Source organism: Tepidanaerobacter acetatoxydans Re1 (assembly GCF_000328765.2).
GTDB classification, from domain to species: Bacteria; Bacillota; Thermosediminibacteria; order Thermosediminibacterales; family Tepidanaerobacteraceae; genus Tepidanaerobacter; species Tepidanaerobacter acetatoxydans.
Genome location: NC_019954.2, coordinates 886884 through 1002226, shown reverse-complemented (window position 1 = coordinate 1002226; position 115343 = coordinate 886884). Strand labels below are relative to the sequence as shown.

The window sequence follows — 115343 nt, the reverse complement described above, 5'->3', positions numbered from 1 at the left end:
TTTGCATTCAATTGTAATTCATTGACGATTTGTTCAATGATATGGGTTGAATTTGCCGATTGCTCAGCCATTTTTCTAATTTCATCCGCTACAACTGCAAAGCCTTTTCCCGCTTCCCCTGCCCTGGCTGCTTCAATAGCAGCGTTCAGCGCTAATAAATTGGTTTGGTTTGCAATAGAAGCAATAAAATTACTAGCCTCACTTATTTTATCAGAGCTCTCATTTGTTTTTAGGATTACATCGGAAATCTTTTTATTAGTAATATTATTTTCATCTGTAACTCTGGAAAGATTTTCAATTTCAACGAGACCTTCATTTACAATTTGTGTGACGTTGCTCACAGTATTGTTTATATTTTTTGTATATTCTATGTCAGTATCTATAATCTCTCCCAATAGCACCGCTTTAGAAGCACCTTCCTCAGTATTCTTGGCTTGATCCGATGCTCCGTTGGCAATCTCTTCTACGGTTCTTGAAATTTCCTCCACTGCAGTTGCTGATTCTTGGGATACTGCTGTAAATTCCTATGATGCTGCTGCCATTTGTTCAGAAGAATCACTGATTTTACCGATAATATCCCTAAAGCTGTCAGTAATACTATGTAATGCATGAGCCAAATCTCCAAATTCGTCTTTCCGATTTAAATTTCTTTGGGATGCATCCTTTGTAAGGTTTAAATTTTCAAGTTCTTTTGAATATTCCACTGCATTTTTAATGGGTTTTGAAATACTGTTTGATAATAATAATCCGCATATAAGGATTATCACAGCAAATCCCAAAAATATTATAATGCTTGTAGTCTTGAATTTGTTAAGTCCAAGATAAACGCTTTCAACATCATAATCAGCCGCGATGAATCCTACAACATTTCCCTGATTATCCTTCAATGGATAATATGAACTAATAAATGACCCCCATCCTTCCTCATGGTGAATCTTTTCATCTTTATAAACTTCCCCACTCCAAACCTTTTCAAAGGCAGGCATTGATTCTTCAGTATCGCCGATATGCGATATCTCCTCAATAGCGGAACCGTCAACTACATACATAAAATTACCGTCATCATTTTTTCTCATGGTGAATATGTATTTAGCTCCACTTATCTTTCTAATATATTCCAGATTTTGTCTCATTTGAATATAAGAAGGATTCTTTTCATCTTCTATTGTCTGCAATTTAACAAACTCGCCAACGTCTATTGCATTGCTAGCTTCTTCAACTGTTTCATATGCCCTATCTGATGCCTCTTTTGTTACCATCGCAGCACATTGCAAGTATAGTATAACCGACAGCAACGTAACTATGGATAATACAATAATTAAAAAAAACACGGTTATTTTTACTTTAATGCTTCTGCTCATGGACAATTTAGATTTTGATAGATTCTTCATAGCCATCCCCTTTATAAATTTATTTTTGAAAATAGTTACATTTTTCCTTTTCATACATTATCGACAAATATCGTCAAAACTTTAATATTTTTAAAGACACGGGGACATTTCTGCTGTCTTGTTGGCAAATATAAAAGACAGGAGACGTTTCTCCTGTCTTACGTAATGGGATTTAGCATAGCTGCCATCTGCTCACGATTAATCAACACATCATGTGCAAATTTATTGTCACCAACTCCGTTGACAATGCCTAATTTAAACCAAGCTCTTTAGCTATTTTAATATCCTCATTGTTTAATCTACACTTCCTTTTAGCTTCCTGCCAAAGTGCATCACTGTATGTAATACATATACACCTCAATTCTATTTTTAGTTCATACATTTTCAATTACAATTTTCTTATATCCCCACAATCTCCATAATCCTTTTCCTCATTTTATAGCTATATTGCCTTTTCTCAAGCAATTGTAGAAGCGGTTCCTGGATCATCTCCTCGGGACATTTACCTAAACGCTTCAGTATTAACGAGTATAGTTGCCGTGTCGTGTTATTAGATGGTGTCCTGACAAGCTCATTCACATATGCTTCTATAGTATTTTGCTCTGATTCCTTTGTAGAAAGAGAATCCACTATGTTCATCCTTATGTAAACATCCTCAAGGCTCACTGCCGAATCCAAACTCATATAATAATTTATCAAACCTTCATATGCGTCCTTGTTTCCAATACGTACATACGTTGAAATCGACGATATCGCCTTATTGACGATCTCGTTATTCGAGTTGTATAAATATTTGATAATTTCATCGACGTTTTGATGTTTCATTTTCTCAAAAAGAATATAAGTATTAACATCCTCATCATCAGGAATTTCGATGATTTCAGGTTCTTCATATTGACTGCAAGCTTCTTTTCCTCCACCAAACCGCTTTTTCCGGTACATATCGTGACAGTTTGAAAAATCATCATTTCCTATTATTTCATCTAGAAAAGGTTCAAATGCCTCATCATTCATGCATACCCCAAAATCTGTATTGAAATCTCTACTGTCTTGAAAAAAGCTGCTACAATTCTGGCAGATTTTATCCTGCTCCATAATAGTTCACCCTCCATATTCATAATGTTATGATAATAACTTCCTGCAGAGACATGGGGACGTTTCATCTGTCTTGTTTGAGAACATTTTTTATTACTCCCTTTCCCACCCCCAACACCCGACCTAGCTTTAATTTGTTCATCAGATATCTTTTCACCGGTTTTGGTTAAAGAGTATCCCGGACTTTCCTTCCTCCTACATTTTTGCAAGGAACAGATGAATCATTTTCTTCTCGTTCGCTTTTTTCTCTTGATAAATTAGCATAATATGTGGACGAAGATAACCCGACAAAGACCAGTATAAGAGATGCTCTATAAACTATACTTATCCACTTTAAAGCTATTTCAACTTTGTCGGCTACTGAGAGTTTATTCTATCCCTCCAGTCTTGCAATACTGCAAGCTCAAGTTCTTTTTCGCCTAATAGTTTCTTAAGTGTATTGTATTGTTTTCTTTGCTTATGGCCTCTAATCTATTTTCTATCTCCTGGATGCGCTTTGCTTCGCTTTTCGGTAATGGATTTACGGAGCCTCTTTTATTGGGTGAGATATTATGTCTACGAGCCACTAAGGCTACATTATAAGTTTTCTGGCATTCTTTGATTAGTTGTTCTTTAAATTCATTGGTATATTATTTTTTTGTCATTTAAGTTCAGCCCCATGTTTTTATATTAGCATATACAATTGTTTTGTCCAAGTTGGTTAGGGGGCTATAGAGATTCCTCCTTCACCTTTTTATCTATCAGAACATCTGTTGGTAAAAGGTCGTATTTTAGTAAATCATTTATTTTAACCCACTTGTGTACTTATCATGAACAGATACCCGAATTTTTCCATCAACTATAGTGCAATAATATGCAATTAGATTAATGTTCATATTACCGTAATCGTGGGTTACCTCATTACAAAATTTGCTGATAGAAACATTTATATTAAGCTCCTCTTTAAGCTCTCTAACAAGGCAATCTTGAGGGGTTTCGTTAACTTCAATTTTCCCACAACGAAAGAATCATCTAATAATATTAGACCATAATATGAAAAGTCTGAATCAATGTTCAAGCAGATTTTTTTCAGTTTAACATATTATACTAAGTAAAACTAATACGCATGAAAAAAGAAGAACCAATCCCAAAAGGTCAGTTCTCCTTATCTGAGTTTCGACAAAATTCGGGCGGTGCCAGGCACCTTTACGTTGTACGATAAAGTCCCCGATGATACTACAATTAGCTACTTTAGAGCTATTAGACTAAAAGATAAAACTTTTGAGGAATTTTTCAATAAAATATTAGAAAAGTGTATAGAAGAAAACTTGGTAAAAAACAAACATTTAATCATAGACTCAACAGACGTTGCAGCAAATGCAAACTTTCCATCTGACAAAAAACTGATTTGTCAAGCCTTTAGAAAAACCATAAAAGAAACGTCTAAATTTAACAATGACCTTTCAAAGCAAATTTTAAAAGACTTTGAGGAAGCACTAGATAAAGAACGTGAAAAAAGCCAGAAAGTCAAAGTTAAAACTTTTGCTCAAATAGCAAAAGAACATGCAGAACATCTTTATCTCCATACATATGATGAACTTCAAGAAAATAAACAATACATAAAAGCGTTTGGACTGTTGTGGGATATTATTCATCAATACTTAGAAAAATCTAAAGATAAAATAGTAAGCACAGTAGACCCTGATGCAAGAATTGCCCATAAATCCCCAGGAAATATAAAACGGGGATATAAAAACAATATCATCATTGATGAAGAAAGCGAAATAATTCTAGGTTCTATTCAGACTCCCTTTAACGTAGGTGATGAAAAACAGTTAATACCGCTTTTAGAAAAGATAAAAAAAGAGCATAACATAGTTCCCGAAGAAATTACAGCCGATAAAGTATATGGAACCTATGATAATCGTATATATCTGAAAGACAACGATATCACATGCAATATAGACTTTTACAAGGAACCTAGCAAGAAATTTGAAAAGTACACATTACACGATTTCAAAATATCCACAGATTTAAGTAGTGTTGAATGTCCCAACGGAATAATTACCAAAAATGTATCACAATCTAAAGACCAACTTTACTTCAAATTTGACAGAAATATATGTGAAACATGCCCTTTAAGACCTAAGTGTTATTCTAAAAATGAACTAAAAAGAAATGCGATAAAGAAAATAACTGTACCTTTAAGATACGATGTAATGATAAGGGATAAAAAACATAACCAAACAGAACAATTCAAAACTGCTTTGAACAAAAGATATAAAATTGAAAGACGCTTTGCAACTCAAGTATTAAATCATGGTATTAGAAGATGTAGATATCTTACTTTAACTGGGGCAAAGATTCATATTACATTAGCAAATATTGCGAGCAATATAATTAGGATGGTCAATCTGCTTTATGACAGAAAGGCCTATGGTTTAGCTAAGCCTTAAAACGGGAAATCACTAATAACGTAACGTTTTAGCCCTAATGTGGGCATTTTTTTGTATATTTTTATAAGAGAAGCCTCATTATAAAAATTTAAGCTTTAAATTATATTTATATTTATGCAAAAACACTTTTTAAACCTTAGTTTTTCAGAGCCTTCCCTGGCACCTTTTCATCTAGTGATATTCATAATTGGATTAGGAAAGCTCAAAAAAGAGGTTCCGTAGATCCATTACCTAGAAACGAAACAAAGCGTATCCGTGAGGTAGAGAACAGATTAGAAGCTATAAGCAAAGAAAATAATACACTTAAGAAACTATTAGGCGAAAAAGAGCTTGAGCTTGCAGTGCTCTAGGATTTGAGGGATAGAATAAACCCTCAGTAGCCGACAAAGTTGAAATAGCTAAAAAGTGGATCAGTAAAGGCTATAGAGCATCTCTTATACTGGACTTTGTCGGGCTATCTTCATCCACATATTATGCTAATTTATCAAGAGAAAAAAGCAAACAAGAAGAAAATAATTCATCTGTTCCTTGCAAAAATGTAGGAGAAAGGAAAGTCCGGGATACTCTTTAACTAAAATCGGTAAAAAGATATCTGATGAACAAATCAAAGAATGGCTGAACGAACTAATATGTTGTGACGGTTTCCCTTATGGCTACAATAAGCTTACCATTTGCCTCAAAGAAGAATATAATTTGCTAATAAACCGTAAAAAGGTTTATAGGCTTTGTAAAGGGCTAAATATACTAAAGCCCCAGAGAACAATACAAGGTATGATACTTCCTAAAATAAGAACGGATAACGGTCCGCAATTTACTTCCAATCTTTTTGAAGAAACAGTAAAGGAATTAGGCGTCATACATGAGAGAATTCCCATAAAAACTCCAAACATGAATGCTCACATAGAATCTTTTCATTCAATTTTCGAGGATGAATGCTACAGTCAAAACGAGTTTGAAAGTTTTATGAATGCCTATTCCGTAGTAACAGACTACATGAAATACTATAACGAGCGCAAAAGACATGGCAGTATAAAATTCATGCCACCGCATAAGTTTTATGCAGCATTTATAGATGATAAAGTTAAGGTCAAACCTTTTACAGCATAATCTTTAAGCTTTAAAAAATTATTAAAGTTAATGCAAAAGTACGATTTTATGAGAAATACAAAGATATTGTCCAGAGATAGGGGACCAGACCGGTTCTCCTGAGCCATCTAAGGTATTTATATTTTATTTTTCAACTCCATTATTATCTAGCATTTGATTACTCTTCTTCTTTATAGCTTATCTTTCTATAAAAATAGAAGAGTCAATATACCCTTTCAATACTGCTCTACTTAGGATGTGCCCCTGCTCTGTTGATTCCATTATTTTATTATTAATATGCTTAACTCTTCTTCATATTCTTTATTAATTCTTAAATTTTTAATAATTTTAGTAATACTTATAAAAGCTGTTCCTATGCAATGTGATTATTTTAATCCTTATTCTATAAATACAGCTTGTTCATATTCATCTACAGTTATATTAAACTTGTTCATCCAATAACTTTTTCCATCTTCTACTTTAGGGATTATATTATGTAAGTCTCTGATTATCATATTTATTAAGTATTTCTTATTATTAACTTCTCTTGATTCATCCAGTGCATACAATATAATATTGCTTACAGATGTTATATAATTTTGAAATTCTTGTAAATACTCTTCAAAATCAATATCTTTTGAAATCCCTATGTTGCCATATTTAAAATATATCTTACTAATATCACTTTCATACCTTCTACATAACTTAAAAAAATCTTTATAATTACCATTTTTAAACAAATTTAACAACATATCTACTTTCCCCGAAATTTCATCATATAATTTAAAATTATTTATTAAAAGAAACTTATTCTCTTTAAAAGTATTTACTTTATGATAGTTTTCAGTTTCATAGCTTGAATCATTATATCTAAATAAAATACCATTTCTGTTGACTCCATTTATCTCTCCTGGTCTCCATCTACTATCTAATTTGGGATTTATCCATTGAGATTGTACTATCCAGTTTGATATTATATAACTTTCTTTACTGGTAGCGACATATACCCATACCACATCATTTTTATAATTATACAAATCAAATTGTTCCATGCAAATATTTTCTATATCTTTATACTCATATTTTTCTTTTAATATCAACATAATAGATTTTCGCTTTGCTAATCCATTTGATATATCCTCAACTTTTTCTACTTTATAATCATATTTTTGAAATCTTCCCGATTTTAATTTTATATATTTATATTTTAATTTTATTTGTAATCTATAAAATATATTATTATAGTTAAAAATAATACCAAATATAAATATAAGCGGAATATATAAAATTGATAATATTATAGGAGTAGAAATACTAATTAATGATTCTATATAATTTAGTTCTGTATAGTTTTTTACTGCTATAGAAAATGATTTGTATAATATAATAAATCCTGAAATTGACAAAATATATGAAATGAGTTTATTAACATCTTTATATTCTTCCTTCATATCAGATACAATCTCTAATAGAAATAAAAAAGTAAATACTGGGACTATTATTAATTCTATCTTTAATGGAAATGTAAAGGTACTTATGATAAATTCTAGCAAAATTATAAACTTAATATTATCCTTAATAATTTCTTCAATGTAATCCTTATTCGGTTCCTTATTAACAACACCATAACATAAAGGTACTCCTGAGAATAAAACCCATAACAGGACTTCTTTTAAATTTATATATCTAACTAATCCCAACTTAAAAAAAGATAATAAAATTATACTTAAATATATCATTATTCCTATAAACGGCTGAATAATTTTTGTTAAAAATATCATTTTAACAATATTTCCAACAGATTTTCTAATCTCCTTATTAAGCAACATAACAATAATAATAACAATTGCCCAAATAATAATAGCTGTTTCTCTTGTTGAAAAAATATTCATAATTACCTCCTATACACTAATTAATTTTATAATATTTTTACTTTATCATTAATATTTTAAAATTCAAGTAGATATATTTCCAAATACAAAAGCCACCAAATGTCATCTATACACTCAATGGCTTAACTATTGATATTATTATATTCTATTGTTTTTTAATCCTAATAACCGACTCCACATGCCTTGAGAGTACAATAATGATGTCGTGAGTATCTAGTACCCCCTTGGTGAAAAGGGTATATTTTTGAAGTTCAGTCAATTCTCCCACAGTTTTTTAATTTTTTAATTCTTGCATTATATTATTCAATATGTTTAGGCAAGCATTATCTTGCTAATTTGACAATACATTCAAGCATTTATTAAAATTGTAAGCAACAAAACCCTCAAATACTTATTTATTTGAAGGCTCTGTTCATTACAATTTGCATTTTTCTTAAAGCTTTTCATAGCGATATAATGGGTCATTTTTTAAAACTACTAATAGAGACTTTCCTAGTTTCTATCACTAGCGCTTAGATTATATGTTTCTAAGAGCTCACCGAAAAATTGGGTCATAAATGCAATCATTATATAGAATATTCTTCGTAATATTGAAAGTTGTAATAATTTCCGATACAGAAATTGCTTCTTTTTATAATTGCTTTTAAGAGAGTATTTTTTTCACTAATTCATATCAAGCTTTAGTTGATCTTCTCAAATATATTCGACAACTCCGTCAAATATAATTTTAATAATAGTATACTTATAGTCCCATCAATTGAAACTTGTTAATTTTGAGTAAACTTTTCCCACTTTTTTATTTTGTTTCTAAATATCTAAATTAGGCGCCAATACTCGTGTGTAGCTATTTTTAAATCGCTTAATTCTTAGGTCTCGAAGAATCCCACTACCTATACCACCGCATTGAAACAGTTCAGTATTAGTAAAACTTACATCAGATTTTCAACTTTCTGTACTACTTCTACAAACATAATACGATTTCAGATAAAAGTTTTCATGTAATTCAAAAAGATTATTTCAATTATAATTAATATGAGGTGTATAACAATAATCTCATTCTTAATTCCTATTCTCACAATTAAGAATAAGATTAAACTACTTCAATTAATTATTAACATCTTCCCGAATATCAGAAAATTAATCAATAAAAAGTCTTACTCAAATTAAAATGTCATTAGTTCTTTCTTATTTAATTCAATCCCACCCTATTATATCACCTTCAAATTAGCATATCAATTAATCTAATCAGTTTGAATTTTAAAGAGTCTATACCAAAATTCTAATTGTTTGTTCATATTTATCCAAATAATATCCCTTACTTTCCGATGAAAGTTTTTGGAAACTCCTTTCTAATTTATTCCTCACGAACATCTTTCCTTCATCAATCCCCATTTTTCTTTTCACATAAGTTAAGTACAATAAACTTGGTATATTATCAAAATGTGAAATTGCATCTGCATCAGCTACACATAACTCTTCCACAGTTTTTCTATTATTACTTATACTGCCTCTATGGTTTTTTATGCATTGTTCAACAAGTTTAATTTTATTCCTATCATACCCTAGCTGTTGCAAAATATCATTTGCCATTTCTGCTCCATAAATATGATGTTGTTTATATAGGTTATAATCTGTTACTGAAGCAATATCATGCAACCAAGCAGCTATAATTACAACTTCTTTATCTGCATTATATTTATCTGCAAGCAATTCAGAGTTTTTCACTACCGCTTCAATATGATAAAAGCAACCCATGCCAAAAAAATTATCTGGCAATTCACATCTTCTTTTCACTTCAGCACCCAGATATTTTATAATATCATCTCTCATCTTTTCTCTCCCATTTCTGTTTACTAATTATTTTGAAATAATCCATGTTTCACATAGTTCACTGAGTCATAACATTTATATGGGCAACCAAAGGTACGCCACTACTATGTGCATGACTATATTGTAAGGGATACTTTGCTGGGCAGTTCCCTGCAAAGTATTATACTAATATATATCATTCTTTAAAATTCATTGTGGGACCAACTAACTGAATACAGTAACAGATAATATCTGTAATCTAGTATAATTGTATACCCTCAAATGTTCTTTTTCAAGATAATATTAGTAAACATTATTTTTTCTATGGTACTTTAATCTCTTAACATAAATTAAATGTAAATCTTCCTACACTAAATACTCGATTTCACTGATGATTTTGATTTTAATCTTAGCAGGTTCTTGTTATAATAAGAGGAGTGAAATACTTATTAACCTATCTACTGCTCCTCATATTACTAATCATAATAATCTACCATCTGTTCCATGGTTATACCTGATTCGAACTGTATCTCCAGCTTTTCACCCTTATTCACTTTGATGATCTTTATTAATCTTCTTACTAAATCCTCATCAAACTCTCTTACCTGTGGTCTTACTATCTTTAATGTACTGTCTATTTCCTTTAGTTGCTGTTCGTATCTATCTGCCTGTTTCTTTTCCCTAACAAGCTTTAATTTTGCTTGTTTAAGCTCGTTTATCTGATCTGATATCCTTTTATATGTATCGTCGAAATCTTCTGCTACAGATCCTTGTTTTGCGTTTTCTTCAATTAATGTTAGCATTTCTTTTTGCAGCGATTCAATCTGCTCATCATATTTTGTAGGAATATCTTTTGTGGAATAACCCCCTATGACTCTGATGACATTTTCTCTGAATGCCCCTATAAAATCTCCATTGTTTTCTACTACATTATTAATGGCTGTCATTATGGTATTATGCAGTGGTTCTTCTTTTAATGTAGGTGAGTGCTTGCAACTTGCTTTTGTACCATTCTTTAGCCTATTCTCACATCTCCACACTGCACTTTTTTGTCCATATTTTGACCATGTCTGTCTGCGATATGGATGTCCGCATTCGGCACATACCAAGATTTCTGTTAATGCATATTTTGAGCTGAATTTGCTTTTTTCTTTCTTTAATTTATTTGCTTTTCTTGTAATTGCTGATTTATTCAGGCTGGCTCTTCTTGCCTTTTCTTCCTGTACTTTATAAAATAATTCCTTTGGTATAATGGCCTCATGATTATCTTCGATATAATATTGTGGTACGATTCCGTTGTTCTTCACTCGTTTCTTTGTCAGAAAATCTACAGTGTAGGTCTTCTGCATTAAGGCATCTCCCATATATTTTTCATTGGCTAACATTTTTTCAATCACACCGGTATACCATTTATCTTTCCCTGTAACCGTTTTAATTTTATCTGCCTCTAAGGCTCTGGTTATCTCTAGTATACTGTTGCCTTCTAAGTACATCCTAAAAATACGTCTTACTATCTCTGCTTGTTCAGGTAATATGACCAGTTCACCACTTTTTTTATCTTTGGTGTACCCCATAAATTTTTTATGGTTAACTGAGATGATTCCATTTTCGTATCTTCTTACAATGCCCCATTTTGTATTTTCACTTAGGTTTCGGCTTTCCTCTTGGGCTTGGCTGCTTAAGATAGTAATAAGTAATTCTCCTGTACTTTCTGAGGTATTAACACCCTCCTTTTCAAAAAATATGGCTATATTATTTTCTTTTAGTTTCCTTATAGTTTGTAAAGAATCTACTGTATTTCTTGCAAATCTGCTGACAGATTTTGTTATAACCATATCTATTTTCCCAGCCATACAATCTTCGATCATGGCATTAAAATCATCTCTCTTTTTTGTATTGGTTGCTGATTTTCCGTCATCACCTTGTGTCAAGTAGGGACTTAAAAAAATATGAAACATTTTTATAGAATAACCCTTAAAATGTCGATTTTCAAAGAAAACAAAGAAAAAAGGGTTGCCGGTAGTGCGTAAGATTTTGTGTAAAGTCCGAAGTCAGGGAAATGCAATTAGATTCTGATGTCTACCCTGTCACCGAAATAGATCATAAGATGGTCCAAGATGGTGGCCCAATTTCGAATCGGCATGGTCCATTTCTCAATAATGTTCATGGTCGCTAAATAGAGAATTTTCATGAGGGCATCGTCAGAAACGAAGGCGCTCTTCGTCTTTGTCACCTTGCGCAGCTGCCGGTTGAAATTCTCGATGGCGTTGGTGGTATAAATAAGAGTGCGGATTTCCGGCGGATACTTAAACATGGTAGAAAGCTGCGGCCAATTCACTCGCCAGCTCTTGATGCCCAGAGCGTCCTTTTTGCCCTCTAAATCCGTGCCAATGGCTACATATGCCGCCTTTTTTGTGACAATTCCGTTTTCACGGACACTGTAGTGCACGGCATCCAATATCACCATGGCATACACGCTCTGCAGGGGGCGTTCCTGCCACTCGCGGATGACCGGCAGCAGCTTGTCCGTAATCTTACTGACCCGGCTATCGTCCACTTCTATGCCATACATCTCACGCATGGTCTTTTGGATATCACGGGTGGAAACTCCTTGGGAATACAGAAAAATGACCTTGTCTTCAATGGCTGACACGTCCGTCTGATGCTTCTTGACCAGCTGCGGCTCAAATTCTCCCTGCCGGTCACGCGGTACTTGAATCTCCAGTTCGCCAAGGCTGCCCTGTACGGTTTTCTTGGAATACCCATTGCGGCTGTTGTCCGTTTCCTTATTACGGTAGTCGTATTTATTGTAGCCTATCCAATGTAATGTTTTGACCTTCACAATCAATATACAAGTATAGGGCAAGCTTGATGGGCTGTATGGTCTTGTGTTATAGTAATGCATAGTAGAGTCGAAAAGCATTACTCTATCGTAAAAGGCAGCACAGGCACTTCGCGTCGGGACAATGCACAGAGTTGGCCGCCGATCAGTGGCAAACCGCTGAATGAGCAGCAAGCTCCACCCCCGGCAGAGCCGGAGCGAAAACAATGGCTTTGGAACAAGATTTTTGGAAAATAGAAAGGAGAACAGTATGAAAAAAGCAATAATTGCAATGTTGTTAATGGCAATATTTATGGTCGGTGGAGGTGGAATTGTAAGTATAGTGTTTACTTCATTGCTTGGAGGAGGAACAGAACAGAGCTATATATATCCTCTCTACGGAGCAGCTATTGTATTAACGGGAATAATAGTAGGAGCAACACAGATAGTCATTAGTGAAATAAGAGAGCTGAAAGAAAACTTAAAAGATAAATAAATAAGAACAAGAAAAAGCCGGGAGTCCCGGCTTTTTCTTGTTCTTATTGTATTATTGCACTATGATTACGGTCTTTCATAGTGTCCATCGCCAAGAAGTGTACGACCTAAAGAAAGTCCAATATCAAAGCCACTGGAAATAGAGAAGGACAGGCTGGCTACACCCTGCTGATGACTTACACGAGCAATCGTTTCCAAATGCGAACTTGATTGTCTGGAGAGTACAAAAATGCTATATCCTTCGCTTGCATAATAATAATTGTCTTGTAATGCAGCTGAATACCTGTAACCACTACCATAAGAAGTCATTCCGCTATCGGGAGTTTGATAGGTAGGAGCTTGCCAAAAAGAGGGTTGAGAGCCGTAAATATGAGTATATTTAACATTTGCCGTTTTTCCTGTAATTTGCCAGTTATTCCAAGCTGTGATAAGAATATCAGTCATCTTGAAAGCAGGAATACCGTCCCAAGAAAAATTACTGGTAACTCGTCCTGTTGTGCCTGTGTAATTGTCAATGTATGAAGTGGTTGTGCATTGAGCAGACAGGCGTACTTTGTCGTTGGTAGTAGCGGTATCGGCATTATAGGATTTAATGCCGACAATCTGCTCATTTGTATACCCAGCATTTTTCAAGCTGGTGTCAGGCAGAGTTGCCAAAAGAGCAATGTGTTCATCGAACAAGTTATCCGCATTTTGAATTGTGCTAATTTCTGATTCTGAGTATCCTTGTGCAGATAATTCGCTGGGGGAGCTTTCTTGCAAAAGAAGTATAGCTTCATACTCGTTAGTGACAGTTCTTTCCGCAGGTTGGTCAGTCGCAAAAGCGGTAGCCGAAAGTGAGAAAGCCATAGTTAAGCAAAGAATAATTGATAAAAACTTCTTCATTTCAAATCCTCCTTTTAATTTTATAATGAGTAAAGTGAGTATCTTTAATAAGCTAACCCATTGGAGACACCCCTTTCTTAAAAAGATTTATTGTTGTTTCCCATGCAGGTTATTTTTAGAATTTGCGTAACTTTCCTGCATTATCAGGTAATTTAGGCTGATGTACAAAAAGCATACATGCTGTGTTTACATTTAGTGCCGTAACCATCAACTCCAGACTTGCCAGAGATGTCCTAATTTTAATCAACAGTTACTTCATAAACTAGAACTCGCATATAATAATCTGATAGATACTATTGCAGATCCTAAGCTTTCATTTTTCGATTTCTTTCTTTTGGCACCTCTTGCCTCTGTATATGTAATAAATTCCCAGCAAAATAGCAGTAGGGATATTGTAAAGAAGAAAGACACTCATAATAGTAAAGACCAGTGAAGGCGTGCTTTGATCTCCCTGCGTAATAACTTCCGGTATAATTTCCTGTATAACAGTTCCATTCCTATCTATGACTTCCTCGTCAATTTTTGTTGCCGATGTAAAGGATGCAATATTAAAAACAGCAATGATGGAAATCAACAGACAAACTATAGGTAATATCAAGCCTGGCCATTTGCTTTCTTTCTTTGAGAGAAAGATTTGTAGTAGGACGATTCCTGTAATGAAGGCTATAAGAATCAAAAAACCAATAAAAATATTTACCATTTAATTCACCTCCTCGTTTTTTGTATTCAGCAATCAAAAGCTTCTGCTTGCCAGAGGCTTGAATGACCCCAAAAAAGTATATTACCGGCAGAGCCAGTGGTTGAATACGAATTCAAACAGTACAGACACAGCAGTCAGCCGTGCCTGTACCGAATAAGTAGCTTAATCTTCAAGTGAAACAGTTGCAGAAACACTGCCAGATTTGCTGCAAATTAATTTTAAGTACACATTGCAGTCTTGTATGGTAAGACCGTCGCTAATCTCTCCAGAAATTTCACCTTCGACTCCGCCATCTATATCGCCACCTACGCTACCACCTAAAGAAACATCGAGTGTCCAATCGTAGTATGCATCTGCATAGCAATAAGCGGTCTTGTCTGATGCTTTAGTTCCCGTTCCATCGTCCCAAGAGGAGCAGTCCCAAAAATTAACGTTCCTTTCGAATAACCAGCATCCTCAAGATACGCAGTTGGAGTGTTATTACCGTCATATTTAAAGTAGCCCTTTACGTATGTCTCAACAATTTTACCACCAAATAGATTTTTAATAGTGTATGAAGTTCGATAAGTGTTTGTGTAAGAACTAGCACGAGCGGCTTTTCCTACATATCCCAAATCCTCTACTTCCTTGATTCCAAAATCACCAGTGGAGTAAAAGTCAATTTCGGTGTTTTCGTCTACAGCTACTGAGTCAACCAACTCCAACGTAGAGACTTCGGTAGATGGAGTTGCCTCAGACTGGCTACTTCTTTGGACTCTTTCTCCTGACCTTGTAACAGGAGCCAATGGGTTTTCCTCTAAAAAATTGCTTAATAGCTCATCCCTTTCATCCGTAGATGTTGAAGTTGCAACAATTTCAACTATTTTTGCCCTAATTTCTTCTTGGCTCATCGGTTCGGTTTCGATAGCAAATGCCGTCGAAGACATGGAAAGTACCATAATGCAAGAAAGTAATAAAGCTGTGAATTTTTTCATAATAAATATACCTCCTTAGTTAAATAAATGTTATTTTTGTCCATACATATATGTGTTTTCTAAAATTTGCGTAACTTTCCTGCATTATCAGGCAATTTAGGCTGATGTACAAAAAGCATACATGCTGTGTTTACATTTAGTGCCGTAACCATCAACGCCAAGCTTGCCAGGGATGTCCCAATTCTAATCAACAGTTTCTTCATAATAAATTCCTACTTTTCATAGTCACATTTTATAGTGAGTTAATTTAAAATAGCATCCTTTCAAGCTATTTACTTGTCCATATTCTAACAGAAATTTCCTTTTCTAACAGAACGATGTAACGAAATGTACATGCATATGTAGTAAACGACAATTACACCGTTAATTACATTGAGATATACCTTTCATTACATTATCTGGTTATGATGATGAATTTAAGGTATAATAGCGTATAATTTGATATGTACTATGTATCAAGGAGGATGGAAAAATGAATATAGCAATTTGCGATGACGATAAAAAAATATGTAGCCAAATTGAGAACATTCTTTTAGATTATTCAAATAAAAATTGCATAAAAGTCGAAATAGATGTATTTTTTTCAGGAGAAAGTCTGCTTTCATATTTGGCACAGGGAAATTCTTATGATTTAGTTTACTTAGATATAGAAATGGGAGTAACAAATGGTGTAGAGGTTGGATTCCAAATTAGGAAAGTAATGAAAGATTATGCCACAGAAATTGTGTATATATCAGGTAAGGACGGCTATGATCGCCAGCTCTTTGATGTTCAGCCACTACATTTTATACCAAAACCCATACAGGCATCAACTGTTATAGATGATTTGAAATTAGCGATGGAACGAGCAAAAAAGATCAATGAATCTTTTCAATATCAAAAATTACATGATTTTTATAAGATCCCAGTTAACGACATTATTTATTTTGAGAGCCAAAACAGGGAAATAAAAATTGTAACGACAAGTTGCGAAGATGTATTTTATGGAAAATTAGAGGATATTGAATTAAAGGTTGCAGGGTATCAATTTTTACGCATCCACCGATCTTTTTTGATTAACTATAATCATGTGGCTATATTGCGGTATTCGGAGGTAGTTATGTCTAACGATGTAACACTACCCATTGGCCGAACAAAACGGCAAGAGTTCCGAAACTTGCAAATTAATGAGATTTAACAGGAGGATACAAATTTGGAAAGTTATTGTGTGATTTATATATTAGGTAATTTGTTTATGGCGTATGTTCTATACAAATATATGCATATCTTTTATTCGGATAGAAAAGTTAATCAATCGATTGAATTCATGGCATATATAGGGTATTTTCTTGTCATTACGGCAACCCATATTTTCTTACAAATCCCACTCATTGTTATGGTAGCAAATCTGTTGCTTTTATTTCTTTTAACACTGATGTATGATGGAAATTTGAAAAAATCCATACTTACGGTAGCTGTCATCTATTTCACCCTCATGATTGTCGAGACATTATTTGCTTTTTTGACAAGCTATCTCAAATTAAATCTTATGAAGCCGTTTCCCTATGAATCAGAATTTGGTATCATAGTGATTCGAATTGCATCCCTTGCCTTAGTTCTATTGGTTCAAGGTTTCAAAAATGTAAAGTATGAAGTTCCTATGCCTAATGTGTATTGGTTAAGTTTGCTGGCTGTACCTTCAGGAACAGTTGTTTTGCTTTTTTCTATTTTAAGTTCTTCAAGTGTTTCACATACTATGTTATTGATTTGTATGGGAAGTGCTTTGGCAATCAATATTCTGACCTTTTTTCTGTATGATGAGATTTCTTCTTTGCTTGTCAATCAAATGGAGCAAAGATTAGCACAAGAGCAAAGCCGTTTTTATGAGCATCAAGTTCAGATAATGAAAAAGTCTCTTGAGAGCATACGGATGTTGCGGCATGATTTAAAAAACAAACTCTCGCCATTATATGGATTAGCACAAGCTGGGCAATCCGAGGAACTATTAAAGCAACTTTCAGAGCTGACTTGACTTCTTTCTATGGCGTGAATCAAGAGTATGTAAACAGTGGAAACAACACTATAGACAGTATCATTAACTTCAAATTGAATTCATCTAAAAACCTAAATATCTTAGTCTCCACCGATATTCTAATCCCAGAGGAGTTATCTCTGAAAACATTTGATATAGCTGTTATTCTCGGAAATCTTCTTGATAATGCAATAGAAGCAGTTTCAAATATTGATGACCGATGGATTGATATAAAATTAAAGTATACAAAAGGGCGTCTGATAATTGAAATTAATAATTCCTATGATGGAAAATTGAAAAAGGTAGATGGCCATTTTATTTCTTATAAAACCGACAAGGAAAATCATGGGTTAGGTTTAAAGAGCGTTGAGGCAGCCTTGAAAAACTATGATGGAGCAATACAGATTTTACATGATTCCAACAAATTTACAGTAAAGGTATTGCTTTATCTCTGCAAATAATAACACTGAGGAGGGAACAATGAAACATTTTGCAAATTTACTTACAAATAAACTTGTGGTTTGGAATATTATAAAATCCGAGGATCGAGAGCTGTATGCTTATGGCTTTTGGCAAGGAACTATTTTAATTATTAACTTTATTACGGTAGTCATCATCGGATTGCTGTGTCACATGTTGTGGCAGAGTTTGATTTTTATGCTGGCCTATGGAGTTTTGCGGCCAGTAGCTGGAGGTTATCATGCAAGAACTCAGCGAAATTGCTATATTTTTTCTATACTGTTATTGTTGGCTGTCCTTGGGCTACTATACTGGTTTCCTTGGAATGCTGTCTACGGAATTTCTGTTGCCGTAGTAGCCACCTGTATTGTTTTCTTGCTCGCTCCTGTTGAAGATGAAAATAAACCTTTAGACAAAATAGAGCAGGTTGTTTATAAAAGACGAAGCAGATGGAGTTCTCTCTCATTGCTATGCATTACAATAATTTTGATAATGGTTGGAAAATTTGAAACTGCATACTGCATTGCCGTAGCTATAATGGCTTTAGCAGTCATGCTTATTTTAGGTAAGTTAAAAAATATGGCAACTCAAAAATCGACTTGTTAGAGTCCTATCATTAAAGTTTATATATCATACAGTTACTCAAAACAATGAATGTAGATATTGATAATTAACTTTTGACTCTTTATGTAAAAACTTATCAGGAATTTTCTTGACAAAATGGCTTAATCTTAAGGGCTTTTAATAGATTCTCGATTATTGTGGCAAGCAGGGCAAGGTGGTACACACCTTGCGATTTCGCATAAAATTCCCTTACGGTATTTTTGCTAAATCTGCTTGTTGGGGAGTATCCCCAATCCCCATTGAACACACAATAAATTGTGAGGCTACGCTCTATTTGGGAGCTGAAAAATCATAATGAAATCACCTTTGTTCTTTGTATTTTTCCTTTTCTTTCTCCGATATATTCTCGCCTAAAAGTCGGTCCACATTTGCCTTTGCAGTCAGTATGTCTTTCATTTCTTTTTTTATGGAATGATACTTTACATAAACTTTTTTCTTTTCAGAAAGCAGTTCAGAATACTCCTTTTGCAGAGCTTTTACTGTAGGTATTTTCTTGTCCTCTAATTCATCAAAAGCAGTCTTTGCAGCTTTGTGTAAAATTAAATCAGTAGCATGTTCATCATAGAATTTCTTAGAGTATCCTGCCTTATGATAAGCAATATAAATGTCACGAGTTTTTGAATAATTGATGATATGAGTTTTAAGGTTTGATGTCTCTGTCATACGTTTTTCTATAACTTTAATTTGAGCCAATAACTTGTTTAAATTTACGGTTGAAGTCTGTGCTTTTTTCTCTAGTTCCTCGTAGGAAAGCAGTTTATTTTCTGTTAAAAAATTGATAGTCTGTGCCATCTGTTTAAGATTAAAAATCTTTGCCCACCGTTCGTAGCCAGCACCTTTTCCTGCTTGTAATTTTGCCTGAATATCCACCAAGAGATTGATATGAATTTGCGACTTTTCAGTTGCTTTTTTTCTATTAACTATAGGCTTTTCTCCACAAATAATAGCCTTGATTTCTTCCTCTGTATATCTCTCTCCAAGAGAACGTAACCGGATAAATTTCTTTTGGTCTTTGCTTTTAAAGGCAATGTGTTTTCCTTGTTTAATAGAATAACCTGCCTGTTCCATTTTTAATAAAAAAGCATCAAAATTTATAGGCTTTTTTAAAATGTTTAGGGCTATGCTTTAAGTTTTTAGAGAGCTGACTTTATAATCACGCTTATAGCTCAGAAACAAAAAATATTTTTACAAACAAAAACAGCCTTAAAACCCATTACACTTGGATTTTAGGCTGTTTAAACTTTTTTATTGCTAGTCAATCAGAGCCTCTGAAAAATACATCAATATCATGTCAATTCCTACTTTTACAAAATAAGAAAAATGCGTCAAATCTTGAATATAACTTGCTCAATTTATTCATTAATTTCTCTTATAAAAATCATTACTCTACTACCTTCTTTACAAAACTTCCATCCCTGTTTCCCAAGCTCATTCCACTCATTTTCAGCTTCTTCAATTTTTTTATTAGTATCGAAACCTATTTTTATTCCTTCTTTAACAAACTTGTACTCATACTTTTTCATCATAACTACCTCCCAAAATTTACTGAATTCTTATCTACCGATACGACGAAATTTTTGAATGATGCATAATAACTACAGATGTAGATTTTGCTATCCTAAATTTATTGTTGCTTATAATCCACCACTACTTGTGTCAATGGTAGCACTAATATCTTCTCCGTTACCGTTATATAAGATTGTGTTGTCTAAAAATATATGGTCATCAAAAGTTTTATTATCAATTTGAATATATTCAAAAAATGTATCACCAGGATTTACAAGGTCTATTTCGTATGGAATGTTATCGAGGGTAAAAGATATTTTTTCGATTTCGTGATTTGGATTTTTACCACCTACCAGAAGATACTTATTTCCCTTGCTCTCTACAACTCCGTTTACAAAATTTGCACCAGTATAAGACAAACCCTGATATCGAAATCGATTAAACACACCCATTTTCATTCTTACGACAGCAATATTATCTCCTGCCACTACAAAATAATAGAAATCTTTATTGTTTAATCCAATGCTTGTGAATCTTTCTGTATTTACACCAAACTTATCTTCGATGATATGTCGCAATTCAATTGTATCATGCTTTATAGGATAATAACGCATATACCCCACTACTATTAAAAGCAACGAAGCAATTAGAATCCATATAAATTTTGTTTTCTTTTTCATAGCCATATCCTCCTTCAAAGCTTACTTTATCTTTTTCACACCAAATATAAATAATCTTTACTTCGCATTTTTCTACGACTACACATAAATTATTACAATTGCAACATATTATATAAAGAATGTGAATCAACTTAACTTTTTGCTATGCTCATTTTACCCAACTTTACAAATTGAAATTTATCAATGTTTCTTCTGTAACTGCCAAACAATTTTACTATAAACATACTCAAATGATTTAAAAGTTTCATTAAGCGATTCTGAATAGAATGTACCTTCTTGTTCAAGAGTAAAACCACATTTTTCAATCAAACGTTTAGACGATTTATTATTTTGAATATAACAAGCATATACATACTCTATTTCTTTAGAAAATAGATAATCCAGAACCTGATAAATAACTTCTGTCATTATTCCTTGATTCTGGTAATCACAATTCAGTACAAAACCCAGTTCTTTTGTATCTTCTCTTCCGTTCTCAGAATCGTCGTTTACTGCTATATGACCAATCACTTTCCCATTTTCTTTATTTTCAATTGCAAAAATATTATTATTATTAATATTTATATGCAATACTTCTTTTGATACTAACCTGTTACTATGACGCTTCCATCCAGCCATTTCTCCAACTCCATCTTGACTACAATAATCATATAAATCCTCTAAGTCCTTCCCTTCAAAATGACGAAGAACTGTTCTATCAGTCTCTAATCTCATATATCTCACCCTCTCTCTTTCAAATTATTGTTTATCAGTCATGAAAACAAATAGCCTTTATGTCACATAAATTTACTTATGTTCATCTATAGTATATAAACCATCCATCTATTTATCAACCTGATTTTGTCAATTATCATCTATCATAACTCTAATTATCCAATGTCATCTATATTTTAGCCTATTTTTATGGGTCAAAAAACGGTGTTTTTTCACCGATTTTTGACCCATATTCCGTCCTTAAACTAATATATGTTGTGGTTGGATTCTATTTTTTGCTCTCTGAACCACAATACGTCATCAGAATTATACTCTCCACATGGCTCGAGAGGACAGAATGAATGTCATTTGAGTTTGCCCGTTCTCGGAAACATATCCACAGTGTTTTTGGTGCTATCGGTAGACGGGAACATATTCATTATTTTAGTCTAGTTAAATTAAATGTTCTCTCAGCTTTAAAATAGAATATGTTAGTTACTTGTATTCACTCGGAACAGGAATATCAAATCTCTCGCACAATAGTTTTACATCATGCATATCATTTTCATCATGCTCATAGCCTAGATGAAATAATACTTGATTTTCAGCGTCAATACATCTGACCTTTTTATCGCCTATTTTCCCAATACCACTAAACACTTTTGGAGGATATGCTTCTCCTTCAAAAACAATGTATCCTTGTTCGTTGAATTTAAATATATGAAGATCAATTATCCTACCTTTAGTATCCTTCCAAACTGTGTGAGATGTGGTGGTATATGCTTCTGTAACTTCCGCAAAGCCTTTTTCTTTTATTATTTCAATAAACTTTTTACTATTACTTTCTTCCACAAATAAATCAATATCATTGTGTGCTCTTGTTTCTTCTTCTAATAGTGCATCTACTCCCCAACCGCCATCAATCCATATGTTAATTCCATTTTCTTCAGCGTATGTTATTATCTCAATGGCATCAGTTTTACTTACCATGTAATCCCTCCGTTCAAATTAATATTTTTCGTATAAATATTATTACAAAAGGCATCATCATGCTCTACAAACAATAGTGTAGGGCAATATTTCAAAATCATTTTTTCAATTTGAATACGTGAAAAAATATCAATATAGTTCAAAGGCTCATCCCATATATACAAATGTGCACTTTCACAAAGGCTTTTAGCAATTAGTACTTTCTTTTTCTGTCCAGCACTAAAATCCTCCATGTTCTTATCAAACTGTTCTCTATTAAAATCCAGTTTACGAAGAATCGCTTTAAATAGCGTTTCATCGATTTTATTATTATAGGCAAACTCAGATAGATTACCTATTAAATATGAAGTATCTTGCGAAATATAAGAAATTTTTAGTCCACTTGCTAACATTAAATTTCCGGTAAATTTAATATCATCTCCATTAATCAATTTTAGGATACTAGACTTACCACTCCCATTTTTCCCGATAATGGCAACTCTATCACCCATATTGACTCTGAAATTAAGATCACTGCATACTTCTTTATCCCCATAAAACAATGATAAATCATTTGCTTCTATAAGACACTCCTTGTGAAAATCAAGTGGCGAAATTTTCAAGTCGTCATATTGTTCAATGTTGTGGAGCAGTTCGGATTTTTGCGAAATAGCTTCCTGCTGTCTTGACTCAATATTTTTGGCACGTTTCATCGCTTTTGCAGCCTTATGTCCGACATAACCCTTATCCAGTTTTGAACCAGAGTTTGTTGTTCCATGTTTACTTTTTTCTACTTTATCTGACCAGTTTGAACTGCGTTTTGCTGCATTAGACAACCTTCCTATTTCTTTAAGGAGTTTCTTGTTTTCTGTCAGTTCAAAATTATCTTGTAACGTTTTGTTTTCCCACCAAGAAGTAAAATTTCCTTTTTGGATTTCAATACTCGTTTTATTGATGGATAGTATATGGTCAACGCATTGATCAAGTAAGCTTCTATCATGAGATACCAAAATGAATCCCTTCTTACGTTTCAAGTAGTTTTGCACCACATTACGCGCATCAATGTCAAGATGGTTTGTAGGTTCATCAATAAGCAGGAAACAACTCGATGTAAGGAATAAAGCTGCAAGAAGGACTTTTGTTTGCTCACCATTTGACAGTGTATTAAACGGACGATATAAAGCATCTTCTTGAACATCAAGCAATGATATTTCACGAAAAATCTCCCAATCCATACATTCCGTACAAATACTCTTCATTACTTCAATTGTATATAGACTCTTATCTTTCACACCATAAGGAAAATATTCAAATTTAACTGTAGACCTTATATTGCCGGAATACGCATATTTACCAAGCAGTAGATTTAAGAAAGTAGTTTTACCACGTCCGTTTCTTCCAATAAAACCGAGTTTCCAATCTGTATCTATCTGAAAACTTACATTTTCAAAAATATTATCATAACTTCCTTCATATGAAAAAGTTAGATTTGAAACATTTATTAAAGACATATATTTCTTCCTCCTTTACATTATAAAAATCTTATAAGCAAAGTCGGTTTTCGGCATTAAATACTCTATAATATTATCCAACTTTGCATGGATTTTGTCATGAATGACATAGTATCGCTGTCTATCACTTTTATCATCCTTTCTTTTACAAATATTAAAAGCCGCAAGAAAGTAAATTCTTACGGCTCAAAAACAAATACTATTATTACCTTTTGTTATATATCAGGCTACTGTAATGTATTATTGAGTGTAGAATACTTAACTTTCTTGCAATTTGCATAACAAAACAAACGATTCTATCGCCGTTTCTTTTAATATCTTATTATGCATCAAATAATTAGCAAGAAAAGTTATACATTCTTCCACCTCCAAGTTGTTTTATTATATCATATTGTCTTCAAAAATCCAATACAATCAATACAATTCTTCTGTTCTCTTTCTAATTCTAAATATTTATTACCCTTCTATATCTATCTCGATCCCAGACTTGAATTCAACAATTAGCTTATCATCGTAGACCGTAACCTTTTCAATAAGCCGCCTTACTAACTGCTCATCATATTCCTCCAACTCGCAGGGTTGTTCATTCAAGAAATCAGTCATTTCATCGATTCGTTGCCTTTTTCCTTCTCGCTCTGCATTTTCAACCAGTGCATTTTGCTTCAGCTCCCGAAGGCGGTAAATTTCGTCAGCCACATCTTCATAGTCATTCTTGGACTTTGCTTGTATAAGAAGCTGTTGCTGTAATTCTTTCAATTTGCTATCAATATCATTGGTGGCATTATCATTTTCTTCATTAAATACAGTAGCTAAATTCGGGTGGTGCCAGGCACCTTAGAGAGTCACACCAAAATACCGTTTTTTTTATTGGCAGGTACTATTCTTCAAACCATAGCGTTTACTTATTTGCAATAAACCATTTGCGTATTTTATCGTTAAGATAAAATGGACTTTTTCCGGAAAGGAAACAAGCAATTATGATTATCAAAAGCGTAAGTCCATAGATGACCGCAAGCGGCATTTGATAAAATGTTGGATTGGCTATAAACGGAAAAGGGTTAATGAAGGCTTCTGTTAGACAGTTGATATTCCAATATACCCAATACACGATTGAAAAGCCATATCCTACATAAACATTATTTATAAGTGCGGTGATTGTCATAGCCATTGCACCAATAAGCAAACTTCCACCTCCTACATTAAGGATATAGGTAAACAGCGAGATCGACTCAATCATCATTTCACCCCTAAACTGCTGCATGATACGAAATACTCCATTTGCCAATAAAATGTATATGAGCAAGAGTAAAAGTGAAATCAGGTATCTTTGCAAAAGCACTCTTATGGGCTTCCTGCTAGATAAATAAGCAATTTCTTCCGTGCTGCTTCCCTTATCCAAAATAGCAATATCTGAAAATAAGACGATGCCGACAAAAGGGAGATAGATAGTTGATACATTTACAAAATCAAAATATGTTGGAACATACATAGCAATTGGTATGATACATACAAATGCAAGGCACACCAACCATTTAACGGGGGAAAACAACAGCTTAGCTTGCAATTTCATATTGTAATCCCCTTTCTCAAATCAGTTTTCAATCGTTTATAAATCTTACAGGCCACTGCAAGAAAAGCCATACTTAATACAAGATAGATAATACGGTTTACCATGGTCGCCTGTATAGTACCTGTTACTTCATCAAGCCGAATGATGGGGCTTATTGCTTTTATCCAGCCTCCATTAGGGCCAAAAACATTAGGTGTTACATTCAAAATCACGAAAATAATATAGAGTGGAAAAACAGCGGTTACTTTCTTTATCAGCAATATAAGCACCGTAAGCAATGAGCTTAAAAAGAAAATAGTAGGGAAAATGTAAGTCATAAAATAAGGTAAGAATAATGTGTATTCATATGTGTATCCCATTGTTGCAAATCGTGCAGCACTTATCAAATTTAATATCACACCAAGGCCATATAAATAAAGCATAAGCGGAATGAACGCACCCAAATATCTTAATATGAGGTACTTACTCGAATTGATTGGTTGCATATAAACTATTTCATACATACCATGACGATAATCCCTTGTGAACAGAAATAAGAATAAAGGGAAAATAATCAAAGATGCGATGATTTGTATGTAGGTAACATACTTTTCATATAGCTTAGGACTGTAACCAGTATTTCCGAGGTCAGACAGTATCATTTGGTTAACTTCTTGTACACTTCCAAATCTTTGGCCAAATTGAGCTTTGCAAGCTAGAAGCCACGGTGATACGGTTTCGTTGTTCTGCATCTCTGACAGAACATCATCAAAGCTATGTATACCGTTTTTGAGCATCTTAAATACCTTGTCAAATTGAGGTGCTAAATTCTGTGGTATAGATCCGTCCTCTATTCTTTCCTTAAGAAACTGAACGGCATTCGATGCGAGGTCGGCCTCGGAATTTTTCACAAAGATATAATCACGATCTCCACTTTGTTCTAGTGCCTGTATATCCTGTTCACTTTTTACCGGCATATGAAAAATCTCGGTGAGCTGTGAAACTGCGAACACTGAAAAGATTGCCAGTATAATTAAAAATGTCATGTTACGAATCTGTGTTTTACATTCAAAACCGAATAATTGAAAGCTCTTCATTTTTATTCTCTCCTTGTAGTAATGTAGACATATGCTTCTTCAAGTGATGGGCGATAAGGGGTAGCGTTTGTCAATTTTGCCGATTCGACGATAGCAATAGCCTTTGTTTTGGAGCCATCACGCTTAAAAGATATAACTTTATATTTCTGTTCAAATTCCTGAAATTCAGCAAGAGAATCAAAAGCACACTCGTAAATTTTTCCGTCTGCCAAATGCAGAAGTTCATCTAATGCGCCGGTAAACAGTAGATTACCACCGTCTAATACTGCCAACTTATTGCAGGTGTATTCGATATCCTCTACAATGTGGGTCGAAAACAGCACGGCGTGGTTTTCAGCATAAGTGCTAAGCAGCTTGCGAATATTAATTCTTTCCTCCGGATCAACGCCGGCCGTTGGCTCATCTACGATCAAAATCGGAGGGGAGTGCATAATGGCCTGCGCCAATCCCACTCTGCGCTTCATGCCGCCCGATAACTGCTTGTACTTCTTTTTACTGTGATCCAATAAATTGACTTGTTCCAATGCATCGTGAATTAAAGCTTTTTGCATAGCTTTCTCCGTTCCACGCAGAAAGCACATATACTGCATAATTTCATATACCGTAAAATCTTTATAAAATCCAAATTCCTGTGGAAGATAGCCAATATTACGCTTAATTTCCTCTTGATTTGCTTTTACCGCATCCATTCCGAGGATGGACACCTTTCCATCTGTTGGAGTAAGTAAGGTGGTCAGGATCCTCATTAGTGTTGTTTTTCCTGAACCGTTTTTGCCTAACAAGCCAAAAACACCTGTATCAATACTCAAAGAAACATGATTCAAGGCAGTCACTTTTCTGTTGTATTTTTTTGTAAGTTCTAAAGTCTGAATAACCATAATAAAAAACCTCCTTAGTGTTATAAGGAGATTTTAGAATATAATTTTCAATTTTTTCTCTACTGCATAGCTTCTTTTCTGAAAAACGCCGTAACTTCTCCACCTTTATCCGTATTTCTGACTTTTAAGCTACCATTATGGCGCTCACAGAATATTTTGCAAATATATAACCCCAATCCGAAATGCTTTGACTTATCGGAACTTTCCGTATAGTAAGGCTCTGCTGCATTCTCTAAGCTGTCAGCTGAAAAGCCGGTACCATCATCAGCCACTGTTACGCTGAGCATATTATCAATCTCTGATACGGTAACCTCTACACTGTTGCCAGCATGATAAGCAGCATTGGATACGAGGTTCTCCATTACTTGTAAGAACATTTCAATATCCATTACGGCCGCATTTGAATGGGTATGAGAATAAAAATGGCATTGCCTTCCTGCTTTCTGACAAATCATGTCCACCAACTGTTCTGCATGATCCACAAACTTGTCTATCTCAATCCTTTGGTAATCGGGTACAATATCCTCCATTCTTTGCAGAGTGCTCATGCTGTCCACATACCGTTCCAGTCGGTTAATATGCTTTGACATAGTGACTGCCGTTTCTTTCACAGCTAAGCTATCATTCGTGAGTTGCAATATTTCTGAATATCCTTTCAAAACCGTAAGCGGAGTGCGCAAATCATGTGCAAAAGCAGCATTGAGACGTTTACGCTGTTCCATCTGTCGCCACATAAGCTGGTTGTTCTGCTGCAGGGAAAACCTCATTTTTTCAAACGAGGCACAAAGTCTACCCATTTCATCCTGACTCTTATAATTAACCGTAAAGTCTAAGTCATTGCTCGCAATACGCTCTGAAGCCTTATCCAAAGCGGCAAGTGGATTTTTCAATTTATTTCGGTAAAAAACAAAAACTGCAGCGAGCATACATAGGGAAAACGAAAGAGGAACCGCTAAGGTTTGGGTCACATTAATCGCTTGCAAACTTCTCTTGTCCTGCACCGTATAAAGGATGTTTTCAGTTCCGATTAAGCCGCCCTCGCCCAAGCGTTCTCCGGCTTCGTTAGTCAAATAATATCGTTCTTCTGTTTGCGGATAGTTTGCGTTGAGCCGTTCTTCTGCAATTCGGCAACCTTGCGTGATCCCTATACTTAATACTAAGGCGACCACTGTAAATAGAATAATATATAAAACAAGGCTTTTGCGGAGGGATATGTTTCTTAATCTATACTTTATTTTATCCATTTATACCCGCACCCCCATACTGTTTCAATATACGGCTTGCAATGAGCAGCAGCTAATCTTGACCGGATACGTCGTATATGTTCAAAAATCACACTGCTTTCACCCTCACTGTCATATCCCCACACACGTTCATAAATACGCTCTTTATCAAAAACCTGTCCGACATTTTGAGACAACAACTCAATAATATCAAATTCCTTTTTCACAAATGGGATTACCTCGTTGTTCCAATATACACATCTTTCCGAGTAATCAATGGTAAGCCCCTCATCGAATTTCACTTTTGCTTCTATTCCTCGCCGTTTTTCCCTACGCAGATGAGCAGCTACTCTTGCCTCTAACTCAATAATAGAAAAAGGCTTTAGGATGTAATCATCGCCGCCCACTGAAAATCCTTTGACTTTGTCGGCATCTTCAATCCGTGCTGTCAGAAATAAGATAGGGCAGGATACATAATCCCTGATACGTCTGCAGACAGATAAGCCATCTAACTGCGGCATATTAATGTCAAGCAGAATAATGTCCGGCTGTCGTTCTGATTGCTTGATGGCTTCTATGCCATCTGTCGCTGTCAGCACATCATAATTTCTATTTTCAAAAAAACCTTTTAGCATTGCTACGATATCGGCTTCATCATCTACTATCAAAATTTTAGTTCGCATAATACACCTCCTTATTGGCTGGTATTATTGGGTTTGGTTTACTTTAATTATACCACGTTAAGGGGGTTTCTTGTTGTTTTGATGTGTGTTTCTATATGAATTTTTCAAGGTTCAAGCCTATTTTGTTGGTGGGAAAGTTGAGTAAATTAATAAAAAACCATTTTTAGCCTAAAATCTATATACTAAATAGTTTCAAAATATTTTATAATAAAACATGAAAATTTGTGAAATAGTATTTATAAGTGCATGAGCAACTAAAGAATAGGCAATATTCTTCGTTTTAACAATAATTACCCCAATTAGGAAAGCTGTAATAGGGTGGAAAATCCAGAAATTAAGTCCTGTATCTATATAATAAATATGAACACCCCAAAATAGTAGGGCTTGAATAACACAAATTGTTATGTCGCTTAATTTATACTTCTTTAAATACCCCCAGAAAAAACCCCTAAAAAGTGGTTCTTCCATAATTGCCGCAAAGGATAGCTGAAATAAAAACTGATGAATAATCCATTCTAGATTCAAAGGATCAAGGTTGCTGCCACCTTTAAATCCTCTTATAAATACACCTATAGTTATAATAACAACGGTTATTATCAAAGTTATTGCAATATTGATGGTAATTTTATTAGTTTGTGTTTTTGTTAAAACAATCTCATTTCTTTTCCGAAACAAGTAGATTCCAAATGCAATGGCTATGGGAATATTTATGTATGCAACAAAATTATAGGGGTCTCCTATTACAGAGAAAATAGGCGAAAACAAGAAAATAAAAATCGCTAATCCACTAATGTTGTATTTACTTAAAGTTTGTATATTTTTACAGATGAAAAAGCCAGTCAATATAAAAGTCCCCAATAAATATATAACCAAGCCCCGATTAGAATAAATAGTATTTGCATTCGATAAAAAGACTAGTGCAAATCTTAGAAAGAATAGTGCTATCAATACACCTAAATTTAGTTTCTCATCTTTTAAAGTACCTACCATCTAGTACACCTCACCTAATATAAATAATTTCTTCTACCCATTTTACTACCTTTACGACATATTTTATGAATTATGCGTCGTCAAATCTCTAATCTTTATTATACATAATATTTTACCTCGACAGCATTATCAAATATCCTAAAAGCTCCCAATGGAGTTATCAATTTTGACACTCTATCACCTTCAATTTTTTTACATTTTCTTCTATAAAAATTTACTTAAATTATCAATGTGTCTTTCAGCTTCTTTTAGGCTTTCCCCTGTTAAATTCATAAATAGTTCTATTGCTTCTGCTCTCTTATCTTTTGAAATTAATTCTTTTAAATCAGAGTTAAGTACATGTTCACCTTTTGTTCCATCCTGATTAATATAGAAGCCATCGATAATTTCTCTAATCCCTCCACCAAACCACCAATTGTTAGATTCAATGAAGCTGATGAATCTATCTACAAACTCTTCTTCTGTTATTTCAATTGGAACCTCTATGCAACCTTGAATTTCAAATTCTTTTCTCATATATTATATTCTCCAATAAACTCCATCAGGTAATCTACATAGATAGCCTGGTTGTTTTTCTTTTATCTTTCCTGTTTTTAAATCTCTAACAATTACATTTTCATTGTACTCTATATTCTCATCCCACTCTGATAAATACAAATCATCACCATAACGAAACATGAATGTCTCAGTTGCTCCTACCTCAATTTCCTTATTCTCAGTCCAGACAATTTCAAGAATACATTCGTTTTCTTCTCTAGTAAGAGTGATAGGTGAAACTTTTAACATAAGATTATAACAATCTTTTACAATTCCAAGTGGTAGTTCTTTTATCATTTCAATTATTTCTTCATTTGGTAAATAGCTATATATTTGTATTTTCTCAATATTAAAATCAACAGATAGAAAATATAGCTTACCATTATCCCAAACTGGTTCCTTAATATATCTGTTTTCTTGAAGTTTAAATGGACTGTATATAGTTCCTTCTGGATAATGAACTAAATGACAAGTCATCCCAGAAAACTTTTCCCCGGATTTGACTATTTCTTCAGCATCAAACAAATCACAATATCTCCCTTTACTATCCGTGCAACAACACAACTCTGATGTTCCTTCTACTGGTTCGGGATATAATTCTGATATACCCTCTATTTTTATTATATTCATATGTTTTCTCCTAATTTTATAAGTGTAAATAAATCTCATAACTTAAATTATTTTTATTCCCATACAAAGATATCTACTCTGCATCTTCATCCATAGTACCTTTAACTGGATAATAGGACATATATCCCATCTTATTGGCTAGCTTATCATATTCTAATGGAAATTCTAATGGAAACTCTATATCTAAACCAAATTCTTATAGAAATTTAGATATTTTAGGATACTTTTCTTTGAAGGTTTTATAATAGTTTATACAATAAGCACAATCACATTGGCTTTCGTACTTGAATCTATATTCTTTTGTAAAATTATAATCAAAATTTATATCTAACCCATACAAATATCGGTCTGTTATGCTGTATATTCTGGTGTCTCTATATCCCGATTTCCTGGATAATTAGCAAAAAATAATCTTATACTTCTTACTGCTTTATAGGTTTCTAGCATTATTTCATTTTGTTTTTTAAATAATGATTTATCATATTGATTAGAAAATATCTCATGTGCAGGGACCTGTCTAATCTTTCTAATAAATTTTAAAGGATTTATAATCAGGTCGTCAATATTCTCATTAGTTCTAATATTTTGTTTTAACCATTCCGACATCAATTGCAAACTTCCCTTTAAATTTCCTTTATCATCCTTTCGTTCTACTGATTTTATAAATCTAGTGGCAGATGTAAAAGTTTTGTAATTAATATTATGTACAATTATTTTTTCAAGTGCTAACATGAAACCATAGTAATTTTTAAGAGTTGAAGAAACATTACCCTATAATCTTCTGGTTTTTCAAATGTATGTGGCTTATAGATTTTATTGAATAAATGTGGAATACCCATATTTTCACACATACTATTTATAACTATCATTTCATCGAGAACAGCATCATAAATTGATACCTCATCTATCCATTCTCCCAACACCAAGTTTTTATAAAAGCCATCATTTATAAAATACTCTTGTTGATATTCTAAATAATTTATATTCCATTTAAGTTGTGCATTAAGCGAAAGTTCTGCTAAGTCTCCTAGAAAAACTCCAACCACCTTTTCTTCATATAACTTTTCTTTATGATAACCTAATCCAAAATCCTTTATATATTCACTTTCTAAGTTCTCATCATAAAATTCATCAGATACAACAATGCTACCTCGATAATCAGACCAAAATACATCATATCTCGGGTCTTGAAAGTATGATTCTAATATTTCTATATTAAAAAATAATATTTTCAATTGTCCTTGTCCATCTAAAAGCATTTTTGTAAAAGGCTTTTCACTATTTATATTTAATGATTTTAAATGTTTTTCTGTAGGATATAAAACAACTGAATCACCTTTCTTAATAATCTCTTTTTTCTGTTCCTCCTTATCTATATTTAATCTTAATGCTTTTATATGTGGGTTTAAAACAAATGCAGGAGATAATACCTCTACCTTATCTTCATCTATTAACTGGCAAATTAAATTACTATAATTTTTGTCAAAATTATATAATGGGAATCCATTGAAATCTCTAGAATTCAAATAATAATCTGTAATTTGTTTAAGAATCTTATCTTTCATAAGCGCCCTCCCAGCCTTTATAATATCATGTATCATATTAATCTTTAATTTGGAATAATTTTCAATATATTCTTTATTATTATAACACATTCTATATGTACTCTCCAAGAAATTGTGATAGAAATAAGAAATAAAGAATCTCCTGTATTATCCCTGCATCTTCCCTTAATTCCTAACCCTGCTAACACCTTAGTCCTGTCTCTCACTAACTCTTGTTCCTATTCTTTCTATACTTAATCCTTATCCCTTATTCCTGTCTTTATTCCTATCTTTATTCCTTGTACCTCCTTTTATTCCTGCCTTTTACTCCTGCTTTTATTCCTTAATCCTGCTTTTACTCCTGCTTCTCCTCATTTAATATTGGGAAAGAAGAGAGGAAATTCTGGAGGAAGCAAGAGCTTATTATAGGAGGACACTTGCCTTTGCATTCCTATTACGCACTCCACATGACCCGATTTGGAAGTAATATGAATCAAATAGCAAAACGAGTTAATTCCACAAGTAATATCTATAGTGAAGATATAGAAGAAATTAAGGAGATGATGAGGGAATTATGGCAATTACAAAAATCCATCCTATCAAAACTACCTTAGATTTAAGCATAAAATATATTTGTAATCCTGAAAAAACTGACGAAGAAATTCTAATTTCCACTCATGCCTGTGGACATGAAACAGCTGCATTAGAATTTGAAATGACTAGACAATCATGGAATAGTTCTACTAAAAATTTAGCCAGACATTTGATTCAATCTTTTGATCCAGATGATAAACTAACACCTGAAATAGCTCATGAAATTGGAAAAAAATTAATAGATGAGGCCCTCAAGGGAAAATATGAATATATACTTACAACACATATAGATAAAGGCCATATTCATAACCATATATTATTTAATAATGTTAGCTTTACCGATAGCTATGCCTATAATTCTAATAAGAAAACCTACCATCAGATTCGTAATATTAGTGATAAACTCTGCAAGGAATATGGATTATCCATTATTGAAAATCAAGGAAAAGAAGAAGGTAAGTCATATAAAGAATATCAAGAACGAAAAAGAGGAAAGAGTTGGAAAGCACAGCTCCAATACTCTATTGATAATGCTATTAAGAGAGCTAATGATTGGGAAGATTTTCTTAGATTAATGAGAGCAATGGGTTACGAAATTAAGGAAGGTAAACATATCTCCTTCAGAGCAAAGGAGCAGGAAAGATTCACTAGAGCTAAGACTATTGGTGAAGATTATACAGAGGAAAATATTAAGAAAGAAATAGAAAACCGAGTATGTAGAAAAGAAAAATATCCTACAAAACCCAAATCTCGTGGCACTAGCCCAAGAAATCATTCTAATTTAGGTAGGATCATTGATTTAAAAAATAACCCAAAGGCTCAAGAATTTAGAGGTTATGAAATATGGGCAAAACAACATAATTTGAAAAGCATGGCTAAAACATTAAATTTGATGACAATTCATCAAATTAATTCCAGAGATGAACTCTATGATGCTATAGGTAAGGTAAATCTAGAACTAACAAATATGGCTACTAATATTAAAAATATTGAAAATAATATTGCTAATATTAGTTTAAAAATCAAAAATATAGAAACCCATAATAGATTAAAACCTATATATGATGCCTGGCAATGGCGAAAGATAAAGAATCCTTTTATAAAGCACATACTGATGAAATAATCCTTTTTGAAGCTTCTATAAAAGCATTAGGGAATTCAATTTCTGAAGATATATTAGTTTCTGTTCCAGTTTTAAAAAAGAAGCTAAAAGAACAAACACAATTAAAGGAAAAGGCCTACCAGGATTATCAAAAACAAAAAGAAAAAGTCTCCCAACTTAATTTTTTAAAATCCAATTTGGAGACTTATATGCAGTGGCAAGAACCTGAAATTAATCAGAAGAGGGAGCATTAATTTGCTCTCTCTTCTGGTTAAAAAAATTGAAATAAGATTAATAAACATCTCAACTTTCCCACCTGCTAATTACAGCTTGAACCTTGAAAAATCTATAGTCACGCACACAATAACAATTTTTGTCTCAAAGGCTGCGGTATAGTATTCAAAAATGTATCCATAATCATCTTAGCCATCTCCTGACTAATCAAAGGCAATTTACTTAGCGTCTGGCGAAGGGTATCAACCAAAAGCATCAGCGACTGAGAGAGCTTTATGTCTTGCAGTTCTTCTTTGAGGTAGAAAAATAGATCACCTATAGTTCTATCATCGGTAGCATTTCTAGCTTCCATAGATAACATAGCATATCTAAGGAAAACAATAGTTGTAGCCGCAACTTGCATGTCATAGCTGCGTCCCTGATACTCTTTAGCCAAGGCTAGATATGACTTGCAAACCTTGAAGAAAACTTCTATATCCCAGCGCTTTCCATAGACCCGGACGACTTCTTCATCACTTACGGAAATGTCGGTGCAAAGAAGGAGATGCCAATTATCCGAACTACGGTCTTTCACAAAAACAATTTTGGCATCAATAAATTTATCGGCGGTGGAGACCCTATCTTCCCTAAGTTTGACACAAACTGATCCGATGATGCCTTTCGTATTAGAGGACTTTTTAATCTTTTGATAGATACTTTTGACATTTTGCCATTTACCTTGGTATTGATAATGGATCTTTTCTGTAATACGGATCATACCTATAACATCACGATTTTCCCTTTTAACTCGAATTACGGTCTTGGGCATTGTAAACCAACTGTCAAAGAGCACAAATTTAGCCGGAATATCCTTTGCACTGCGAAGCATAGTTAACACCACATCGGGAGCTTCCTGTCTAGCCAGCTTTCGGCGCTTGTAGGCAAGGGTCCTTTTATCCGTCGTCTTGGCTTTGCAGAGCACATTTTTATCATTATGGGAACTTAACAAGCAGAAGGAAATAGGCATAAAGGTGTTTTGCGAGACCATCCCATAGTTAGCATTTGGAAACCTTTGCAAAATTTATGGCTAGTATGATCAAACACCTTGGCTAAAAATTCTACTTTTTTACTGCGGTTACGGCTAAAAAGCGAGTCGTCAAAAATCAGTACTGACTGCCAGTTTTCCCCGGTTAGACCGTCAATGAATAAAATCAGACGTGTCATTATCAATTGAAGTAGCTTTTCCCAGTTAAAGCGCCCATCATTAAGGAAGCGATAAGCGGTATTTTTCCTAAAAGGCAAATCTTCACTTTGTAGGACTAGGGTTCGATAAAGATTTTTGCCGTTAAAAACCAGAGAAAATAATGCTTTTAATATTGTAACGCAGCAAACCCCTGATTCCTTGTAGAAATTAGATTTAAGCAACATTTTTGAAATGTTAAGCTTCTTAAAGAAATAATCAATTCTAGAATCAAGCATCTGGTCATTATTTTGTAAATCTGATATACTGGTCATGGGAAACCTCCTTAGCGACTGGTATTATTGGGTTTTAGTTACTTCAATTATACCATTCTTTGGAGGTTTCTTGTTGTTTTAAAGTGCGTTTTTATATGAATTTTTCAAGGTTCAAGCCCATTTCATGGGTGGGAAAGTTGAGTAAACATATTAAAGAGTTGATACTAATTTTTTAATGAGGTAAAGTTTACAAAAGAGGACATAAAAAGAAAGGTTTAATAAAAATTATTACTGTATTCTTATAGTTAAGGAGTGAGAAAATGGACTGGTTAAAAAATCTAAGTAATGCAATAGATTATATAGAAGATAATCTTGATGGTGAAATATCTTATGACGAATGTGCTAATATTGCCTGTTGTTCTACCTTTTATTTTCAACGTATGTTTTCATATATTGCTGGTATTAGCTTATCTGAATATATAAGACGCCGTAGAATGACACAAGCTGGGTTTGAATTACAAAGAACAAATGAAAAGATTATAGATATAGCTTTAAAATATGGATATGGTTCTCCAACCTCTTTCACCAGAGCTTTTAAAGGAGTTCACAATATAACTCCAAGTTCTGCTAAAAAGAAAGGAGCTGTATTAAATGCATATCCAAGAATTAAGTTTTCTATAAATATTATGGGAGACGAACCTATGCCCTATTATATAGAGGAAAAGAAAGGAATTCGCCTTGTAGGTATTCGTACTCCGCTAATAGAAAATATGGACTCTAATCAGAAAAAGGTTCCTTTATTTTGGAAAGAAACTTTAAAGAGCGGTATTTTTGAAGAGATTTGTTCTTTAAATAATAAGGAGCCAAAGGGCATATTGGGAGTTAGTGTATACAAAAACCCAAAAGATATACATTACTACATTGGAGTTCCAACCGATAAACCTACTCCTACAGGAATGTATGAATGTTTTATTCCAGAGTCTAATTGGGTCATCTTTGAAAATGAGGGTAATTTTAAAAAAGATATTCAAAAAGTATTTAGAAGATTTTATACTGAATGGCTTCCCTTTTCTGGATATGAATATGGTTGGCTTCCTGATGTTGAAGTATACCCTATATTAAAAAATTCGTCTATAACTGGTCACTCTGAAGTGTGGATATCAATAAATAAAAAGGAGAATTGATTTATGAATTATAAAGTTGAAATCAAAGAAATTGAACCTATAAGAGTAGCCTATATGAAATATAGCGGAGTTGTAACTGAAGCTAACAAGGTATTCCCAAATGTCTTTAAATCTATAAGAGGAAAAACTAATGGTGCACCATTTTTCAATTATCTAAATATAGACCATAGGACTAAAATAGGTGAAATGGAGTTATGTGTACCAACAGAAGAAGAACCAAATTCTAATGGAATAGAGATAAAATTAACACCTAGAATAAAAGCTTTATGTGTAACCCATATTGGACCTTATGAAAGTCTTTTAGATGGCTATAAAGCTATAAAAGAATATGCTAATTCTAATGAAATAATAATAGTTCCACCTTTCCGTGAAGTTTTTATAAAAGGACCTGGAATGATTTTAAGGGGAAATCCTAATAAATATATAACTGAAATTCAATTTCCTATATTGGAGGATTAGTAATGAATGCTATTGAGGTAAAAGATTTAAATAAATCATATAAAAATGGTGTAAAGGCTTTGAATAATTTTAACTTAAAAGTGAAAGAAGGAGAGATTTTTTCACTTCTTGGAGAAAATGGAGCTGGTAAATCTACTTTAATAAAAATACTTACAACATATTTAGAAGCTGATTCTGGTAGTATTAAAATATTTGATGAAAATATCAATAAAAATCCAATAGCTATAAGATCTAATATAGCCTGTGTAGCACAACAAATTTCTATTGATACTCATCTATCCCTAGAAGAAAATATGATATTTCAAAGCCGATTATATAAAGTTCCAAAAGATATAGCCATTAATAGAATGGATAAACTTATAGATAGTTTTGGACTTAAAGAATATAGAAGTTATCCTGTATCCTCTTATTCTGGTGGTGTAAAAAGAAGGCTTGATATAGCTCTCAATATGATGTCTAATCCTAAGATTTTATTTTTAGATGAGCCAACTGTAGGGATGGACATTAAATCTCGTATGGCTATGTGGGATATGATAAAAACTATTCGTAGTGATTTTAATACTACTATTTTTCTTACAACCCATTATCTTGAAGAGGCTGATATTTTAAGTGATAGTATCTGTATTATGAAAGATGGTAAAGAAATTATTACAGGTACCCCTTTGGAACTACGTAGCTTTCTAGGCAAGGATACTTTAAAGATAAGTTTTTCTAAAGGTGATAAAGCTAAAAAATATATAGAAGAATTAAAAAAAATATATCCTAAAACTCAGGTATTTTTAAAAGAGAATAAAGTTCTAATAGATACAGATGATGGTAAATTTGATTTAAATAGAACTACAAGATTTTTAATAGATAATGATATACTTTTTAATGGAATTGAAATAGGAAAACCTTCATTAGAAGATGTATTTTTAAAATTAACTGATAAAGATTTAGAGGTGAATAACAATGGATACTATGACTATACTTTATAGAAATATAAAATTAAGATTTAATAATCTATTTACAATATTTATTACTATTTTACAACCTATTTTGTGGCTGGTTCTCTATAGCACTGTTGCAGGTGAAACCATGAAGAATACTGGTATTGAAAACTATACAGCCTTTATCCTTCCTGGATTAATTGTATTAGTAATCTTTGCTACATGCAGTAGTAGTGGCATGATGAATTATATTATGAAAAACAATGGAAGTTTCTACCGAATATTAATAGCACCCGTTAAAAGATATTCTATAGTATTAGGTCAGATTTTAGAAGGGGTATTATGTTCCTTTTTTGAAGTGGCAGTAATGATCTTAATCAGTCTATTATTCTCTGTTACGATACCTTTAAATGTACCTAGTATAATTTCTATAATACTATTAATCTTTATGACAGCCTTTTTTATGGCATCTATTTCATATAGTATTAGTCTAACTCTTCCAAATGAAATGATCTATGAAACCGTAATGAATGCCATAGTACTTCCATTATTTTTTCTTAGTAGTGCCTTATTTCCCACAGAAGAAATTAGAGGATTACTATCTATTCTTGTTAAACTAAATCCTTTTACCCATGTAATTAATGCACTGCGTTTTATTATCTTAAATGGAAATATTAGTATTAAAGATATTATATTTGTATTGATACTTTTATTAGTTTTAAGCTCTATTAGCTTTCTATCGGCTATAAAAAGTTTAAAAAGCCAAACTAAATTATAATTAACCATAAGGGGAAGCATTAAGCTTCCCCTTTAGTTCTTAATCAAGCTGAACCAATCAAAATTTAAGCCCATAAATCTTTCAATTTCATCTATAGGAATAGTGCTTAATTTATACTCAAGTTTTTTAAATTCATTTCTAATTTCAATAACAAAATCATTTAATTCCTTTTTATTCATAAATAATGAAATTATAAAAATTAATGCATAGACCCCTTGCCTTGCATTTAGCCTTTTTTTCCTTTGAGAGTCATTTAGTCTTCTACCTAAAGTAGGACCTACAGTATTAGGAAGTTTGTTTCCAAAATTCATATAAATATCATCAATAGGTACTTTAATTTTTGTAATATAAAATCTTTCATTATGGGCACAAATATTTCTATATATACTTAAAATCTGTAAAATTCTTGAGGTATTGACAATTGATAAATCATCTGAAATTAATGGAGTAGAATTTAAGTTTAGTGAATTAATTATATCCATTTGCACATCTCTTTTTTGAAGAGTGAATAAATGGCTTACATTTCCAAAGGTTAATACATTCATTAAAATCCACATTGGCATATAACCATGTTGTTCCAAATAAGATTTAATTGAATCATTTTTATTTTTCCTTTGCTGACCTAAGGTTCTATATACTGTGGCTATATAATTATCATATGTAGATTGCCTATCCCACCTTGTACAATTTCTTCTAGGATGATTAAATGATACAGTAGTACTAACAACTCCATAACTATTGTTAGTATAAACAGTATATAAATCAGTAAGATCATAATATTTCCTTCTTAAATATTCACTGTCCCTATGCAGATTTACACGCTCTATTTCAGTATTTCCAGGTTCTTTATATAAATGATAATGATAAAACGACTGAACTATTTGATTTTTTATAATTTCTTCTATCTTTAAAATTTCTCTTAAAAATAGAAGCCTTAAACTAGTATCAAATTTCAACAAGGCCTCCAATTCACTTAGGCGTGTCCCAGTTATATACCGTTCATTTGGGCTTGTCCCCTTATATAGAAAGGGATCTTTGTAGCCATTAATCAAATTATAATAATTATATTTATTTAAAAGGATTTTCTCTTCACTACTATTATCAATACTCATATTCCGTTTTCTAAGAATTTCAACCCTTTCACTATATATAGAGAATTGTTTTTCCATCCAATTTCACCCCTAATATGTAGAAAGACTGAGGGAAAAATCACCCGCAGTCTTTAATCGATCTTTTGTAATGTCATTTTATCATATAGTATTCACCAAATCAATAAAATGTTACCCTTATTCTATAAGTAATTTATATAAAAATGAAATGAAATATCGATATAAAATAGAAAGACTGAGGGCAGTGAATCACCCGCAGTCTTTAATCGATCTTTTGTAATTTAAATTATATCACAAAATATTAATCGATTCAACTAAAGTTTATTCAATTTTAAAAGTTTTATTCATGTATTTTATAATTATTGTATAATAATCCATAATCTATAATAAATTATACCTATATGTTATCTAATAATTTTCATAATCTAGATAATTGGATTCCAATTTCATGCTATTATTAATGTTATTTATGAACATATTAGCTTCAGTTCTATGCCAAATGTATCCATACAGTATGAATGAGATGTAGCTAATAAACTATTCATATCAGTAGTTATTTTAGCGCTATCTACCCCAGGCTGAACAATATAAATATTCATATTTGATTTTTGTCTCATTAACTTTTTTCTAATTATTGATAATTCATGTAGATCTCCAATTTCAAAACGAGAAGGTTTATTTTCCTTATTTCTTGAGACTTCCCTATACTTCATTCTGTCAATCAAATCGATTGGTTTTTGTTTCCAACTAACAGATTTTTCAGCTTGGCCACACACTTCATATAAATCATTTATCCTACTCCCTGGTTTATCTCCATGGAAAAACTTACAGTGAAATAAATTCATTGTAATAGTATTATCTTCTTCACTAATTGCAACTATATCTGCTATTTCTCCACTCCCATCATCATCAAATATGATAGTATATTTATTTGCTTCAATTAGTTTTTCTATAACTTTATATTGAATTGAATTTTTCTTCTTAAGATTTGTTGTTTTATCAAGTTGAGATTCTGACCTTATATCTACTCCTAGCAAATTCCAGTCATAACTAATAATATTTTTTTCAGGAAATTCTATTATTTGGTTTTTGGGAATACTCACTAAAATATTTCCTTGTAAAGAAGAACCATCTGCAAACCAAATCGTTGGTGGCTCTTCTTTAAAAAATTCATAAAGATATTGTTTTTTTGAATTTCCTATCTTTATTTCAGCCATCATATTAGATACACTTGTAATAAAATAATTATCTTTTAATATTGATAAACGAAATTCTTCTATAAATTGCTCACCTTTAACCATAAAAATAATATCATTATTTTTATGGTTAACACTCTTTAATCTAATATCTAATTCATACATTGGTACTTCATACAAACCTGTGTCTATTATAATCCTTCTATCCATATTTACATCAAAGTCTAATGGCCAATCAATTCTGTAAGGATGTGATTCTGGTAACTTACTAATAAGCTTTGGTGTTAATACTCCCTCTAGTAATTTGCCAACATTAATTGTATCATCATTGATTTTATCAATGGTTTGATCACACCAATTTTTCCAGTAATCAATACTCTCAACCCATCTCGACCATACGGTTCCCTTGTGAGAAGCACCGATACTAACTTTCCCATTTCCATTATATCCATTTCCAAATAAATTAGATTTATAACAATTTGCTTTTTGGGACTCTGATATTCCTTCTCCCACATCAATTCCTGCAAACATCTTATAACGTACTGGTCCATCAATTCCAGAATTCAAACCTACAGTTCCTAACATTAGTCTATTTATTCCCGAAAAACTCCTAAATACATTCTCAGATTTAATGGTTATGGGTTCATTATCAAAAATTTCTTTAATTAATCTATATCCTTTTGACTTATCTGTTGAGTTTAAAAATACAATATTCTTATCATTGTTCCAGTATACTATATATAAATGCCATTCAATATTAAAAATATCTTGCTGACTGGTCCACCCAATATTAACCTCTCTAGGTTCAATTATAATCAATATTTTTTCATCTTGATTTATAAAGTATCTACATTTACTTTCGTCAAAAATGTTAGTCCATCTATCACAGTACCATTTTTTATCATTTGTGCGATAGGCAATCATACTAACTTTAGGTTTTAACTGGGATAAGCTTACATCATCTAAGTCTTCTGAACTAAACCCCCTAATTAACTTTTGTAATGATAATTCTTTATCAATATATTCGTTAGATTTTAAAGGTAATAATTGATTCCAATCAGTATCTTTTTCATATAATTCTTCAATTGCATCAACAATATCATCGTCAGCAATATTGGCTACAATTTTCGCATCTCCCAGTTTTTCAGCAGTCCTTGCAAACCTTCCTATAAATTGTAGCGTAATAGGTATAGACTTGTATTTATCATGAATTGCCGCAATTTTTAAGTTTGGTATATCAATACCCTCGCCAAACATATCTACACAAACCAAAATTTTAGATTCCAAAGATTTTAATTGTTCCATTCTTTCTTTTTTCTCTTTAGCACTTTGCCTATTGGTTATTAATATAGGCTTAAATTCTGAATAATATTTGTTATAGATATTATCAAATAATTCTTCAGCCCTAGCTATAGTTTTGGCCCTTACCAAGAGTAAATGTTCATATCCATCCCTTAGATCTTTTTGAAGTAAATATACTGCCCTTTTAGCAATTTCTCTATCACTTTTAAGCTCATCAAATTCTTCTACTGGCTCAAACTCTATTTTTTTAAAATAACCTTGTTTTTGTGCCAAATGAAGGGGAAAATTATATATTATATCCCCATCAATTTTTTTACCATCATCTCTAAAGGGAGTTGCAGTAAATTGAATTATTTTATTATTTAAAAACCAAGATTTTGTTTCCATCCATGTTTTTGCACTAATATGATGGCTTTCATCTACTATAAGTAGGTCAATCATGTCTGATAAATATGTTTTATAATCTTCCTGCATCTTACATAATAGTGCCATTGTTGTAACTATAATGTTTGATTTTTCAATATACCTTCTAAATTCATCAAAGTTCTTAATATTGTTATTTAATTTTAGTACATTAGGTGGAACTACCCTATCTTTTAAATATCCAATATCATATAAAATCCCAAGTGTTTTAAATTTATCGTATACCTGGGTACGTAATAAGGCAGAAGGAACTGCAACCAAGGTCCTTTCAATACTTTCCGTTACTACGGCAGCCATCATCGTTTCTGTTTTTCCTGTTCCAGTTGGCATTACAACTGTAGCATCCTTATTACTTACTGTCCAATGTGCTCTAATTGCAGATAGTGCCCCAAACTGGGCTGGTCTTAACCCTATCCCATTAATATCTTCAGCAATTACCTCTGTAGTACCATTATCCCAACTTTTAATTACTTCTGAAGTTGACATATATTTACCTTGCTTTTTTACCCCTGAAAATATATTCCTTTTTATCTTTGTTTCAGTTCTCTTCAAACCATCCACCCCTTTTTCACTTAATCTACCAATTTCTTAATCATAGTAACTATGTCATCATTCTTCATCTGCTTTTCAAATGACACATTAATACCGGGCTGGTCCCCTAACTCCGGATAATATCCTTGTATTTCTCATGAAATCATACTCTTACATGAACTTTGGCGGTTTGCCATTGACATGGAGCCTCTATGGGCATGGTTTTATGCCCTGGGGCATGGCCAAGAAGGGCGTACCAGTGACAGGCTGCCATGCCCACCTCTCCACGTCAATGGTTCGCATAGCCAAACCTTACTATATTTAAACCCAGCTTTCTAAGGACTTAGATTTCTTTCATTGATAGTTTAAAGATTACGCCGTAAAAGGTTTGACCTTTACTGTATCATCTATAAATGCTGTATAAAACTTTCAAACTCGTTTTGACAGTAGCATTCATCCTCTAGAATTGAATGAAGATTTTTTGTGAGCATTCATGTTTGAAGTTTTTACAGGAATTCTCTCATGTATGACGCCTAATTCCTTTACTGTTTCTTCAAAAAGATTGGAAGTAAATTGCGGACCGTTATCCGTTCTTATTTTAGGAAGTATCATACCTTGTATTGTTCGCTGGGGCTTTAGTATATTTAGCTCTTTACAAAGCCTATAAATCTTTTTACGGTTTATTAGCAAGTTATACTCTTTGTTAGGCAAATGGTATTTCTTTATCCATAGGGGAAACCGTCATCACATATTAGTTCGTTCAGCCATTCTTTAATTTCTTTCAGATATCTTTTCACCGGTTTTGGTTAAAGAGTATCCATGACTTTCCTTCCTCTTACATTTTTGCAAGGAACAGATGAATTATTTTCTTCTTGTTTGCTTTTTTCTCTTGATAAATTAGCATAATATGTGGATGAAGATAGCCCGACAAAGTCCAGTATAAGGGATGCTCTATAGCCTTTACTGATCCACTTTTTAGCTATTTTAACTTTGTCGGCTACTGAGGGTTTATTCTATCCCTCAAATCCTAGAGTACTGCAAGCTCAAGTTCTTTTTCACCTAATAGTTTCTTAAGTGTATTGTTTTCTTTGCTTATAGCTTCTAATCTGTTCTCTACCTCACGGATACGTTTTTCTTCGCTTTTCGGCAATGGAGTAATTGAGCCTCTTTTTTGAGCTTTCCTAATCCAATTATGAATAGTATTTGATGAAATATCGTGTCTGCGAGCTACTAGGGCTACGTTTCTCACTTCCTGGCATTCTTTAATTATTTGCTCTTTAAATTCTTCTGTATATTGTTTTCTTATCATTTAAGCCAGCCCCCTGTTTTTATACCATCATATACAAAGATTTTCTCTAAGTTGGTTAGGGGGCTATAGAGCAACGTGGTAAGGAATAAACTGTGAACTAGGAACTGTTATGTATAAGGTGGATGGATTCTCCCATATGGATATTTTTAAGTTTTGATAAAAGCCATAGGTTCTATCATCCTATGACTTTTATCTTACCCTAAACTTTGCCCACGAAGTTGAACTGGACACCTATTATTAATTCTAATTGCAATACCATGATTAGTAAAAACATAACTCGCTTTCATTTCGATTTTAGAATAAGTAGAATGCTAATAATAATACTTAAAAAAGCACCAAATATAAACATCCATAAATCATATTCTGACATAAAACCAATAAAGTGATTAGTGTTTAAAAATTCGGGTGGTGCCAGGCACCTTTTTCATCCAGTAACTTGAAACTATAACTCTATCTGTAGCATGGCAAAATCCTAACTGATCTTTCCTGTTGACATTGCATTTGTAAGGATATAAATTACATTTCGTAAGATGCCGTTTAACTTCTTTTACCTTTTCATGTAACCGCCCGTTTTCTAATAAGTTTAAATAACCGGGTTTTATATTAACCTACATACTCTTCTTCTCCAAAAAGACTTTTTCAGCAAAATGATACCTATCAAAATTGTAATACTATTAATAATGTATAATCCTTGCTTTCTATGTATACATCTATCTTGCCGTAAAGTCCTAGGTCAAAATCTGCATCGACTTACCTCTTATTCATACGCTCATATGGCCTTTTATCTTTTTTGCTCCGTCATGCTTTTATGTACATAGCTCCTAAATGTAATTTCCTAGCTACACTATATTTTAAACTTTAAAATGGTATTTTGTAGATCCTGAGCTAATTGTGATAGATCTCCGCTGGAACTTGCGATCTCCTCCATTGATGCAGCTTGTTCTTCCATAGATGCTGTTACTTCTTGGGTAGCTGCAGAATTCGGAAATATTCCATTTAGGGAAAGAGATTTGTTGCTAGCTAGGGTTGAAATAAAAGAGAATGGTATCAGTATTACAATAATAGACGGATACGAAATAAGAATACCAAATGCGAGAAAGGAAGAAGTAGTAGAAATAGTTATAAATATATTACTTCTAAATTTGCAGAAGCTACCAAAGTAGAATTATGTAAAAGCGTGAATAAATCTATTATGCTTATTATTCTGGTCATATAAAACTAGTGGTAAATCTGCCTTTGGCATCCACACTCTTCCAATTTCAATGGCTATAGAAGCTGGACATGCTGGAAATATATGAATCCTATTATTTTGTCCATGAACGGTCTTAATTCTATTATAAGCTTCTCGCATATTTTTTCTAAAAAGGCTTAACTGTTTTCGGCTTTTAATCAAATCATTATTAGGATTTTTTACCGTTATTGTCCATATAGATGTTTCATTCCCTAGAACGCTTATAATTCTATCATTATCAATTATTCCACTTAATGATAAGTTTAAAGCTACTGTATCATAAAGTTTTTCAGGCTCTTTTACAATATAATCAAATGGCTCTGTATCCTCTAACCACTTCCATGTATTCGGTTCTCTATGTTTTTGATATATTACTGCTGGTTGAATATCGGAAATTAGCCTACCTAGTTCTATTAACAATGGTTGAGGAGCCAATGCAAATACTGACAAATGCTTTATTTCACCATCTTCTATCCTGCTTTTTACCTTTGTTTGATATTTTTTATTAAGTTGATTCCTTTCATGATCCCAGAACTTATCTTCATAATCTTTATATGCACTATTTATACAACTCAGTTCAATCGGGTTTTTGTCTGCTGGAAAAAATTCTGGAAGAATAGCATCAATAGCCTCTTCAGGGTTAATCCTTAGAACATTATTACCAATATTGGCTGTATAAAATATAATGTGGGATAAATCTTTATCTTTAAGAGAAGTTAGGTATCCGATTCTCTCTTCATGAACTTTTTTCATGTGTCTAAGAACTTCAACAGAATATCTTCCTACATTTTCTTTATCATCAATCATTCTATGGTGTGTATCGCACAAAAGCATAAGATTATCTAAATCTTTACATTTTTTACTTGATAATACTTCATCACCTCGTGGGCCATTAGGTGAATCTGCAATTATATGTGCAACATAAGCAGAATTACAACCTCTTTTTGTAAGTATATCATACCAAAGTGGCTTATTACATCCATCAAATTCACATCTTCCACCTGCTATAACCCATAAAGTTTGAATTACTTTTTGTGGAATCTTAGCTTTTGACATACAATACCCCCAGCTTAAAATCTATTTGTTTTACTTCTCAAAATAACATCCAAATCAAATCGAAACATATATGCAATATCTAGTTGCATTAATTCTCTAATAGTTTTACCATGGCAATTTCTTAACTTTTTTTCACTATTACAAGGGCATAAGTGATGCCCTCTATAATTACTATTTGAAAGTATTTTGAGAAATTTTAAAATACTATTTATATCAGTAACACCAAATAATTCTTTATAAAAGTCTATTATTCCTGCATTTCCGTGAGGATGTTCTCCATAAGGAAGACGTCCAAATTTTTCTTTATAACTAAACCCATACAAATACTCAACTACAAACTTCTCAACGTAAAAAAGTAATGTAGGGTTCTGCATAAAAATAATCTTCATCTTAGTTGGAACTTCTAAACAAAGATAATCATTTGCTAACCTATGAAAATTTAAAGGTATCCTTCCACCAATCTCTTTTGTCATTGGCAAATTGCTTGGATAAGTAGAAGGGATCTCAATTTTTATAGTATAAGTATCTGCAATTACAACTCCATTATATAAAGCCTTAAAATTTAATTCTCCTTTAACTATTCCTATATCATCTTCCCAGTAAAGAATGAAACTAGGATATTTCTTTATTAACTCCTTAAATTGATTTTCTATAACTTCTTTTATATTCATTTTTTACCCCCAAGGCTTACCTGGACTAGTTATATTTACAGTAGAAAGTGATGAACTTTGCATGCAATCGTTATGATGTTGTAAAAGCAAAGATTGATATTTCGCATTAGCTTTTTCAACTACATTATTACCTAAAACATTCTTCAGTGAATTAATATCAAAGCCAGGTTTATCCATATTTTGAATTAAATCTAAATACACCCAATTAACCCATTGGAAAAATGCTTTTGCTTTTCTGTTATCATTTTCATGCCATCTGTCAGCAAAATTTTCAGCTGGATTTACTGGATTAGAAATGTACCATTTACCTGTATATATATCTCTTTTAATTACAGCATACTGTTGTTGTGATATCTCAATATTGCTTAGAAGTATTGCATATTGAGCTAATTTTAAGGCAATGAATTTTAATAATACAAATATATCAGTAGTTAGGCAATTTTCATTTTTAGCAATTTGAGAAACTAATGTTGTTATTATCATTGAAATAGGTTTATCATCTTCAAGCTTATGTCCATTAAATCTTAGGTCTCTATGTCTTTTGAGTATTTGAATCACTCTTTGCAAAGGTGTTCTAATCAATTGTGGTGGTACATCATCAATTGATGCAAAGATGTCTCTGTTGTTTTCATATATCTGTTTTCTTGTACTCTTTTCAACTAAGTCATAAAAAGATTTATTTATTTCATCAAACCAAAGCCCATATCCATTAGGATTACTAGATTCCCAATTATATAGATTATCAATCTTATTTTTATTTGTTATAGCTATTGCTGATTCCGCATATCTTGGAGCTAGATTATATTCCTTTATTAAACTCTCAATGATTTCAATGCTCTCTCTTATTGAAGGCAAAATGTCAAGATGAAAACCAATACCATCTTTTTCTGCATATATGAGAGTCCAACACCTACGCCCTTCTTCATCAAGAATTTTTTTATACCTTTTATTTTTCCTTAACAGATTTCCTACAGTATTTTTTATTGTCGATGGGCTTGTATTATTTTTATCTACTAGTATCTGACATACCAAATCAATATCGTAGTCACTTTCAATACCGTTCCTTATTGGCCTTGTGACAGTACCTAATCTAAACGAACCTTGAGGATAGAAATGAGCTTTGAGATCATTTTCCTCCAAATATTCAGCAACTGCTGTATATCTCTCAACAGCTAATTTATACATTGTTGGTGAAATATCAAGTTGTTTCCCTATTTCTTCAAAAATTAACCCTTTATTTATAGATTCCATTTTGCACCTCTAAATATCAAATTTTGTTATATTTTGGAATATGTACTATCTATTACCATTCTAATATATGAAATTAATAATGTCAAGCAAAACCACAATATGTTGCGTTTTATTTTTGTTTATACTGCTACATCTAGTATGCAGTGCATTTGTTAGGAATTTTTATATTAGTAAATTTTATTAATATCGGTATGCAAATCCAAATCAAAAAAACATATAGATATACTAACTTATATGGTTTTTATTTACATATTCTTTAATCTTATCTTTTATGACCTTAGAAATATTTTTCTTCGAATGAGTTTTTTTATATAATACCCTTATGAATATATTATCCCAAGTAAAACTCATACGCATGAAAAAAGAAGAACCAATCCCAAAAGGTTAGTTCTCCTTATCTGAGTTTCGACAAAATTCGGGTGGTGCCAGGCACCTTTATATATAGTTTTGGATGACGGCAAACCTTTTAAACAATTCCCAGTAGCAGTAGGGAAATTTAACACGCCGACACCTATAGGCGTCTTTACCATAACTCAAAAAGATATTTGGAGCGGAGAGTTTGGTTCGCGTTGGATGAGGTTAAGCGTTCCTTGGGGAATATACGGAATACATGGTACTAATAAGCCTTGGAGCATAGGCACTTTTGAATCCAGCGGTTGTATCCGAATGTATAATACACATGTTGAGCAAGTCTACGAATGGGTCACAATCGGTACAAAAGTATTTATGGTTGGGGGTGTAGATGGACCTTTTACCTTCGGTTTAAATACTTTATCACAGGGCTCTAGGGGTTCTGATGTGCTGGAAGTGCAAAAGCGTCTTGCCGGTTATGGCTTTTATAACGGTGCTTATGACGGAATCTATGAACATGAAACCCAAAAAGCCGTTCTGGCCTTTCAAAAAGCTAAAGGGCTTTACCCGTCCGGAAAGGTAGACGCAGCCACCTATAAAGAGTTGGGAATATCACACTTTGGATAATCTTTAAAAACCAAATGCAATAAAACTGGCTAGATCGTTCAATAGATCTACCATAACGGATACAACCATTTCTTTTATGCATTTTTCAAAGGCTTCCTGGTATCCTATTCCACTTTTATCCCGGTTTTCATTATTTCTCTAGCTAGTGGGTTTGATGTGCTAAAATCACTAGTTTTAAATGGCCTAGGTTCAATCCTATTATCTATTTTTCTTCTTAATTTCATTAACCTTAAAGTATCTTCTACTGGATCTCCACTAAAATCATCTCCAACTACTGCTATATCAATATCACTATCGGATGAATAGTTGCCTTTCGCATATGAACCATATAAATAAATGTGTTTTACATCCATTTCCTTTTTAACTAATCTACTATAATTTGCAACTATTTCTTCTATTCTTTCTTTACTATTAAAAGAAGCCATTTCCTCAACTCCTTTATCTTTTCAATATTATTTGTGGTAAACTCATGGTCACATTTTTTATAAAAACTTTGATTGTAATCTGGGTATCTAGCATTTATATTAAAAGTTGTAATAAGATCTAATGTATCTTTCTGCTCTTCCGTAGTATTAATCTTGGCCTTTTCCGCTAATCTTAGCAAATCATGTATCCTAGGTGGATTGTCGTCAACATTTTTTACATATATGCCTTTAAGCAATTTTTCTATAACTAAATGCCCTATGAATAAACTCCAATGATAATCTTTACTTTTATATAAATTTAGCATGGTTTGATAATCTCGATTTGATGTGTCGACCCAATAATTGATTATGGTGTCTTTATCCATTATTTCACCGACCCTTGTATAATTGCAACTTATACCTAGATAACCTACTACTGCCGAAGTAACTTATTATAAGACAACCTTAAAATTTTCTAATATCATCATTTAAGTATTGTATTTCCTCCCAAAACGAAAGAATCATCTAATAATATTATACCATAATACGAAAAGTCTGAATCAATGTTCAAGCAGATTTTTTTCAGTTTAACATATTATCCCAAGTAAAACTAATACGCATGAAAAAAGAAGAACCAATCCCAAAAGGTTAGTTCTCCTTATCTGAGTTTCGACAAAATTCGGGTGGTGCCAGGCACCTTTTCATCTGGCACCTTTTCATCTCTCCAAAGCAGCCCTATCACCTTGCCCAGAATTTCGACAGCGCTGTTTATACCCATGAGCGCACCCTGGTGTCCTTCGGCAAATTTTGAAAGAGCTTAATTTACATCTTTTTCCCAATATAAAATACATATCCATAATACTGTTTGTATTTTGAATACAAGTCTGCCTCACGCCTCAAAAATGCAATCATATCCTCAACGGTTTTATTTCCCACATGTTTTTTCAAGAATTCCTCTTGCCTTGCTTTTTGCGGAATAAAATAATTGTCTATCCAACAATTTTCAGGCAGCGTAAATGCTGCAACAGGAATATAACCTGTTTTTTGCATGATGGAAATATTATATCCTATTGTGCCCATTTCAGGAACTGCGTCTAACCACCACTTCTCAATTTCAGCGGGGCGTTCGTCGGTAAACCATGACTCATATGTTACGGCAATATAACCGCCTTTTTTTAGGAAGCGTTTCCAGTAATTCAAGCCTTTTTCAAAACCAATATTGGCAATAGCCCCCTCAGACCATATAATATCAAATTCGTCATTCTGAAACGGTAAATTATCCATTGAACCGACAATACCTTTTACTCTGTTCTGCAAACCAAGTTTTCTGGCTGTTGCGTTAAGTTTATCAATCGAACCGTCGTAAAGGTCGAGGGCGGTGATGGTTGCTTCTGTATTTTGTACCAGAACCATTGTTTGGGCGCCTGTGCCACAGCCTAAATCGGCAATTTTTGTTTTGTTTGAAAGATTATCGATAAACCCTAATGCCTTGATGGTTTGTTCGGGGCTGCCGGGTCCCTGCCGTTCAAGCTCAACGAAAAATTCATTGATGAGGGCAAAATCAAATTCGTGGATTGTTATTTTTTCCATTATCATACTCCTCCTTTATATTTAAAATAATGACTACTGGATAATTACATACGCATTATCAATTGTTTGGCTGTTATTATTTAAGTAAATTATATATAAGGTTTTTTTGGAGAACAACCGCAAACACTTTTCAGAAACAAAAATGCACCATGCAGCTTTCACTCCATGGTGCACTTTATCATTTGTTTTCCGCTTTTATTTTTGCAATAATTTTCTGTATGCTTTTAGGTGATAAATAATAAACCTCCGAAAGAGATGTAATAGATACACCAGATTTGTATTTTTTGTATATCTCCATATTTCTAGCGGCAATTTCCTCTTTGCTCTTGGTCATTTCACCCCAAGCTTTTCTATTGACTTCTTTTCTTGGAATATAAATGTATTCACCATCAACATAGTTTTGAATTTTATCTATTAATTCTTCTGGCAATACATCAATCGCTCTAATATAGCTCATTATGCTCCTCCTAATTCGATTTTTTAGGAATGAGCAAAGGCTATACATATATCAAATCTCAAGTTTTCGATGCTATGCGATAGCCTTTGCTACGCATAACGAACCGACTCCATTTTAATCAAACAATTCTTCCTCCCTTTTGCAAAAATAATATTACACAATCAATCTTACCTGTTATTTTTATTTTTTGCACGCCTTATAGCCCGTTTCATTTCCCCCTTGCTTCCGAACATTCTTCTAATTCTTTCTTGTTCCAACTGACGTGAGCTAAGCCCCTCGTATTCTATTTCCTTTTGCAGCTTCATATAATTCTCAAAACGTTTTTCCGATAGTTCACCTGCTTCAATTGCTCTTTTTATTGCACAGCCCGGTTCCGCAACATGGGAACAATCTTTGTATTTGCAATGTGTAGCCAATTCCTCTATATCTTCAAATGCCTTTGGAAGATTACCAGCATAAAGGTGTAATTCCCGCATACCGGGCGTATCAATTACTATGCCTCCGTTCGGCAGGATAAGAAGCTGGCGGTGTGTCGTGGCATGTCGCCCTCTGTCATCATCTTTGCGAATTTCCTTTGTAACAAGGATATCCCTCCCCATAAGGCGGTTAATCAAAGTTGATTTGCCAACTCCTGAAGAACCGACGAAAGCAATAGTTTTACCTTCGGAAATATAGGAGTTAACGCTTTGATATCCATTTTCCTCCATGCAGGAACATACAATCACGTCTGTTCCTATGCTTACTGATGCAATTTCAATAAGCCTTTGTTGTAAATCATCGCACAAATCCGCTTTTGTTAGGACAATAACAGGCGTTGCCATACTATCCCATGCAATCGACAAATACCGTTCCAACCGCCGCAAATTAAAATCAGCATTTAATGACATACAAATAAAAATCACATCAATGTTTGCCGCCACAATTTGCGTTGTATTAGATGTACCTGCTGCTTTTCTTACAAAAGCACTTTTTCGTTTGAGTATATGGCGAATAATTGCATTCCCGGCATTCCCATCCGGCCTATCAATCATAACCCAATCACCGACAGCCGGAAAACTCATGCTATCGCCTGCATTATAAGCCAGTTTTCCGGAAACGCTTGCTTGAAGTTCTCCCTGTTCACTAATTACTTTATACAAACAATGATTTTGCTCAGAAACCCTTGCCAAGAACATACCTTCATAGCAAGCAGCTTCCTGCTCAAATCTATCACTTAATCCGTATCTTCTTAAATTGATATAATTCATTTTCTCCTCCAAAACGTGTTTATAAAATATCCTTTGGAAGGTTTTCAGATTAATTTTCTATACTAACCTCCCTTATCAATACAATTTCTACTGACTCTTTGCGTAACATGAACCATTTCTCCTTTCATGATTACCCAAGTTGTAATATAAAATTCGATGTGCCTTTTTAGATGCTGTGAAAAGGCCAGCTATCTTGAACGCAAGTCGATATCCTAACCCTAACTTATTAATCTCCTTAGCTAGCGTAAAAAACCACTCTTCCTTTAAACTTATACCTTCTGCCCATTCTTCAATTGCTTTGGCATCATCGATTCCCCAATGAATGGTAGCCCCAGTTTTGTTAAGTGATGGATGTTTTTGGGCATTCTTCGCCGTTAAAGTACTAAATGCATCAAATACGAGATCGCATCCTGGAAAAGCTTCCTTTAATTTGAGGATCAATGCCTTTACTTCTTCCTCTTTCAGGTACATGAACAACCCCTCCGCAATTACCATTACGGGGCGATCTTTTGACAAAATTTCGTCTATCCAACTAAAGTCAGTAACGAAAGAAGGAATCAAGTGATACGTATCTGTTTCCTTATAGAACTTTCGCCTAAGGTCTATAACGCCAGGCATATCTAAATCATACCACTCCGCTTCGCCTTTATCGACCCTGATGCAACGGCTATCAAGACCACATCCTAAATGAATAACAATACTCCTTGGATAACAGGATAAAAATTCTCGTGTATAGTCATCTAACTTCTTCGCTCTTAAGCAAAGTAATAAGGTTGTTTTTCTAGGGATTTTTAGTTTAGTGAAGTCATAACCATCTTTCGCGTCAATGACAGTTTCGATATTATAAATCCTCAGCTTTTCAGCCTTCTTTTCTACATAAACCAAAAACGCCTAATTTTTTGTCCTCCCTTATCGATGTTATTCCTGCCGACTATTCGCGTAATATGAACCGTTTCTCCTTTCCCTATGGATGAATATATTATTATTTTCCCATGATCCTCATAATCTTTATGTATTATCACTATTCATCTTTCTCGTAAATACAAGTATGGCAACCACCATAATAACAACTGCATATACGATTACCCACCATAAATCCGGAAAAATGGAAGAATAATTACCCGAAAGTGCAGCTCTTCCTGCCTTAACAGCATGTACGAACGGTAATGCACCTGCAACTACTTTGAATGCACCGCCGACCAAATCAAGGTCAAACCAAGTACCGGAAAGCCATGCGCTCAAATTTGTTAACAATGCTCCGCATACACCGCCCACTTGCTTTTCGTTAAATAAACTACCACAAAGCAAACCTATTGCAATAAACAAAAGTGCCGCCGGAGTTAGCACAATAATCGCAAGCACTACATTTATGCTGACGCCCAATCCCAGAAAAAATGCCACAGCAAAGCACACGGCAACCTGCAATATTGCCATCGGAAGCAGTGGAAGCGTATAGCCAAATATAAAATCACTTGAAGTAAGTGGAGCGGTAAATAAGCGTAGCATAAATGAACTGGTTCTGTCCTTTGCGATTAACAAGCCCGAAAAAAGTGAAATAAATGAAAGCCCGAAAACCGCAATCCCAGGAGTAAGTTGGTCAATTGGGAATAATACAACAGGAATATTAGACTGTATTATCGTCAGCAGTAGTAGCAAAACGACAGGGAAACCAATGCCAAAGGCTAAATTAAGGCGATCTCTCAAAATCTCCTTACTGTTTCGCGAAGCAAACGCTAAAGTTTTCATATCCGTATACCCCCTTCTCCTGCAAGTGCAATAAAGGCATCTTCAAATCTTGCAGTATTTGTTTTGGATATCAGCTCATTTGGTGTGCCAATTGATTTTAGTTCGCCCTTTGCCATAATGCTAATTCGGTCAGCTAAAGACTCTGCTTCTTCTAGATAATGGGTAGTCAAAATAATCGTAACCTTGTTCTTCAATCTTTTTATAACACTCCAAAGCTCTCGCCTTGCAACTACGTCAAGCCCGAGTGTAGGCTCGTCGAGAAATAGAATTTGTGGCTCTGAAATTAATGCCATAGCAATACTAAGTCGTCTTTGCCAACCGCCCGATAAGGTTTTCGCCTTCTCCTCCGTAATACTAGATAATTCAAAAGAGGAGATGATATCTTCGGCTTTTTGCTTAGACTGCCTCTTGTCACTTCCATATATACCCGCAATAAATTCAAGATTTTCTCGAACAGTCAGATTCGGGGCTATTGCAGTTTCCTGAGGTGAAACATTGATCAATTCTTTTACTTTGATTGGATTTGAAATAATGCTATTGCCTAAAATTATCGCATCACCATTTGTTGGTTTAGTAAGGCATGATAGCATTTTTATTGTGGTTGTTTTTCCTGCACCATTTAGACCCAACCAAGCAAACAGCTCTCCTTGCTCAATGGTTAGGTTCAGAGAATTGACGGCTATTTTCCCTTTGTATTTTTTTGTAAGATTGATTGTTTGAATTGCTATCATTCCTTTGCCTCCTCACTATCGCTGATTTTTTTAATTTCCTTTGCAAAAGTTAAGCTGTCTTCCTCGCTTTGCTCGGGATAAATTTCTTTACCTTTTCCGCTTAAAATGGCATCTGCAATTTTGCTGAAAATACCCATTCTTTCAATTGCGATACCCTTTTGAGCATCAGCAAGTAAAATCAATGTATCGCCGGATTCAATACCAAACATATCACGCACTTCCTTGGGAATTACAATCTGTCCTTTTGGCCCCACCTTGACCGAGCTCATATATTTACTATTGTCCTTGGACTTGTTCTTCATAATTAACCTCCATTTTGTTTTATTAGTTATAATTGTATAACTAATTATACCATTGGCTTTGAATTCCGTCAATTGCTTGTACTGCCAAATATAAATAAAATGGAGTTGCAAAATTCGCAACTCCGCAAAATATAAATATCCTATATTTGTTTTTGTAAGCTGACTTTTTTCACAAATCAACATTTTATCAACAATATTAACGTGATATAACTTGGCAGAGGCGAGAAAAATATACAAAAAACTAAAAATCACTGTAGACATGTTCCCGCGAACTCATCAAATCATTTCAATTTCCATCTTTTCCGTCTACACAACCCCGCCCGCCGGAAGCCGCCCCGAAAGGCTGTGGATGTATTTCCGCGAACAATCGCACACATAAAAATACAGGGCTTCCCGGCATCTCCGCCGCCGAAAGGCACATTTTCGGCGGGTAGCAAATTGCCGGAAAACCCTGAATTTAAGCCATTTTTCAGGCGCTTATTTGTTTTTTACATTTGTCATCAACACCACACACTCCACATGGCTTGTCTGCGGAAACATATCAACGGGTTGGGCTTTTTGGGTTTTGTATCCCTTATCTTCGAGATAGCGTAAATCTCTTGCAAGGGTGGCAGGATTGCATGAGACGTAGATAATCTTTTTGGGGGATATTTTTGTTATGGTTTTTAGGGTTTTTTCATCACATCCGCGGCGGGGAGGGTCTACTACTATTATATCGGGTTTAATGCCTTCCTCTGCCATTTTTGGTAGAACTGCCTCAGCCGCCCCCTCTATAAACTCCGCATTATTAATACCGTTTATTTTGGCATTTAGGCGGGCATCGGCTACAGCTTGTGAAACCAGCTCTATTCCATAAGCTTTTTTTGCTTTTTGGGCTAAAAATAGTGTAATGGTTCCTGTGCCGCAGTATAGATCGAGAACAATTTCATCTTGGGTAATGCCTGCATATTCCAGCACTTTATTGTATAAGACTTCTGCCTGTATCGGATTGACTTGGAAAAATGATAGAGGTGAAAGCCTAAATTTAATGTCGCCTATATAGTCATATATATATGGGCTGCCATATAATGTAATGTTTTTCTCACCCATTATTACATTGGTTTTTTTAGTATTAATATTTAATATAAGGCTCTTGAAACCTGGTATGTCACACTGAAGCATTTTTATTAAATCATCTGTGTGAGGAATTTCTTTTCCGTTTGCAATCAATGCAGCCATCACTTCTTTGCTCTTATTGCCAACTCTTACCATCACATGGCGAATTAAGCCTTCATGTTTTAACTCATCATATATCGAAATATCATACCTCGTTAACCATCTCTTTATAATTTGCATTACTTTATCACTTATGGGATGTTGTATTAAGCAATTTTCTAAGTCTACGATGTCATGGCTTCGCTTTTTATAAAAACCCATTACCGTGCTGTTGCCCTGCTTGGCAACGGGATATTGGGATTTGTTTCTATAGTGCCAAGGCTGCTGCATGCCTATCGTATCTATAACCTCGGCATCAATATGTCCGATTCGTTTTAAGCTGTCTTTTACTTTTGAAGTCTTAAACAAAAGCTGAGCTTCGTAGGTCATATGTTGAAGATTGCAGCCACCGCATTTGTCGGCATTTATGCATTGAGGAACTTTTCTGTCGGGTGAAGGTGTAAGTACCTTTATAACTTGTCCAATAGCATAGTCCTTTTTAACTTTAACTATTTCTATCTGACATTTTTCTTTCGGCACTGCACCTTCCACAAAGACGGTAATACCATCTATCTTTCCTATTCCCTGCCCCTCATGTGCCATCTTTTCTATTTGCACTTCATAACGACCGTTTAGTTGCAATGCTGCTTTTATTTTATTTTTCAAGAAACTTCCTCCAGTCTAATCAATGCTGCTTTTTAAATTGTAACATTGATAATAAAAAAATCCAATATTTTGTCGGCGGTTTTGCTTGTATAATATTACAGCATTAGATATAATACCTGTCTTTAGGAATAAAAATAAAAAAATGGTGCTAAAGCTCAAAACCTGTGCTTTAGCATCTTTTTTATTTGTGACTCATTAAGGAAATAATTAGTAATTGGTAATCCCTGCTCAGCCGCCAGGCTTTTTATGAAATCAGAAGAAGCCGTGATATTCACATACTTATCCTGTTCCAATTCTACAACCCGGAACTCCCGGATGAAATTAATAAGCCTCTCCGTGCAGTATTTGTTTTTTAGCACTTTGAATTTCAAGAGCCTGATGAGGAGTACAGACAGATAGCAGACCAGGAAATGCCCATGGATGGATGCTGTCTTTTGCAAGTAGACAGGACGTGCATCAAGGTAGGATTTCATCACTTTGAACGATTCCTCAATCCTCCAGAGGTTATGGTAGGTGTTATATATATTATCTGCTTTCATTTTGGTTTCTGACGTGACAAGGAGATTATAGCCAGCCAGCTCTAAATCCCTGTCAATGGCCTCCCGGTTAATGGTTACCCTTACCTTGCCGTCGATGGCATTCCCTTTGGGGTCGGCACAACCAAAGGTGACATATTTGCTGCATTCGCCGAATTCACTCTTCTTTGCCTGACTTGCTTTTAGCATTTTTGCTTTTTCAACCATTCTGTTTATCTCATACTTCTTTTTCTCCGCCAGCTTGGGGTTGTAGGTGACAACTCTTTTTTCCTTCAGCCTGACGGTATGTTTCTTCCCATTTTCGTCTGTATAGGTGTAAGGAAATTCATCGATGCATTCCTTGATCTCGTAGAGTAGCGTACCATTGCTGTCAGTGATTTTTTTGTAGTCGTTCTTTAAGAGGACCCACGTCTTTTCAGTTTCGGGGAGTTGCTTCACCGATTTCGAGAAAAGGTAGCCGTCCTTGTTTTTCAGGGCACTGATGATGTTGTTTGCGCAGTTAAGGCCTTTGTCGGCGACCTGCACCGTCCTGCCGGATATCTGGTTCCTTTCCTTGAGTTCTTTTATGACCTGGCGAATAACGGGCTTTTCGCTTTCGTTACCGGGGTAGAGTTTCATCCCGATGGGAACCTGGTTTGCATCCAGCAGCAGCCCCAGTCCGATGATGGGGTCATGCCTGTTTTCTTTTGAAGGCCCCTTCCTTCTGAATTCATCTTCCTTGTCGATCTCAAAATAGAAATTTGTGCAGTCAAAGTAAGTGGTAGATGCATCTAGGGGATATTTAAGGTTGACCTGGTGGTTGAAGATCTCAATAATTTTTTCGTATTCATGGCCCATGTACTCGACGCCATCTAAGATTTGGTCATAAGTAAGCCCATAAGACTCATACAGCTTGGGGAGAATATCATGGCAGGTTCTGCTTTTGGAGCGTGGGTCAACCACCCTGCTGTATATGAGGGCTTCCATTAGATCGGAAAGCTTGAAACGGAAGTCCCTAACGGATTGCATTAGATCCAGATAATTGGAGACATGTAGGCTTTTATAAATATTTTGTAAAAGAAAATAGCCGAGGTGCCTTTCAGGGGATGCAGCGATCTGCCTTGCCTTACTTTCTTCTTTAATGCGCTTTGCGTCTATGTTCATCTGCTTGACGACATCGGAATAATAGGCAATTGGGTCAGGGATACCAGCGTCGATCAGGTCCTGTACGTAGCCGAGAGCCATATATGATTTATGTGCGGTCTCCTTTTTGTCGCGGTTGTAGAAAGATTCATAGATCTGAAGATAGACCCCTTTTTTTAGGTTTGATTTTTTAAGGAAGTAAGCCATAGAGCGCCCCCTCTCAGAACACCATTTAACACCATTAATCATACACCAAGAAAGATTTTTTTGCAAGTACTTTTAGAATAAAAAAAGCGCATATTTGCGCCGATTTCTTATGTTTTATATTTTGATTGCTCCTAAATATTCATGGTGTTAAAGTCTAAAGACGGGCACTGCACCTTCCACAAAAACGGTAAGGCCATCTATCTTTCCTATTCCCTGCCCCTCATGCGCCATCTTTTCTATTTGCACTTCATAACGACCGTTTAGCTGCAATGCTGCTTTTATTTTATTTTTCAAAAAACTTCCTCCAGTCTAATCAATGCTGCTTTTTAAATTGTAACATTGATAATAAAAAAATCCAATATTTTGTCGGCGGTTTTGCTTGTATAATATTACAGCATTAGATATAATTAGTAGAAAGATATAATTTGGCAAACTCCTCCAAAGAGGTGGGCGCAAAGCCATGGGCCTAAAGTTTTTCTGGCTTTTTCGCGAAAAACTATGGCAGCCAGGCTGCTGGTAAGCGAAGGCTTTTAAGGGAGTAACCTATAATTGCCTTTGTTTATGTAATCTATTAAAATGCCCATTAGGGCTTTTGCTTTTATTTATTTTATTTTCTGATTTATAATCACAATAATATTTGAGGGGGTCATATTTTTGAAAATTAAGCCACTAAAACTAAAGCGGGACAAAAAACAACCAAAAAAATCAAAAAATATTACGACCAATGTCAAGAGCAGCTTAAGAACTAAGCTGGCAGCTTTCTTTGTCCTTATGTCAATTATTCCTCTTATATGCATGGGTGCTGTAGTTACATATATATTTAGGGATGCAATCACAAGCGAAGTCCAAGATAAGGCAAATATAATAGTAAATAACTTAAATGACAACATAGACCTTTTCATTGAACAAAACAAAAACCTTGTTGCTTTTATCGCAAGTACTAAAACCGTAAGGACTATGGATCAAGACCAAATATCTTCGTTTTTGTATGACGTAGCTCAGCAAAACCCTCAAGTTCTCCGCATATATGTTGCAAACATTGAAGATCAAAGTGTTTTTGCCGTGCCTTTTGCAACTTTTCCGGATAACTATAATCTTGCTGATGAGGCTTGGTACAACGGTGCTTTAGAGGCTAAAGGAAATTTCATTTCTAATGTCAGGGTAGACTCTATGTCTGGAAACTCTATTGTTTCGATTTCCAATGTTATTTTATCAGATACTGGCCAACCTATTGGTGTAATCAGTGCGGATGTATCTTTGGTAAGTTTGACGCGAATAGTAATGAATATGAAAGTAGGCGAAGAAGGCTTTGCTTTTATTACCGACAAGGATGGTACCGTAGTAGCTCATAAAGATTACAAATTTGTTAAAGCCCGAGAAAATTATTCAAAATATGACTTCGTAAAAAAGGCCTTAAATTCCGAAAAAGGATTTACTACATATACGGATGACGAAGGAAAAGAGCAATTCGTAGCCTTTGGCAACTATAAGCTGCTGGACTGGGGAATATTTGTACAGCAGCCTACAGATGAAGCTTTTGCCCATATATCGTCTATAACTAAAACTGTTGCAACTATATCTTTGATAGTTGCACTCATCAGTCTTGGCTTAAGCATGCTGCTTGGACGTATTATAACGAACCCATTACAAGCTCTGCTTCATGTTACACAAAGTGTGGCCAATAATGACCTTACAGGTGTTGTAAAATTAAAAGACAACACAGAAATCGGTGCACTTGCCGCTTCGTTTGATACGATGACCTTACATTTAAAAAACTTGGTTCAAGAGGTCATTGTTGCTGCTGAAAATCTCTCGGCTTCGGCTGAGGAGCTTGCTTCCGGTGCCGAACAAAGCTCATTATCAGCTCAACAGGTAGCTGAAGCAGTGGAGCAAATAGCTGTAGGAGCCAATGATCAGGCCAAAAAATTAGAAGAAATATCCGAAGTTGTAAATCAACTGGTTATCTCCAACGGCAATGTAGAGGAAAATGCACGCTCAACAGCAAGTTCAGCAGAGAATATGACGCAAAAGGCACAGGAAAGCCAGCAGAAAATTCGCCTGTCTAAAGATAAAATGGATTCAATAAAAACATCAGTCGATGATTCAAATCGAATAATGGAGGATCTTGACGTAAAACTGCGCGAAATAGGCAATATTACCAGTATTATAAGTGAGATTGTAGACCAGACTAACCTGCTCGCTTTAAATGCCTCAATTGAAGCAGCCAGAGCCGGTGAGCACGGCCGGGGCTTTGCGGTTGTAGCCGATGAAGTACGCAAACTTGCCGAGCAGTCTGGTGAAGCGGCAAAAGAAATATCAAATATAGTTAAGACTATCCAAAGCAGCAGTAAGTTTGCCGTAAACTCCATGGCTGACAGCAAAAAGGAAGTAGAGGAAGGGCAGGAGCTCATTCAAGACATAAATGACCATATTGATACCCTGATAACAGAAATAAACAAGGTTGCAGACAGAGCTAAAAATATTTCAAGTGAATTGGCGGAGCAATATAGTCATATAGATACCATAGTCCGCATGATTTATGATATATCCAGTATTTCCCAAGAAACTGCTGCCGGAACCCAAGAGGTTTCAGCTTCAACAGAAGAACAAACAGCTACTATGGAAAGTATATCCGCATCATCTCAAGATTTGGCAAAGCTTGCCGAAGATCTCCTAGTGCTTGTTAACAAGTTTAAAGTATAAAAAGAACTTTACTCCAATTAAAAATACCGGTCGTGATATTCTGTAAATCACAGCCGGTATTTTTTACTTTAAGCTTTAGAAGGGCCCGCTGTTTTAAGCCCATTAAATCCCATTTGACGCAGTGCTTCATAAACTACGATAGCAACAGAATTCGACAAATTTAGAGAGCGGGCTTCATCCGTCATTGGAATTCTGATACATCTTTCACGGTTAGCCTTAAGAAGCGGGACCGGAAGCCCCGCCGTTTCCTTTCCAAATACCAGATAGCAGTCAGGTTCATAACTTACATCCGCATAGCACTGCTTTGCCTTTGTTGTTAAAAAATATTTGCATCCGCCGGGGTTTTTCTCCTCAAATTCCAAATAACTGCCATAATATCTCACATCCAGCAACGACCAGTAATCAAGCCCGGCCCTTTTTAAATATTTATCGTCTAAGCTGAAACCCAAAGGCCCTATAAGGTGCAGCACCGAATCAGTCGCAGCACAAGTTCTGGCAATATTGCCAGTGTTTTGAGGTATTTCAGGTTCCAATAACACCACATGCAGCATTAAAAAATCATCTTCCTTCATATTTTGTTAGTTCGTTATACTTACTGATTTCCTTACTCTCTTATCAAAATAACATAATCTGTCATATCCAAAATCCTTTACAAACTCCAAAGCCTTATCAAAATCCCGACCTACATCTTCCGGGATATGAGCATCGGAATTCAGTATTATTGGCACATCATATTTTTTAAAATATTTCATAAGAAGCGGTGAAGGGTATAGTTCTCCAACAGGTTTTCGCAGTCCGGCGGTGCTGACTTCCGCACATAAGTCCATACTGTCGATGGCTCTTGCCAATTCATCATATCTCTGGCTCATGTCCTTTTGTGCTTTATATCCAAATACCTTAATGACATCAGGATGTGCGATAATGTCAAAAATTCCCGACTTTACTGCCATCAGCAATACATCAAAATACTCATCATACACTTTATCCACATCAGAGGTTTCCCATTCATGAATTAATGCCGGATGGTCGAAGCCAAAATCTCCCAGCCAATGTACAGAACCCAGTACATAATCGAAGGGATAGGAATTTGCAAATCTTCGTATATCATCTTCATATTCCGGCGTATAATCCAGCTCTATGCCTAATTTTACCGGCAAACCCAAACTCTTGGCTTTTTCCACTACTTCTATGTAGTCTTGGATGCTTTCCGCAGCTTCCCCGGCAGTCCACTCACCTCTAAAGCCGTCACTTGACAGCAATCCAACTGACTCCTTGAATCTGTGTCCATGTTCTGAAAATCCTATCTCAATAACACCTCTTGCTGTTCCCACCTCTATGAATCTTTTAATCCAGTCTACAGTAAACGGTCCTTCTTCCAGATGGACATGAAAATCTCTAAACTCCATGAACTTCTCTCCCTACATCAAATTTCAAAATCTAATATTGGCTCACACACCTTGCCCAGATTTTCTATTTTATTATAACACAAGATACTTTTATCGTAACACTTCATACGATGTATAGAAATGAAAAACCCGGGAGATTTAATCCCGGGTAATTATTATCGCGTTTTTACCTGATTTTTATGCCCTAGTTTTAATTTTCGGGAAACCGAATGCTATTGCCAAAAGTCCCATCACAGCCAAGAGGTAAGGATAATACAGTGTCGGCATTATCTGCAGAGGCGACAGACCTGACAGCTGTCCTGCAAGCAAAAGCTGTGCTCCATGGGGTATAATACCCTGCCATACACATGAGAAAATATCCAGCATACTGGCACTGCGCCTGGGATCAACTCCGTTTTCATCTGCTATCTGTTTCGCCATGGGCCCTGTTATAACAATAGCTACCGTATTGTTAGCCGTGCATATATCGGCAACTGATACCAGTGCTGCAATGCCAAGCTCAGCACCCTTGGCGCTTTTGATTTTACTGCTGATGGCATTTAACAGATAATCAATCCCGCCTTCCTTAGAAATCAAAGCAGCAAGGCCGCCTATCAAAAGTGAAAGTATGAATATCTCCTGCATTGAAGTAAAACCTTCATAAATTGTCTGAGTAAATGCTATAAGGGTAAAACTGCCATCAATCAGGCCAATAATTCCACCTAAACCAATACCTATTATGAGGACTAAAAAAACGTTCATTCCCATTAATGCAAGAACTAAGACAGCAATATATGGAATAATCTTTATAAGGCTGTATTCCAGTTCTGCCGGAATCTGTCCGCTGGTGCCGAAGATTATCATTACTATTATTGTTATTATTGCAGCAGGCAGTGCTATCATGAAGTTCATTATAAATTTATCTCTCATTTCGCATCCCTGGGTACGGGTGGCTGCAATCGTCGTATCGGAAATCATTGAAAGGTTGTCGCCAAACATGGCTCCGCCTACTACTGCTCCAACGGCTACTGCTAAAGGAAGCTGTGCTTTCATGGCCATATCTACTGCAATTGGCGCTACGGCACTGATAGTTCCCATGGAAGTTCCCATAGCTGTAGCAACAAATGCCGCAATTACAAAAAGTCCCGGCAAAATCAAACTTGGCGGTATAATTGAGAGTCCGAAGTTTACAGTTGAGTCAACGCCGCCCATGGCACTTGCCACTGCCGAGAAACCTCCGGCCAAAAGGTAAATTATGCACATTATGATGATATTGCTTTCGCCCACACCGCTTACAAAAGTGTCCATCTTTTCATCCATACTGCCTTTACCTATCATAAAAGCCACAATAATACCGACTACAGCCGCAACAGGAGCCGGCAGCTGATAAAATGCAAAGTCGACACCCTTTGCGTTAAAATAGATTCCGGAGCCTAAAAACAATGCTAAAAATACTACTAACGGCAGTAGTGCAACTGGATTACCTTTTTTCATTCAAATCCTCCTTTTTTTATTTAATTTTTTATTTAGTTTGCCGGCCAATTAACCAGACCGGCAAACTAAAATCTGTATTGAAGATAATTATACCATAATCCTGATATTCCCGTCACAAAAACTTTAGATTATTTTACATTGTTTGTTTTTCAACTTCTTTTAAAGCCTGATCCAAGTCTGCGATAATATCTTCCACATCTTCGATGCCGACCGAAAGTCTTACCTGCCCATCGGTAATGCCTGCCTTCAGCCTTTCCTCACGCGGCACCGGCGAATGTGTCATAGAAGCCGGATGCTGGATAAGCGAATCAACACAACCCAGACTTACGGCAAGTGTTATCATTTTTACGCTATTCATCAATACTTTACCTGCTTCAAGACCGCCTTTCAGCTCGAAGCTCATCATGCCGCCAAAACCGTCCATTTGTTTCTTTGCCAGTTCATACTGCGGATGTGATGGAAGGCCCGGATAGTAAACTTTATCAATCAACGGATGTTTTTCCAAGTATTCCGCTACCTTTTGTGCATTGGCACAGTGCCGATCCATTCTAACTCCTAGAGTTTTAAGTCCTCTCAGTAAAAGCCATGCATCAAAAGGCGATAAAATTCCGCCAAAATCCTTTAAATAAGGTATGCGCATAGTATCTATCAGTTCCTTGGGCCCGATTATCAGGCCTGCAAGCACATCGCCATGCCCGCCTATATATTTTGTGGCACTGTGAACAACTACGTCAACACCGTGTTCGATGGGGCGCTGCAGATAAGGCGACATAAATGTGTTGTCAACTATAATAATTGCACCGTGTTTATGAGCTATGTCGGAGGCACCTTCCAAATCTACAAGCTTCATTGTGGGATTTGCCGGAGTTTCTACATAAATTACTTTAGTGTTAGGTTTCATTGCGTTTTCGATGTTTTCCAAATTAGATGTATCCACCATGGTTACCTCAATACCGTATTGCGGTAAAATCTCGCTTATAAAACTGTGGGTACATCCATAGAGGGCATCACCTGCTACAATATGATCGCCTTTCTTCAAAAGCGTTACAAGTGCGGTGGAGATTGCAGCCATGCCGGAAGCTGCGCCGATAGCTGCTTCTCCGCCTTCCAATGCGGCGACTTTTGCCTCAAGCTCGGTTAAAGTAGGGTTGCCGAGCCTTGTGTAGATATAGCCCTCCTCCTCGCCTGCAAACCTGCGTGCACCTTGGTCCACATCCTTAAACACAAAGGTAGAAGTTTGATAAATCGGAGTTACATGTGCTCCGGTAACAGGACAGGGCTTTTGTCCCGCATGAATAGCTTTTGTATTAAAACCTTTCACTTTACCGTCCATAGATATAACCTCCCATTATAGATTTATACTTTCAACTATATTATAATGCAAGATATGTGCCAACGGTAGAAATGCCATGTGTATATCCACCTGGTAAGAATTTTAACCACAAAATGAAAATTTAGTGGTTAATTATTTTACCATTGGAAAATAAATTTACCACTAAATGTCTTCTTGATTTATTTGATATTGTTTCATCTTGTTGATTACAGTAGCATGAGATACACCCAAAGCCTTGGCGGCTTTTCTTATACTTGTATGCTGCCTCAGTGCGCTTATTATGGCCTGTTTTTCGGTCTCAGCCACTATCTCCTTCAAGGTTCTTTGACCTGCCGTGCCGATAATGGCTGTGGTTTTAAAATCATCATGCTGAAATAATAAATGATAAGACTCTATTTTGCCATTGCAGAGATTCATTGCCCTTTCTATGACATTGGACAGCTCCCGTATATTGCCCGGCCAATCATAATCCATCAGGCACTGCATAGCCTCATCGCTGATATCCGGTGCCTTTTTATTCATTTTATATGACAGTTTTTTGATAAATGCATGTGTCAGAATGGGAATATCTTCTTTTCTTTCTCTCAAAGGCGGTATTATAAGAGGAATTACATTAAGTCGATAATACAAATCATCGCGGAACTGGCCGCTTTTCATCAATTCTTCCAGATTTCTGTTAGTAGCCGCGATAATCCTTACATCAATAGGTATTTCCTCATTGGCACCCACCCTCCTGATTTTATTTTCCTGCAAAACCCTGAGCAATTTCACTTGCAGGTGTGTCGAAAGCTCACCTATCTCATCAAGAAACAGCGTGCCTTTGTCGGCATACTTAAACATTCCCTGTTTGCCGCCCTTTTTTGCACCTGTAAATGCTCCTTCCTCATATCCGAAAAGTTCACTTTCCAAAAGGGTATCAGGCAGTGCCGCACAATTTACCGCAACAAAAGGTTTATTTCTCCGCGGGCTTGCCATGTGGATGGATCTTGCAAAAAGCTCTTTCCCCGTTCCGCTCTCACCTCTGATAAGCACCGTAGAATCCCCTTTGGCCACAATCCTTGCAAGTTCTTTTACCTTAGTAATTTCTTTGCTTTCCCCTAAAATTTCATCAAAGGTTATCATGGGAGGCTGTGTAAAAGTATGGACAAGTTCTATAACACTTTCAATATCCTTTAGCGAAGCCACCGCGCCGATAGGGTTGCCGTCCTCGTCAAGTATGGGCCGGCCTGATGTGATATAATGGCTCTTTAATTTCTCCGTATTTATAATCATCTCTTCATTATCATAGCTCTCCCCGGTGACTATTGTCTTTAACATGGGAATATCTGCGGAAATAAGGTCTGCAATGTTTTTACCCAAAGCATCTTCTGCCCTGACCTTTAATATCTTCTCCGCCGCCGGATTAAAAGTAGTGATTATACCCTTGGCATCAATTGCGATTATACCTTCACCCGTAGCATCCAGCACAGCCTTTATGTGTTTTTCACGTTTTTCCTGTGGCAAAAGTTCTACACGGCTTACTTCAATGACATCCTTTTGCGCTCTTAACTCATTCAGCAAATCAGACAAAGGTATCTGAAAATTGCCGTCAATTTTGATACATATCAAGCCTGGGCTGACCTCTAAAGCCTTGAGGTTTACCCTGTATTGGTAGAGCAATCTTAAAATATCCAAAACCATACCTACTCTATCTTTCGTTGATATTTTCAGCCGAATACTACCGCCATTCAAGGCTTTCACCTCGCCAATTCATTATACAATCTTCAATCTTATAGAAAAAGTCCGGTATAAAAACCGGACTTTGCTTTTCCCTTTTATTAATATCCGTTTTGGGCCGAACGATGGTTCTGATAACAATCGCTGCAGTATACGGGTCTATCATTTCTGGGTTTAAAGGGAACTTGTGTGGTTGCTCCACAGTCGGCGCAAACTGCGTCATACATTTGTCTGTTCTGCCTTCTCTGGCCGTTGCCGTTCATTCTTTTTTTACGCGCATCGCGGCAGTCCTTGCATCTGATGGGTTCGTTCTCAAAACCCTTCTCAGCATAGAACTCCTGCTCACCTGCAGTGAAGACAAACTCATTGCCACACTCTTTACACACTATTGTTTTGTCCTGAAATGCCATTAAAAAACCCCTCACTTTGAAAAAGTTGTATTGGCATTTTCTTAGCTGACCTGGTTTTTCCCAAAAACGCCGTATACCGCCGAGTGAAACAGTCACTCTGGGAGTCGCTTCGCCTCCGGCCCTGGCATCGACTTTCAACCACAGACCTAAGTTATGCCTTACCACTAATTATAACCGCATTTGTTAGAAAATGCAAGAAAAATAAATCACTTCACAAAAAAATATTTAGCCAAAACTTTTTAATATATAAAAGCGCAGCAGCGGTTACTTTTTCGTATCGATAAAAGCCCCGTCCCGAGCACTTTTGCCGATAATCCCATATCCTTTCAAAGCATTTTCGGCCTGCTTTAAATTACTGATATCATCCTTGAGTTTGGAAAATAGTTTTTGCATAACTGCGGTGTTTTCTGTATCAAGCTGCTGTATTTTTTTTAAAAAAACTCCGATATTATCATAAGCTGCTTTCAACATTTTGCTCTCATCAGCGATATATTCCTTAAATGCATCAGTATTTCCTTCAAAAAGCGAGAGCAGTTGGCCGTCCAGAGAGTCAACCTCTTCCATCAGCCGCTGCCGTGAATTTAAAATTTTTAATAACTCCTCGGTGTCATCTTTTTTAAGAGCATCGGAAATGTTTTGAGTATATTTATATAAAGTTTCAAGCTTCTCCAGTTTGCTTTTCAGCAACCCTGCTATATCATTATCCATGATTTCGCTGCTCCCCGGATTATTTTTCACGCATTTTTCTTTAATTTTAAACAGGCCTCGCCCCATGTATCCTTTAGCTCGGATAGCATTGATTCGACAATATCCAATGTGTTGATATCTTTTTTTACGTTTGCATCAACCAACTGCCCGTATAAAAAACCATAAATTTCCATGAGATTCTCCGACAAATCATAGCTCATATCCAAGCTGCATTCAAGCTCGGCTATGATATCCTGTGCCCTTGAAATATTGTAGTTGGCACTTGCTATATCATCTTCGGCAATATTTTTTCGGGCAAGTTTGACGAATTTTATCGCACCTTCAAAGAGCATTATCATCAAACGTTCAGGAGATGCTGACATTATTGAATTATATCGGTATTGTTCATAAGCATTGGAATTTATCAAGAAAGAAGCCCCCTTTTCTCTGCAAAGACCTAACTGTAATTACTAAACTGCATGCTCAGCCACATACTCTGCTGATTGGCATACTGTATCGCCTGTTCCATTGCGGTAAACTTTTGCCAGTAGCGTTCTTCGGTTTGGACCAGCTTTTCTTCCAAATTCAAAATGCGATCTTCCATGTCCCGAATCTGCTTGCCGAGAATACTGTCATCATATATCTGATATTCTCCGCCGCCGGCTTTTTCGGTAATATCTTGGATTCCGCCTTTAAGTATGTCGTAAAACCTGGTTGCCACACCCTGAGAGCTGGAATCATCTCCGGAGGCATTAAACAGCTTCATAACCCCTTCCGGATCCTTTGTAATGGCATCTCGAAGTTTTTCCTCATCGATATACAGCTTGCCTTTTTCTTTCCAATCATTGGTAGTAATACCTATGGCAGACAAGGTATTCATTCCTTTTGCAAGGCCCGACACCGGAGTTGATACTGCTGAACGAAGTTTCCTCACAATACCGTCAAGCAGCGAATCAGACCTTAAAAGCCCGCTTTTTGCCTTCTCCTCCCAGAGCTTTATGTCGTTTTCACTCATTGCACTTTTCTGCTCATCGGTAAGGGGAGGAAATTTTCTGTAGCGTTCCTCGGAAAGCTTTCCGTTAATCATGTCGATGGTTTCATTGTAAAGTTCAACATACTTTTTGATGCTCTCTACCGCCGCATCGGCATCGTTTTCCAGCCTAAAGGTTGCTGCTTTGCCGGCTTCCATGGTTTCCTTCAAACTGAAACTCATGCCGTTTACAGTAAAATCATTGGCAGATTTTTCAACAACGGTATTATTTAAGACTATACGGGCATTTTGGCCCACTGCTTCAGCTGCATTAAAGCCCAGTGCATTAAACAGACCGCTGTCTTCGGTTATTTCGATCTTTGCTCCAAGGCCTGTTTCCTTTGATGTCAGAACCACCTTATCTGTAAGTGTATCATAGCGCGCCGTTACCCCTATATCTGCAGTGTTGTTGATTTTATCAAGAATAGTCTGAAGGCTTGCATTAGAATCAAATTCAAATGCTTTACCGTTTATATTAAAAGATATGGTACTCCCTTCGATGCTGCCGGATATCTGAGATTTTAGAGAGGTATTAAGCTTCAGGGGACTGTAAGCTGCCCCATCGGCAAAACCCAGTGTTGAGAGCGTAGTGTCGCCTTCTGCTGCATTTAATGTTATGGGGACCTTATGAAAGTTTTCGGCAGGCTGAATTGTAAGCTTGTTGTTTTGGATATTTACTTGCACCCGCTTTATGCCGCTTATGGTATCCCCGTTGCCATCGCCCTGCCAGCCGAAGGCCGTATTTATTGCCTTTTCGAGGTCCTGCGCCAGAGCTTCTAAATCATCGGCATTTGATGTATCATAATTTCCAGCATCTAATTCAACCGTCTTTTTTACACCGTCTATCGTCACAGAAAACTTGCTGCCGCCGGTGATTTCTATCTGGCCGGAAAGTTCTGCTCCTGTTAAAGGCTTTGTGACAGCCTTTGAGCTTTCAAGCCTTGCATAGCTTGCTATCTGCTGCACCTCTACCTTATAATCGCCCGGCACCGCACTTGCTCCCGGTGATACGGAAAAATACTTGCTAAAGTCCGTACCGTCATTCATGGTCCCTACAGCCTTATATTTTAGATAAGAGCTCGAAAGTTTCATATCAAAGGAGGTATTGTACAGCGACCGAAGTTTTAGATTGATGTCGCGGTAGTCTGCCTTCTGCCATTCCATGATTTGCTTTTGCTGGTAGAGTTTGTCTACCCGCGTCCGTTCAGCTTTCATCAGATCAGATACAATCTGGTCTATATCCATGCCCGAGACCAAACCGCCTATTCGCATGGGACTGTATGACATCCTTTTTCACCTCCCCTATGGTTTTATATAATCAAACCTACACCTTCTCATCAACTATCAACCCTGCCTGCTTCCAAAGACCTGCAATAAGGTCCAAGAATTTTTCCGGTGGGATTTCGGATATAAGCTCATGGCTTACTCTGTCGACTATCCTGACCATAACCCTTTTGGTTTCATCGTGTATTTTAAACTCCAGGCGGGTAGGCGTAAGCTCTGTCGGAATACTCTTTAAGCTGTCAATGATCAGGTCAGAATCCTCTTTGCTCAAAGCCATTTTAAAGTCTTTTACCGTTGGGTTTGCCTCTCCTGCAGCAGCAGAACCGATAGCATTTTCTACGGAATTCCCCTGAGATTTGCCGATAGGATGTACATCCATATGACCGGAAAAAGATAAATCTATCCTCAAATCATACCACCCCGCATATCATGCAGCCCGGCGGAAATCCGCCGGGCATGCCAAATCTAAATAAGAGCTAAAGCTTAACCTAAAAGCTTAAGCACAGTCTGGGGCGCCATATTGGCCTGAGCCAGCATAGCAGTTGCAGCCTGAGTCAAGATGTTCTGCTTGGTGAATTCCATCATTTCCTTGGCCATATCTACATCGCGGATACGACTTTCGGCTGATTGTAAGTTCTCAGCGGAGGTATCAAGATTATTAATAGTATGCTCAAGACGATTTTGGTATGCACCGAGTTTGGAACGTTCTGTTGAGACTTTACTAATAGCATCGTTTATGACGGTAACTGCTGCCTCGGCTGCAGTCGCATCAGATACACTTATTGATGTCAAGCCTGTAAAAGCATCTGCTCTCATGTCGCCAATGCTTATAGTCATATTTTCACCCTCATTGGCGCCAATCATTAAACTGATTTGACCGGTTGCATCGACTGTAAATTCATTATCAGCGCTTATATCAGCTATTTGGCTGTTAATTGTAACCGTAATTCCCAAAGAACCGAAAGTTACATCTTTTGTTTCAAAATCTGAAGGTACACTGCCATAATTAATTGTCTGAGAATCAGTTCCGTCACTTAGTGTAATGGTACTATCAGTTGTGTTAACTTCAATACTATAATCACCTGCTGCTGCACCAGTTATCTTGATGTTTGAAATACCATTTGCTGCTGTCAAACTTGCTCCAATATCTGTTACGTTAGCGTTCAAGCTGCCATTTAGTAACTTTTTTTGATTAAATTGAGTAGTATCCGCAATTCTTGTTATTTCACTTTGAAGCTGAGCTAGCTCTTCTTGAACTGCATCTCTGTCGACCGTTTCATTAGTGTCATTTGCTGCTTGAACTGCAAGCTCTCTCATTCTCTGCAGAATTGAATGTACTTCAGTTAATGCACCTTCTGCAGTCTGAATAAGCGAGATACCGTCCTGAGCATTCTTTGATGCCATGTTAAGGCCGCGAATCTGTGCTCTCATCTTTTCGGAAATGGCAAGTCCTGCAGCGTCGTCGCCAGCCCTGTTGATTCTATAGCCAGATGACAGTTTCTCAAGCGATTTTTGGACATTGGTGTTGTTGATTGAAAGCTGGCGGTGAGTATTCAGCGCCATAATGTTGTTATTAATTCTCATTAATTATTCCTCCCTGATTATTTTTATTTTCCCGCATCCCTGCGGGCAATTTTTTTCGACCGGCCGGATCGAAAATTGTCTATTCACTCTTATTATCGGTATATAGGTGTAATCCTTTAATCCCATAATCTTCGGTTTATGCCGATTTTAGCCGTTTTTTAGCATATATCTTGAAATTTGTCCATAGTTTGGCTTGTTTTTAGGTTGCTCTATGACAACTTTTTTAGGCACAACAATAAATTTATTCGCAGAACTGAAAATATGCCATTGACTATCTCCTTTACCTGAAGGAACACAATGCAGATATTTATACCTTACGCTATCATGTTCGGGATATGTGACTGCTATTTTCTTTGCAAATGGATAATAAATTTTATTACCTTCACTATCTTCAAAAATTACGTCCCATGCTTTACAAACGGTAACACCGTTAACTCTCGAGTAAATTTTGATTACGTTAATCCAATTTATTATCACAATCAAGACCTCCTTTCGTTAATTTAGTATATAAACGATAAAATGTTTCACCTCCTAATTACCATTCATCAATAGTATAGTCAAAATTAAAAAATATCTAACAAGACCTTAGCATTTATTTTCATGACATGAGGACGTTTCGTTTGTTATGTTTTCGACTTAAGTTATTTCTCCTGTTAGATACCAGTTATTTTCTTCCTAAAACAAAAAAACCGCAGAATGCGGTTCAAAATTCTTTTAAATGCTTTCAAGGAAAGTGCAAAAACTTTTTAGTTTCTCTTCGATTTTGCTGTAGACATCATCTAAGTTATCCACTAATGGTTTCATCTTCTCTGGAATAAAATTGTGGGCATATACATTTCTGACTATATGTCGAAATGCTCTATAATCATCCAATTTACTTCTTAAATCAACATCTATTACTGCTGGTCTTATTTTTGGAATATCTGCGGTCATCTGCCGTAGTAATTCTTGGTGCCAACTAGCTCCAGTCGGTATTGTGCCATCCATATTTTCTGCTATCAATTGGAAAAGTCGTTCTAGACCGCCATAAAAATCATGGAGGTTTAAAGCAGCACTATCTAATAATAAGGAATCTGATTGACTATAAGCTTTTTCCCATGCTGCTTTAGCACGTTCAACGCTTGAGTGGATCTCCGACATTTCCTGCTTTATTCTAGCTGAAAGAGTTAGATATCTGTTAATCATACTAGAATACCCCCCTTTTCAATATTCTCCCGTAATGAAGAGCTGCAGTCTTCAATATCTACCACGTCTATACTAAAATCCGATGCGAGAGAAGTTACTTCGCCCACGGATTTATAGAAAAGTTCAGGTGGAATCCCTTTGACAGCTATATCTATATCTGACCATAAATTAAACATTTCTTTATTTGCAAGAGAACCGAATACCCATACTTTTTCTGCTTTATATTTTTGATGAAGGATTGCAGCTGCTTTTTTGGCGATTCCCCAAGCTTTTTTATATCTTTTCTCCAGATATTGTTTTTTAACTTCAACGGTCTTTTTTAGGTGTTCTTTATATTGTATCATTTCTTCCGATGTCATTATCATCTCCTCATTTCTTTTGAAAATATTATGGTTCCAGTTTTTCTGATTAATTTCATCAATTGAATATACTTTTATACTTCCCATGAAGAATCTACACTACAGTCCCGAATAATTGATTATATCCTATAAAAATCTATAGATATCCTTTAAATCATCTTTTACAATTTTATATATTATTTTAAAATCTATATCGCCATATTGATGAGCTATTATATTTCTAAGACCCATCATATTTTTCAAGGGCTGTTTTAAATCTTCCCGTATTACTTTTTCTTTTGTAAGAATGTCTGCCATATCAGAAAAAACTGCCGGTTCTTCCATGCCTTCGTCAGAAATAATATGTGAGCATGTATCTATAGTATTTTGCAATAGTATGAAAAGATTATGTCAAACGATATCTTTCGTATCATCATCACTTAAAAATTCATCTAATGATATATTGCTCTTTAGGAGAATTCTGTCAATGTGGTATCTTATCAAATTTACTTTTTTAGAAATAATCTCTCTATTTACCATTTAACAACTCTTCATTTATTCTTTTTTTTGTTGATTCATAATAATCCTTTGGTCTTGATAAAAATAAAAATTTCTCACTCTAAAATTAGTTAAGGTTTTCTGATCTTTGTTTTTTATAGGTATGCCATCGGTAAATATCTGATGATTTAAAAGCGGTGGGGCATCGTTCATGATTACTATATCAACAGGCATTTTTAGGGCCTGCTCCAGTTCACTTTTATAATTCATCTTCAATCTAAAGAAATCCTCTTCACAGGTAGGAGATAGATATATGCCCAAATCAATGTCACTATTGTTTCTTGCTTTATCTCTTGCCAAGGATCCGAAAAGGAAAGCAAAAACAATTCTTTCTTTAGATGAAGTGTATGCTTTTAACTTTTCTACAATTGTATCTTTATTCATCACAATCGCCCTCTGTTAATCTCTTTGGTGGCATTGCTATAAAAGCCCTGCTTCTTCGTCATCCTGAAGGCTTTGCCTGAAGGATCTTGTTTAAGATTCCTCAGACGCTTTGCTCCTTCGGAATGACAGAAAAATGCTTTTATTTATCGTGGTACGGACACTGCATGGAAATTCTAAAGTGCAATTATGCCACCATCCTTTATAATGGCGTCTTTTTATAAATTCTTTAAGAAGAAGCTGTACTTACTGAGAATATTATACCATAAAAATACATTTTTATATATAAAGTTTACTTTGTATCCTTCTTGTTGCCCTGTAATGCAGCTTTATCTACACTCTTTTGTATAGAATTCGTTGATATAGCAGGCCTTGTTAAGGGAGCCAATCGAGGTGAGGGGCTTGGGAATAAGTTTCTTTCACATATTCGAGAGGTTGATGCAACTATCCATGTTGTTAGGTGTTTTGATGACCCGAATGTTGTTCATGTAGATGGAAATGTGGACCCAATAAGGGATATAGAGATAATTAATCTTGAGCGAATAAAAGATGCTCTTGAACGGAATTTGCCGGCACATTCGTTAGAATTTACTCCTGAGGAGCAGGAAATCGTAAAACATATGTTTTTGCTAACATCAAAACCTGTGATTTATGTGGCAAATGTCTCTGAAGATGATTTAATGTCAGTCGAGGAGAATGAATATGTAAAAAAAGTTGAAGAGTATGCTGCTAAAGAAGGTGCTGAGGTTATAGCAATCTGCGCTAAAATAGAGGCAGAGCTTGCAGAACTGGCTGAAGAAGAAAGGAAGGAACTGCTTACAGAATACGGTCTGGAAGAACCGGGGCTTGACAGGCTGATAAAAGCCGGTTATAAACTTTTGGGCCTTATAACCTTCTTTACTGTAGAGTCTAAGGAAGTCCGTGCCTGGACTATTAGCAAGGGCACTAAAGCACCTCAAGCTGCCGGTAAGATTCATACTGACTTTGAACGTGGCTTTATCCGAGCCGAAGTTGCGGATTATAATGTTATAATGGCTCATGGCAGTCAACAGGCCTTGCGGGGAAAAGGGCTGCTGCGCTCTGAAGGCAAAAATACGTCGCTTTATGTCATGACCCATTTCGGCAGTGTAGTAGTCGGTATGATTAAATGGCAGCACCAAGCTTTCGTAAATACACGATCCCAGCCGTTCGGACAGAGTCTGCCTCACAGGTTCAAACAATCCTTCATCCGGGGTGAAAACACTGACAATGGGCGTTGCCGGTTCCGGTGTTCTTACTTTTCCCATAACACATCCCTCTCCCCGACTGCAAAGCAATCTTTAGTAAATCGGCCATACATATACTTAAATTCATCTAAAATATCTAAGGAAGCTACTGCGCTAAAAGCTCTTAAAGATAATCCTATAGAATCAGGCTTAATTTGTACAATTGCAACAGTCGAGTTGTGTTCTTCCCTTCAAGCAATACCGAATAAAGAGACTCAGAAATTGGAACTAAGAAATGTAAACCGCAAATGTTTATATTTCTACTTCTACTTTCTCGATCTAGAGTTTGGTTTCATGCATATTAAACTACAATCATGGTTTCCATTTATGGTTCAGGTATATATAAACGGCAGAGAGTATCTGACAAAAAAATTAGATAAAGAGGGTATTGAATACAGGCGATATGATAACAGTTTTACATATATTTCAGACATAGAAAAAGCACAGGAAATAGCCAATAAAATAGAATCAGTTAAGCTTACCGGCAGGCTGGATGCAATTGTTTCAAAGCTAAATCCATATTTATCTACTATACAGGATACCTTTAGTATGGGGTATTATTGGTGTGTAGACCAGTGTGAGTATGCAACCGATATAATGTTTAATAACCGGAAAGATTTAGAGGAGATTTATCCCTCTCTGGTTGAACATGCGCTGGGTTCCTTGGCAGATGTAGTCCCTGCAGGTGAAATTATTAAAGAGATAGAAAATGTTACTCAAAGAAAAAGGAGAAACAATAGATACCAGTCAGGTTTTAATGTTTGGTCCCCTGAAACGAGTTTAAATAAGATGCACTCCGAAAAAACTCCCGCATAAAATACTCTTCTATAATCGTTGGTATACCTGGCTTAGGGTGCTTGTGCTTATAAAAAACTTGGTTTTTTTGTTTGTTGTTGTAGGACAATAATATAAGTATGTGTAATAAACCGACATATTTCTTGATTTGCCGGATTTGTTTTTTCTACATACTTGTCAAAAAATTCTCTTACAGTTCCAGGCTTTTCATTTTTAACAAATATCTCAAAAAGTTTCCTGAAGACCTGTCCATATCCGGGTTTTGCTATAAGTAACTTGGTGTATTCTTGTACAGCATCATGCAGTTGGCCCAATTTTTCATAACAAAAAGCGATCATATATCTTGCTTTATAACTTCCTGTGCCTGCTGTGGTATTTGCCATTCCGTTATACTCACCTGCATTGAAATATTCCACCCCCAGATTGACATGCTGGAACTTATCATTAGGATTTTTTAAAAGGTAATCTAAAAGCATTGTTATATCTGCTTTGCTTCAACAATATTATATAAGTATTCTTCCCATTTCTTCGCTATAATTTTTGCATCAAAATCCAGTGCTGTCTGCCTGCCTCGTTCCGATAATAATTTTCTTAATTTTCCGTTGGAGATTAATTCGATTATTCCATACGCTAAGGAATCAATATCTCCCGGTTCAATTAACAGCATTTTTATATTAAATCTTCACGCAAGTAATGAGTATTTTCATCTTCTACATAATGTGGCAGATGTAACACTTCTACCGCCTTGTTATAACCCTCCCAAAAACCCAAGGTTTCTGTCTTCAATGGTTCCTATGACAGCTGCCCTATCCAAAAATGAATTTGCAATTTCACAGCTTGTTTCTGGAAGAAGGGCGCAGCTGTGACATGCGGCGTAATTTAAGGAAAAGGCTTCCTGCGGAGTCAGGCGAAGCTGTGTATATCAAAATGCCTGCCATTTCCATATTCTCCTGCTCGTCATCAAAGCTGCTGTATATGCGTTCTTTAAGAGCAGCTGAAGAATAGCCGCATTGAAGGGTCAACTGTCGAATTAATAGGTGGGAAATTGTATGCAGCAGAACATAGTGCTGATACCGCTTTATTTTTTTCTTTATCGCAAATTTCTCCTTTATTCTTCAGGGTATTAAACCGCTGCATAAGCATTGCTTTATTAGCCAGTCTCTAGCATGTAGCCAAGAATATTTAGAAATTGTTTTATGCATATTTAAAGATGTAAGACGGTTATGTAAAATTATGATGATTTTTCATGTAGTTATAGCCGATTTACTACAGTGTATGTCCTATTTAATTTGTTATATTTTTCCCAAATCCCAAAATTTCCGATGTAAAAATCAGTAGGTTTATTTATTATGCTTCCAGGAACAAAACAAAAATTATTAAAGTCAATATATTGCCCGGCATAACTGTTATTTTGCTGATTTGAGCACCATTTTCGACCGACTAAAGGCTCTATTTTACCGTTAGCATCTAAGCCATCAGCGATGGTATGCGCAAGCAACCTTGCATGATCGGGCAAAGATACTACAGGTCTTTCTTCTTTCTCCTTAAATCTTATATCTTGTCCAAATAATGTATTGCCATCGTTTTCAGATATTGAAATAAGCTTCACATCTCCCCACCCATATCCTCGCTCACCGCCTAGCTGCAAATGTTCCATAGCCTTTTGCCAGGCAAGATCACAACCTTCTTTTGCAAAGATGTAGCCTAATAAAAATACTGGTTCTCCTGTATCTATAGTGTTAGGTGAAAGAAACTCTGTTTCCCACAGCATACCTCTAGATGCCGACTGCTGAGGATAGGAAAGGGCAGTGCCTGCGTAACTTGACAAAAACCGATATCTAAAAGCAGCCTCATTTTCCCAAGACCAAAATATCTGATAACTGTTATCTTTGCGAAGTGCCGGATAAAAATAAGTGAAAGCCAGATTGCGGTGAACTTCCTTGCCAACCTCTTGATACTGGTAGGAGTCTTGGGCAGCAACTCCATTTTTTACCATATATCGAGTAAGACGCATAGTAAGGGCTCCCCACAATACCCGCCCAATTAAATAAGGGCGCGCGAGCTGCAGATTACCGATTTTGCCCCATCCAACATGCACAGGTGAGCAGACTTGAAAGATAATTTTATAGATTTGCCAAGACATTACCTTCACTCCTTAAGCTCTGGCTTTAGCTCCGTAGCGGGCGTAAATTAACATCTTTTCCAGGGTATCTTTTGCTAAAAGCAATGGTTCAAGTTTTGCTGTTACCTCGTCATTTATAAAGTTTAATACATCATCTAATTTTTTTACATCACGTCCGTTCCACTCAAAGCCGAGATTTTTCAGTAAATCTAGCATTTCTTCTACAACTATATTGCCATTTTCCTTCTCTTTAGCTAATAAGTAGAGAAAACAGGCATAAACGCCGTCTTCCTGCAGCACCCCTAATGCTTTAGTTACAGTATTGTCTACACTATTCGGATTTATCTTTTTGTTGTCTACCAGTCTTTGCACAACAGCTTGTCCTTTTCTGGCAGCTAATCTGTCTAGGTTAAGAATTTGTGCTGAGTTATTCACCGCTATACCCCTTTCCGTATCTCTCTTCTATTGGATCGCCTATCATTGCCATACGACCGAAACCTCTAGTGCCCATACCACCTACCCCTAGCCACTCAATCATATGCAACCCAGCTTCCACTACTGACAAGGGTCCTAACCAAGGCTTCCCGGGTAATACATTACCTTTAAGTGTTTTTGTGCAATCTTGTTTTGTAAGGGGCCAAGCTTCACGATAATCATCTAGCACTACATCAGCCGTAAGGAAAGTAGCACGAGGAATTGCTTCATAGGTAAATAAGGCTTTCTCTTCAGCGGCTCCGCGCCAAGGGTCAATAGCCACCGACGTGCGCACTTCTAGATTGCTGTTAACTATTTGACTAAAAAGAGTTTCCTCCACCAAAACTAAGTGATTACCTGCCTCATTCCATGCTGCTTTATTCCAGTTCTTTGGCGGTATAACAGTTACCCTGCCGCTAACATTTAACATAAGCCAACCCAAATTGAGAGGTTCACTGCGTTGCCAGCTTACAAAAATCTCATCAAGCTCCCAATTATCTAAGAAAGCTCTGTCTTCTTCCTTGCCATTACTAAAAGAGCTATTTTTAACAGTAAAACCCGCCTTACTCAAACGCTTATAAGAACTTACCCATACCGGACCTGCCATGGAACATACCGGAAAAGCTAATATATGAGCATCAAAAATATTGACTACTCCGGAGTATGCTTTAGTTTGATTGCCCTCGTCATCAGATTTGATATAACCAAAGGTATAGCATATCGGATTTTGATCAGGATCTTTTACATCCTTGTGATTTTGTCCGGCAGCTTCTGGATTTTCATACAGCTGAGATGCGTAAGCCCTTGCAGCTCCGTGCAAACTAGTACCGGGAATTTTAGGAACGCGGGTTCCCGGCTCACGCACAATGCTGTTGTCTACCCTTCCCAGTCGATAACCACCTGTTCCTATATGTACAGGGTCAGTTACCATAAAAAGATAGCGCTGTCGCTTATAAGTAGCCATGATAATTTTTCCTCCTTTTACTCTTTCAATATCTCCAAATGCAATTCTACCAAGTCGGTTAATTCGCCACATACTCCAGCCCTAATAAGCTCTCTCTGCCAATATTCAGGAATATCATTCCACTTTATCTCTTCAGGCCAGAAAGCACCTGCTAAGGTATCTGCAACAAATTGAAAGAATACCTCATCATTTAATGATATTCTTTTATCGTCTTGACCAAACCACTGTTCTCTAACAGTTTCAATCGTAGTCACGAGTTGTTTACATTGGGTTTTTGATAAATGCTTTAAATATCCATGCCACATAACAAAAAAGCGGTCTATATCTTCCAGATAATAGGGTTTAGTAGCGCAAGGTCGTCGTCCTTCTTGATCATAGTAAAGTTCGAAGCGCCTAGCATTAGTATCTAGAAATTCAAAATCAAAAATTGATGGCAAAAGATTAATCCTTTCACCTGGATTCAAGTCGGCTGCATAGACAATCTGGCAATCTTCTTTCTCTGCTTGTCCAAGTGGCATTTTCGCTTTTATTTCTTGGTTGGAAAGTGTGGAGTTTCTCTTTTCACCTTCTTTTAACTCTACAGAGAAATAAGGATACCAGTAGTCATCGGTAATTTTATCTCCCATTTTCGTGGGAATACCCCATACAAAAGTTGAGTCTTTCTGCTTTAGCAGTTGCTTATTTTTTATAGAAAATTTAATTTCTTCACTTGTGCTTTTGAGGTCGTTTTCTTTAACTTGCCAAGTTTCCAGTGTAAATACCCTAGATAGCATAGCCCGCCCAGCATCTAATATTGAACGAATTGGCATACGTCGTTCAGCATATATAATCCCTAATTTTATAGGTAGACGATCCCGTACCTTAGCCATTTCTCTTTCATATTTATTTTTGATAAGATGCGTCATTTGTAAAGATTTATCAGCAGGCACAAGCATCATAAAGGTTGAGGGCTCTGCTAAAATAGGTATCACAGGAGTGTATTTGTCTTCTTGATATATAATTTCGGTAATGTAATTACCTTCAAGAAGATTTTGCTTACCTTGGCTTAAGTCCTCTTCGGCACTGGACAATATTGGGCTTTGTTTTTCTTGAATAAATAACTTCTCAAGATAATTTTTTACATACCAAGCAGCATCAGACGGTTTACTATACTCTAGCTCTTTTGCCCCTAATTGGTGCGCTATGTAACTAAGATTTGCAGCAGTAATAAAATAGCCTGTAGTTTTATCTTGTGAAGGTACCCAGACTATATCCAGTTCTGTCGGACCTAGCGCTAAAGAATAAACATGAAAATCTCCTAAATCCGGTTTACCGTCAATGCAAATTTTTAACCGCGAAAATTCATTTCCGATCGCTTCTGCCGGTATGTCTTTTTGTACTTCTTGCCAAAAAAGGCGCGTTGTTTCCCACATGCGCCGCAATCGGCTTGGTGACGCTGTCTTAGTAACAACGTCATTAGATTCCTTGGGAGAAATTACAAAAATAGTCTCTAGGAATGTTCCATCGAGCCAATGCGTCAGGTCAAACTGACCCATCAGCAGCGCTAAACGCCCATTTGCATCGGCTACTTCTTCTGTCCAAATAGTTTTTTCTGGCTGTTCTGTGACCCATTCCTTAGAACGATTGCTTCGCCGTTTTTCACAAATATTACACATTGATCGTTCAGCAGACTTTTTGGAAGGTCCTTGCTGTCTCAATCCGCAAACAGTGCAAACATCTGCCTTCCACTGCTGGTTATCTTCAATAACATCTAAATCAGGCTTTGACATCGGTGTAGAGGAAATAATAGGGCAAATTTTTGGTAGTTTATCATCTAAAGGTTGACCATATTTTTTACTCTTTTCCCACTGAGTTTTTTCCCTAAATTCAGGATCTTGACCCCACCAGCCTTCATCTTCTAGTTGAATATCAGGCTTGATTTCGCCTCCGATTTGAAGCTTAGAATCATTTTTTAAAGTTCCTCGTTTGAATTCGGTTGTGATTAATTCTCGCAGACTATAGCCTTGTGCATCACATATCTCTAATAAATTATCCAAGTCAGGAACTACATAGATGCTTCCGTTCTCATCCCTATAGATTTCACTTCCTAACGGATATTCTACTTCTAATAGTTTTTTTACCCTATCAAATCCATCCTCTAAAAGCCGCTTACGAGCTAGTAAATCCGGTATGCGAGTTACGCCTAACATGTATTCTAAGCCTTTTACTCTTACACTTAACAACCGCCATTTAAGCTTTTCTTTTGGCAAAATCTCACCTTTGAGCAAATCGCCTGCTAGAGCAGATTTATACAAGGAGCCTACCAATAAGCCCCAGCTCCACAAGTCCACCTCATTGATAGGGCGGCGGGTATCTGCTATAGCACAAGAAAATAACTCCTCTATTTCTCGTCGCAATATTTCCCGTTTCTTTGGGCAATAATTTATTAAATAGTTCCAGGGTAGAGACTTTAATTTTTTAGTCAAATTAGTTGGAACATTTCTTTCAAAGCCAAAGGGAGAGCTGATTCTTATCCCGGAATAGGTTTGGATTCGGCGCGGATCTTTAAGTGGCTCTTGCTTATCAAAATGAGCCGTATAATGGCAGCGGGATAAGTATTCGATAAAATCATTATTGTCTTTTTTTACCGGTTTACCAAAAATCTTATTAATTCCTGCGCTGCTGAAGAAATTATGCAGCATTAAATTAATTTTAGAACTAATGGTCTTGCCATCTATTTGAAAAGATAGTGTTGTATTTTTTAATAAATTTTCATTGCTAATTATAAGGTTTACTAAATCGGTTTTACTCTTTACTTTTGCTTCATTATTTGTCTCAAATAGTAAGTGCTCGTCTGAGCATTTAAAATAATCATGCAGCCATCCTATAGCTTCTGCCAGTAGTAAGTTGTTGCGGTTCTTTGACAATATATCCAGATTGTTCACATTGCACCTCCCTTACGCAAAGCAGTAGCTAACCGTTGAACCTGGTTATAGAATTCATCTAAAGTATTAAAAGTAATTTCAGTTATAAGCGGCTCCTTTTTTGCGCTTGGTTCAGGTTCGGATGCTACATCTTGCAAGCTGTTTTCTTCAAGCTGCTTTCGCTCCCACCACAATTTAGCTTTACTATAGAGCTGCTTTCGCTTCTTGTTGTATTTGAGTTTATTGTTTTCCAGCCACTGGCGGTATTCATCTTCTTCTTTTAAAGTTCCATCCGAACGGCGTAGTTCTTCAATCAATCTGTCAGCTGTTTCTAGATAGCGAGGCAATTCTTCAGATCGCTGTGATTCAGCATCGCTTTCCAAATCCTTTAAAGACAGTGCTGATTTTAATAATAATCTGCCTTCCCCTGCAAACCTTTCTTTAGCTTTTCCAAAGCCACTGCTGGTTTTAGCGCCAAAACCGTACACTGTCAGCATGGCTCTTATTCCCTTTGCTAAAAATATTAAATCTTGTACTACAGCTTCTTTGTGAATTTTCTTATCCATGCCAAAGGGTCCAAAAGGCACATATACTATAGAAAAAATTCCTTCAGTATTTTCCGGGACGCATTCAAGTAAAATCGGTCCGCGCATGCTTGTGCCTGTTTTGCGGTCGTGGGGATTAATTATTTCTAATGCTGTTTCTTTAAAAAAAGTGGGGTAAAACTGAAGCCTTCCAGCTATAGAGCCGCTTGGCGAGATAAATCTCCTTAGATAACGGCGAAACCAACTGCTCTGATATTTTCCTCCTAATTTATCCAAATAATTATTGTAATTTTCATCGTCCATGTCTGCTCCTCGCTCTGTGCCGAATAATCTTACCAATTGTAGACGCCAGGAAACAAATTGCTTGCAATTACTGCGTTTTTTCTTTTCTGATTCGTCCAGTTGTTTCCACCACTGAACTAACATTTGTACCATGGCTGCCCGTAAGGCACCCTTCCAACCGGCAGCAGCCAACATAGGTGTTTTAAATATCTTTTCACGGCGCAGCGGATTTTCTAAGATATAAATGGATTTTTCATCTTTGCTGATATAAGGTTTATCTATTTTAAAGGGTAGTTGCAATACAAAACTAAACTGCGGCAACCACTCGATGGCAGATGTATCTAAAGTAAAAGCAAGACTATCTGGCATTTGGCAAAAATCAAAGGAGGTTCCCTCCCAGGGATCATCTTTTACAGACAAACTTTTTTGCCAAAAATCGCGTATCTTGTTTTTTTCCTTATTTTTTAAACCGCGCGCTTCTTTTAATAAATAAGCTATATGCAGTTCCTGTCCCCTGCAGGCAGCGCTATCTATAGTACTTTTCTGATTTTGATAAGCATAATAATCAAGTGTCACATTTTCCCTCCTTATAAACCTAGAAGACTTTGTAAAAACTTTTCAGGTTTTGTAATGTTTGGTGTGACGGTATCTCGCTTAGAGTCTATCTCTCGCCAAACTTCAAGATTATAGTTGGTAGTTAAGTATTTATAAATATCAGAGACGATTTTTTCTCGGTCCCAATTTTTGTTGTAACAATCAGCTTCTTCCGGTATCCAACCCCAGATGCGCATAAGGTTATCATTATAAGGGTGAGATATTTTTATTTTTGCAGCGATTTTCTTTGCGCTGTCCTTTTTCTCACCGGCAGTGCCCATGACAAAATGACGTACATCTTTGTTGTCAGAGAACAATCGGCGCAGATCACATTTTATATTAAAGGTTTCCACTTCTTCGGCATTACCTACCTTAATTTGTACTAAGAATACATTCTTTAAAGATGGCAATTCTGCATAATGGTAGTTTCCGACATTTGTAAGTAACTTTTCATAAAGGTAGCTAGCATCTGCGCGTTCGCCTATGGGCTCTATGATACCAAACCCCATCTGATTACGAGCTCCCAAGCCTGCCCAGTCTGCTATAAATTGGATAAGCCCTTTGATTATTTCTATCTGAAAGTCATAATCTAAGCTCTGGAGCAGAATTTCAAAATTGCCGATTTTAGGTGTATTTGGCGGCACTGGACTCACATTAGTTTTTGATGGATCCGAAAAATACCATGTAGGAACATATTCTTTTCCACCACTTACATATTTCTTTTTATAGGCTTTAATGGGATGCTGAATTTTTGCATCTCGGATGTTATCTTCTACTACAGATAGGCGAAAACGCCGCTTCCAGCCCGTAGCTCCAAATACTTGGCATACATCGCACAAGCCAGCTTCTTTTAAACGTTCAGCTTCGCTGTTCGCCTTAGAGCTTATGTATTTTTGCGTATCAAAATCACACTTGTGTTCTTCATTACAAACGTTGCCTCCAAGTCCTCGCACCAACGTTTCATACCACCAGCGCAAACTACCTAATAATCCGGTTTCATGAATGCGGTCTACCTTACTATTAACCCCACCTGTCCACAAAGGAGTCAATGTCTTGACTCTCACATACTTCACCTCCCTATGCTGCACGCCGCAGTATGCACTCTTTTATACGTTTATAGCTAAGGATTCCATTTGACTACAACTTGTAAAAGTTTGACGTCTTCATTGCCTTTAAGAAACGAGTTGGGTATATAAGTAATATTGAACGGTCTATAGTTGTTATATGTATCGAACCTAATAGTATCTGTATGGCAACTTACTCTCTTGACATACTTAATAATAGGCTTATCTTTTAATTCTGGATTTTCGGTAAAATCTCTCTCATTTCTAATTATTTCCAGTTCAAATTCTTCCCTAAATTTAATAATCACTTCTATTGATTCTGGTATTGCTCTGGTACTCTCCGTTTTTGTATAAAGAGATTGCTAAATTCATTGGATTCTTTATAGCTCCATTTGTAAAATGCCCCATTATTGCTTGTACCATCAAAATAAAAGGTTTCTGAAACAGCCATGAATTTTTCCTCCTATACATTTTAAATATCGTATCTCTACAATTTATACCTATATCATAATGATTTAGTTTGACCGAAGGTTTTTATAATTATCACCATCCTTTTATTATTTTATCTTATCCCTAAATTACTTCTACACTAACTATATATTTCCTTCTTCTTCCAATCACTTACTTACGCCGATATTGCATCTATTTTAAATGCTTTTTAATTGCAGCAAATACCTTAGGATATTTCATTTTAAGAAGAAAGTTTAATTCGCAAAGGTTTTTACATGTGTATAAGCAAGTGCCTGACTCTGTGCTCCGCAGAAGTAAGAAGGAAAATCGCATAAGGTGGCGAATTTATATAGTTATAGTTAAAGTAAAAATTTAAAAAATTTATTTATAACTAAGCTACTAAATAATTAGCAGGGGGTTTCAACAAATGCCGACTATATTTCACAGTACATCGGAAATGTTAAAAAGTTTGCTTGATTCTGTGCAAGACGGAAGAACACAACTTCCGGATTTTCAAAGGGGTTGGGTGTGGGATAATGAACGGATTCGCAAATTGCTTGTAAGTGTTCTAAAGTCGTTTCCTATCGGAGCAGTTATGCTGCTTGAAACAGGAAACCCTGATGTAAGGTTTAAGCCTCGCTTAGTTGAGGGAGTCTGCTTACCGCAGCTGCCAGAACCTCAAAGGCTTATATTAGATGGACAGCAGCGCATAACATCTTTGTATCAAGCTCTTTACTTAGATGAGCCGGTTAAAACTACTGATGTTCGCGGAAAAGAAATCAAGAGATGGTATTATTTAGATATAAATATGGCAACAGATGTAAATTCAGATAAGGATGATGCTATAATTTCGCTGCCGGAGGACAAAATATTAAGGGGCAAGGGCAATGTAGTAATAGCTGATTTTTCAACTATGGAAAAAGAATGTGAAGCAGGACTGCTTCCAGTACATTATTTATTTAAACCTGATAAACTTTTACAGTGGCAAAATCAATATTTTAGCATTGACATGTCCCAAGAACGCTCTTTGCGATGGAGTAAGTTCATGGCAGAGGCGTTTTCAGCATTTAATAATTATCAATTACCGGTAATAACACTTTTGAATACAACACCAAAAGAAGCTGTATGCCAAGTATTTGAAAACGTAAACACCGGCGGTGTAACTTTGACGGTGTTTGAATTACTGACAGCTTCTTTTGCAGCAGATAATTTTTCACTAAGGGATGATTGGAAATTAAGATATGAAGGCAATCCAAGCAATAGTGAAGATGTTAAAGCATTTAAGAATAATCCTATTTTATCGATATTAGAAAATACAGATTTTCTGCAGACTATTGCGCTATTAATAACTTATAATAGAAAGAAAGATAATCCTGGAGCTGCAGTAGGCTGTAAGCGCAGAGATATTTTAAATTTAACGGTAGAAGAATACAAGGCATGGAGCGACAAAGTTACTGAAGGGTTTTATGAGGCTGCTAAATTTTTAATGGAACAAAAAATCTTCTCACATCAAGATATACCATATCCCTCACAAATGATACCTTTAACTGCAATCTTAGTTGAATTAGGACCGAAAGCCCACAATCACACAACAAGGCAGAAACTAGCACAATGGTATTGGTGCGGTGTTTTTGGTGAATTGTATGGTGCTGCTACTGAGACTCGGTTCGCAAAAGACTTGCCACAGGTTTTAGATTGGTTAGATGGTAAAAGCAAGCCGGATACGATAAGTGAAGCAACCTTCGATTCCGACAGGCTTTTGACTATGCGCACTAGAAACAGTGCTGCATATAAAGGTGTGCATGTTCTTTTAATGAGAGAAGGGTGTAGGGATTTTATATCAGGCGTTCCCATTGATCTTCAGACATACTACAATGACAGTATAGACATTCATCATATATTTCCTACAGCTTATTGCGCTAAGCAGGGAATACCTAAAGATCTATACAATTCTATAATTAACAAATCACCGCTTTCAGCTTTAACAAACCGCTCAATAGGAGGAAATCCACCAAGTATTTATCTGGATTTCATTGAAAAAGAAAAAAATATTGATGCTGATACCTTAAACAAAATTTTAGAAACTCACCTAATAGATGTTGACGCTATACGGTCTGATGATTTTAATACCTTTTTCGAAAAGCGAAAGGAAGCGTTATACAACAAAATTTTAGAAGCAATGGGTCAATAAGTAAATAAGTGTATGCTAGGGAAGCCTCTGAAAATCTCGGGTTTATGTCATGCTGAATGAAACGAGGCGGAATGAAGAATCTTAAAGCCGCTTCGACGAAAGATCCTTCGCTGACGCTCAGGATGACAGTTTTTGTTATTTGTAATATTGTTTCACTTTTTCAGAGGCTTCCTTGCACCGTGTGCCTGGAAAGAGAAAAAACCGCAGCAGTGCGGTTAAGAGTTTCTTTACATGTTTATAAGAAAGTCGCAAAAACTTTTTAGTTTCTCTTTGGTTTTATCGTAGATTCGTATCGGAAATAATATTAAAAAAAGCCAAGAAAAAAATGTTATAATAAGATTAAAGGTATACTTTCATTTGAAGTTTATAGTTTAAATTATTCCTAATTGAGAGGTGATGGATTTGAAGAAATTTAATTTCACAATTCTTATAGAAAAGGACGAAGATGGATTATATATAGCATCAGTGCCTGCATTGAGAGGATGTCATACACAAGCTAAAACCGTTGAAGAATTGCTGCCAAGAATAAAAGAGGCTATAGAGCTTTATCTAGAAGTGAATAACAGCGAAGTTACAACAAATGAATTCATAGGCGTTCAGCAGATAGAGGTTTCTATATGAGTAAATTAACTATTATTTCATCATATGAGGCACTTAGAAAATCATGATTTCATACCGCAGTCTCAATTACAAGCTTTGCGCCATCGCAATTAATTGACCTCTCTGCAATAAATTTATTTCCCCATAACTTTATCCATCAGCATTTCGTAGCTGTCTACCACATCGTATTTTACTGTATCGTTGCTAATTTTTTTGAAATGTTCTCCCGCACAGTGAATCTTGACTTCTTCTATGCCTCTTGTGTCAAATTTTAATGATTCTAGCTTCCCTTTGGTTTCGGTGATAAAGTATATATGTCTTACCTTGCCTTCATTGAATACAATGGCCCAGTCCGGACTGTAGTTCCCTACCGGAGTTGGTATGAAGAATCCTCTGGGAAGCTTGGCGTATACGCATACCTCAGCACTGCTGTCCAGTTCTTCGGCAAATCGTTTTTCAACATCGGAATCAGTGACTACATAATCGTAAATGTGTTTTTTTACTTCCCAAGCATTTTTGCCTATAGTTCCGGTTAAAGTGTTTTCAGTGAAGATGGTTGTATCAAAAACTTCATCTATTGGATTATAAGCAATATGCTGTATTATCATGGCAGCCTTTTGTTCATTTATAATCCTTGCAGTTTTTATGATAAATTCTTCGGGATTTTTCCGGAATAAGTAAAAGGTCATCGGCTTAATGCCTTTAAGAATGTTAACTATCGCATTTCTTGTTAGTTTGGTTTCATCTACCAGTTTTCCTACCAAATCATATCTTATAGCAGTGGTTACTGCTGAATAATCTTTATCCATAGCTGTTTCCTTGACTTTGAATGCTTCTCCTCTTTCCAGCTCTTCTTTTGAGGATATAGATTCCATTTCCCCTGTCTTTACCTGATAGGTTATATCAGATACTTTTAAATCTCTGTCTAATGCAATAATACAGTTTTTAATCAATTCCTTCGTATCAAAGTCAACATAATATGCAGTTTTTACATTTATCTTATTCCACAGTTCTTGAAATTCCCTTTTCTTAAAATTCTCATTGACTTTTAGTTCTTTAATATTTTCTGCTCTGCTATTTTCTACAAGAGGTGTAACGCCTTCACTATATATTTTACCTACTAATTGAATAATCCCTTCCTTGAAATCATTTACTTCCTCCGGCAAATTTATCTTATTTTCTTCCAGAGCCTTATAGTATTTTTCAGTTAAAATATCATTATCATCTACATACATATTTCGTATAAATGAGCGGTGCAGGGTATTCGCTAGGCTTTCATCTATAAATAATTCTTCTCCTCTGGCATTTTTAACTACATTGTTTAAGAAAAACTCTACATTTGCCTTTTGAGGTCTGTCGGATAAGGTTTCTGCAATTTCCGACTGCAAGCTTTTTGCAAATGATTCATAAGATTCACTGGCTATTACTGTAAGTACATTTATATCATGGACATCTATTCCCGGAGTTTCTCCGTCTATCCTATTACCATTTTGGTCTACACAAAGCCTGAGGCCTCTCCCTACTTCCTGTCTTTTTCTTATGATAGAATCGCTGTGCTTTAAAGTGCATATCTGAAATACATTCGGATTGTCCCAGCCTTCCCTTAAGGCAGAGTGGGAAAAAATAAATCTGGTTGGTTCATCAAAGCTCAGCAGCCTTTCCTTATCCTTCATTATCAAATCATAGGCAGACTCATCCTCGGAAATCTTCTCTTTGCCTTTAGCTGATGGGTCCACCATTCTCCCCTTGCTATCTATGGAAAAATATCCTTTATGAGTATCTTCCACATCAATGGATTTTAGGTATTTTACATATGGATCATCAAATAGGGTTATGTATTCATTTAGTACGTTCATATATTCTTCTTCAAAAATTTCTCCATATTCCCCATTTACTTGATTTCCACTTTCATCATATTGCCTGTATTTTGCCACCTCATCTATAAAAAAGAGAGTAAGCACCTTTATTCCCTTGTTATAGAGTGATTTTTCCCTTTCAAAGTGAGACTTTATCGCTTCGCGAATCTGGATTCTTCTTAAATTGGTTTCACTGATGTCGCCTTGGACATCGCCGGCATTAAGCGTAACTCCGTTTGTAAAGCTTATTGTGTTTTTATAGCCGTTTATCTCGGATAAGATGTATCCCTTATATTGTTCCATATAATTGGAATGAGTATATAAATCAAATCCTTCATCTACATTTCTGGCAACTCTTTTAATTCCATTTTTTTGTTTAACTTCGAATTCTATCCTGGCTACCGGCTTGCTCTTGGTGCTTACATCTATTCCTTCAAAATAAATGTAACTATTGGTTCCAGTCAGTCCTTTTACTGTAATTCCTTTCACCTTGATTTTCTTTACGAGTTTCATATTATAAGCATCCAGAGCATCTAATCTATATATCTTATTGTAATCTTCCTTGTGAGTTGCCGAATATCTTAAGGTAAATAATGGCTTGAAAAGCTTTAACGCTTCTTTGGTTTTCTTGCCTTCTACGGACTGAGGCTCATCTATTATAAGGATGGGATTGGTCTGGGCAAGAACGTCTATGGGTCTTCTGGTGCCAAAATCATCCAGTTCCTCATATATCCTTCGAGCATCTTTACCCCGTGCATTAAAGGCTTGGGAATTTATTATCATGGCATTGATACCGGAATCAGAGGCAAATTGATCTATTTTATGAAGTTGTTTGGAATTATATATAAAATATCGGATTTTTGTACCATATAAATCCATAAAATGGTCTTCAGTTATTTGAAAAGATTTATATACTCCTTCTCTAATTGCAATAGAAGGCACTACTATTATGAATTTATTCCAACTATAGGCTCGATACAGTTCATACATAGTTCGAATATATGTATAGGTTTTTCCGGTTCCTGTTTCCATTTCAATTGTCAGATTATATCTGCCCTCTAATCTGTCCGAGGGTTTTAGGCCATTTCTTAATTGAACTTTTCTGATGTTTTTTAATACATCATCTTCTGCCAATCCTATGGGATTGTTCCTGAAACCGATTTCATCTAAAAAACTTCCTTGACCTTCTATTTCTCCCTTTACCCTGCCCGTATCCAGTTGAAAATGGGAAACATGATTTGACTGTCCTCTAAAACAATCCACGACAGATTTTACCGCATCTATTTGAAACTTCTGCTGTTTAAATTTAAGCTTCATCAAATCACCCCTCACAAAACTTTAATCTCCGTGCCGGGAGATATGGCTTTAAATATTTCTTCCAAGTTTATTCTGTCAGGACAGGATTTAAAGGAGTTATCTCTAAATACTACCTTTAGCGGCTTGGTTTTAGCTATCTCTTTAACTAATTTTTCATCTACATCTTCATCAAAACATGCCACAAGGGAATCACCTGCTACAAAATGAACTTCTTTGCCGTAAATCTTTTTTGTTTCAATTGGCAGCGACAGCTCAAGGCCTGCCTCAAGCATTACTTGCGTTAGCAGATCCAAGCCGGTTCTATCTTCTTTTATATTGGATTCTAATTGGTCCAAAAGATTTTGGTCAAGTTCATCAGGCCTGTAATATACATCCTTCATGTTTGAAGAATCTACTCTGTATACCCTAAAACCATAATCTATATCTGCACCGGTTTCTTCGTTTATCTTCTTTCCTGCACGGCGAATACGTTCTTTGCCTATTTCGGCGATGTTTTTAAAGCCTGCTTTATAGGCCTCGGATTTTTCATCACAAGGCTCAGGCAGCTGCACCATGATGTATTTGCGACCTCCCCCATCCTCTGCATTAAGCTCCATCACTGCATGGGCAGTGGTGGCAGAGCCGGAGAAGAAGTCGAGGATAACTTCATCATTTAAGTAAAACATGTTCAATAAGTGTTTTAATAAAGTTGTGGGTTTTGGAAAAGAAAAATATGCATTACCGAATAACCTTTTCATTTCAAAATTTGCCTGGATGTTTAAGATGTTTTCTTCAAATCCGATGTGGTTCCTATATAATTTGGTTCTTATAATTTTATTACCTTCATTATCTACCTTTGCATAAACTTTGTTGTATACATTCCACTTATCATCCTGACCCTTCTTAACTACTATATATCCATTTTTTATTCCCCATTCTACCTTCGCCTTGCTCCACATCCAGCGCCAGCCGTCATTAAACTGTCTGTTGCGGTTGTTGGGGAAAACCAAAGTTCCATCAGGTGCCTCTATGCCAAAATCCAAACTCTCAACATATCCTTTGCTTCCTCTATCAAGCTTTTCTAAATTGTAGCCGCCTCTTTCTTCGAAGTATTCATCTTTATACTTAAATTTGCTATCGTCAATGCTTTTGATTTGATTGTTAAATTTAACATTTTCTAAATTTTTGGCATAAAGCAGAATATATTCTGTTTCAACTATAATGTATTTAGAGTCATTGCCAGAACCTTTTGATTTTCGCCAAACAAAAACATTTACAAAATTCCTCTCCCCAAATATCTCATCGCAAATCTTCCTGAGATTATGCACTTCATTGTCGTCTATTGATACAAATATTACTCCGTCTTCGGATAGCAGGTTTCGGGCAAGTTTTAATCTTGGATACATCATTGTCAGCCAGTCGCTGTGGAATCTTCCGTTGTATTCGGTGTTTTGAAAGAGCCTGTTGCCGTCTTCATCTACTTGGCCTGATTCTTCTGCGTATTCATCTTTGTCCTGGGTAAAATTGTCCTTATATATAAAATCTTTACCGGTATTGTAGGGCGGGTCTATGTATATGCATTTTATCTTGTTTAGGTAGGATTCTTGAAGTAGTTTTAGGACTTCCAGGTTGTCTCCTTCTATATATAGATTCTCTGTATCTTCCCAGCTTACGCTGTCTTCTTTTACCGGTCTTAGGGTTTTATCTATTGGGGTATTAGCTCTAACAATAGCTTCCTTTTTCCCCGGCCAGGTTAGTTGATATCTCTCCTTGCTGCCTTCAACTATTTCATCGCTTAACTCCTGCTGCAAAAGTTCAAAGTCTATGGCATGGGTTATATTGCCATCTTCATCTTTGATTTCTGTGATTACATTAGGAAAGAGTTTACCTATTCTTTCTATGTTTTCTTTAGTCAGATTCTTTGATTTCATTTTTAGTTTTTTCATCTGAAATCTCCTCAGTCACCTATAAGTTCTTTCAACTCTTTTTTCTTTTTTTGAAGCTGTATGTTTAAATCCACTTTTTTATTAAATTGTTTTTCCCTTTTTATTTTGCCTTCCAGCTTTGATATTTCTTTTTCTAATTGTTCTCGGATTTGATTTAACTCTATCCGAAAGGTTGATTTTTACTTTGTCCCCAATACTGTATTCCTCATCGAGCCAATCATCTTCATCAAGGTTGATATTCTCTATTTCTTTATACGCCGTAATTTCCTTGGATGCATAGCTGTCAAATTTATCAATTTCTCCAATTTATGTATTCCACCACTTCTTCTGTTATATCTTCCATTTTATCATCATCGTTCCAAACCTGTTCAAACAAATCTAGGTAAGTTTTTGTAGCAGAATAATCATCAATTTTAGTGACAATATTTGATAAATTATTCCCCCGTTCAAATCCCAAATCTACTGTAGTAAAGCCTTGAATTGGCATATATGGAAAAACATGAAGCAGCAATTGATACTTTTGAACCTCTTTTGAGGGTATGCTTTAAATCATCACCGAGTAATTTCTCGATATTGTTAATTATTTCCATAAGAAGCACCTCAGGTGGTTTATATATACTCTTAGATTTTATAATTCTACAAATATATGGTTTTTTCCTTCATTTAATATTTAAGCCCCGGATGAAATCACCGGGGCTAAAGCTTATGTATTCTATTTCACCTGCTTTGGCGTGCAAGTTTCTCTTCTTGGGCACATAGTCGATTGTCCAGTTTCTTTATGTCGTCCCATATGTATTTCAATTCGTTGTGAATAGCTTTTTGGCCTTTCTCCAGTCTAGCCTGACCTTGTTCCAGTTTAGCCTGGCTTTGTTCTAACCTAGTCTGACTTTCCACTAGCACAATCTGGCTTTGTTCCAACTTAGTCTGACCTTCCACTAATTGAGCTTGACCTTGCTCTAGTTTAGTTAGACGAGTTTCCATTTTGCCTTGGCCATCAGTTAAGATTTTTAATTGCTGCAATACCAATTCTTTAAACTGACTATCGTCCATAAAGGCCCTCCTCATTCTCCACTGTAAATTCAAGTAAAGCAATTATAGCTTATCATATTTTTCATAATAAAGGAATGGGTTAAAAATCTTTAGTGAAAAGTACTATTCTATTGGTATTTGTCCCGGATTTGTTGTTTTTTACTCCCCATATATTGGATGTCTTTGTGAATTCCTGCCGGTTTACTAAAATGCCTGCACAGCTAAATCCTGCATTTATACCCAGTGGCACCACATATTCATCCAGCTTTATTTTACCGCCTTTTACCTCGCCTACTTCAAAGGCAACCCAACCGCCTTTTTTTGTTATTCGGTAAAGCTCTTTAAATACATCCAGCATGACCGACGACCATTCTTCTATGGTCCTTGACATGGTAATATTGTTTGCGATTTCTTCGGCATCAATATCATTGAACCAGCATCTTAGCCAATTGTCTTTGTCGTATTGGACCACATCCAAAAATGGCGGTGATGTTACCGTGAGGCTGACGGATTCATCGGGTATTTCCGATGTATTCCTTGCGTCCTTTGTAAGGAATAGGCCGGCCTTACCGGCATTATGCAGATTCTTTATTTCAGCTTTTTCAAGGTTCTTTATAAGGCTTTTTGATTTTTTGATGATGAGTTTTTTGGTGTTTCTATACTCCGGCTTTTGGTTTCTTTTTGCATTTATTATCAGCTGTCGGTCAGGAGTCACTGCTTGGTTTGGCGGAAGGGTGTACACTGAAAAAAAGCCAGGTGAGTGCCCGGTCAGACGGTTCGTAGCCACCATTCTAATCCATGAGTCCAATGAATCTTCTTTTCCTTCAAAACTTCTTTGTTTTAGGTAATTTTTCAGTGATACTATTTCTGTTTCGGTATCGATATGGTAGAACATGGAAAGGTCTATATCCGCTCTAGCACTTTTATCATATGGGATTTCAGCAAGTCTTTCGATTACGGCATCTATATCGGGAACAAAAAATCTTGGCATTGTTAGGATTCGGCTGAGGGGATTTATATCATTTGAAATGATATTTCTCCCAAGAATTCCGGCTTCAATTACTGTAGTCCCTCGCCCGGAAAAGGGGTCATAAACGGTATCTTTTTCTTCTGTAAGGAGGTTTATGAAAAATCGCGGCAATTGCGGTTTAAAACACGCTCTGTAGGATACTTCATGCAAGGGGGATGCCTGCCTTTGCCTTGATGTCCAGAATTCGTTTATAAAGCGCGGTATCTTCATCTTATTTATTTCAACATATTCAACTTTTGTGGAGGAGTCATCATCAAAAAGGCTTATGTTCTGATCCTTGAAAGTAAATTTTTCTATGTATCTGATTACATCGCGGGAATTTAAGGACATTCTAACACCTCGAAATTCTGTTTTTTTATTTTAGTAGGGGCGGTCATCGACCGCCAGCTCCGACATGAAGGTACATTATAAAACCGCAAACAATGCGGTTGTTGAATGGCTTTTGATTTACAGGCCTTTGAAAAGCTCATCGATGGCATCTTTGCTGACACCAGCAGCTTTTATATTTTCTCCACTGATATCTTCATACAGTTCCAGTCTGAGAACTTTTGTGGTTTTCGGGGCTTCGATGCCTATTTTTACCCGATCGCCTTCGATTTCAAAGATTTTTATAAGGACATCTTCGCCTATGTATATGCCTTCTCCTGCTTTTCTTGTAAGGACTAACAAGATTTACACCGCCCATCATCGGAGTTTTTTGTTATGTTTATAGGTTGGCGTATATCGTATTCGGGATTTTCGGCAATAAACTGATCGGCTAAGCGTTGGGCAGGATTTATAACTATCGGCGCCTTAAGATTCATTGTGATATTTTTTGCCTCTTTGGAAATTGTAAGGACACACAAAACTATCGCCTCTTGGGGCGATGTTATGTCTAGTTTGAGAAGTTCTTCTCTTGAAATTTTAGGTGCATAATCAGGATAAAAATGCGATGGGTCTGCAACGGGTAAGGCAATTCCGGGTTCATTTAAGGCCTGCAGCCATTTAACAGTATCACTGCCAGGATGGTTCAGCAATAAGTATTTTTTATACTGTTCCAAGCCCATAATGCCGTTTATAAAAGTTATCACCTTTTCTTCATCAGTTTTCAAATCCTCAAAGTTGGTATCTACTGTCATAATAATACAACTCCTATGCGATGCTATCTATATTTTGACCTTTCGGAACTGCTTTAATGGCTATGTATGGATTTTCTTCCATAAAAATATTAATTCTTGCCTTTTCGCAATCAATGACAACCGGTTTTCCCGAAACATTTACTTTAACATTGCCGGGCAGAAGCTGTGATCTTATTTCGCCATATCTAAAGGTAATGCGCGGAGGTGTTTTCGGTACTGCATCTACATTAACTTCCGGCGGTTCTTGAAAGGACTCGCTTTCCACTATATCGCCGATGGATATACCCTTTTCGATTGCTCCTAAGGCATCGCCTCCGGCAGATTTGCTGCCCAGATATTCCATAACATATTGTTTAGCTTCATCCCTCCATATGGTAGATGCAACAAGCGGCTGGGGATAACCCATATCAGTCCTGCAGCGGGAACAATCAATGTCTTCGATAATCGGGAAAGTATTTTCAACAGAGAACTCTGATGACTGAGTTTCTATTTCAACACCTTGCTGCTGAATATCCATTTTAGGGTCTATAGAAGCATTATAGGTATCAATGCCTATTTTCCCAAACTTAAATTGGATATCAAGATCATATATGAGCATTACAAATCCCCCTAACCGATAGAAGCGCAAAAAATATCTTCGCCATTTTTAATAAAACAACATACATTATTCGATAAAACTATCATCAAGAACTGTGATGTCTGGGTAATCCAAGACCGTTTCCTATAAAGAGGCTTGATATTATTGCAGGCTAGAATACGGTTATCTTAGAAAATCAACTAGGCTTGGCTGAATGATTCTTGCCCCTACTGAGAGGGATGCTCTGTATACGCTTTCTTCCATTTTTAAGTCAGTAATCATCTGAGCTAAATCAATATCTTCGATATTTGAAAGCTGTGCTTTATAATCAACTTCATTGGCATCGAGTCTTAAGACCGTAGCCTCTAAGCGGTTGCTGCGTGCACCTATCTGGGCACGATATTTTAAGACTGTGCTCGTCGCATTTTTTATATCTGCCAGAACCTGACCTGAAAGAGCTTCGGTATCATCCGCTTCGATAGCAGTTTCAAGGTTTTCCACCGCTTTGAATATATCGCTGAATACGTCATAGCCCGTCAAATTTATAGATATGCGTTCAGATTGACCTAAGTCATATTCAATAGCTCCATTAAACGTATCAGGATTTTTCTCTATTTCGCCCGTAATATCATTTTTAATAAACGGAGGTTTATTCGTAGAATATCCGCCAAACAAATATCTATCAAGGCTTGTCGAATTTGCTTCTTGAAATAGCTGATCCTTTAATTCCTTAACTTCATATAGTATTTTTTCGCGGTCATCGGGCGTTAATGTGCCGTTGGCCACTTGAACCGTAAGTTCATCTAAACGCTGAAGTACATCACCCGTATTAGTAAGCGCTGTTTCCGTATCTTTCATCCATGTTAAAGCATCTTGGGCATTGCTGTTATACTGCTGTATAGCAGCAATCTGCCGTCGAAGTTTGATAGCCATGGCAACACCTACCGGATCATCGGATGGACGTCTTATGTTCTTTTCAGATAATATCTTATCAGTAACATCACTTAAACGTTTTAAGTTTTGCATAAGATTTCGCGTAAAATTTTCACTTATCATGGATTGAGTTACTCTCATGTTTCATCCCCGCCTTCCAATTATACACCCATACGATTGATTATGGTATCCAGCATTTCATCTACTGTGGTTACAATTCGACTGGCCGCGTTGTAGCCATGTAGATATTGGATCATCTTGGTCATTTCTTCATCCAAGGATACACTTGATGTCATTTGCCTGCGTTCGTCCAGTTGGCTTACCATAAAAGCCTGACTGTCTGCTGCTCGGGTAGCCTCCTGTGAATCGACCCCGATTTTTGCAATAATGGTGCCATAGTAGTCGTCAATAGTGCAGTTTCTGCCATCTATGCTTATAGTCTTATATCTAAGATTTGCCAATTCCAAGGCAATACGATTGTCACTGGGAATACCGTCTTCTTCTTCAGCGGCTGCTATTTTTGAAGGATTGCTAACTATATCGGGGTTTACCGATAATACCCCATTGGCATATTCAAAAAATTTTATTCCTGTTTCACCATCTAAGTTATAGCCTGTTTCATGAATCGCATTAAATTCGTCTGCAAAGGTTTGCGTAAACTTATCTAATTGGTCTAAGTAATTCTCAAGTTTATCATCTCTTAATTCTATAAGGCCTTTAAGTTCACCTTTTAAAATCCGCACATCCGAACTATATTCTTTCCATTTTATTGTTCCATTGGCAACCGAAGTGTCGAATTCCATATTTGCACTATCCGGTCCCTTTACTAAAATAGCACCGCCAACATTTATCGAAAAAATTCCGTTCTCATCTTCGTAGGATTCAAATTGTACTAGATTCGACAGCTGATCTAAGAGGAGATCGCGACTATCCTTTAAATCCGCAGCAGAAGCGCCGCCGGTTTCAGCCTGTCGTATCTGAAGGTTTAGTTGAGCAATCTGGTTGGCAATACTGTTGACTTCGTTTACTTGTATGGAAATCCTATAATTTATATCGCTTACTATATCATTTAGCTGAGTTACGGCGTGATTAATGGTATTTGCCAGCGTAATGCCTTTTTCTTTGACCGTTTCGCGTGCTTCCTGTGAAGCCGCATCTTTTGAAAGTGTTTCAAGCCCTGCCCAAAATTCATTTAGCACCGAGGCTATACCGATATCCGACGGTTCATTAAAAACCGCCTCTACCTGTTTTAAAATATCACTTTGAATATTCCACTGCCCAAGACTGGAGTTTTCATTTCTATACTGTCTGTCGGTAAATTCATCGCGTATGCGGTCTACATCGGATACCTTTACACCTGTTCCTATTTGCCAATTAGCTCCCATTCCATAAGCAGTATGAGTAGCCTCTAAAATTACTCTTTGTCGGGAATAGCCTGGAGTGTTGGCATTTGATACGTTATGAGCTACGGTTTGTTGAGCTCGCTGATTGGCAAACAGAGCCGTTTTTGCGATTTCGATTCCTAAAAAACTTGATTGCAATAGCTTTCACCGCCTTATGCTTTTTTATCAATAAAATGAAATGCTTTCTGGGTATTGACTCCATCAGGACTGTAATTAGTTTTTATCTCTCCGGAATCAGTTAAGAGTTTGATTGAAAAATTAATATAGTCTAAAGCACTTACAATAAGTTTTGCATTTGTTTCATTTTTTTTGTCAACTTCGAGTAAAACCGATTTAAGCTCACCATAAATACCGGAAAAAGTTTCGGCTTCCTGCTGGTCCGGAAAAATACTTTTAAGAAAATCCGCTTTTATTTCAGAAGTATCTTTGCCGTGCACTTCGGCAATCTGTTTTACCAACTCAACTCTTTCTTCTTCTAATTTACCCAATTTGAAAATTAACGTCTGTTCTATCTCAGTTATTTCGTTGAGCAGTGCAAGATCGCCCTTAATAAGCACATTTGTTTTTTCCTCAGCGAGATTCGATAATTCTTTATATATCTCAAGCTGTTCTCGCATGACATTTATAAGGATGGATCCGACTAACTCTTGTTTCATATCCAAAGCCCCCATTGCCTCTTAAATCAATTTCTCTGTAAAATGTTCTTCAATAATCTTATCTGCCACCAATTTACCATCTATATTGTAGGTTCCGGCATTTATCATGGTTTTTAACTCTTTTACTTTTTCAATTCTTATATCATCTGCCTTAGAGGCAAGTTTAACTAACCTGGCAAATTCCTGCACATCCGCAGAAATACTCAACTCATCAGCTTGTATTTCTTTAGATTTTATATCAGCTTTGGTTTTGATTTGCTCCGAATTTTTCAGGTAGGTTCTCATTACCCCATCTAATAATTGACTTTTTGAGATGTTCATGTTAAAAAAGCCCCCTTCTAAGAGTCTTGAACTAGGCTCTTATTAATATATTTCGGATAGATTTGATATATATGTAAGTCTATAAAACGAGCGTATAAATCGCTTGTGCGGATTTATCTTCCTTTTTCGCTCTTTATTTGCTATATTTATCTCCTTTTTTATCTTTTCTCAGTTTTGACAAATGCAGTTTCCCTTTCATATCTTCATCAACGAATATTGATTGCTGCCCTGATGTAAAACCACCTTTCAATTTGCCCGTACATTTTTCGCAAAATCTGCCATATAAAATTGGCGCTCCACAGGTTTCACAGCTTAAAACAATATTGACATTTTTGCTGCTCAGCATCAATCTGCCTTCTTTTAAATACTCCAAGATACTTTTAGTCGACACCCCGGTAGCCTCAGATATTTCTTCTAAAGTGGCTTGAGGATTGTCGTAAAGAAAATCTCTCACACGATCAAAACCTTCTTCATCCTTCTTTAAACATGCAGGACATAAGTTTCGATGATTATAGACGAAAAGCTTCCCACACTCTGGGCAGTTCCTAAGATCCATATTTGCTTCACTCCTTTATATATATATTCGAAATCTTTGTATTTTTTCTTTAGTCTTTTATCCTCTCGCACAAGTCATTACATAAACAGCTTTGGCTCCGGCTTCAAGCAAGCTTTTGGTACATTCTCCGGTAGTAGCACCTGTAGTATATACATCATCTATCAAGAGTACAATCTTATCATGGATTTTATTATTTTTTACAACTTTAAAGGCCCCTTCAAGATTTTTCCTGCGGAAAGATTTATCAAGAAAGGTCTGATGTTCAGTTGGTTTTACTCTTTTTAAGCCATTAAATACCGGTATCTTGCTTTTTCGAGCCAAAACTTTCGTCAGTAAATATGCTTGATTGAAACCTCTTTCCCTCTGTCTTGCTGCATGAAGTGGAAGCGGAACTAGGTAGTCAAAATCAGGCCATGAAAGTTCCTTTAAAAGACTAAACATCATCTGACCCAAAATTTCTGCCAGTTCTTGCCTTCCATTATATTTAAACTCATAAATCAATTGTTTTAATGTCCCTTCATATCGGCCATAAGAGCGGGCTTGCACAAAAGCATGATGCTCGTTTTGGCAGTCGTTGCAGAAAAGAAGCCCGGTTTTTAAAGGCTTTCCGCATTTACCGCATAATGACCCGGTAAGCGGCTCAATCTTGCTCTTACAATTTTCACATATTATCGACTCAGTATTTGCAAGTTTATTACCGCATAGCAGGCAATAAGGTTTTTGGGGAAACAGTATATCTAAAAAAAAATTTGTTATGATTTCCTTTTCGCTCATAAACTCAACTCATTTCGCAGATACAGCAAACTCGACTTTAAATACTCGCATGCGTTGTTTTTACTAAGATGTAATTATAATTCTACAGTGTTTTGTCGGATTCCTTCTTAGTTGATTTTAAAAATACCCTCTCAAACAACAAAAGCGAGAAGTCATCGAACGACCGCCCGCTTTCATTGCCTTATATCACATTATACAACTTGGCATAAAATATCTTAAAACAGTGAAACCATAAGACCTATAATTATACCTAAAATAGCTCCGAATGTAGCTGAATGCCCCTTGGATAATTCATCAGCTTCCGGCAGAAGCTCGTCAAAAACTACATAAAGCATTGCCCCGGCCGCAAAGCCTAGAGACAGAGATAGAATCAAGCTTGATACTCCTCCTGCTAGGGCACCGCAAAATGCTCCTATTCCCATAGGAACACCTGCTAATGCAGTCCACAGTAAAATGCTGAGATTACTCAAAAATCCGGCCTTCATAGGCCCTGCCATAGCCATACCTTCCGGTACGTTTTGTAAGCCTATAATAAACGTCAATGATAAACCCAACTCCTCTGATGCAGCATATCCTGCTCCTATGGCTAAACCCTCAGGAAAGTTGTGCATCGCTATACCTAAACCTATGAGAATGCTTGCGCGCATATAGCGAGCCTGTTTACAGTCGCCATCTGTTCCGCTTTGAAAGTGGCAGTGAGGTAAGTATAAATCCAAAAGCAAAAGAAATACAACACCCATCAATAAACCTATGAAGGCGGAAAAAGGGCCTCCCATTTTAATGGCTTCAGGAAGTAAATCAGAAAACACCACTGACAGCATTATCCCGCCGGATAAAGCAATAACAGAGCTTAAAACTGTTTTTCTAGGCTTTCCGAGTAAAACAATCAGCAATCCGCCCAAACCCGTTCCAAATACACCAGCTAAAGTTCCTTTTAATGTAATGTTTAACACTTCCATAAAATAGAACACCTGCTTTTTAAAATTAATTCTCTTTTAATGATTATGTTTATGATACCAAAATTTTGCCTGCATTAACAGAAATTATATACCCTGATTTTGACTATTACTATCAATCATATCATATATAATGCCCAATATTTTTACTACAATAAACTTTCAAGGTAAACATCAATTTGGTTTTAGCCTCTGTTTTATATTATACGCATAGGTTTTACTTGTCAATTAAAATTAGGGAGTATCGCAGCTATTTTAAAGCAGCTGTGATACTCCCTGATAAACAAGCGTATATCTACCTTGCTATTGATTTTAAATATGCGTTTATAAACTCATCCAGTTCTCCGTCCATTACGGCTTGAACATTGCCTACTTCTACATCGGTTCTGTGGTCTTTGACGAGGCTGTACGGATGAAAAATATATGACCGTATTTGACTTCCCCATGCTATCTCTTTCTGGCTGCCCCTTATTTTATCAAGTTCTTTTTGCTGTTCTTCCTGATAAATGTCAAAGAGTTTCGCCCTCAAAATCTTCATTGCCGTATTGCGGTTGCTTTGCTGTGATCGCTCATTTTGGCACGATACTACTGTTCCGGTTGGAATATGAGTTATGCGGACTGCCGACTCGGTTTTATTTACATGCTGCCCTCCTGCTCCTCCTGATCGGAAAGTATCTATTTTAAGGTCTTCAGGTTTAATGTCTATTTCAATATCATCATCAATTTCAGGCATAACATCTACCGACGCAAAAGATGTGTGGCGCCTGCCAGCAGCATCAAATGGGGAAATCCTGACTAAACGGTGCACTCCCTTTTCCGACTTTAAATACCCGTAAGCATTTGGTCCCTCCACTAAAACGGCGGCACTTTTTATTCCGGCTTCATCACCCGGCAGCATATCAAGTATGCTTACCTTATACCCCTTATCTTCAGCCCACCGGGTATACATGCGAAGCAGCATACTCACCCAATCCTGGGCTTCGGTACCTCCCGCACCCGCATGAAGAGTAAGAATAGCATTTCTACCATCATATTTGCCTGAAAGAAGGGTTTGTAATTTCATTTTTTCTAACTGCTTTTTAAAGTCCTTCATTTCATTAAGCAGTTCCGTTCGAAGTTCTTCATCATCGGTTTCGGTGCATAGCTCGATTAGGGTCAAAAGATCATCATATTTTTTTTCAAGTAATGTGAAATTATCAAATTTTTCCTTGAGGTCATTTAACCGCTGCAAGGTTTTCTGAGCCAATTCTTGATCGTTCCAAAAATCTGCAGCAAATGTCTTCTGTTCTAACTGATTTATCTCAAATTTGATTTTATCGATTTCAAAGTGAATCCCTCAGTTCAGTTAAAACAGGCTTTGCCGCCTCTATCTCAATTCTATATTCATCAAGCATGTTTATCCCTCATTTCTTAAATATCTGTTTTCCTTTTAAACCGTTCTGCCGCAGCATTTTTTATATTTCTTGCCGCTGCCGCAGGGGCAAGGATCATTACGGCCTATTTTCTTTTGTTTTCTTATCGGTTGAGATTTTTCTCCGGTTTCACTATGAGAATAGGACATATTGTAAGTCTTTTCCTGTCTTTCCGGAGCTGCCTTTATCCGAACTCGGAAAAGATATCTCAAGGTATCTTCCTGTATATTTTTTATCATGTCCTGAAACATCTCATAACCTTCGAATTTATACTCTATCACCGGATCTCTTTGACCGTATGCTCTAAGGCCTATGCCTTCTCGCAACTGATCCATAGCATCAATATGATCCATCCATTTCTGGTCAACGGTCTTGAGCATAATATACCGTTCCAGTTCACGCATGTTATCACTGCCGAGCTCAGCTTCCTTTTTCTCATAAGCAGCTTGAGCCTTTTCGGTGAGTATCCTGCAAATATCCTCCCTCGATATATCCTCAAGTTTACTCTCATCAATGTCGCAGCTTATTTGAAATATATCCTTCAAATACTCTGAAAGACCGCTTATATCCCACTCCTCAGGATGAATTTCCTTTGAAGCATATATATCCATCAATCGGCCTACAACTTGGGCAATCATTTCCATTATACTGTCTTTTAGGTTTTCACTTTCAAGCACATGCCGCCTCTGGGAATATATGACTTCACGCTGGGTATTCATCACATCATCATATTCTAAAACATGTTTTCTTATATCAAAGTTGTGGGCTTCAACCTTCTTTTGAGCACTCTCGATAGACTTTGTTATAAGCGGATGTTCAATAGGCTGATCCTCTTCTAAGCCTAACTTATCCATTATGCCTTTTATATTATCTGCTCCGAAAAGCCGCATTAAATCATCTTCCAGAGATATATAAAACCTTGAAGAACCCGGATCTCCCTGTCGTCCCGAACGACCCCTAAGCTGGTTATCAATTCTGCGGGATTCATGTCTTTCGGTGCCTATTATGTGAAGGCCTCCCAGCTCGGCCACTCCTTCTCCCAATACTATATCGGTACCTCTGCCGGCCATATTGGTCGCAATAGTCACAGCACCCTTTTGCCCTGCCTGTGCTATTATTTGCGCTTCCTTTTCATGATACTTGGCATTTAATACCTGATGTGGGATTCCTTTGCGTTTCAGCATGCTGCTTAAAAGTTCGGATTTCTCAATGGAAATTGTGCCTACAAGCACCGGGCGCCCTTTTCGATGGCACTCTTGAATTTCTTCCACTACAGCATTGAATTTACCTTTTTCAGTCTTATAGACAGCATCAGGATAATCTGTTCTTATCATAGGTTTATTCGTAGGTATAACTACTACGTCAAGGCCGTAAATCCCGCGGAATTCTTCCTCCTCCGTAGCTGCAGTACCTGTCATGCCTGCAAGTTTCTTATACATGCGGAAATAATTCTGAAATGTTATGGTTGCTAATGTCTTGCTCTCGTTTTCTACTTTGACGCCTTCCTTTGCTTCAATGGCTTGGTGCAAACCATCGCTGTATCTTCGGCCGAACATAAGTCTGCCTGTGAATTCGTCAACGATTATTACCTGTCCGTCTTTTACAACATAATCCCTGTCTAATTTCATTAGCGCATGTGCCTTCAAGGCTTGTTGTAGATGATGTAATAATTCCATATTTTCTTCGTCATACAGGTTTTCAACACCTAGAAAACTTTCAGCTTTTTTGATTCCCTTTTCCGTCGGCATGACGCTGTGAGCTTTTTCGTCCACCGTATAATCTTCATCTGGCACAAGTCGGGGAACAAATCGGGCAAATTTATAATATATATCCGTAGACTCTTCGGCCTGCCCTGAAATTATAAGCGGAGTTCGAGCCTCGTCAATGAGTATACTGTCAACTTCATCAACGATGGCATAGTTTAAAGGTCGTTGAACCATATGCTCTTTGTAGAGTACCATATTATCTCTCAGATAGTCAAAGCCGAATTCATTGTTGGTACCGTAAGTTATGTCAGCATTATAGGCTTTTTTACGCTCCTCAAAATCCAAATCATGAACTATCAGGCCCACCTCAAGCCCTAAAAAATTATATATCTTGCCCATCCATTCACTGTCTCTTTTTGCCAGATAATCGTTAACTGTAACTATATGGACGCCTTGCCCGGTAAGAGCGTTTAGATACACCGGCATTGTAGCAACTAATGTTTTGCCTTCACCTGTCTTCATCTCGGCTATGCGACCTTGATGGAGGACAATGCCGCCCATAATCTGGACGTCAAAAGGCCTCATATTCAGCGTTCTCTTGGATGCTTCTCTTACCACAGCAAATGCCTCCGGCAAAATGTCATCCAGGGTTTCCCCTTTGGAAAGCCGTTCTTTAAACTCATCGGTTTTACTGCGAAGTTCACTGTCGGAAAGCTTTTCGATGGAAGGTTCCAAAGCATTAATCACGTCAACCGTTTTTTGAAGTTTTTTGATTTCCTTTTCATTGCCGTTACCTAATATTTTATTAAGTATATTTAACATACTACCACCTCAATCTGCTTAAAAGCATAGGTCAAAATTGACTTTTTATAGTTGAATCATAGTATTAATTATATTACATTTTATTGTTTGTGTCATCTTATACTGCCTTTTTACACACGGCAAACGCATGAAAAAATATCCTAACATAACAATCCTAAAAGGATTTTTAAAAAAATGCCATTGCGGCAAAAAGTATTAGAGATGCAGTATGTTTGTGGTGCTCCAAATTTAATCAACACTGGTACAAGACAATACTTTTTCAAGGTAACTTAAACTCCCTGATGCTTTAAAACGTTTAGCCTTCAAACTTCTTCTCTTTTTTGACTTTTCCAGTTTAAGAATGTTTACTGCAAATTTTGTGGCATCAGGTTCTATGCTACATAGGTAATATCTTGTTTCACATGCGTTTGCCGTGGCCTTTTCTATCAACAGTAAATATTTTTTTGAAAACTCATATGGAAATTTCATTGAGTAAACCATATGCAGATGATACAATAAAACAAGAGTTAATTGTCCGAAAATATATTAGATTCACCTGCATGATTGAGGACTGGTATATATGCTCATATATTTGACAATGTGCGGCAGCAATGCTGACAGCAGCAAATTTGAACTGCTTTACAAGAATTATAAGGCATCTATGTTTAAAATAGCAAATGCCTCTACAGTCTCTGTTTCCGGCAGCTATTACGTAAAAAAAGGATACGACTATAGGCTTAAGACTAAATTTTATGTCTACAGCGATGGGGAACTTAAGGAAACTATAAACAATACATATGATTACGGGCATTTTTAGATAATGCACGAAGAAGACCGAATGTGAACATCAACAAATAATTTAACTTTTTTAAAACGGGCTAGATTTGGGCTCTCAAATTCCTTTATATTAAGGAAAATCCATGAAAAAGGGGTGAGTTCAATTGGACTGTAATTGAAATATTATAGGATTCTTTATATCAAGTAGATACAACATGTTAAGTTAAATTTTAATTTAAAGGAGGTTTTTCTTAATGAAAAGATTTTATTTTTACTTAAAAGTTGCATTTTCGCTTATTTTTGTTTTCACTAGCCTTACAACTGTAGTAAATGCTGCACCAAGATTTTATTGTCAAGCAGCGGGAGATTATGAAGGTGGCTATTGGGGAGAAGGTGTTCCAAACGATACATTAAGAAAAATTAAATCAAAAGGTTGTGCCATAAGTTGTGCAGCAATGGCTCTTTATCCTAAATCGGCTAAAATCTTTGACGAAAGGGCTGGTGATTCAGGTGTTACAAAGTATTCTAGAGCGGATCCATACGTAGCATATAGAGCAAATGGTGATAGTTATAATGCAAATTGGAACACCATTGCAAATAAATTTGATAACGCTCTACCCAAAATAGAATCTCTTAGCAACAAAGAAGATTATTATATCGCCGCAGTGCTAGATGATTATCTTGATGATGGTTCATATCCCATAGCAAATATTCCGGGCCATTTTATAATCTTCACCAAGTCTAATGTTCATGGTCATCCAGGTACAGAAAGCATACATAGTCAAAATATTTATAACAAACTCTCTAATGATGAAACAGTCTCGGAAGATGAAATCGAACCTTTAACCGATGAAGAATTAAACAAAATTCCTAAAAATAACAAATATAGTGTTAGTTCCAACAGCTATGATAAATATTTCCATATTCATGATCCCGGAATGAAAAATGGGAAAAATATTAATTTCACTGATAATCTTAAAGACGCTGAACTTGAAGACATTAGTCGAATAGTAGTGTATTAACAATCATCCATGAATTGTCTCTCCTCTGAGATGAGAGACAATCTTTACTATATAATATATAATTTATAGGAGGATTTCGTTTGAAAAAAGCATGTATATTATTGGTAACAATGCTAATAGCGTTATCTTTATTTATCAGTGGATGCAAAAATGCCGAAATAAAAGAAGATAACCCATTACCGATTACATATGATAACAAAAGCCACTCGAATGAAATCGGTGCAAAAAATACCACAAATGATAATTCCGATAGAATAAAATCTCAAAATCTGTCAAAATCAATTGAATGGGTATTTCCTCCTGAATTGGACATACATCGCACTCTTGCTCAGCATTCAAATATAGCATTAGACTCCGAAAAGAACATTCTCTATACCACAAATTTTGAAGAAGGTTTAACTGCCATCCATGCTTCAAGCGGAGAAGTCGCCGGCGAATATAAGTTTTTTGACATGGGACTAAATTCCGTGGAAATAGTTGAGTTGGGATTACATCCCAACGGAAACATATATGCCTATGATTTTGGTAATTCTAAGGTTTTGATAATAAATCCCAATGGCAAATTAGAGTATACTATTCCTTTCGAATACAATGAAAACTTTATAATGACCGTTCCGAAATTTGTTTTTACCAAAAACAGTTTTGCATATTTTGGCGGTCAGGATGGAAAAGTTTATTGTGTTAATGAAAAAGGCGACATAATATGGAATGTATTGATCGGAGAAAATAAAGTAACAAACACTAACCAACCGGTGACGGAAATCTGCATTTCAAACGATGAAGGTCTCATAATAGCGGTCAGCAGCTTTACCGAATATAACCCAGTATATGGGATAGATGCCCTCACCGGGGAAATTAAATGGGAGTATATAAATCCAAAGTTTAAATATGTTTCTTATATAACCAAAGATAGATTCAACAATATCATACTGGCAGCCAATGATCCCAAGCAAAGTGATATATGGTTCTCTGCTGATCCCAACGCTCCGGATCCTCCCTTTGATAAGATAAATACGATAATAGGTGGTTCTATAATACTCCTGGATTCAAACGGGAACGAAAAAAGCATATTGGAAATACCTAACGAGGTGAATATAGAATTAGTTAAACCGGATCCGTCACATAAACGGCTAATAGCAATATGCAGTACCTATGTAAAAGAGGAAAATTTATTGTCTCCATACTTTTTATTTATTATTGATTATGAAGGAAATATTATAAAAGGCAGATCTGTTAATATGTCAATGGAAGTATTGGCACGTAAGAGTGAGGATAATATATTAGTGGATGGAGATTATATTTACGTCGGGTCCGATGATGGCTTGAAAAAGTTTGACATAGATGGAAATTTGATCGATACGCATGATATCATCATAGATGAAAAAATTCACGCACGCATATTTCAAACCGATCCGAAGGAAAAAGTCATATACCTTATCGGAACCGGAGAGCAGATTTCAGATGAGCATGGCAGTTCTTCAAGAATCTTTAAATATTTTTATTATGAAATGGTATCTGAAGATGATATTGAACCTTTAACCGATGAAGAATTAAATAAAATTCCCAACTAGGGGCGATCCGTAATGCGGATGGGCAGGCCTCCCGGTAATCTTATATAAGGTTATTTGACTTGGAGGATTTGCAAACGATAAATTCTGTATTGTTTCAATTTATATCGTCGATAGGTTATATAGCCGTTTTGATTTAGGGATTAAAAAGAAAATATCACTGTCAAAACATATCTTGATTTTTTTATTTTTTGTGTATATAGTCAGCTTTCTGTTTATAACGCTGTCCCAAATTCCCCTAAAAATAATTTTGTTCCTTTTAAAAGTATTATTCAACTAATAAGAAATCCCAAGTCCAGATCATCTTTTTCGACAAGTCTTTGGCAATATTATTCTATTTGTTTCAATGGGTTTTTTAACTCCGCTGTTGTTTAGAGAAATATCCGCTTTTCATGAGATAGTTCTAGTTGGTTTTATTTCATCTTTTACTGTGGAATTTCTCCAATTTTTTATATCTTTTATCATCGGTACATACAGGATAACCGATATAGATGATATTATTTCAAACATTATCGGGTCTGTAATTGGTTTTGTTCTATTTCATTTATATCATGACCTTTGTATAAAGCGATACTAAATGCCTCTACAGCCTCTATTTCCGGCAGCTATTACGTAAAACAAGGATACGATTATAGGCTTAAGACTAAATTTTATGTCTACAGCGATGGGGAACTACTTCTTAACTTTCGGTTCCTGCTTATTCACTGCAGTAGGTGCTCTTGAAGATAAAAATCCAGTCATAATAGGGTTTGAATGGTATGAAAATGGTAAGTACAAATCACATTTCGTAGTAATAAAAGGAGTATATGGTGATGGTCGTTCCCTAGAAGATTTTACGATAATTGATGCTCTAAATGGTAGGGAACGCAGCTTGTCTTACTATAGTGGAAAATCAATTCAAAGAGTAATTGTATATAATAAAGAAGTGACATAGTTATTTAATGAATATAAATATAAATGGGGTATCAATGATGGAATATAAAAAACGTTTTATTTTTTTATTTATCTTAATCATTCTCATACTGGGATTTGTTCTTTATAGAGGTTTTGCCTTAAGCAGGAATAAAATCTCCGAGGAACAAGCTAAGGAACTTATGTCAAAATCATAATCCCTATACCTATCTTTAGTAAATGCTCAATCATCATTTAACAGTAAATCACCGGAATTAAAAGTGGAAGGTGATAGCTATTGGCTGTATGTAAGGGGCGAGCGGATAAACTCCAAAGAAAAAATTTTGAATCTGCTAAATGAAGTGTACACAAGCAAGCTTTCTGAAAAGATTTATAAGGATTTAAATTTTGAAGAAATAGACGGCCGCATACGCAGGCCGGTAAGTGATGTGGGCACCCTGGCTGATTATGTAAATGCGAAAATCAATCACATAACTGTTTTTAGAAATAGGTGCAAGGTTGAAGCAACTGTACCCCACAGCATGGATGATGACGATATACTATCCTACAGTGAGGAAACAATGGAGTTTGTATATGAGAAAGGCACTGGCTGGCGGTTAAACACGTTGGTGTTCTGACAAAGGCTTAAAAGGATAAAGGCGAAACCAAATGGTGGATGGCTAGGTAACCGGATGGTTCCTCTGGTTACTATAGGCTTGTTAAATATACTTCTTTCTTTTACATTTAAAATCTTTAAGCATAGTTAAAGTTTTACAAATCGTAATCTTGATTTTTTTACTTCAGATGGAATAAAAATCAAAACGTATGCACCAAGAGATGCAGAACCAGGGGGGTACGTCCCCTTGGTTCTATAAAACAGCTTCATAAAGTGAGGAGGAATCAAATGAAAAATAAGCTTTTATTTATTTGCATCACGGCAGCCCTTGTCCTAGCAATATTGACGCCTGCCTTATTTCGTGAAGGCAGTACTATACCAGTAATTAAAGGTACCGTAAGGCTCGCATTGTCTAATGATATTGTGGTGCCTATTGATTCGGCAAGGTATATCACAAGAAATGAGGACGGTGCCGATTTAATGATTTCATTTGTGGAAAACAAGGGGTGGAAATACAGAGGCAGATATGGTGAAGGTTATGTTTTTCAAAAATATAAAAAGCCGGTGAATATGACCATTAGTATTGGCAGTGAAGAATTCTTGAAGTATTTTAGGTTGTGGA

115 protein-coding genes, 8 pseudogenes and 1 riboswitch (2 of these 124 cut by a window edge) are annotated in these 115343 nt (G+C 35.9%); of the genes and pseudogenes, 26 read left to right on the top strand and 97 right to left on the bottom strand.

What is annotated here, in order from left to right; translation table 11 throughout:
- The 5 genes and pseudogenes from TEPIRE1_RS04665 to TEPIRE1_RS14445 form a co-directional block, all read right to left on the bottom strand.
- Positions 1-488, bottom strand: the 5' portion of a protein-coding gene (locus TEPIRE1_RS04665) for a methyl-accepting chemotaxis protein (RefSeq protein ID WP_023211419.1). Its footprint begins 352 nt before the window's first position; 488 of the gene's 840 nt are visible here — the first part of the coding sequence; its start codon is at positions 486-488; the stop codon falls past the left edge of the window.
- Positions 489-524: 36 nt separating this feature from the next.
- Positions 525-1445 carry a methyl-accepting chemotaxis protein gene (locus TEPIRE1_RS13235; RefSeq protein WP_081460107.1) on the bottom strand — a complete coding sequence of 307 codons (921 nt, stop codon included), beginning with the start codon at positions 1443-1445 and terminating at the stop codon, positions 525-527.
- Between the two features lie 345 nt (positions 1446-1790).
- Positions 1791-2486 (bottom strand): hypothetical protein, encoded by a 696-nt coding sequence (locus tag TEPIRE1_RS04660; protein ID WP_013778018.1) that lies wholly within the window; start codon positions 2484-2486, stop codon positions 1791-1793.
- 419 nt (positions 2487-2905) lie between these two features.
- A pseudogene (locus TEPIRE1_RS14450) lies at positions 2906-3103 on the bottom strand (IS3-like element ISHahy4 family transposase); the annotation flags it as partial.
- 165 nt (positions 3104-3268) lie between these two features.
- On the bottom strand, positions 3269-3475 hold the full coding sequence (locus TEPIRE1_RS14445; RefSeq protein ID WP_197537081.1) for an NUDIX domain-containing protein: 207 nt from the start codon (positions 3473-3475) through the stop codon (positions 3269-3271).
- Between the two features lie 201 nt (positions 3476-3676).
- Between TEPIRE1_RS14445 and TEPIRE1_RS04655 the strand changes: the two genes are divergently transcribed.
- Both TEPIRE1_RS04655 and TEPIRE1_RS14095 read left to right on the top strand, forming a co-directional pair.
- On the top strand, positions 3677-4921 hold the full coding sequence (locus tag TEPIRE1_RS04655; protein WP_013778017.1) for a transposase: 1245 nt from the start codon (positions 3677-3679) through the stop codon (positions 4919-4921).
- Between the two features lie 167 nt (positions 4922-5088).
- Positions 5089-5917, top strand: a pseudogene (locus TEPIRE1_RS14095) (IS3 family transposase); the annotation flags it as partial.
- A gap of 488 nt (positions 5918-6405) precedes the next feature.
- Here the strand turns inward: TEPIRE1_RS14095 and TEPIRE1_RS04645 are convergent.
- From TEPIRE1_RS04645 to TEPIRE1_RS04630, 4 genes and pseudogenes are all read right to left on the bottom strand, one after another.
- Entirely contained in the window at positions 6406-7899 is a 1494-nt protein-coding gene (locus tag TEPIRE1_RS04645) for a hypothetical protein (protein WP_013778015.1), read from the bottom strand.
- Between the two features lie 1266 nt (positions 7900-9165).
- Positions 9166-9729 carry an HD domain-containing protein gene (locus tag TEPIRE1_RS04640; RefSeq protein ID WP_013778014.1) on the bottom strand — a complete coding sequence of 188 codons (564 nt, stop codon included), beginning with the start codon at positions 9727-9729 and terminating at the stop codon, positions 9166-9168.
- A 455-nt stretch (positions 9730-10184) separates the two neighbouring features.
- Complete coding sequence (locus TEPIRE1_RS04635; protein WP_013778013.1) at positions 10185-11666, bottom strand: recombinase family protein; 1482 nt, start codon at positions 11664-11666, stop codon at positions 10185-10187.
- A gap of 107 nt (positions 11667-11773) precedes the next feature.
- Positions 11774-12526: pseudogene (locus tag TEPIRE1_RS04630) on the bottom strand (IS256 family transposase); the annotation flags it as partial.
- Positions 12527-12800: 274 nt separating this feature from the next.
- Here TEPIRE1_RS04630 and TEPIRE1_RS04625 point away from each other — a divergent pair.
- Positions 12801-13025, top strand: a complete 225-nt coding sequence (locus tag TEPIRE1_RS04625; RefSeq protein WP_013778011.1) for a hypothetical protein — start codon at positions 12801-12803, stop codon at positions 13023-13025.
- Positions 13026-13090: 65 nt separating this feature from the next.
- Here the strand turns inward: TEPIRE1_RS04625 and TEPIRE1_RS04620 are convergent, their stop codons facing one another.
- The 5 genes from TEPIRE1_RS04620 to TEPIRE1_RS13410 form a co-directional block, all read right to left on the bottom strand.
- On the bottom strand, positions 13091-13909 hold the full coding sequence (locus TEPIRE1_RS04620; RefSeq protein ID WP_013778010.1) for a hypothetical protein: 819 nt from the start codon (positions 13907-13909) through the stop codon (positions 13091-13093).
- A 115-nt stretch (positions 13910-14024) separates the two neighbouring features.
- Entirely contained in the window at positions 14025-14156 is a 132-nt protein-coding gene (locus TEPIRE1_RS13415) for a cyclic lactone autoinducer peptide (protein ID WP_013778009.1), read from the bottom strand.
- Between the two features lie 66 nt (positions 14157-14222).
- Complete coding sequence (locus tag TEPIRE1_RS04615; RefSeq protein WP_013778008.1) at positions 14223-14609, bottom strand: hypothetical protein; 387 nt, start codon at positions 14607-14609, stop codon at positions 14223-14225.
- Between the two features lie 317 nt (positions 14610-14926).
- On the bottom strand, positions 14927-15535 hold the full coding sequence (locus tag TEPIRE1_RS04610) for a hypothetical protein (RefSeq protein ID WP_231848326.1): 609 nt from the start codon (positions 15533-15535) through the stop codon (positions 14927-14929).
- A gap of 107 nt (positions 15536-15642) precedes the next feature.
- On the bottom strand, positions 15643-15786 hold the full coding sequence (locus TEPIRE1_RS13410; RefSeq protein ID WP_013778006.1) for a cyclic lactone autoinducer peptide: 144 nt from the start codon (positions 15784-15786) through the stop codon (positions 15643-15645).
- Positions 15787-16055: 269 nt separating this feature from the next.
- On the opposite strand from TEPIRE1_RS13410, the gene TEPIRE1_RS04605 reads away from it, so the two are divergent.
- From TEPIRE1_RS04605 to TEPIRE1_RS04590, 4 genes are read left to right on the top strand one after another with little or no spacing between them, the layout of a single operon-like run.
- The gene (locus TEPIRE1_RS04605; protein ID WP_013778005.1) at positions 16056-16760 is read left to right on the top strand and encodes a LytR/AlgR family response regulator transcription factor; all 705 of its coding nucleotides are present in this window, start codon (positions 16056-16058) and stop codon (positions 16758-16760) included.
- Positions 16761-16775: 15 nt separating this feature from the next.
- Positions 16776-17594, top strand: coding sequence for a hypothetical protein (locus TEPIRE1_RS04600; RefSeq protein ID WP_015295148.1), 819 nt, complete (start codon positions 16776-16778; stop codon positions 17592-17594).
- Positions 17591-18055, top strand: a complete 465-nt coding sequence (locus TEPIRE1_RS04595) for an ATP-binding protein (protein ID WP_023211414.1) — start codon at positions 17591-17593, stop codon at positions 18053-18055. Before TEPIRE1_RS04600 ends, TEPIRE1_RS04595 begins: the two co-directional genes overlap by 4 nt.
- 19 nt (positions 18056-18074) lie before the next feature.
- A complete protein-coding gene (locus TEPIRE1_RS04590; protein WP_013778004.1) occupies positions 18075-18659 on the top strand; it encodes an accessory gene regulator ArgB-like protein in 585 nt (194 codons plus the stop codon).
- A gap of 318 nt (positions 18660-18977) precedes the next feature.
- Here the strand turns inward: TEPIRE1_RS04590 and TEPIRE1_RS04585 are convergent, their stop codons facing one another.
- The 17 genes and pseudogenes from TEPIRE1_RS04585 to TEPIRE1_RS04515 form a co-directional block, all read right to left on the bottom strand.
- Complete coding sequence (locus tag TEPIRE1_RS04585; RefSeq protein ID WP_015295146.1) at positions 18978-19745, bottom strand: hypothetical protein; 768 nt, start codon at positions 19743-19745, stop codon at positions 18978-18980.
- A 284-nt stretch (positions 19746-20029) separates the two neighbouring features.
- Complete coding sequence (locus TEPIRE1_RS13645; RefSeq protein WP_231848324.1) at positions 20030-20200, bottom strand: DUF4177 domain-containing protein; 171 nt, start codon at positions 20198-20200, stop codon at positions 20030-20032.
- A 111-nt stretch (positions 20201-20311) separates the two neighbouring features.
- Positions 20312-20863 carry a hypothetical protein gene (locus TEPIRE1_RS04580; RefSeq protein WP_013778002.1) on the bottom strand — a complete coding sequence of 184 codons (552 nt, stop codon included), beginning with the start codon at positions 20861-20863 and terminating at the stop codon, positions 20312-20314.
- A gap of 180 nt (positions 20864-21043) precedes the next feature.
- Positions 21044-21577: a GNAT family N-acetyltransferase gene (locus TEPIRE1_RS04575; protein ID WP_015295145.1), complete on the bottom strand. Its 534-nt coding sequence runs from the start codon at positions 21575-21577 to the stop codon at positions 21044-21046.
- A gap of 474 nt (positions 21578-22051) precedes the next feature.
- Entirely contained in the window at positions 22052-22546 is a 495-nt protein-coding gene (locus TEPIRE1_RS04570; RefSeq protein WP_013778000.1) for a nucleotidyltransferase domain-containing protein, read from the bottom strand.
- A complete protein-coding gene (gene lsa(E), locus TEPIRE1_RS04565; RefSeq protein WP_013777999.1) occupies positions 22540-24036 on the bottom strand; it encodes an ABC-F type ribosomal protection protein Lsa(E) in 1497 nt (498 codons plus the stop codon). Before lsa(E) ends, TEPIRE1_RS04570 begins: the two co-directional genes overlap by 7 nt.
- Positions 24037-24492: 456 nt before the next feature.
- Positions 24493-24852: pseudogene (locus TEPIRE1_RS14090) on the bottom strand (recombinase family protein); the annotation flags it as partial.
- A gap of 82 nt (positions 24853-24934) precedes the next feature.
- Entirely contained in the window at positions 24935-25606 is a 672-nt protein-coding gene (locus tag TEPIRE1_RS04555) for a hypothetical protein (RefSeq protein WP_013777998.1), read from the bottom strand.
- On the bottom strand, positions 25603-26682 hold the full coding sequence (locus TEPIRE1_RS04550) for an ABC transporter permease (protein ID WP_013777997.1): 1080 nt from the start codon (positions 26680-26682) through the stop codon (positions 25603-25605). Before TEPIRE1_RS04550 ends, TEPIRE1_RS04555 begins: the two co-directional genes overlap by 4 nt.
- Positions 26683-26684: 2 nt before the next feature.
- The gene (locus TEPIRE1_RS04545) at positions 26685-27560 is read right to left on the bottom strand and encodes an ABC transporter ATP-binding protein (RefSeq protein WP_013777996.1); all 876 of its coding nucleotides are present in this window, start codon (positions 27558-27560) and stop codon (positions 26685-26687) included.
- Between the two features lie 59 nt (positions 27561-27619).
- Positions 27620-28804 carry a HAMP domain-containing sensor histidine kinase gene (locus TEPIRE1_RS04540; RefSeq protein ID WP_013777995.1) on the bottom strand — a complete coding sequence of 395 codons (1185 nt, stop codon included), beginning with the start codon at positions 28802-28804 and terminating at the stop codon, positions 27620-27622.
- Positions 28792-29466 (bottom strand): response regulator transcription factor, encoded by a 675-nt coding sequence (locus TEPIRE1_RS04535; RefSeq protein WP_013777994.1) that lies wholly within the window; start codon positions 29464-29466, stop codon positions 28792-28794. Before TEPIRE1_RS04535 ends, TEPIRE1_RS04540 begins: the two co-directional genes overlap by 13 nt.
- Before the next feature lie 192 nt (positions 29467-29658).
- On the bottom strand, positions 29659-30456 hold the full coding sequence (locus tag TEPIRE1_RS04530) for a CPBP family intramembrane glutamic endopeptidase (protein ID WP_013777993.1): 798 nt from the start codon (positions 30454-30456) through the stop codon (positions 29659-29661).
- A gap of 204 nt (positions 30457-30660) precedes the next feature.
- Complete coding sequence (locus TEPIRE1_RS04525) at positions 30661-30972, bottom strand: hypothetical protein (protein ID WP_013777992.1); 312 nt, start codon at positions 30970-30972, stop codon at positions 30661-30663.
- Positions 30973-30975: 3 nt separating this feature from the next.
- On the bottom strand, positions 30976-31623 hold the full coding sequence (locus tag TEPIRE1_RS04520) for a hypothetical protein (RefSeq protein ID WP_013777991.1): 648 nt from the start codon (positions 31621-31623) through the stop codon (positions 30976-30978).
- Between the two features lie 351 nt (positions 31624-31974).
- Entirely contained in the window at positions 31975-32355 is a 381-nt protein-coding gene (locus tag TEPIRE1_RS14085) for a hypothetical protein (protein ID WP_023211412.1), read from the bottom strand.
- A complete protein-coding gene (locus tag TEPIRE1_RS04515; protein ID WP_231848323.1) occupies positions 32349-33188 on the bottom strand; it encodes a hypothetical protein in 840 nt (279 codons plus the stop codon). Before TEPIRE1_RS04515 ends, TEPIRE1_RS14085 begins: the two co-directional genes overlap by 7 nt.
- Before the next feature lie 446 nt (positions 33189-33634).
- On the opposite strand from TEPIRE1_RS04515, the gene mobC reads away from it, so the two are divergent.
- From mobC to TEPIRE1_RS04505, 3 genes are read left to right on the top strand one after another with little or no spacing between them, the layout of a single operon-like run.
- A complete protein-coding gene (gene mobC / locus TEPIRE1_RS14440; protein WP_144312818.1) occupies positions 33635-33781 on the top strand; it encodes a plasmid mobilization relaxosome protein MobC in 147 nt (48 codons plus the stop codon).
- Positions 33742-34884 (top strand): relaxase/mobilization nuclease domain-containing protein, encoded by a 1143-nt coding sequence (locus TEPIRE1_RS04510; protein ID WP_015295138.1) that lies wholly within the window; start codon positions 33742-33744, stop codon positions 34882-34884. The genes mobC and TEPIRE1_RS04510 overlap by 40 nt, the downstream gene beginning before the upstream one ends.
- Positions 34836-35117: a hypothetical protein gene (locus tag TEPIRE1_RS04505; protein WP_048894705.1), complete on the top strand. Its 282-nt coding sequence runs from the start codon at positions 34836-34838 to the stop codon at positions 35115-35117. The genes TEPIRE1_RS04510 and TEPIRE1_RS04505 overlap by 49 nt, the downstream gene beginning before the upstream one ends.
- Positions 35118-35215: 98 nt before the next feature.
- Here TEPIRE1_RS04505 and TEPIRE1_RS04500 read toward each other — a convergent pair whose 3' ends face one another.
- Positions 35216-36103, bottom strand: coding sequence for an IS4 family transposase (locus TEPIRE1_RS04500; RefSeq protein ID WP_425314945.1), 888 nt, complete (start codon positions 36101-36103; stop codon positions 35216-35218).
- Positions 36079-36591, bottom strand: a complete 513-nt coding sequence (locus tag TEPIRE1_RS04495) for a transposase (RefSeq protein ID WP_015295135.1) — start codon at positions 36589-36591, stop codon at positions 36079-36081. The genes TEPIRE1_RS04500 and TEPIRE1_RS04495 overlap by 25 nt, the downstream gene beginning before the upstream one ends.
- Positions 36592-36851: 260 nt before the next feature.
- Here TEPIRE1_RS04495 and TEPIRE1_RS04490 point away from each other — a divergent pair, with 260 nt between their 5' ends.
- From TEPIRE1_RS04490 to TEPIRE1_RS04475, 4 genes are read left to right on the top strand one after another with little or no spacing between them, the layout of a single operon-like run.
- The gene (locus TEPIRE1_RS04490) at positions 36852-37715 is read left to right on the top strand and encodes an AraC family transcriptional regulator (RefSeq protein ID WP_013777988.1); all 864 of its coding nucleotides are present in this window, start codon (positions 36852-36854) and stop codon (positions 37713-37715) included.
- A gap of 3 nt (positions 37716-37718) precedes the next feature.
- On the top strand, positions 37719-38174 hold the full coding sequence (locus tag TEPIRE1_RS04485; RefSeq protein ID WP_013777987.1) for a GyrI-like domain-containing protein: 456 nt from the start codon (positions 37719-37721) through the stop codon (positions 38172-38174).
- Positions 38175-38176: 2 nt separating this feature from the next.
- Positions 38177-39151, top strand: a complete 975-nt coding sequence (locus TEPIRE1_RS04480; protein ID WP_013777986.1) for an ABC transporter ATP-binding protein — start codon at positions 38177-38179, stop codon at positions 39149-39151.
- Positions 39126-39881 (top strand): ABC transporter permease, encoded by a 756-nt coding sequence (locus tag TEPIRE1_RS04475; protein WP_013777985.1) that lies wholly within the window; start codon positions 39126-39128, stop codon positions 39879-39881. Before TEPIRE1_RS04480 ends, TEPIRE1_RS04475 begins: the two co-directional genes overlap by 26 nt.
- Before the next feature lie 32 nt (positions 39882-39913).
- On the opposite strand, the gene TEPIRE1_RS04470 is transcribed toward TEPIRE1_RS04475, so the two are convergent.
- From TEPIRE1_RS04470 to TEPIRE1_RS04440, 6 genes and pseudogenes are all read right to left on the bottom strand, one after another.
- Complete coding sequence (locus TEPIRE1_RS04470) at positions 39914-41050, bottom strand: Abi family protein (protein WP_013777984.1); 1137 nt, start codon at positions 41048-41050, stop codon at positions 39914-39916.
- A 407-nt stretch (positions 41051-41457) separates the two neighbouring features.
- Positions 41458-44472 carry a DEAD/DEAH box helicase gene (locus TEPIRE1_RS04465; RefSeq protein WP_414929840.1) on the bottom strand — a complete coding sequence of 1005 codons (3015 nt, stop codon included), beginning with the start codon at positions 44470-44472 and terminating at the stop codon, positions 41458-41460.
- Positions 44473-44861: 389 nt separating this feature from the next.
- A pseudogene (locus TEPIRE1_RS14080) lies at positions 44862-45751 on the bottom strand (transposase); the annotation flags it as partial.
- Between the two features lie 1165 nt (positions 45752-46916).
- A complete protein-coding gene (locus TEPIRE1_RS04450; protein ID WP_013777980.1) occupies positions 46917-48038 on the bottom strand; it encodes an SAVED domain-containing protein in 1122 nt (373 codons plus the stop codon).
- A 14-nt stretch (positions 48039-48052) separates the two neighbouring features.
- Entirely contained in the window at positions 48053-48709 is a 657-nt protein-coding gene (locus tag TEPIRE1_RS04445; RefSeq protein ID WP_013777979.1) for an SEC-C domain-containing protein, read from the bottom strand.
- 3 nt (positions 48710-48712) lie between these two features.
- Positions 48713-49960 (bottom strand): nucleotidyltransferase domain-containing protein, encoded by a 1248-nt coding sequence (locus tag TEPIRE1_RS04440; RefSeq protein WP_013777978.1) that lies wholly within the window; start codon positions 49958-49960, stop codon positions 48713-48715.
- Positions 49961-50407: 447 nt separating this feature from the next.
- On the opposite strand from TEPIRE1_RS04440, the gene TEPIRE1_RS04435 reads away from it, so the two are divergent.
- Positions 50408-50938, top strand: a complete 531-nt coding sequence (locus TEPIRE1_RS04435; RefSeq protein WP_013777977.1) for a L,D-transpeptidase family protein — start codon at positions 50408-50410, stop codon at positions 50936-50938.
- Positions 50939-51042: 104 nt separating this feature from the next.
- Here the strand turns inward: TEPIRE1_RS04435 and TEPIRE1_RS04430 are convergent, their stop codons facing one another.
- The 12 genes from TEPIRE1_RS04430 to TEPIRE1_RS13390 form a co-directional block, all read right to left on the bottom strand.
- Positions 51043-51363, bottom strand: coding sequence for a nucleotidyltransferase domain-containing protein (locus TEPIRE1_RS04430; RefSeq protein ID WP_013777976.1), 321 nt, complete (start codon positions 51361-51363; stop codon positions 51043-51045).
- Positions 51333-51728 (bottom strand): HEPN domain-containing protein, encoded by a 396-nt coding sequence (locus TEPIRE1_RS04425; protein ID WP_013777975.1) that lies wholly within the window; start codon positions 51726-51728, stop codon positions 51333-51335. The genes TEPIRE1_RS04430 and TEPIRE1_RS04425 overlap by 31 nt, the downstream gene beginning before the upstream one ends.
- A gap of 436 nt (positions 51729-52164) precedes the next feature.
- The gene (locus tag TEPIRE1_RS04420; RefSeq protein ID WP_013777974.1) at positions 52165-52932 is read right to left on the bottom strand and encodes a class I SAM-dependent methyltransferase; all 768 of its coding nucleotides are present in this window, start codon (positions 52930-52932) and stop codon (positions 52165-52167) included.
- Positions 52933-53110: 178 nt separating this feature from the next.
- On the bottom strand, positions 53111-53389 hold the full coding sequence (locus TEPIRE1_RS04415) for a CD3324 family protein (RefSeq protein WP_013777973.1): 279 nt from the start codon (positions 53387-53389) through the stop codon (positions 53111-53113).
- A gap of 167 nt (positions 53390-53556) precedes the next feature.
- Positions 53557-54636 (bottom strand): ribosome small subunit-dependent GTPase A, encoded by a 1080-nt coding sequence (gene rsgA / locus TEPIRE1_RS04410; protein WP_013777972.1) that lies wholly within the window; start codon positions 54634-54636, stop codon positions 53557-53559.
- Between the two features lie 87 nt (positions 54637-54723).
- Positions 54724-55521 carry a class I SAM-dependent methyltransferase gene (locus TEPIRE1_RS04405; protein ID WP_013777971.1) on the bottom strand — a complete coding sequence of 266 codons (798 nt, stop codon included), beginning with the start codon at positions 55519-55521 and terminating at the stop codon, positions 54724-54726.
- A 123-nt stretch (positions 55522-55644) separates the two neighbouring features.
- The gene (locus TEPIRE1_RS04400) at positions 55645-56382 is read right to left on the bottom strand and encodes an ABC transporter permease (RefSeq protein WP_013777970.1); all 738 of its coding nucleotides are present in this window, start codon (positions 56380-56382) and stop codon (positions 55645-55647) included.
- On the bottom strand, positions 56379-57113 hold the full coding sequence (locus tag TEPIRE1_RS04395; RefSeq protein WP_013777969.1) for an ABC transporter ATP-binding protein: 735 nt from the start codon (positions 57111-57113) through the stop codon (positions 56379-56381). Before TEPIRE1_RS04395 ends, TEPIRE1_RS04400 begins: the two co-directional genes overlap by 4 nt.
- On the bottom strand, positions 57110-57415 hold the full coding sequence (locus TEPIRE1_RS04390) for an AbrB/MazE/SpoVT family DNA-binding domain-containing protein (RefSeq protein WP_013777968.1): 306 nt from the start codon (positions 57413-57415) through the stop codon (positions 57110-57112). Before TEPIRE1_RS04390 ends, TEPIRE1_RS04395 begins: the two co-directional genes overlap by 4 nt.
- A gap of 477 nt (positions 57416-57892) precedes the next feature.
- On the bottom strand, positions 57893-59275 hold the full coding sequence (gene rlmD / locus TEPIRE1_RS04385; RefSeq protein WP_013777967.1) for a 23S rRNA (uracil(1939)-C(5))-methyltransferase RlmD: 1383 nt from the start codon (positions 59273-59275) through the stop codon (positions 57893-57895).
- A gap of 155 nt (positions 59276-59430) precedes the next feature.
- Entirely contained in the window at positions 59431-61140 is a 1710-nt protein-coding gene (locus TEPIRE1_RS04380; protein ID WP_013777966.1) for an IS1634 family transposase, read from the bottom strand.
- Between the two features lie 147 nt (positions 61141-61287).
- Complete coding sequence (locus tag TEPIRE1_RS13390) at positions 61288-61434, bottom strand: TRAM domain-containing protein (RefSeq protein ID WP_013777965.1); 147 nt, start codon at positions 61432-61434, stop codon at positions 61288-61290.
- Between the two features lie 123 nt (positions 61435-61557).
- Positions 61558-61658, top strand: a riboswitch (cyclic di-GMP riboswitch).
- Between the two features lie 136 nt (positions 61659-61794).
- On the opposite strand from TEPIRE1_RS13390, the gene TEPIRE1_RS04375 reads away from it, so the two are divergent.
- Complete coding sequence (locus tag TEPIRE1_RS04375) at positions 61795-63843, top strand: methyl-accepting chemotaxis protein (RefSeq protein ID WP_013777964.1); 2049 nt, start codon at positions 61795-61797, stop codon at positions 63841-63843.
- Positions 63844-63911: 68 nt separating this feature from the next.
- Here TEPIRE1_RS04375 and trmL read toward each other — a convergent pair whose 3' ends face one another.
- The 16 genes from trmL to mntA form a co-directional block, all read right to left on the bottom strand.
- The gene (trmL, locus tag TEPIRE1_RS04370; RefSeq protein ID WP_015295119.1) at positions 63912-64394 is read right to left on the bottom strand and encodes a tRNA (uridine(34)/cytosine(34)/5-carboxymethylaminomethyluridine(34)-2'-O)-methyltransferase TrmL; all 483 of its coding nucleotides are present in this window, start codon (positions 64392-64394) and stop codon (positions 63912-63914) included.
- A gap of 27 nt (positions 64395-64421) precedes the next feature.
- Complete coding sequence (locus TEPIRE1_RS04365; RefSeq protein WP_013777962.1) at positions 64422-65249, bottom strand: histidinol-phosphatase; 828 nt, start codon at positions 65247-65249, stop codon at positions 64422-64424.
- 177 nt (positions 65250-65426) lie between these two features.
- Positions 65427-66722 carry a Na+/H+ antiporter NhaC family protein gene (locus TEPIRE1_RS04360; RefSeq protein ID WP_013777961.1) on the bottom strand — a complete coding sequence of 432 codons (1296 nt, stop codon included), beginning with the start codon at positions 66720-66722 and terminating at the stop codon, positions 65427-65429.
- A gap of 133 nt (positions 66723-66855) precedes the next feature.
- Entirely contained in the window at positions 66856-68055 is a 1200-nt protein-coding gene (megL, locus tag TEPIRE1_RS04355; RefSeq protein WP_013777960.1) for a methionine gamma-lyase, read from the bottom strand.
- A gap of 162 nt (positions 68056-68217) precedes the next feature.
- A complete protein-coding gene (locus tag TEPIRE1_RS04350; protein ID WP_015295118.1) occupies positions 68218-69735 on the bottom strand; it encodes a sigma-54-dependent Fis family transcriptional regulator in 1518 nt (505 codons plus the stop codon).
- 137 nt (positions 69736-69872) lie between these two features.
- Positions 69873-70181 (bottom strand): zinc-ribbon domain containing protein, encoded by a 309-nt coding sequence (locus TEPIRE1_RS04345; protein ID WP_013777958.1) that lies wholly within the window; start codon positions 70179-70181, stop codon positions 69873-69875.
- Positions 70182-70445: 264 nt separating this feature from the next.
- Entirely contained in the window at positions 70446-70889 is a 444-nt protein-coding gene (gene flgN / locus TEPIRE1_RS04340) for a flagellar export chaperone FlgN (RefSeq protein ID WP_013777957.1), read from the bottom strand.
- A gap of 26 nt (positions 70890-70915) precedes the next feature.
- Complete coding sequence (fliS, locus tag TEPIRE1_RS04335; RefSeq protein ID WP_013777956.1) at positions 70916-71296, bottom strand: flagellar export chaperone FliS; 381 nt, start codon at positions 71294-71296, stop codon at positions 70916-70918.
- Between the two features lie 29 nt (positions 71297-71325).
- Positions 71326-73185, bottom strand: a complete 1860-nt coding sequence (gene fliD, locus TEPIRE1_RS04330; protein ID WP_013777955.1) for a flagellar filament capping protein FliD — start codon at positions 73183-73185, stop codon at positions 71326-71328.
- Positions 73186-73222: 37 nt separating this feature from the next.
- Positions 73223-73591 (bottom strand): flagellar protein FlaG, encoded by a 369-nt coding sequence (locus tag TEPIRE1_RS04325; protein ID WP_013777954.1) that lies wholly within the window; start codon positions 73589-73591, stop codon positions 73223-73225.
- 74 nt (positions 73592-73665) lie between these two features.
- Positions 73666-74766, bottom strand: a complete 1101-nt coding sequence (locus TEPIRE1_RS04320; protein WP_013777953.1) for a flagellin N-terminal helical domain-containing protein — start codon at positions 74764-74766, stop codon at positions 73666-73668.
- 147 nt (positions 74767-74913) lie between these two features.
- Positions 74914-75243: a hypothetical protein gene (locus TEPIRE1_RS04315; protein WP_013777952.1), complete on the bottom strand. Its 330-nt coding sequence runs from the start codon at positions 75241-75243 to the stop codon at positions 74914-74916.
- 237 nt (positions 75244-75480) lie between these two features.
- The gene (locus tag TEPIRE1_RS04310) at positions 75481-75951 is read right to left on the bottom strand and encodes a ribonuclease toxin HepT-like protein (RefSeq protein WP_013777951.1); all 471 of its coding nucleotides are present in this window, start codon (positions 75949-75951) and stop codon (positions 75481-75483) included.
- Positions 75948-76397 (bottom strand): nucleotidyltransferase family protein, encoded by a 450-nt coding sequence (locus tag TEPIRE1_RS04305; RefSeq protein ID WP_231848322.1) that lies wholly within the window; start codon positions 76395-76397, stop codon positions 75948-75950. Before TEPIRE1_RS04305 ends, TEPIRE1_RS04310 begins: the two co-directional genes overlap by 4 nt.
- A 39-nt stretch (positions 76398-76436) precedes the next feature.
- Positions 76437-76688, bottom strand: a complete 252-nt coding sequence (gene hepT / locus TEPIRE1_RS13385; RefSeq protein ID WP_081460105.1) for a type VII toxin-antitoxin system HepT family RNase toxin — start codon at positions 76686-76688, stop codon at positions 76437-76439.
- Between the two features lie 156 nt (positions 76689-76844).
- Entirely contained in the window at positions 76845-77231 is a 387-nt protein-coding gene (gene mntA / locus TEPIRE1_RS04295; RefSeq protein ID WP_013777949.1) for a type VII toxin-antitoxin system MntA family adenylyltransferase antitoxin, read from the bottom strand.
- A gap of 344 nt (positions 77232-77575) precedes the next feature.
- On the opposite strand from mntA, the pseudogene TEPIRE1_RS14435 reads away from it, so the two are divergent.
- Positions 77576-78364: pseudogene (locus TEPIRE1_RS14435) on the top strand (redox-regulated ATPase YchF); the annotation flags it as partial.
- Here the strand turns inward: TEPIRE1_RS14435 and TEPIRE1_RS14430 are convergent.
- From TEPIRE1_RS14430 to TEPIRE1_RS13750, 12 genes and pseudogenes are all read right to left on the bottom strand, one after another.
- Positions 78332-78514 (bottom strand): annotated as a pseudogene (locus TEPIRE1_RS14430) (DUF4416 family protein); the annotation flags it as partial. The pseudogenes TEPIRE1_RS14435 and TEPIRE1_RS14430 overlap by 33 nt on opposite strands.
- Positions 78515-79356: 842 nt before the next feature.
- The gene (locus TEPIRE1_RS04285; protein ID WP_023211402.1) at positions 79357-79764 is read right to left on the bottom strand and encodes a tetratricopeptide repeat protein; all 408 of its coding nucleotides are present in this window, start codon (positions 79762-79764) and stop codon (positions 79357-79359) included.
- 2 nt (positions 79765-79766) lie between these two features.
- Entirely contained in the window at positions 79767-79955 is a 189-nt protein-coding gene (locus tag TEPIRE1_RS04280) for a glycosyl transferase (protein WP_015295111.1), read from the bottom strand.
- Positions 79956-80118: 163 nt separating this feature from the next.
- Complete coding sequence (locus TEPIRE1_RS14425; RefSeq protein ID WP_015295109.1) at positions 80119-80310, bottom strand: DUF1998 domain-containing protein; 192 nt, start codon at positions 80308-80310, stop codon at positions 80119-80121.
- Positions 80311-80540: 230 nt separating this feature from the next.
- Complete coding sequence (locus tag TEPIRE1_RS04275; RefSeq protein WP_013777947.1) at positions 80541-81431, bottom strand: hypothetical protein; 891 nt, start codon at positions 81429-81431, stop codon at positions 80541-80543.
- Between the two features lie 12 nt (positions 81432-81443).
- Entirely contained in the window at positions 81444-81845 is a 402-nt protein-coding gene (locus TEPIRE1_RS04270; protein ID WP_013777946.1) for a hypothetical protein, read from the bottom strand.
- Positions 81838-82848 carry a type III-B CRISPR module RAMP protein Cmr4 gene (gene cmr4 / locus TEPIRE1_RS04265; protein ID WP_013777945.1) on the bottom strand — a complete coding sequence of 337 codons (1011 nt, stop codon included), beginning with the start codon at positions 82846-82848 and terminating at the stop codon, positions 81838-81840. Before cmr4 ends, TEPIRE1_RS04270 begins: the two co-directional genes overlap by 8 nt.
- 17 nt (positions 82849-82865) lie before the next feature.
- Entirely contained in the window at positions 82866-85772 is a 2907-nt protein-coding gene (locus tag TEPIRE1_RS04260; protein ID WP_013777944.1) for a CRISPR-associated protein Csx11, read from the bottom strand.
- Complete coding sequence (locus TEPIRE1_RS04255; protein WP_013777943.1) at positions 85769-87154, bottom strand: RAMP superfamily CRISPR-associated protein; 1386 nt, start codon at positions 87152-87154, stop codon at positions 85769-85771. Before TEPIRE1_RS04255 ends, TEPIRE1_RS04260 begins: the two co-directional genes overlap by 4 nt.
- Before the next feature lie 11 nt (positions 87155-87165).
- Entirely contained in the window at positions 87166-88236 is a 1071-nt protein-coding gene (gene cmr1 / locus TEPIRE1_RS04250) for a type III-B CRISPR module RAMP protein Cmr1 (RefSeq protein WP_013777942.1), read from the bottom strand.
- Positions 88237-88292: 56 nt separating this feature from the next.
- Complete coding sequence (locus tag TEPIRE1_RS04245) at positions 88293-88544, bottom strand: hypothetical protein (RefSeq protein ID WP_013777941.1); 252 nt, start codon at positions 88542-88544, stop codon at positions 88293-88295.
- Between the two features lie 2 nt (positions 88545-88546).
- Entirely contained in the window at positions 88547-88687 is a 141-nt protein-coding gene (locus TEPIRE1_RS13750) for a hypothetical protein (protein WP_013777940.1), read from the bottom strand.
- Between the two features lie 426 nt (positions 88688-89113).
- On the opposite strand from TEPIRE1_RS13750, the gene TEPIRE1_RS04240 reads away from it, so the two are divergent.
- Entirely contained in the window at positions 89114-90877 is a 1764-nt protein-coding gene (locus tag TEPIRE1_RS04240; protein ID WP_013777939.1) for a GmrSD restriction endonuclease domain-containing protein, read from the top strand.
- Positions 90878-91273: 396 nt separating this feature from the next.
- On the top strand, positions 91274-91498 hold the full coding sequence (locus TEPIRE1_RS04230; RefSeq protein ID WP_015295105.1) for a type II toxin-antitoxin system HicB family antitoxin: 225 nt from the start codon (positions 91274-91276) through the stop codon (positions 91496-91498).
- 113 nt (positions 91499-91611) lie between these two features.
- Here TEPIRE1_RS04230 and TEPIRE1_RS04225 read toward each other — a convergent pair whose 3' ends face one another.
- The 18 genes from TEPIRE1_RS04225 to secA all read right to left on the bottom strand — a co-directional run bounded on the left by TEPIRE1_RS04225 (position 91612) and on the right by secA (position 109868).
- The gene (locus TEPIRE1_RS04225) at positions 91612-94650 is read right to left on the bottom strand and encodes a type III restriction-modification system endonuclease (RefSeq protein ID WP_013777937.1); all 3039 of its coding nucleotides are present in this window, start codon (positions 94648-94650) and stop codon (positions 91612-91614) included.
- Positions 94651-94661: 11 nt separating this feature from the next.
- Entirely contained in the window at positions 94662-96575 is a 1914-nt protein-coding gene (locus TEPIRE1_RS04220) for a site-specific DNA-methyltransferase (RefSeq protein WP_013777936.1), read from the bottom strand.
- Positions 96576-96586: 11 nt separating this feature from the next.
- Complete coding sequence (locus TEPIRE1_RS14420; RefSeq protein WP_414929845.1) at positions 96587-96724, bottom strand: DUF4391 domain-containing protein; 138 nt, start codon at positions 96722-96724, stop codon at positions 96587-96589.
- Positions 96725-96867: 143 nt separating this feature from the next.
- Positions 96868-97086 (bottom strand): hypothetical protein, encoded by a 219-nt coding sequence (locus tag TEPIRE1_RS13640; protein ID WP_023211395.1) that lies wholly within the window; start codon positions 97084-97086, stop codon positions 96868-96870.
- A gap of 206 nt (positions 97087-97292) precedes the next feature.
- Positions 97293-97625 carry a hypothetical protein gene (locus TEPIRE1_RS04210; protein WP_013777935.1) on the bottom strand — a complete coding sequence of 111 codons (333 nt, stop codon included), beginning with the start codon at positions 97623-97625 and terminating at the stop codon, positions 97293-97295.
- A gap of 79 nt (positions 97626-97704) precedes the next feature.
- Positions 97705-98964: a DNA methyltransferase gene (locus TEPIRE1_RS04205; RefSeq protein WP_013777934.1), complete on the bottom strand. Its 1260-nt coding sequence runs from the start codon at positions 98962-98964 to the stop codon at positions 97705-97707.
- Between the two features lie 117 nt (positions 98965-99081).
- The gene (gene csrA / locus TEPIRE1_RS04200; protein WP_013777933.1) at positions 99082-99303 is read right to left on the bottom strand and encodes a carbon storage regulator CsrA; all 222 of its coding nucleotides are present in this window, start codon (positions 99301-99303) and stop codon (positions 99082-99084) included.
- Positions 99297-99752, bottom strand: coding sequence for a flagellar assembly protein FliW (gene fliW, locus TEPIRE1_RS04195; RefSeq protein ID WP_013777932.1), 456 nt, complete (start codon positions 99750-99752; stop codon positions 99297-99299). The genes csrA and fliW overlap by 7 nt, the downstream gene beginning before the upstream one ends.
- A 13-nt stretch (positions 99753-99765) precedes the next feature.
- On the bottom strand, positions 99766-100350 hold the full coding sequence (locus tag TEPIRE1_RS04190) for a DUF6470 family protein (protein ID WP_013777931.1): 585 nt from the start codon (positions 100348-100350) through the stop codon (positions 99766-99768).
- 162 nt (positions 100351-100512) lie between these two features.
- Positions 100513-101403 (bottom strand): flagellar hook-associated protein FlgL, encoded by an 891-nt coding sequence (gene flgL / locus TEPIRE1_RS04185; protein WP_013777930.1) that lies wholly within the window; start codon positions 101401-101403, stop codon positions 100513-100515.
- 20 nt (positions 101404-101423) lie between these two features.
- Entirely contained in the window at positions 101424-102803 is a 1380-nt protein-coding gene (flgK, locus tag TEPIRE1_RS04180; protein WP_013777929.1) for a flagellar hook-associated protein FlgK, read from the bottom strand.
- A 14-nt stretch (positions 102804-102817) separates the two neighbouring features.
- Complete coding sequence (locus tag TEPIRE1_RS04175) at positions 102818-103321, bottom strand: flagellar protein FlgN (RefSeq protein WP_013777928.1); 504 nt, start codon at positions 103319-103321, stop codon at positions 102818-102820.
- Positions 103322-103342: 21 nt separating this feature from the next.
- Positions 103343-103642, bottom strand: coding sequence for a flagellar biosynthesis anti-sigma factor FlgM (flgM, locus tag TEPIRE1_RS04170; protein WP_013777927.1), 300 nt, complete (start codon positions 103640-103642; stop codon positions 103343-103345).
- Between the two features lie 133 nt (positions 103643-103775).
- Positions 103776-104198 carry a TIGR03826 family flagellar region protein gene (locus TEPIRE1_RS04165; protein WP_013777926.1) on the bottom strand — a complete coding sequence of 141 codons (423 nt, stop codon included), beginning with the start codon at positions 104196-104198 and terminating at the stop codon, positions 103776-103778.
- Positions 104199-104255: 57 nt separating this feature from the next.
- Positions 104256-104972, bottom strand: coding sequence for a ComF family protein (locus tag TEPIRE1_RS04160; protein ID WP_013777925.1), 717 nt, complete (start codon positions 104970-104972; stop codon positions 104256-104258).
- 215 nt (positions 104973-105187) lie between these two features.
- Complete coding sequence (locus TEPIRE1_RS04155; RefSeq protein WP_013777924.1) at positions 105188-105931, bottom strand: ZIP family metal transporter; 744 nt, start codon at positions 105929-105931, stop codon at positions 105188-105190.
- Between the two features lie 292 nt (positions 105932-106223).
- A protein-coding gene (gene prfB, locus TEPIRE1_RS04150; RefSeq protein ID WP_013777923.1) for a peptide chain release factor 2 occupies positions 106224-107322 on the bottom strand; the annotation gives its coding sequence in 2 pieces (ribosomal slippage) (positions 106224-107252 and positions 107254-107322; 1098 coding nt in all).
- A gap of 35 nt (positions 107323-107357) precedes the next feature.
- On the bottom strand, positions 107358-109868 hold the full coding sequence (gene secA, locus TEPIRE1_RS04145) for a preprotein translocase subunit SecA (RefSeq protein WP_013777922.1): 2511 nt from the start codon (positions 109866-109868) through the stop codon (positions 107358-107360).
- A 559-nt stretch (positions 109869-110427) separates the two neighbouring features.
- Here secA and TEPIRE1_RS04135 point away from each other — a divergent pair.
- The 7 genes and pseudogenes from TEPIRE1_RS04135 to TEPIRE1_RS04110 all read left to right on the top strand — a co-directional run.
- Positions 110428-110664, top strand: coding sequence for a hypothetical protein (locus TEPIRE1_RS04135; protein ID WP_013777921.1), 237 nt, complete (start codon positions 110428-110430; stop codon positions 110662-110664).
- 214 nt (positions 110665-110878) lie between these two features.
- Positions 110879-111646, top strand: a complete 768-nt coding sequence (locus tag TEPIRE1_RS04130; protein ID WP_013777920.1) for a hypothetical protein — start codon at positions 110879-110881, stop codon at positions 111644-111646.
- An 80-nt stretch (positions 111647-111726) separates the two neighbouring features.
- Complete coding sequence (locus tag TEPIRE1_RS04125; protein WP_013777919.1) at positions 111727-113217, top strand: NHL repeat-containing protein; 1491 nt, start codon at positions 111727-111729, stop codon at positions 113215-113217.
- 283 nt (positions 113218-113500) lie between these two features.
- The gene (locus tag TEPIRE1_RS14415) at positions 113501-113791 is read left to right on the top strand and encodes a VanZ family protein (RefSeq protein ID WP_414929844.1); all 291 of its coding nucleotides are present in this window, start codon (positions 113501-113503) and stop codon (positions 113789-113791) included.
- A 75-nt stretch (positions 113792-113866) separates the two neighbouring features.
- A complete protein-coding gene (locus tag TEPIRE1_RS04120; RefSeq protein WP_013777918.1) occupies positions 113867-114148 on the top strand; it encodes a papain-like cysteine protease family protein in 282 nt (93 codons plus the stop codon).
- A gap of 190 nt (positions 114149-114338) precedes the next feature.
- Positions 114339-114743 (top strand): annotated as a pseudogene (locus tag TEPIRE1_RS14075) (DL-endopeptidase inhibitor IseA family protein); the annotation flags it as partial.
- 266 nt (positions 114744-115009) lie between these two features.
- Positions 115010-115343 carry the 5' end (the start) of a hypothetical protein gene (locus TEPIRE1_RS04110; protein WP_013777917.1) on the top strand. Its footprint extends 605 nt past the window's final position, so only the first 334 of its 939 coding nucleotides appear in the window; the start codon lies at positions 115010-115012; its stop codon lies off the right edge, out of view.

What these genes read in the sequence shown, in the direction of transcription:
- TEPIRE1_RS13235 (WP_081460107.1), bottom strand. Translation starts at nt 1,445, where the DNA reads ATGAAAAGGAAAAATGTAACTATTTTCAAAAATAAATTTATAAAGGGG.
- TEPIRE1_RS04660 (WP_013778018.1), bottom strand. Translation starts at nt 2,486, where the DNA reads ATGGAGCAGGATAAAATCTGCCAGAATTGTAGCAGCTTTTTTCAAGAC.
- TEPIRE1_RS04645 (WP_013778015.1), bottom strand. Translation starts at nt 7,899, where the DNA reads ATGAATATTTTTTCAACAAGAGAAACAGCTATTATTATTTGGGCAATT.
- TEPIRE1_RS04640 (WP_013778014.1), bottom strand. Translation starts at nt 9,729, where the DNA reads ATGAGAGATGATATTATAAAATATCTGGGTGCTGAAGTGAAAAGAAGA.
- TEPIRE1_RS04635 (WP_013778013.1), bottom strand. Translation starts at nt 11,666, where the DNA reads ATGTTTCATATTTTTTTAAGTCCCTACTTGACACAAGGTGATGACGGA.
- TEPIRE1_RS04625 (WP_013778011.1), top strand. Translation starts at nt 12,801, where the DNA reads ATGAAAAAAGCAATAATTGCAATGTTGTTAATGGCAATATTTATGGTC.
- TEPIRE1_RS04620 (WP_013778010.1), bottom strand. Translation starts at nt 13,909, where the DNA reads ATGAAGAAGTTTTTATCAATTATTCTTTGCTTAACTATGGCTTTCTCA.
- TEPIRE1_RS04615 (WP_013778008.1), bottom strand. Translation starts at nt 14,609, where the DNA reads ATGGTAAATATTTTTATTGGTTTTTTGATTCTTATAGCCTTCATTACA.
- TEPIRE1_RS04610 (WP_231848326.1), bottom strand. Translation starts at nt 15,535, where the DNA reads ATGTCTTCGACGGCATTTGCTATCGAAACCGAACCGATGAGCCAAGAA.
- TEPIRE1_RS13410 (WP_013778006.1), bottom strand. Translation starts at nt 15,786, where the DNA reads ATGAAGAAACTGTTGATTAGAATTGGGACATCCCTGGCAAGCTTGGCG.
- TEPIRE1_RS04605 (WP_013778005.1), top strand. Translation starts at nt 16,056, where the DNA reads ATGAATATAGCAATTTGCGATGACGATAAAAAAATATGTAGCCAAATT.
- TEPIRE1_RS04590 (WP_013778004.1), top strand. Translation starts at nt 18,075, where the DNA reads ATGAAACATTTTGCAAATTTACTTACAAATAAACTTGTGGTTTGGAAT.
- TEPIRE1_RS04585 (WP_015295146.1), bottom strand. Translation starts at nt 19,745, where the DNA reads ATGGAACAGGCAGGTTATTCTATTAAACAAGGAAAACACATTGCCTTT.
- TEPIRE1_RS13645 (WP_231848324.1), bottom strand. Translation starts at nt 20,200, where the DNA reads ATGAAAAAGTATGAGTACAAGTTTGTTAAAGAAGGAATAAAAATAGGT.
- TEPIRE1_RS04580 (WP_013778002.1), bottom strand. Translation starts at nt 20,863, where the DNA reads ATGAAAAAGAAAACAAAATTTATATGGATTCTAATTGCTTCGTTGCTT.
- TEPIRE1_RS04575 (WP_015295145.1), bottom strand. Translation starts at nt 21,577, where the DNA reads ATGAGATTAGAGACTGATAGAACAGTTCTTCGTCATTTTGAAGGGAAG.
- TEPIRE1_RS04570 (WP_013778000.1), bottom strand. Translation starts at nt 22,546, where the DNA reads ATGGTAAGTAAAACTGATGCCATTGAGATAATAACATACGCTGAAGAA.
- TEPIRE1_RS04555 (WP_013777998.1), bottom strand. Translation starts at nt 25,606, where the DNA reads ATGAAATTGCAAGCTAAGCTGTTGTTTTCCCCCGTTAAATGGTTGGTG.
- TEPIRE1_RS04550 (WP_013777997.1), bottom strand. Translation starts at nt 26,682, where the DNA reads ATGAAGAGCTTTCAATTATTCGGTTTTGAATGTAAAACACAGATTCGT.
- TEPIRE1_RS04545 (WP_013777996.1), bottom strand. Translation starts at nt 27,560, where the DNA reads ATGGTTATTCAGACTTTAGAACTTACAAAAAAATACAACAGAAAAGTG.
- TEPIRE1_RS04540 (WP_013777995.1), bottom strand. Translation starts at nt 28,804, where the DNA reads ATGGATAAAATAAAGTATAGATTAAGAAACATATCCCTCCGCAAAAGC.
- TEPIRE1_RS04535 (WP_013777994.1), bottom strand. Translation starts at nt 29,466, where the DNA reads ATGCGAACTAAAATTTTGATAGTAGATGATGAAGCCGATATCGTAGCA.
- TEPIRE1_RS04530 (WP_013777993.1), bottom strand. Translation starts at nt 30,456, where the DNA reads ATGGTAGGTACTTTAAAAGATGAGAAACTAAATTTAGGTGTATTGATA.
- TEPIRE1_RS04525 (WP_013777992.1), bottom strand. Translation starts at nt 30,972, where the DNA reads ATGAGAAAAGAATTTGAAATTCAAGGTTGCATAGAGGTTCCAATTGAA.
- TEPIRE1_RS04520 (WP_013777991.1), bottom strand. Translation starts at nt 31,623, where the DNA reads ATGAATATAATAAAAATAGAGGGTATATCAGAATTATATCCCGAACCA.
- TEPIRE1_RS14085 (WP_023211412.1), bottom strand. Translation starts at nt 32,355, where the DNA reads ATGTTAGCACTTGAAAAAATAATTGTACATAATATTAATTACAAAACT.
- TEPIRE1_RS04515 (WP_231848323.1), bottom strand. Translation starts at nt 33,188, where the DNA reads ATGAAAGATAAGATTCTTAAACAAATTACAGATTATTATTTGAATTCT.
- mobC (WP_144312818.1), top strand. Translation starts at nt 33,635, where the DNA reads ATGACCCGATTTGGAAGTAATATGAATCAAATAGCAAAACGAGTTAAT.
- TEPIRE1_RS04510 (WP_015295138.1), top strand. Translation starts at nt 33,742, where the DNA reads ATGGCAATTACAAAAATCCATCCTATCAAAACTACCTTAGATTTAAGC.
- TEPIRE1_RS04505 (WP_048894705.1), top strand. Translation starts at nt 34,836, where the DNA reads ATGGCGAAAGATAAAGAATCCTTTTATAAAGCACATACTGATGAAATA.
- TEPIRE1_RS04500 (WP_425314945.1), bottom strand. Translation starts at nt 36,103, where the DNA reads ATGCCTATTTCCTTCTGCTTGTTAAGTTCCCATAATGATAAAAATGTG.
- TEPIRE1_RS04495 (WP_015295135.1), bottom strand. Translation starts at nt 36,591, where the DNA reads ATGACCAGTATATCAGATTTACAAAATAATGACCAGATGCTTGATTCT.
- TEPIRE1_RS04490 (WP_013777988.1), top strand. Translation starts at nt 36,852, where the DNA reads ATGGACTGGTTAAAAAATCTAAGTAATGCAATAGATTATATAGAAGAT.
- TEPIRE1_RS04485 (WP_013777987.1), top strand. Translation starts at nt 37,719, where the DNA reads ATGAATTATAAAGTTGAAATCAAAGAAATTGAACCTATAAGAGTAGCC.
- TEPIRE1_RS04480 (WP_013777986.1), top strand. Translation starts at nt 38,177, where the DNA reads ATGAATGCTATTGAGGTAAAAGATTTAAATAAATCATATAAAAATGGT.
- TEPIRE1_RS04475 (WP_013777985.1), top strand. Translation starts at nt 39,126, where the DNA reads ATGGATACTATGACTATACTTTATAGAAATATAAAATTAAGATTTAAT.
- TEPIRE1_RS04470 (WP_013777984.1), bottom strand. Translation starts at nt 41,050, where the DNA reads ATGGAAAAACAATTCTCTATATATAGTGAAAGGGTTGAAATTCTTAGA.
- TEPIRE1_RS04450 (WP_013777980.1), bottom strand. Translation starts at nt 48,038, where the DNA reads ATGTCAAAAGCTAAGATTCCACAAAAAGTAATTCAAACTTTATGGGTT.
- TEPIRE1_RS04445 (WP_013777979.1), bottom strand. Translation starts at nt 48,709, where the DNA reads ATGAATATAAAAGAAGTTATAGAAAATCAATTTAAGGAGTTAATAAAG.
- TEPIRE1_RS04440 (WP_013777978.1), bottom strand. Translation starts at nt 49,960, where the DNA reads ATGGAATCTATAAATAAAGGGTTAATTTTTGAAGAAATAGGGAAACAA.
- TEPIRE1_RS04430 (WP_013777976.1), bottom strand. Translation starts at nt 51,363, where the DNA reads ATGGCTTCTTTTAATAGTAAAGAAAGAATAGAAGAAATAGTTGCAAAT.
- TEPIRE1_RS04425 (WP_013777975.1), bottom strand. Translation starts at nt 51,728, where the DNA reads ATGGATAAAGACACCATAATCAATTATTGGGTCGACACATCAAATCGA.
- TEPIRE1_RS04420 (WP_013777974.1), bottom strand. Translation starts at nt 52,932, where the DNA reads ATGGAAAAAATAACAATCCACGAATTTGATTTTGCCCTCATCAATGAA.
- TEPIRE1_RS04415 (WP_013777973.1), bottom strand. Translation starts at nt 53,389, where the DNA reads ATGAGCTATATTAGAGCGATTGATGTATTGCCAGAAGAATTAATAGAT.
- rsgA (WP_013777972.1), bottom strand. Translation starts at nt 54,636, where the DNA reads ATGAATTATATCAATTTAAGAAGATACGGATTAAGTGATAGATTTGAG.
- TEPIRE1_RS04400 (WP_013777970.1), bottom strand. Translation starts at nt 56,382, where the DNA reads ATGAAAACTTTAGCGTTTGCTTCGCGAAACAGTAAGGAGATTTTGAGA.
- TEPIRE1_RS04395 (WP_013777969.1), bottom strand. Translation starts at nt 57,113, where the DNA reads ATGATAGCAATTCAAACAATCAATCTTACAAAAAAATACAAAGGGAAA.
- TEPIRE1_RS04390 (WP_013777968.1), bottom strand. Translation starts at nt 57,415, where the DNA reads ATGAAGAACAAGTCCAAGGACAATAGTAAATATATGAGCTCGGTCAAG.
- TEPIRE1_RS04380 (WP_013777966.1), bottom strand. Translation starts at nt 61,140, where the DNA reads ATGGCTTACTTCCTTAAAAAATCAAACCTAAAAAAAGGGGTCTATCTT.
- trmL (WP_015295119.1), bottom strand. Translation starts at nt 64,394, where the DNA reads ATGCTGCATGTGGTGTTATTGGAACCTGAAATACCTCAAAACACTGGC.
- TEPIRE1_RS04365 (WP_013777962.1), bottom strand. Translation starts at nt 65,249, where the DNA reads ATGGAGTTTAGAGATTTTCATGTCCATCTGGAAGAAGGACCGTTTACT.
- TEPIRE1_RS04360 (WP_013777961.1), bottom strand. Translation starts at nt 66,722, where the DNA reads ATGAAAAAAGGTAATCCAGTTGCACTACTGCCGTTAGTAGTATTTTTA.
- megL (WP_013777960.1), bottom strand. Translation starts at nt 68,055, where the DNA reads ATGGACGGTAAAGTGAAAGGTTTTAATACAAAAGCTATTCATGCGGGA.
- TEPIRE1_RS04350 (WP_015295118.1), bottom strand. Translation starts at nt 69,735, where the DNA reads ATGGTTTTGGATATTTTAAGATTGCTCTACCAATACAGGGTAAACCTC.
- TEPIRE1_RS04345 (WP_013777958.1), bottom strand. Translation starts at nt 70,181, where the DNA reads ATGGCATTTCAGGACAAAACAATAGTGTGTAAAGAGTGTGGCAATGAG.
- flgN (WP_013777957.1), bottom strand. Translation starts at nt 70,889, where the DNA reads ATGGATAATGATATAGCAGGGTTGCTGAAAAGCAAACTGGAGAAGCTT.
- fliD (WP_013777955.1), bottom strand. Translation starts at nt 73,185, where the DNA reads ATGTCATACAGTCCCATGCGAATAGGCGGTTTGGTCTCGGGCATGGAT.
- TEPIRE1_RS04320 (WP_013777953.1), bottom strand. Translation starts at nt 74,766, where the DNA reads ATGAGAATTAATAACAACATTATGGCGCTGAATACTCACCGCCAGCTT.
- TEPIRE1_RS04310 (WP_013777951.1), bottom strand. Translation starts at nt 75,951, where the DNA reads ATGATTAACAGATATCTAACTCTTTCAGCTAGAATAAAGCAGGAAATG.
- TEPIRE1_RS04305 (WP_231848322.1), bottom strand. Translation starts at nt 76,397, where the DNA reads ATGGGAAGTATAAAAGTATATTCAATTGATGAAATTAATCAGAAAAAC.
- mntA (WP_013777949.1), bottom strand. Translation starts at nt 77,231, where the DNA reads ATGAATAAAGATACAATTGTAGAAAAGTTAAAAGCATACACTTCATCT.
- TEPIRE1_RS04285 (WP_023211402.1), bottom strand. Translation starts at nt 79,764, where the DNA reads ATGCTTTTAGATTACCTTTTAAAAAATCCTAATGATAAGTTCCAGCAT.
- TEPIRE1_RS04280 (WP_015295111.1), bottom strand. Translation starts at nt 79,955, where the DNA reads ATGCTGTTAATTGAACCGGGAGATATTGATTCCTTAGCGTATGGAATA.
- TEPIRE1_RS04275 (WP_013777947.1), bottom strand. Translation starts at nt 81,431, where the DNA reads ATGTCTTGGCAAATCTATAAAATTATCTTTCAAGTCTGCTCACCTGTG.
- cmr4 (WP_013777945.1), bottom strand. Translation starts at nt 82,848, where the DNA reads ATGGCTACTTATAAGCGACAGCGCTATCTTTTTATGGTAACTGACCCT.
- TEPIRE1_RS13750 (WP_013777940.1), bottom strand. Translation starts at nt 88,687, where the DNA reads ATGGCTGTTTCAGAAACCTTTTATTTTGATGGTACAAGCAATAATGGG.
- TEPIRE1_RS04240 (WP_013777939.1), top strand. Translation starts at nt 89,114, where the DNA reads ATGCCGACTATATTTCACAGTACATCGGAAATGTTAAAAAGTTTGCTT.
- TEPIRE1_RS04230 (WP_015295105.1), top strand. Translation starts at nt 91,274, where the DNA reads ATGGATTTGAAGAAATTTAATTTCACAATTCTTATAGAAAAGGACGAA.
- TEPIRE1_RS04225 (WP_013777937.1), bottom strand. Translation starts at nt 94,650, where the DNA reads ATGAAGCTTAAATTTAAACAGCAGAAGTTTCAAATAGATGCGGTAAAA.
- TEPIRE1_RS04220 (WP_013777936.1), bottom strand. Translation starts at nt 96,575, where the DNA reads ATGAAAAAACTAAAAATGAAATCAAAGAATCTGACTAAAGAAAACATA.
- TEPIRE1_RS04210 (WP_013777935.1), bottom strand. Translation starts at nt 97,625, where the DNA reads ATGGACGATAGTCAGTTTAAAGAATTGGTATTGCAGCAATTAAAAATC.
- TEPIRE1_RS04205 (WP_013777934.1), bottom strand. Translation starts at nt 98,964, where the DNA reads ATGTCCTTAAATTCCCGCGATGTAATCAGATACATAGAAAAATTTACT.
- fliW (WP_013777932.1), bottom strand. Translation starts at nt 99,752, where the DNA reads ATGACAGTAGATACCAACTTTGAGGATTTGAAAACTGATGAAGAAAAG.
- TEPIRE1_RS04190 (WP_013777931.1), bottom strand. Translation starts at nt 100,350, where the DNA reads ATGCTCATATATGATCTTGATATCCAATTTAAGTTTGGGAAAATAGGC.
- flgL (WP_013777930.1), bottom strand. Translation starts at nt 101,403, where the DNA reads ATGAGAGTAACTCAATCCATGATAAGTGAAAATTTTACGCGAAATCTT.
- TEPIRE1_RS04175 (WP_013777928.1), bottom strand. Translation starts at nt 103,321, where the DNA reads ATGAAACAAGAGTTAGTCGGATCCATCCTTATAAATGTCATGCGAGAA.
- flgM (WP_013777927.1), bottom strand. Translation starts at nt 103,642, where the DNA reads ATGAACATCTCAAAAAGTCAATTATTAGATGGGGTAATGAGAACCTAC.
- TEPIRE1_RS04165 (WP_013777926.1), bottom strand. Translation starts at nt 104,198, where the DNA reads ATGGATCTTAGGAACTGCCCAGAGTGTGGGAAGCTTTTCGTCTATAAT.
- TEPIRE1_RS04160 (WP_013777925.1), bottom strand. Translation starts at nt 104,972, where the DNA reads ATGAGCGAAAAGGAAATCATAACAAATTTTTTTTTAGATATACTGTTT.
- TEPIRE1_RS04155 (WP_013777924.1), bottom strand. Translation starts at nt 105,931, where the DNA reads ATGGAAGTGTTAAACATTACATTAAAAGGAACTTTAGCTGGTGTATTT.
- secA (WP_013777922.1), bottom strand. Translation starts at nt 109,868, where the DNA reads ATGTTAAATATACTTAATAAAATATTAGGTAACGGCAATGAAAAGGAA.
- TEPIRE1_RS04135 (WP_013777921.1), top strand. Translation starts at nt 110,428, where the DNA reads ATGCTCATATATTTGACAATGTGCGGCAGCAATGCTGACAGCAGCAAA.
- TEPIRE1_RS04130 (WP_013777920.1), top strand. Translation starts at nt 110,879, where the DNA reads ATGAAAAGATTTTATTTTTACTTAAAAGTTGCATTTTCGCTTATTTTT.
- TEPIRE1_RS04120 (WP_013777918.1), top strand. Translation starts at nt 113,867, where the DNA reads ATGTCTACAGCGATGGGGAACTACTTCTTAACTTTCGGTTCCTGCTTA.